Raw genomic sequence first — 115,343 nt, forward strand, 5'->3', positions numbered from 1 at the left:
CAATTTCTTAGCCAGGGGTACAAATACAATCGCTGCGGCCAGGTATACCATCGCCTGGAATAGTAATGAATGTTGATCCATATTATTGGGTTTGAGCGGGAAGTTGAAGTAATTGCGACAAGTTGCTGAGTCCCGCGATAACGCTCGGGTCAAACTCCGGACGCCGTAAGCGTTCCAGCACCTGTACCAGTTTTTGCGTTTCTGCTTTTATATCGGAAATATCTTCCCTGTGTACGCCATAAATCACATACGGGGCGGCGTAGTGCATATTACAGAGTTTGGCCGTTTGTATAAACGGCAACAGGAAATCATGTATCGTATGGCCATGATGCCCGTCAGGTTGATAGGCATTTTCAGACCCGCCGGCACTGATAATATTACTGAAATATTTTCCCTGCAAGGCTTTCCCGGTATGGCCATATGCCCAGCCATGTTCCAGCACCAGGTCCATCCACTGCTTTACAATGGCTGGCGCACTATACCAGTAAAAGGGATGTTGCATGAATATAATATCGTGTTGCTCCAGTAAGGCTTGCTCCCGCGCTATATTAATATCAAGGTCTGGGTATTGCTCATACAGATCGTTGATAGTAATGCCCGGTATGGTTTTAATGGCGCGCAGCAGCTGGGCATGCACCCTCGATTTCTCCAGGGCAGGATGTGCAAAATTGATCAGTACTCTGGCCATTTTTTCTCATTATAATTATAAAAATAGCCAACAAATATGGCTATCCTTCGGAATATTCCTGTAACAGCGACCGGTATTTATTCAGGATACTGGATTTAGAGATAAAACCAACCAGCTGTTTATCCTGTACCACGGGCAGATTCCAGGCTTGTACCTCATCAAATTTCTTGATCACGCCGTTAATATTATCTTTCAGGTATACTTCCGCCGGAGGAGCCTTCATCAGTTTTTTCACCAGCACCCTATCATACAGCTCCGGGTTAAACATGATGGGGCGTATATCATCCAGGGTAATAATACCTTCAAACCGGTTTTGATCATTTACTACCGCAATAATATTCCGGTTTCCTTCTTTTATCAACTCAATTAATTCCCGTAAAGTAGCGCCAATATTGATTTGCTGTACATCTTTTTCAATCAGGTCGTCCATTTTCAGTAGCAGCAGAATATTGTTGTCGTGGGCCCGGGTAAATATTTTACCTTCTTTTGCCAGTTGTTTCAGTTCCGGGGAAAGTGGCGAAAACCATTTGGCCATCAGGTAAGAGATGGTGGAAACAATCATTAATGGAATAAAAAGATCATACCCCGAGCTGGATTCAGCTATCAGGAAGATGGCGGTGAGCGGGGCATACATCACGCCGGCCATTACCCCACCCATGCCTACAATGACGAGGTTAGTGACCGGGATATCGGTGATACCCATTTGCTGGCAAACCATCGCGAAGAAAAAGCCCAGGAAGCCACCTGCGAATAAGGAGGGCGCAAAGTTACCGCCATTACCCCCGCTTTGAATGGTAACAGAGGCGGCTAAAGCTTTCAGTAAACAAACGCACCCGGTAAACACCACAATCATCCAGCTTTGAATAGGCAGGTAACGGAAAAAACTATTTTGCAGGATGGTTTCTCCATTGCCGGAGGCCAGCGACTTTACACTGGTATACCCCTCGCCAAACAGCGGAGGCATAGCCACACAAAGCGCTGATATTGCTACGCCTCCCAGGATGGCCCGCTGCAAGGCCGTCCACTTCAACCCATGAAAGAAGTGTTCAACCTTCTGTGAAATCACCACATAATAACGGGCATAGAACCCGCTCAATAAACCCAGCACCAGGTAAAAGGGGATATTATGATAGTTAAAGGCAACCCGCGACTCAAAGTGAAAAAGGGCTTCTTCCTGTAAAATGATCTTGGATAACAAACTACCACATACAGCCGCTACAATCAGCGGCATAAAATCGGAAAAAACCACCCCGGTGAGTAGAATTTCAAAAGCAAACATCATCCCCGCAATGGGAGCATTAAAGGCGGCGGCAATCCCGGCGGTAGCGCCAGCAGCCAGCAACAACGTACGTTCTTTATAATCCAGATGGTAGGTGCGGGCGTAATTAGCACCCAGGGCCGCACCAGTAACGGCTATCGGGCTTTCCAGCCCGGCAGATCCACCTAACCCTACCGTAATAGCGCTTTGTACGATCTGTGAGTACATTTTTACAGGCGGGATAAGACTGGAGTTCCGTGCTATTTCGTGTAAAATGGCAGGAATCCCTTTCCTGGACTGTCCTTTGAAAAACCAGATCACCATGAGGGTGGTCAATACAATTCCCAGGAAGGGAAATACCACGTAGAAAATTACCTGTGTGCTGAAATGCACCTTATTGGTAATAATATAATGAATGTAATGAACCAGGCTTTTTAATATGACTCCCGCAAGACCTGCTGTACAGCCCACTAATATACCCGATAACAGGAGGAACTGGCTACGGTTCATCCGGGCATGAAGCCAATACAGCACCAGTTGGTAGCTCTTTACACTTTTAAGACCATATTGCTGAAAATCTTTTTTAAAGCGAAAAAAGCTATGGTATTTCCGGAGGCGGTTAAATTGACTCATGTGGCAAATTTAACGATCAGAGCTCAATGAGTGCATAAACTTTATCATTCATATAAGGACCGCCAGGGTGCCGGGCTGTATAGTCGAGGTTGATCCAATACTCCCCTTTCAGCTCATGGTAGTAGATTTCCTTTACGGCTGGTTTGGGGAAAAGCGTGATAATGGCTTGTTTGGCAATCTCAAAATCATTTTTATCGCCGCAATACAATTCCGGGTAGGCATGTCCTTTTACCAGTACAATACGGCAGCGGGCGCCTATCGACTGCAGGCAGGACATCATTAGGATAGAATGGTCATCGCAATCGCCTCCCAGTCCGTTTTGTATGGTTTCCTGCGGAGTAGCAAAATATTCATCCCTGCGGGAGTCGAGTACATACTTGAAATGACTGTTGATATACCGGAATAGCGACAGAAATCGGGTAATTTTTCCGTATTTGTAAAAATATTCGTCGTAGTAGTCCAGGGAATGTTTTACCGAGAAGTTGCGGACAACGGAATCCTGTGAGTTAATTTTTTCCCGCATGCCTCTCACGGTTTTGTCGCGGTAGCTTTCCACTCTCCTCGGATAAAGGCTGAGGATGTCCAGCTGTTTGCTGTCCTTTGCGTGGAGATTGCCCTGCACCATTCCTTTATAATCATTCAATACGTTGGAAAAGGTATACCGGTCAGTAAACTTGTTGATCAGCAGTACTCCGGTCATTAGTAATACAACCGGAATGATGAGGGGGCGGAATATCCAGCGGAGGAGGTATACTATTAAAAAGCTCACCACCACCGCTGCCAATAGGTCTATATGCCAGCCATTGGCTACCAGTGGCGGTGTGAAACGGTTTATGTAAGGAGCCAGTAACAGTAAGGTCAACAGACTCAATAAGTTGAACCCTATTTTTTGTACACTGGTATATTTGCTTTCGTCAATAGCCATTATGCTACGCAATAAAGCAAAATTATGCCATAATCACCTCGCAAAATTTGAAACTGCTTGTTTAAAAGAGGTGCTTTTCCGGATGAGTTCTATTTGTTGCGCCGTATCATTTTTTTGTTTCTCCATCTGCAGTTGCTGATAGATTTTATTAAGCAGGCCAAAGTTCATCAGGGCGAGTACTTTGAAATCGAGCTTTTGTGCATTCTCTACGGCTGTTTCAGCAGTACGGATGGCTTTGTTGAATTCGTGTTCGTTGAAGTATACGCCGGCGTACAGCAGTTTTTGAACAGACTCCATGTATTTACCGCCAAAATAGTCGGATGAATATTTTTTAATCACCTGGTCGGTATGCCGGCAAATGCGTGCGGCAGATGCAGTGTCTCCTAATCCCAGGTAGGCCTGTGCCTGCCAGCAGAGCAGCGTCAAACGCAGTGAATCTGTTTTGCGGTGCTGCAGGGAGGGATAGGTTTCAAATATCCGGGTGGTAAAGCTCAGCAGGTGTTCATGGTCATTCAGCAATGTAAATACGATGCCCATATTCCGGAATACCACTTCCTGCGGTTCTGTGATCGGTTTTTTACCACCGCCTGTCCAGTAACGGAAATAATTGTAGATTTTTTCTCTAATATCTTCGTTTATGATGCCAAACTTGAGGAATTCGTAAATGAACAGCTGGATTTCATAGGGTGTTACCCACAGCTCGTCTTCAAATTCATCGGGGGCATATATTTTTTTAATATTATTCAGTTCAATTTCACATTGTTCAGCATCCAACTGGAGCAAGGCCATGGTAAATAGTTTGCTCCTGATCTTGAGTTTATCTTCCCGGGCTTCTGCCAATCCTAATAACGCGGTAAGGACTTTACGTTTCCTGAAATGGATAAATTCATCACTGATAAAGGGACCTATCGGATTCTTCTTGAAGAAGCCCGCCGGGAAGATGGATTTGAGTTCTCCTTGGTTATTGCCATCGTGCTGGTAGTGGAGTACGAGGTATTCGAGCAGATGGGATTTTTCTATGTTGGATAATGGTAAATGCAGCATTTTGATGATGCCGTCTATCTGGGCATGGTTGATGGCGTAGCGGAGCAGCCATCTGAACACGCCGATGCGATAGGGCGATTGTGGCAAATGCTCCAATATAGCCATGAGCAGCTGTTCATTGATTTCCTGGCCATTTTCTTTCAGGTAATGCATGGCCACAAAATATTCCAGCAACATGGTATGGGCAAAGCGCACTTTTACATTGAACATGATCTCCTGGCTCAGGTTTTCTTCTACCAATATGTTATCTGCCAGCAATTCTTTATAGGCAGGAAACAGATCGGCATTCTGGGCCAGCAACAGGTTTTTATCCGTATAGATGCCTGTTCTGCCGAGATCCAGCAGGGTCAGTAATTTTTCAATGATTTTTATTTTGAACGAATTGCTTTGAGAGTTGAATACCCGATTTTGAATAAACCGGGAAACAATTTCAAATAAGCTGAGGTGTTCATCTACAAATGTCTGATCGGGGCCGCTATTCAGCTGGCAGAACAGTTGCAGATAGTAGGGATATCGAAGTTTTTGCAGGAAGCTTTCGGAAAAGAGCCGCACGGTAGCCGGGTCGAACTGGTGGTTATAAAGAATAGACTTTACCTCCTGTTCAGACAATTGCGGCATATTGATATTGGTTTCCTCATCCATTTCGGCGCCGAGGTACCAATAGCGGCGGAAAGCAGGGTATTGCTGTGAGTGCTGGAATATTTCTGCCCAGGTGCTGCTGCGGATGGAGAGGATCACTTTTACCCAGGGATATAAATCATTGGAATAAACGAAATCTTCCAGTTTAGAATATAATAGGCGGAGTTTTTCGCCTGCTACGGCAATTTCATCAAACCCGTCTATTATTAATATAAGGCGTCCACCTTTTTTATCGAAGTGACTGGCGAAGTATTCCCGGAAGTTTTCACCGTTGCCGAGGTTCATCTGGTTGTCGAGCCAGGTGGATAGTGAAAACCCTTTCAGGAGGAGGCTGCCGGCCGCATGTGCATGGATAAACCAGCAAACATCCTGTTTGTAGCGGGCTTCTTTTCCGAACCAGCAATGTTCCGCCAGGTGTACGAGCGCCAGTGATTTCCCCCAGCCGGAAGGCGCAATCAGTGCGGTGGCCGCATAGTCGCTTTCCAGGAATTTCTCTATATGTGCGTTACAGAAGGGTCTGTGCACGGTATAAGGAAATGCAATTCCAGAGCGGTTCTTGAGGGTGAGCATGGTGTAATGGGAAACTGCGTCTGCCTTATTTTTAAGGTCAGACCATTTACCACTGTCCAGTGCCGCAGCCGAGCTGGATGTGCCGGAGGACTTTGAAGTAGTATTTAATTTTCTATAGTGATGTTGCTGAAAATCTTCCCAGTCTTTATACTGACAATATTGCGAAAGTGTGTTCAGTGTATATCTGGAGAAGCTGTGTTGAGCAACAGCAAATCCGAATACCCTTTTGAGCGTAGTTTCGCTCACCAGTTTCGTAGTGTCATCCAATATGGACTGAGAGAGATGTTTGCAATCTCCTGGTAGCATGACTTCAACACCGAACCTGCGTAATACTTCATTCTGCAGGGTAATGATAAAGTCATAGGATAGATCAATCATAGGGGACAATAAAATGGATTTTCGAATTGTCGGTACATGTTTAAGTACGTATGCGATTTGCGTTTAGATTTAGAAAAATCCGAATGAACAAAATGAACAACAGATATTAAGCTGAATTATATATATTGATTTTTTTAATAAAATATTTATATGCTATGATTAATATATGAATATCATATGTTAATATGGTTGACCCGGTATAATCGTGCTATCAACTGCTTCTATATATAATATTTTTTTATTCTGCGAAAAAATTAAATAATTCGAATTTTTTTTGAGGAAACTTGCTTTTCCATGCCCCAAGGCCCATTTAGCGGTTATCACGCATAAAATCGGTTTAGTTCAAATGAACAAAATGAACAGGAATTTTTGATTTTGAACAAACTGAACCAGATCGCTGGAATGAACAAAAAGAGCCTTCGGTAAACCACCCCTTCAGTATACATTCGTAGCGTTTTTGTAACAATACATTAACAAATCCCGCAAGGAGGCATACTAAAATTTTATCAACCAGTATCCTTCCCGTAGTATTTCCTAACCAGACTGCCGCCTATAGAGTTTTGTTGTAAAGCAATGAAACTGAACAATTATTGTCCAAATATTTGATGCTATGCATTCAAAAGCTACTCCTGATTGCCCTTTTACTGCCCTTTTTCGCCTTCCTTTCCCCAAGGAACGGCATACTGTTGCAAACAGCAACACTTATATCTGTAGCGGCATTGGTTCGTTGGCCTGGAAAAGCCTCTTATTAACCCTGCTATGTATATTAGGTATAAGTGCCCGGCAAAGCTGGGCGCAAACATATACTACCCGGGTATATGCCAGCAGTACGCCTAATCCGGGCGGTACAGCTACAGGTGTTTGTTTGCTCTGCGGTGTGACCAATGGTGCAAATGCGGTGGATAATTCACTCAGCACAAAAGCTACGATTACCACCACTGTAGCACTTTTGGGTGCCAAGGTTTCTCAAGACCTCGTTTTCCCCGCTCCTATTACCAACAATACACCTGCTATTGTAAAAATAGGCGCCTCAGGAACCCTGGGCAACCTGGTATCATTAAATCTATTAGGAGGTGTATATGTGCAGGCCTTTAACGGTAGTGTACCCGTAGGTGATACTGCATTTGCCAGCCAAACTGTGTTGCAGCTTTTAGCTAGCGGTAACCAGGGAGAAATATTCCTGGCTACCCCTCCGGGCACCTACGATCGGGTAAGAGTAACGGTGGATGGAGGCCTGGCAGGTATTGCCGGAAGCATCGATGTATATGCGGCTTATTATAATAAACCCGCTACCAGCACCATCGCCTGCGATGCGCCCATCGATATATTATATGGTGTAGCCGGTGCTGTAGGCAGCCTCGGAACAGTTACCAATCCCGCTCAGGCAGGTGATGGTATTGTATCAAATTCCAACTATGCAGAACTAAGCAGCGTAGTGGGAGCCCTGGGAAGCAGTGCTGAAGTAACTGCGGTATTCCCCGGGCTTTCCAAGCTAGGCGACTCTGTTCGCATCTATATGTCAAGCCCCGCTTCCCTGCTTTCTCCACAGATATTAGGCTCTGTGAGAATCATTACTTATAACGGCGGAACCGTTGTTGATAGTTTTAACGCTTCCAGCAACTTTCTAACACTGGGCTTTATGACAGGGTCTACCACCCTGCAGGGATTATCGTTCAAGGCCTCGGCGCCATTCGATCACGTGGAAGTGCTTATTGGCTCTGGCATTGTCGGAGCCCTTTCTACGCTTAGGGTACATGAAATACAACGTTACGCACCCGGACCAATAATCGCCGGCGGTACTTTACAAACTACCTGTCTGAATACACCTGTTACTTTGAGCGTAAGCAGCCCTGATCCCGGACTCGTTTACTCCTGGTTCGACTCTACACAAACAAAGATAACGGATGGTACCAGCTACAGCCCACCGGTAAATGTGGCCGGAAGTTTCCGCTATTACGTATCGTCCACTCGGCTGAATTGCTCTACCACATCGGCTCCGTCGCTCGTTACGCTCATGGTGAATAACTATGCAACGGCCGCTGACATTACCGTTCCGGCAACTACACAATCCTGTACCAATGATACCGTACAGATTACGCCAACTTCAACAACGGCTACCAAAAAGCCCGTATTTAAGTGGTATAAAGATGCTGCTAAAACTACGGCCATCACTAATGGTCTCGTTGAAGGCAACGTTAAATACAGTATTGACACCACCGGTAAATTATCCATTACCGGCCTGGCCGCAGGTTCCTATAACTATTATGTTAGCGTTTCCGACAGTAATCACTGCGAAAATGCCGCCAATACACTTAAACAAGCTTCGGTAACCGTAGGTGCTGCTCCGGCTCCGCCAACAGTAGCACCATTCTTCTCCGTAGCCACCGGCCAAACCGTAACGCTTACGGCATCACCGGTAGCCGGCGCCACTATCGAATGGTACAGCGATACTACCCTCGCCCCAATCGGATCTGGCACAAGCTTCCAGGTAGGACCTTTCGGCACACCAGGTAACTATACCTATTTTGCAGGTGTAAGATTAACCGGCGGCTGCGAATCCTACCGCGTACCAGTACTCATCACCGTAACAGGCCCCGTAACCACCGGTGGCTGTAACGTACCTACTTCTCAAAATAGTGGTACTACCCTCGGTTGCGTACTGTGTAGCGTGGCTAACCCAACAAACGATATTGATACAGATCCGGCCAACTTCACCCAACTCAACATACCGGTAGGGTTGCTAGGAGGTTCTGTTTATCAACAGCTGATCTTCCCGGCCGCAGGAGCTGGAACGGATAGCATCCGGTTTGATCTGGGTACTAATGCACAAGTAGCCAATGTAAACCTGTTGGGAAACATTGTATTAACGGTTGCTAACGGAACAACTGTTATCAGGAGAGATACCGTTTCACAACTGGCTAACGTACAACTGTTGAACAATAACCGTATTGTAGTAACAGTACCTGCTACTGCCGCTTACGACCGGGTACAGATATTACTTACCGGCATAGTCAATCTGCTCAACAATGTGCAGATATATGGTGTAAGGGCAGTAGGTGCTAACCCAGCCATTGCTGCCGGTGGCGTAACTACCTGCGTAGGTTCTACCGCTACACTGACCGCCACACCAGCCACTGGAACTTCTGTAAGATGGTATGCAGATTCTACTACTGTAACTTCCCTGAGCAACCAAAGTTCCTATACTACTCCTACGGCCTTTACCACAGCAGGTACTTATACCTACTATGTACAGGTAGTAGACGCGAATGGTTGCGCTAATCCGGAACGTATCCCTGTTGTAGTGACTGTAAATCCGTTAGGAACACCAGCAGACATCACGCTGGCAGATACCACCGGTGTCTGCAGTGGTGGCACAGCACGCCTGGCTCCAACGGCTGCGGGTGTAACTAAACCGGAATTTAAATGGTATGCAAACGCCAACAAAACTTCTCCAATCATAAATGGTACTGTAATAGGCAGTGCTACTTTCGCCATCGATACAGCTGGTAACCTGAGTGTTACTGGTCTTACTCCTGGTGATTACACCTATTATGTAAGTGTATCCGGCACCAACCGTTGTGAAAATGCTGCCGGAAATCTGAAAGCGGCTACTATAAAAGTAACCAGCTCCCCAGCTCCGCCTACCCTGGTACAAACTTATGCTGTGAGCACCGGCTTGCCACTAACACTGGTCGCTTCTCCTGCTCCAGGCAGCACCGTAGTTTGGTACAGCGATACTACCAAAGCATCTATTGGTAGTGGCAATTCTATTACACTGCCGCCGTTTACTACACCTGGCGTATATACCTATTTCGCTGGCGACAGCGTAAGCGGAGGTTGCGTATCCAACCGCCTGGCTATCGTTATTACCGTAACAGGTCCGGTAACACCAACCAGCTGTAACGTGCCTACCAGCCAGGTAACAGGTACTACCCTGGGTTGCGTACTGTGTAGTGTATCCAATCCAACAAATGATATCGATAACGATCCGGCTAATTTCACCCGCCTGAATATACCAGTAGGATTACTGGGAGGCTCTGTATATCAACAGATGATCTTCCCTGCTGCCGGGGCATCTACCGACAGTATCCGTTTGGATCTGTCCTCACCCGGAGGCCTGGCAGATGTAAGTTTACTGGGCGGCGCCGTGGTAACTGTATATAACGGTACCACCGTAGTAAGTACCAAAACATTATCTCAGCTGGCTACCTTAAGGTTGCTGAACGGCACCCGCTACATCGCCACAGTGCCAACTGGCGGTGCTTACGACCGCGTAGAGGTAAGACTCACTGGTGTAGCTAACCTGCTAAACTCACTGGATATTTATGGTGCACGCGCTGTAGGTGCTAATCCAACTATCAGCGCAGATAGCGTAACGGTATGTGCCGGTTCAACCGCCGTACTCACGGCAACCCCTGCCGCCGGAACATCTGTAAGATGGTACGCTGATTCAACCACCACCACTTCCTTGAGTAACCAAGCCAGCTACACAACAGATACCCTGAAAACAGCTGGTACCTTCAAATATTATGTACAGGTAATAGATGGTAATGGTTGCGCTAACCCAGACCGTATCCCGGTTGTAGTGACTGTTAACGCGCTGGGCTCTCCTGCTGATATCACCGTAGCTGATACAACTACCGTTTGTGGCAACGGCACTGCGCTGTTGACGCCAACAGCTGCAGGCGTAACCACTCCTGTATTTAAATGGTATGCAAATGCCAATAAAACCAGCCTGATTACAAATGGCACCGTAATAGGTGGCGCTACCTTCACGATCGATGCCGCCGGAAATCTGCGTGTTACCGGTCTGACTCCAGGTAATTATACTTACTATGTAAGCGTATCCGGTACTAATCGTTGTGAAAATGCCGCTGGCAACCTGAAAGCAGCGACCGTACAGGTGGTAACCGCTCCTGCTGCTCCGGTTGTAACCGGCGACGTAGTAGTACCAACCGGGGTGAAAGCTACCTTAACAGCCGCCGCGCCACCAGCTGGTGCTACTATCGTATGGTATAGTGATTCAACCACTACTACACCGCTGGGATCTGGCAACAGCTTCCAGGTAGGACCTTTCAATAATCCTGGAACATACACCTACTTTGGTGCTACCCGCATCACCGGCGCTTGCGAATCTCCAAGAGTAGCCGTACACGTAGTGGTAACCGGCCCAGTTATTCCATCTCCTGATTGTAATGTTCCAACCAGCCAGGTATCTGGTACTACGCTGGGTTGTGTACTGTGTAGCGTCAGCGGACCTACCAATGATATCGACAGTGTGCAAACCAACTTCACACGGCTCTCTATGCCGGTTGGCTTATTAGGTGGCTCTATTTACCAACAGCTGATATTCCCGAATCCGGGTAAAGCAACTGACAGTGTACAGGTTCGTTTCGCTGCTTCTACCGGCCTGGCTGATGTAAGCCTCCTGGGTGGTGCAGTAGTTTCCCTTTACAATGGCAATACCCTGGTAAAAGCAGATACATTGGCAAATTTACTTACCCTGCGAGTGATCAACGGACAGCAGTTTGCGGCTACACTGGCAGCTCCTGGTGCTTTTGACCGTGTAGAAGTAAGATTAACTGGCTTGGCTAATCTGTTACACTCCCTGGATATTTATGGCGCCCGGATCTTCTATCCAAAAGCAACTGTTAATACTACGAATACAAGCGTATGTATAAATAATAAAGCTACGCTGTCTGTAACACCGGCAGCAGGTACTTCTGTACGCTGGTACGCTGATTCTACCAGCACCACCGTATTAAGTACGCAGAATACTTATACGACCGATACGCTGAAAACCGCCGGCAAAGTGACTTACTATGTGGCGGTAGTAGGTGGATCAACTAATTGTCCGAACCCAGACAGGATACCAGTTACAGTAAATGTATCTCCGGCGCCTCCGGTTCCGGGTGCACCTGCAACGGTTAATATCTGCCCTGGCTCTGATGCATTATTGCAGGTAGCAACACCAGATCGTCAGCTTACTTACAACTGGTACAATGTACCGACCGGCGGCACCAAATTGAATACCGACAGTGGCTTCGTATTCAAGGTAACAGCCGTTAACCGCGACACTACCTTCTATGTAGAAGCAGTGAGCAGTTGTGGTGCAGCGTCACCAAGACAAGCGATCAGCATTGTGCTGTCTTCTTCTTTGAGTGCGCCAACAGTAACACCGAATCCGGACTCTGTTGTGATTGGTACGCAAACAGCATTGAATGCTACCTCTAATACCGCCAACGCCATTTACAAATGGTATGGTAGCCAAACAGGTAACGACAGCCTGTTTACCGGACCGGTATTTACACCACCAGTTAGCAATACACTGGGTACGGTTACTTATTGGGTAGAAGCATCCCTGGCCAGCGGTGCTACCTGTAAATCTATCCGTGTACCGGTACAGGTGATATCTATCGCTCCGCCACCATTTACACAAGTACCGTGTGAAGGTGCTACCAGTCAAACAATTGGTGGCAGCGGATTACTCATACTGGGTAACGTTTACAACCCGGCCCTGGCAGTGGATAACGATGCCAGCACCGCTTCCTCACTGGTAATTAACCTGGGCGCCCTGAATGCACAGGTATGGCAGAGAGCGAAGTTCAATGGCGTATCTTCCATCGGTGATACTGTTAGAGTATTGCTCTCCAATCCAAGCCAGATACTTTCTGCCAGCTTACTGGGAGGAGTACAGTTAACTACTTATAACGGCTCTACCCCTGGAGATTCTGTAAATATTAATAGCACAATGGTTAACCTCACTTTACTGAGTAACCAGAAACAAGCAATAGCTGAATTTGTACCTACCAAAGCATTTGACGCAGTGGAAGTAAAACTGAAATCAGGTGTGTTGGGTGCATTAACTACTATAGATTTTAACTACGCACAACGTGCCCTGGTAGCACCAACCGTTCAGGCAACCAAGGTAGCAGTTTGCGCAGGAAGTACCGCTACTATCAACGTAAGCAATCCTGCAGCAGGTGTCACCTACCGCTGGTATAACAGCCAGGGTAACTACCTCACCGGTAAAGACGGTACTACCTTCACTTCCGGTGTGCTCAGCAAAGACACGACCTTCTATGTAGAAGCATCCAGGAATGGTTGCGTAAGCAAGGGGCGTGCAAGAGTGGATGTAAGCGTAACTGCTGCGCCAGCTGCACCGCAGGTACAGGCTACTACCGTAGCAGTATGTGCCGGATCTGATGCAGTACTCGCAGTGGCTAACCCTGTAACAGGCTACACCTACGCCTGGTACAATGTAGCTAATGGAGGAACCAAGCTGAATACAGACAGCGGATTTACCTACAAAGTGGTGAATGTGACAGCTGCAGCTACCTACTACGTAGAAGCGAAGAACGACAGCTGCAATACTATTTCAGCTACAAGAACAGCTGTAAATGTGAGCACTGCTACAGCGCTGGCATCACCAACTGTAACTCCGGTGAATGATACCGTAATAGTAGGCCAGCAGGCCGTATTTGTAGCGAAAGCTGCTACTGCAAATGCTGAATTCTACTGGTTCGCTACACCAACAAGTACAGATACCCTCTTCAAGGGCAGCACATTTGCAGCTCCTGCATCTACAGCAATAGGTACCGTTACTTATTGGGTGGAAGCAGCGCTGCCAGGAGGCGGTTCTTGTAAGTCTGCAAGAGTAGGGGCTAACGTAATTACTGTTTCAACACCAAATGGACCAGTGCCTTGCGAAGGCGCCACTACACAGATTATTGGTGGATCAGGTCTGTTGATTTCCGGTAATGTATACAATCCGCAACTCGCAGTAGATAATAATGTGAACACAGCATCAGCCCTGGTAATAAACCTTGGAGCACTCAACGCTTCAGTGTACCAGAGAGTATCCTTCAACGGCCTGTCTACGCCGGGTGATACTGTAAAAGTGATGTTGTCTAATCCAAGTCAGATACTCTCTGCAGCCCTGCTGGGTAGCATTCAGCTGACTTCTTATAATGGGAACACGCCAGGTGATGTGGTACTGGTATCTAACCCGATACTCAACATCAACCTGCTCAGTGGCAATAGAGGTGCAATACTGTCCTTCGTACCAACTCAACCGTTCGATGGAGTACAGGTGACACTGAAATCAGGTGTTGTGGGCGCCCTGACCGAAGTAGACCTCAACTATGCACAGCGTGCCATGGTACAACCAACCGTACAGGTAACCAATGCTGTCATCTGTAAAGGAAAACAAGCTACGCTCAGCGTAGTAAATCCTGCACCAGGTGTAACATATAGCTGGTACAACAGTTTGGGTAACCATCTGCTCGACAGCGTAGTCTTTGTAACACCAACTACGCTCGATACCGGCAGATACAGCTACTTTGTAAGAGCAAACAGGAACGGTTGTACAGGCGCAGCCTCTGCACCAGCAGTGGTAACTGTACAGGGAATACCATCTAAACCGGTAGCTGTTAATAATAATGTATCTACCTGTCTGAATACACCGGTAACACTCAGCGTGAAAGCGGTAGCCGGCATACAATTCAACTGGTATGATGCGGCAACAGGTGGTGCTTTACTGATGTCTAACAGTAATACCTACACCACACCAGCTAATCTGCTGGCAGGTACGTATAACTTCTACGTAGAAGGAGTGAATGCAGGCAACTGTATGAACGATAGCGGACGTACGAAGATTACCCTCATAGTAGACAGTGCATCTACCGCAGCAGATATCCAGGCTGCTGACCAGGTGATCTGTGCCGGTGGTTCGGCAGTATTAACGCCAACCAGCGCTACTGTACAGAATCCTGTATTTAAATGGTATGCTAATCCGGATAAGACCGGTCCTATCACACAAGGTGTTAGTGCAACCGGCGTATTAACTATCTCCGGATTAACTGCCGGTACCTACACCTACTATGTAAGTGTAAGCAACGCCGGTAAATGTGAAAATGCAGCAGGTGCACTTAAAGCGGTGAAAGTGACTGTAAATACCACTGCTACAGCAGCCGATATTGCAGTAGCTGATACTACTATCTGTGCAAATACTGCAGTGAAACTAACAGCTACGAGCACTACCGTCACCAATCCAACGTTCAAATGGTATAGCGATGCTAACCTGACAACATTGCTGTTCACAGGAGCATCTTATACTACACAAGCAATAAGCACTACCACTACATATTATGTAACGGTATCTGGTGATAACAAGTGCGCTAACACAGCAGCCGACGCGAAAGCGGTACTGGTAACTGTACGTGATGTACCGGTTCCGATCATCTCTGCTTCAGCTATCAGCATCTGTGTGGGTGATACAGCAACATTAACCGTACAAAACGCAGATAATACGCTCACCTATCGCTGGTACAATGCAGCACAAGGTGGAACCCTGCTGTTCACCGGACCTGTATACAGTGTAACCGGCCTTACCGCATCATCCGACTTCTACGCAGAGGCATCAGCCGGCGGATGTACCAGTGCAACCAGGACTAAAGTATCCATAGGTGTAGGCGTAGCGCCAACTCCGATCCTGGACGCTACTAATGTAACAGTATGTCAGGGTGGAACAGCAGTGCTGAAAGTGACATCTTCTACTAACAATATCACTTACAAGTGGTACACAACCGCTACAGGTGGCACGGCAGTATTTACCGGACCGATTTACACCACGAATGCGATCAACGCTAATACTAAGTTCTATGTAGAAGCCGTTGGTGATACTTCGAAATGTGGTAAACCATCTGCCCGTGCAAGCGTAAGTGTGAATGTGGTACCAGTTCCTGCAGCACCGGTATTGGTGAATAATGCGGTACAGGGTTGTAAAGGCCAGGGAGTTTCTCTGTCAGTGCAAAATCCTGCGGCAGGCACCACTTACCAATGGTTCGATAAAGCAACAGGTGGTACTATGGTATTTGAAGGAGCTGTATTCAACATTACTTCTCTCGATAGCACCGTCACTTATTATGTACAAGCCCTGGTAAATGGCGGTTGCCCAAGCGCATCCCGGACCAGTGCTACCATTACGGTAAATAGTATACCAACAGCGCCGGTTATAAACGCTTCTTCTCTCTTCGTATGTCAGGGAGGAAATGTAACGCTGAGTATTCAAAATCCGGCAGCAGGTACTACGTATCGCTGGTATGATGCACCAACCGCAGGTAACCTGTTGTTTACAGGTACCAGCTATCAGACAGGCCCATTAAACAGTAATACTGATTTCTATGCAGAAGCCAGCAATGGTAACTGTAGCAGTACTGCAAGAACCAAGATATCTATAGGTGTAGGCCAGGCGCCAACACCAACACTGGAAGCTACTGCCCTCACTACTTGTCAGGGTACTGCCGCTACACTTCGTGTGACTTCAGCCACCAATAATATTGTGTATAAATGGTATACACAGGCTGTAGGCGGAACGGCGGTATTTACCGGACCAGTATTTACTACAGATCCGCTGAATACTACCACAGACTTCTGGGTAGAAGCAACTGGTACTGGTGGTCAGTGTGGTAGTCCATCTGCAAGAGTGAAAGCTACTGTAACAGTAGTAGCAGCTCCAACTGCACCGGATGTAGTAGCCACATCGCTCAAAACATGTGCTGGTACAGGTGTAACCGTGGCCGTGAAAACAATACAGCCAGGCATTACTTACCAATGGTACGATGCGCCAACAGCAGGTAACCTGCTCTTTACAGGTGCCGTTTATAGTGTGCCGGTAGTAACACAGAATACTACTTATTATGTACAGGCTAACCTCGGAGGCGGTTGCTCCAGCTCTACCAGGACTGCAGTAAACGTATCTGTAGATCCGGCTCCGGCTATTCCGACCGTGGCGCAAGACAACGTGGTAACCTGCATAGGTGGCACTGCTACCTTCACGGTGACTAACCCTGACGCTACGTTCACTTATCGCTGGTACGATGCACCATCGGGTGGAAACCTCCTGGCAACCGGTAACGCTTACACTACAGCGCCACTGGCTCAAACCACTACCATCTACCTGGAAGCATTGAACGGCGCAGGTTGCAGCAGCGTACGTAAAGGAGTAACTGCTACAGTGGTAAGCACAATAGATGCACCACTTGCCGATCCAATCACCGTATGTAGCGGTCAAACAGGCGTACTGTCTGTGAAATCCAAACAACCAGGTGTTATCTATAAATGGTACAGCGTGGCTAACGGCGGTACAGCAGTATTTACTGGTGGCGACTTTACCATCACACCGGTAGCGAATACTACTTACTTCGTGGAAGCTTCCACCAGCGGTGGCTGTATCAGCGCCAGCAGAACATCGGTAAGTGTAACCGTAAATCCGTCTCCGGCAGCTCCGGCTGTAGCGAATGCTACCCTGCAGGCTTGCCCAGGTCAAACCGTTACACTGAATGCGCTCAACCCGGATGCAACGCTGACCTATAAATGGTACACCGTACCAACCGGCGGTACAGCTGTAGCAACCGGCGCTACATATGTTACTCCTGGTGTAACAGCAAACCAGATGTACTACCTGGAAGCTCAAAACAGCAATGGCTGCGCAAGCCCAACACGTACAGCTGTGAGCGTACAGGCTACACCTGCCCCAGGTGCACCGACGGTAACTGGTAACGAAAACGGTGTTTGTCCGGGTAAAACAGCTACGCTGACCGCGGCATCCACTACCACAGGCGTCGACTTCCGCTGGTACACAGTGGCAACAGGCGGTACACCGATAAACACGGGTGCAACGTTTGTAACACCTGCCCTGAATGCTAATACTACCTATTATGTAGAGGCGGTTACCACCGGCGGTTGTATCAGTGCGGGTCAGAGAACAACGGTTAACGTAAACATTGCACAGCCGCTGCCGGCTCCAGTAGTAACGGTAGACAATACAACAGCTACTACTATCACATTCCGCTGGTCGCCAATCACCGGTGCTCAACGCTACGAAGTATCGCTCGATGGCGGCGTAACATTCCTGCCACCAAGTTCAGGACCAAATGGTACTACACATACTGTTACCGGCCTGCAACCTAACCAGAGCGCTACTATACAGGTAAGAGCAATCGGAGCTTCAGATTGTGAAACCAGTGCATTGTCTACAGCAATTACCGGTAAAACAACGAATCCACAAGGCAATAACATCTTCATACCAAACCTCTTCAGTCCGAATGGCGATGGCGTGAATGATATCATGTATGTGTACTCAACATCGATCGCACAACTTGAATTCAGGGTTTACAACCAGTGGGGTCAGTTGGTATTCACATCTAAAGACCAGCGTCAGGGATGGGATGGTACAATGAGTGGTGTGAAACAACCGGTAGGCGTTTACGTATACATCGTGAAAGCCACCATGCAGGATGGTTCAGTGATCATCAAGAAAGGTAACGTAACACTTATGCGCTAACCCGGATTCATGAGCATAAGTCCAAATCATCATAAAGCCGGGATGCAGGATAGCATCCCGGTTTATTCAGAAAAACTAAAAAGTGTTCCTATGAAAAGGATGTTTATAGTTGCAATAATTTTATGGAGCAGTTTGTTGCCCCGCCTGGCTGTAGCCCAGGTAGATCCACATTTTTCACAATACTATGCCTACCCGCTATGGTTAAACCCAGCCCTGACGGGAGTGATTGATGGTGATTACCGCATTAGCGGCGATTATCGCAATCAGTGGGCTAATTATGGAAAGCCTTTCTCTACGGCCGGTGTATCGATCGACGCTGCTACAGACAAGAATATTGGTGTAGGACTTAATGTAATGAACATGTCCGCTGGTGATGCCGGGTACAACTATTTTAATGCAATGGCCAGCGTTTCCTATAGCGGGGTGAAATTTGGCCGTACCAAAACCAGTCAGATAGTATTTGGTATAAATGCCGGTTTAATCAACAGAAGATTAGATCCTGCTAAATTCCAGACTGGTAGCCAGTATCAACCGGTTACAGGTTTTGATCCCAGTATTTTTAACGGAGAAAATGTAAGTAAAACCAACTCCAGCCAGTTCGATGCAGGAGCAGGTGCGGTATATTTCGACGGAAACCCCAATCACATGCTCAATCCATTTGTGGGATTTGCCGCCGCTCACCTGACACAACCAAAGGACTTTTTTGCATCGGACGGAACAGATAAAAGATTGCCGGTTCGTTACCTGGTGCATGGTGGAACTAAAATAAAACTGAACGAACGGCTGAGCCTTACGCCTACCGGTTTATATATGAGACAAGGTAATGCGGAAGAAACCGTTGCCGGCGTATATGCCAGCCTGTTGGTAAACCCTGAGTTTGACTTCCTGGTAGGCGGTAACTATCGGTTTAACGATGCCGTCATTCCTTTTGCCGGTTTTCACTTCAAAAACTTTGTATTGGGATTGAGCTACGACGCCAATACCTCCAATATGCGCCGCCTGGTAAATGGCAGCCAGAGTTTCGAAGTATCTCTGTCCTTTATCAGCCGCAAAAGGAGAATGCTGAATGAAGAATACTTTATCTGCCCAAGATTATAAAACTGTCTGAAACTGGAGGAAGAATGGAGGAAAAACTTATACAGAAAAATAGAAATGGAACCCTCATGAAAAAAATTACACTCTGTTTGCTGGTGATTTTTTTAGGAATAATTAACTCCATACAAGCGCAGTATGTGTATGATTACAAGCATACAGCGGATGTTTTTTATAACTCAAGGGATTATTATTCTGCTGCCCAGTACTATAATAAAGCATTGGGTACCTTTAAGATTAAACCAGAACAGGTTCTACCCTATACCGTTGGAGGCACTGCCCCAAGTGGTAAACTAAAAGATTATCAACAGGTGGTTGCCCGCCTGGCGGAGTCATACCGCCTCTTCTATGACTATGGCAACGCGGAAACCTGGTACTCACAGCTGGTAGGATTTAACAACCCTGCATTTCCACAGGCACGCTACTGGTACGCCGTTTGTCTGCGCTACAATGGTAAATACCAACAAGCCCTCGATGAGTTCACCAAATTCAAACAAAGCTATACCGCAGCAGATGAACTGTCTGTAAGAACCCCGCTGGAAATAGCCTGCTGCCAGTTTGCGCTCTCTGAAGCGAATAAAGAGCCAAGGTATACGATCGAAAAAACTGCCGGTAATGTAAATGAAGGCGGAGCCAACTACGCCCCCGTAATATTGAGTGGCGGCACCCTGATGTTTACATCTTCCCGCCCCGATAATCCTCCCTTACCGGTTCCGGCAGCCAATAACCAGGCTGCTGCAAAAAAGCAAACAAAGAAAGGCACTCCCTATGTAAATGATCTTTACACCGCTATTGGTGCTGATAATACCTATGATAAAAGCAAAAAAGTAAACATTCCTGTTGCTAAAGGATATGACCAGGGAGTATCGGCTATTACACCCGATGGCAACACCTTGTATCTTACCAGGTGGACAGTGAAAGATGGTGCAAAACACGCCGCCATCTACATCAGCACGCTCCATAACGGCGCATGGACTGAACCTAAAATACTGGGAGATAACGTAAATGCATCTGGTTATAATTCCATGCAACCTTATATTACTGCCGATGGAAAATACCTGCTGTTCGCATCCAACAGGCCGGGAGGTATGGGCAAAAATGACTTGTGGTATTGCATTATGACCAATGGCGTACCGGGAGGAGCCCGTAACATGGGAACTACCATCAACACTAAAGATGAAGAACAAGCGCCCTTTTATGATGCAGAGAAAAATCTGCTCGTATTTAGTACCGATGGCCGCGTAGGCTTGGGAGGATTAGACTTCTTCCAAAGTGAAGGAGATTTCGGTACCTGGTCTGTACCCATTAACATGGGCAAACCCTTAAATTCTCCCAAGGATGATATCTACTACACCGCATTAGATAATACCCACCCTTTTGCGGCGGGTTTCATCAGTTCCGACAGGGAATCTATCTGCTGCCTCGAAGTATTCAGCATCAGGCGGATTAAAAAGACTGTGAGTGGACTGATCATAGATTGTGATACACAACAGCCGTTAGATGGCGCCACTGTAAGTTTGCTGGATACAGTGAGAAGAAAAACCATCCGCCAGGTTATCCTCGACCCTACAGGTAGGTATACATTTGAGGTAGATCCGCAACGCTTCTATAAGATAGTAGCAGAGAAGGAAAATTATTTTACGAAGAATATCTACTTTAATACCGCATCACTGCAACAGGTAGACTCTATGGAAAATCCTACGCTCTGCCTTAAACATTATGAAATCGAAAAGCCCATTATCTTAAATAATATCTACTACGACTTTAACAAAGCCACGCTGCGGCCAGAATCGAAGACAGTACTCGATACGGTGGTAGATATGTTGAATGATAATCCTAAGCTGACCATCGAAATGAGTGCGCACACTGATAGCGTTGGTTCCGTGAAATACAACGAGAAATTATCACAGGCACGCGCTCAATCCTGCGTAGATTATCTCATTAGCAGGGGAATTGCTGCGGACAGGCTGATTGCTAAAGGTTATGGTAAATCAAGACCAATAGCGCCTAACTCATTGCCTAATCATAAGGATAATCCGGAAGGACGGCAAATGAACCGTAGAACCGAATTTAAAGTATTAAAAAGACAGGTAGCGGTAAAGAATACATACGACACCGATACCGGACAATAATATCGACCCCTACCGAAGCGTTATTGCTTCCATATCCTACAATTACCAAAGCCGTCTCCCTGAGGCGGCTTTTTCTTTGTTGTCACTTAATGCTTACGTCACACTGTCGTATGGGTTTTATTTTGCCGGTAGCTCAGTATGGTGAGCCCTGCGCCCGCCAGTACTATAATAGCTCCGATCCAAGGGGTAGCAGTTAATCCCAGCGATGAAGTATCTACTACTCTTCCGCCTACAGAAGCGCCGATAGCCACCCCCAGGTTAAAAGCGGAAATATTCAGGGCAGAAGAAATATCCTCCGTGCCGGGCAGATATTTTTCTGCCATTTGTACTATATACAGCTGCAACCCCGGAACAGTAGCGAAGGAGAGCCCTCCCATCAGCAACAGGGTGAGTATAGCGGCAACAGGCTGATGTGAGGTGAAGGTAAACAGGAATAAAACGATTGCCTCATAAATAAATAGTTTGATGAGGATCTTTGCAGGATTAAAATTGCTGATCTTTCCTCCAACCATATTGCCCAGCGCGATGGCTATGCCATAAAGTAATAGCAGTAAGCTAACGGAAGATGCGCTGAAACCACTTATTTTTTCCAATAGCGTAGCCAGGTAAGTAAATACCACGAAGGTGCCTCCATAGCCCAGGGCCGTAATGCCAAGCACCATCACAATATGTTTATTCTTTAATACTTTCAGCTGATCGGTAATTTGTAAGGGAACACCTTTCTTTAAATCGCCAGGCAGCAACAGGAAGGTAGCCATAAAACCAATACCTCCCAGGATAGCCACGCCGCTGAAGGTGGCTCTCCAGCCAAAATGTTGGCCAATGAAAGTTCCCAGGGGCACGCCCACAATGATAGCCACCGTAAGCCCTGCAAACATAATAGCGATGGCGGTAGCCTTCTTGTCGGGCGTTACCAGCGTAGCTGCAATGGTAGCGCCTACACCAAAGAATACAGCGTGGGCAAAGCCAGAGATGAACCGGGCAGTTAACAATAACCCAAAATCAGGAGCCATCGCAGATGCAATATGACCCAGTATAAATAGTCCCATCATCGACATTAGCAATGGCTTCCGTGGTAAATGGCTGGTGAGGGCGGTTAAGATGGGGCCTCCTATGGCAACTCCCAGCGCATATATGCTCACTAATAACCCCGAAGACGAAACTGTAACATGTAAACTTTCTGCTATGGTAGGGAGAATGCCGACGGCGACAAATTCTGTGGTGCCAATAGCAAAAGCGCTGATAGTCAATGCCCAGAGTGCCGGTGGAATCTTTTTTCCAACCGTTTGGATGCTATGTTTTTTATTTAAGGTAAGTGTTTGTTCCATGTCGTTTTTTTTACTGACACAAAATTATTTCAGCAAGCATTATTATCATAATTAGTTAAATAATACATTTGCATCAGAAAAATGATGGATTATGCCAGTAAATTTCGAGTGGTTCCGGACTTTCAAAACAATTTATGAAACCGGATCACTGACAGCCACCGCACAAGCGTTATTCATTTCCCAGCCGGGTGTAAGTTTGCATTTGAATTCGCTGGAGGCGTATGTGGGATATAAACTTTTTGATAGAACAGCGAGGAAAATGGTGCCCACAGAACGGGCAAAAGTGTTCTATAACTTCATCCTCGAAGCCGTGAATAAGCTGGAACAGGCGGAAGAGCATTTTCATAAAAGTGCGGAAGACAACAGGTCGACCATTAGTATCGGCATGTGCCTGGAAACTTTCCAGTTTACATTGGAACAATATATCTCTACCCTTCCGTTTAACATCAACATTAAATTCGGAGAGTATCCTGATATGCAGCAGGATCTTGACCATGGCTTGCTCGACTTGATCATTGCGCCCCACAAAAGCAACCAGGCCAACCTGGAGTACAAGGCTTTTGCTAAAGAAAAAATTGTACTGGCAGGTGGCGGCATGCAGGATATTCAACCATTCACCAGCTTAATCATGGCTAATAGAATTGAAGAAGCCGAGCAGTGGCTAAAGGGGCAAACATGGTATACAACTGCTGCCGATATGGAAAATATGCGCAGATTCTGGTACCTGAATTTCAACAGGCACCCCGATTTCCGTCCAAATTATATTGTGCCCAACAAATGTTCTATTGTTCGTTGCTTAATTGATGGAAAAGGCTTTGCCATCATCCCCGATTTTCTCTGCAGGCATGAACTGGCAACAGGAAAGTTAAAGTTGGCCTGGGAAGGAAACAAAGTAATGGAAAATACGCTCTACTTCGGCACCCGCAAGAAGACCATGTACAGTAAGGAAATAGGAATGATTGAAGCGCTTTTTGAAGAGCAGTCTTCGCTATTTTCTAATGATGAAGTGTTGCAGGAGTCTGTATAGATATGTTTAGTTAGGTATCCTTATTTATAGATGGAACGCGCAAAAGCATGCCTCTGACAGAAGCATGCTTTTATAGTTTTAATGAAATATTACAGCGGTGGTGTTAACGCTTATTTACCAAAGCTGCCGATGGCCAACGTTTCAGTTCCCGTTGCTGTAGCCACTTTTAGGAAAGAAGAAAGTGCCAGTACATCGTCGTATTTAAATTTAATTTCGGTACGTACGTTATTAGGCTGATACAGTTTGATGGTATTGATTTTGTCAACTACGGTATGAGTAAGTGCAGCGCCGGTACCTTTAAAGCTGATCGCTTTTTTCTCCAGGTCTTTTGGCCGGAAAACAGTGTCGGTGGTAGGTGCGGCGATGGTGCCTTTAATCAGGTAAACATTGTATTCTGCGTCTTTGGTGTTCTTGTCGAGATTCAATACAACGATTACGCTATTTCCACTGTCAGCAAGGTTTTCCTTGAGTGTTACGGTGCCTATTTTTTTATCCTTGTCATCTCCTGTAGTGCCTTTCAGCTCATAAGTTTTGCTGCGTGGAGTAGGAACAATAGGATCGTCATTATCCTTTTTGCAGGAGCTGAAAGATATACCCAATACAGTGGCCATTACTGCTCCGGTCAGGAGAGTATTCTTGTTGAACATAAGCATTGTTTGTGTTTTATGAAGGTTTTATAAAGGTGATGCTACGTTGTTGATCGTGTAATTTTCGTTCTTGAATTTTTATGCAATAGGTTCTCAGCGCTGATATGATATGTTAAACGAGACTTGAAATTAAATGTTACAGCTATCGCAATATATTTTGAATTATTTTTTCTTGTGCCCTGTAATGGCTTGCTGTAAATGGTCTTAGCGAGGTGGTTTTAGATTCATGGTAAGTATACCAATTTTTTATTTCTCTTGTCAGAGATGATTTTTATGGAAAGAAATCAATTACATTTGTATCTCATCATTCGATGATAAACTGATAGTAATATGAAAGCTTAAATAATCGCTGGTACTTCCCGCGAATCTTCTCTCCGCATTATTGTTTGGTTTGTGGCACTGCCAAGTGCCATTATCAGTTTATTATTTCAACTTATTATATGTCTATTTTAACGAAAACGTTATTGCGTGTCCGTCATTTTTTTCAGTTATTCAAGATAGCGGTGGCTGGTAGTGAGAAAGAGTTTACTACCGGCAGTATTAACCGGGCTATTTTCCTGCTGGCAGTACCTATGATCCTGGAAATGGCGATGGAGTCGTTATTTGCGGTAGTGGATATTTATTTTGTAGGTCATTTAGGAGTAAATGCCATTACTACGGTAGGGCTTACGGAATCTATCCTGATGTTGGTATATACGGTTACAATGGGATTAAGTATGGGCGCCACTGCCATGATAGCGCGTCGTACCGGGGAAAAAGACCCGGATGCTGCAGCACATGCTGCCATGCAAGCCCTGTACATTGGTTTGATCTTATCTCTACTGGTAACGGTAGTGGGTGTCTTTTTCTCAAAAGATGTTTTATTAATGATGGGAGCATCCATGGATGTGGCAGACTACGGTTATATATATACGAAGATCTTGTTGTGCGGTAATATTGTGGTCATTTTGCTAATACTCATCAATGGTATTTTTCGTGGTGCAGGAGATGCGGCCCTGGCTATGCGTGCCTTATGGATTGCTAATGGCTTGAATATTATCTTATGTCCGTTGCTGATTTCCGGTGCCGGCCCCATTCCGGCTATGGGGTTGAAAGGTGCGGCCATTGCTACTTTCGTTGGAAGGGGTGTGGGCGTGCTATACCAACTTTATCACCTGGCAAAAGGAAGGGATCTGATACGTATTACCCGGAAGCACCTGGCGCCTGCCTTACCGATTATCTGGAGCATTCTCAGGATAGCAGTGGGCGCCACTGCCCAGATGCTTATTGCTGCGGCCAGCTGGATATTCCTGGTGCGTATCATTGCCCATTTTGGAAAAGATGCGGTAGCAGGGTATACAATTACGATCCGGGTGGTGCTTTTTACCATCCTGCCAGCCTGGGGAATGGCAAATGCGGCGGCAGCGCTGGTAGGGCAAAATCTGGGTGCTCAACAGCCGGAAAGGGCGGAAATATCGGCCTGGCGGGCGGCGTTTTTTAATATGCTATTCCTGGGCTTCGTAGCTATTGTATTCATTACCGGGGCACGGTCCATTATAGGCTTTTTTACAACCGATCCGGTGGTATTGGATTATGCGGTGCAGTGTATCCGCCTGATGAGCGCAGGATATGTCTTTTATGCCTACGGTATGGTGCTTATCCAGTCGTTCAACGGTGCCGGAGATACCCGTACTCCCCTGCTCATCAATTTATTTGTGATGTGGACGCTGCAAATGCCCCTGGCTTATGTCCTGGCTATCTGGCTAAAGCTGGGTCCTGTGGGGGTATTCTGGGCCATTGCCATCTCCGAGTCTACTTCAGCTATCGCCGCTATACTGCTATTCCGCCGCGGTGCCTGGAAAACAGTAAAGATTTAAAGTTGTCTTTCTATTTAAGTAATTACCTTTGCCAGGTTTTGTATTAAATTTTAACATAATAAAAATTAATTGGAATAGCATGTCTCTCACTGTCGTAGGTACAATGGCTTTCGATGAAATCGAAACCCCCTTTGGAAAGTCAGGTAAAATTATAGGCGGATCAGCCACTTATATTGCCTGGGCGGCCTCTAATTTTGTTAAGCCTATCAACCAGGTATCTGTAGTAGGTGAAGATTTCCCCAAATCAGAGCTGGATGCGCTGAAAAACAAAGGAGTGGCGCTCGATGGAGTACAGGTAAAACAAGGCGAAAAATCTTTCTACTGGTCCGGTAAGTATCACATGGATATGAACACCCGCGACTCGCTGGCTACAGAGTTAAACGTACTGGCAGATTTTAAACCGGTTATTCCTGAAAGCTACCAGGGCAGCGAATTCCTGATCCTGGGTAACCTTACCCCACAAGTACAGATGAGCGTATTGGATCAGCTGAAAGTACGTCCTAAGCTGATTGTTATGGATACCATGAACTTCTGGATGGAAGTGGCACTCGACGACTTGCTGAAAGTGTTGAAGAAAGTAGATGTGTTGATGGTAAACGACGGAGAAGCGCGCCAGTTAAGCGGTGAGTACTCCCTGGTAAAGGCTGCCCGTAAAATCATGGCGATGGGTCCCCGTTACCTTATTATTAAGAAAGGAGAACACGGCGCCCTGCTGTTTTATGAAAATCATGTATTCTTTGCGCCTGCTATGCCGCTGGATGACGTGTATGACCCAACCGGCGCCGGAGATACTTTTGCAGGTGGTTTTATCGGTCACCTGGCTAAAACAAAAGATATCTCTTTCGAAAACATGAAAACCGCCATCATAGTAGGATCAGCAATGGCGTCTTTCTGTGTGGAGAAGTTTGGTACCGAACGTCTCCGGGAAATTACGCAGGAAGATATTTCTGCGCGCCTGGAGCAGTTTGTACAACTGGTTAATTTTGATATCGACCTGGTATAGGATATATCTTATATAAAATGATAAAAGGGGAATAACCGGCTTAGGTTATTCCCCTTTTATCATTTTATACAGTGAGATGTTATTTATAAATGCTGTTCAGAATAGCAGCCAGTCTCAACCCTCCTTTCAGCAATTGCTGGTTCAGATCGTTCATAAAAACATAGTTATAACGGTAACTGAGCTTGGCATCGGGTTGTGTATAGCTATATACTTTATCGGCCAGCAGGTGCGATTCATACATCCAATCGGCAATGGATCCTTTTTGCAATGCTTTTACTTCCGCAGCAGAAGCGATGTCCAGGGCTTTGGTATACTCGGTATAACTGAGCTGCTGAAAATCGATCAGGTGCTCGTCCCATACCCGGTGTAAGTTAGATGGCTTATCGAACCACATGACGGAAATTTTATTGCCGCCCATATCTTCATCACGACCCACGTGCAGGGGTTGATGCATATCTCCCATCATATGTACCAGGAAGGTAAGTGCAAACAACTGTTTGTCTTTGGAAAGGGAACGGTTTTTCAGTTCCTTGATCATCGCCTGGGTTTCGGTATAAAGATTTTCATCAGTAGCTGCGGCCAGTAACTCATTAAATTTAGTCCGGTCGATATTGGCGGGAAAATCCAGGTAATGCCATTTGCTGGTATGATCGTATTGATGCGTAGTGTCTGATTTAATAAAATCAGGCCAGTTGGCAATCATTGCCATCGGCTGGCGACCAAGAATTTGCGTGATCGCTTTACGGGCTTGTGGAGTCAGGTGCTGCCAGGCTATTTCGGCAACAATACGGTGGCCATTAGGGCCCCAGGCAAAAGAGGCAAGAGGAAGCAGGAAGGCGATTAACAGGCCTGTTAAGATTTTTTTTCTCATAAGTCGTCCTTAAATAAGCAGCAAAATTAAAGCATCTTTTTTAACACTTCTCTTCCTGATTCTTTAGTATTTTTACAGACTGCTCAAATACAAATTTCAATATGTCATTTAAGATACAGGCTCCATACGCTCCTGCTGGTGATCAGCCGGAAGCGATTAAACAATTAACCCGAGGACTCAATGACGGTGAACCATTTCAGACCCTGTTGGGCGTAACCGGCTCCGGAAAAACCTTTACTGTTGCCAACGTGATCCAGGAAGTACAGCGCCCCACCCTGGTGCTTACCCACAATAAAACCCTGGTAGCGCAGCTCTACGGCGAATTAAGACAGTTCTTCCCCGATAATGCGGTAGAATACTATGTGTCCTACTACGATTATTATCAACCGGAAGCCTATATGCCTGTGAGCGATACATATATAGAAAAAGACCTGGCTATTAATGAGGAACTGGATAAGCTGCGACTGAAAGCTACTTCCAACCTGCTTTCCGGTCGCAGGGATATTATTGTGGTAGCCAGCGTGTCTTGTATCTATGGTATCGGTAACCCTACAGAGTATGAAAATGGGATTATCCGTATACAGAAAGGCCAGACGGTAAGTCGTAATACGCTGCTGCATGGGCTGGTAAACTCCCTGTACAGTCGCACTACAGGCGATTTTAACCGGGGGAATTTCCGGGTAAAAGGAGATACCGTGGATATTAACCTGCCTTACGTGGATTATGGTTACCGTATTACTTTTTTTGGAGATGAGATTGAGGAAATAGAGACGATTGATGTGCAGAATAGTAAACGTATTACCGTGGTGGAAAATGCTGCCATTTTCCCGGCTAATATGTACCTGGCGCCCAAAGAAATGATGCAGCAGATCATCTTTGAAATACAGGACGAATTAAAGGCACAGGTGGAATACTTTAAGGCCAATGGTAAGCTGATAGAAGCACAACGTTTATCAGAACGGGTGAATTATGATATAGAAATGATTCGTGAGCTGGGCTACTGTAGCGGTATCGAAAACTATTCCCGCTTCCTGGACCGTCGTAAGCCAGGTGCAAGGCCCTTCTGCCTGTTGGATTATTTCCCTGAGGATTTCCTGCTGGTGGTAGATGAAAGCCACGTAACCATTCCCCAGATAGGGGCTATGTATGGTGGCGACCGTTCCCGTAAACTGAACCTGGTAGAATTCGGATTCCGACTGCCTTCCGCACTGGATAACCGGCCGTTGAACTTCCATGAGTTTGAGAATATGCTCAATCAGACCATTTTTGTAAGTGCTACCCCAGGTGATTACGAGCTGAAGAAAACAGAAGGGGTGGTGGTAGAGCAGGTAGTACGTCCTACCGGCCTACTGGAGCCTCCTATTGAGGTGCGACCCAGCGTGAACCAGGTGGATGATTTGCTGGAAGAAATCGATAAGCGGGTGCTGAAGGGCGACCGGGTACTGGTAACCACCCTGACCAAGCGTATGGCGGAGGAAATGGACAAATACCTGGGACGTATTAATGTTAAGTCGCGGTACATCCACTCTGAAGTAGATACCCTGGAACGTATAGAAATACTAAGAGACCTGCGCCTGGGCAATATCGACGTATTGGTGGGCGTAAACCTCCTCCGTGAGGGATTAGACTTGCCGGAAGTATCGCTGGTGGCCATCCTGGATGCCGATAAGGAAGGCTTCCTGAGAGATGAGCGGTCGCTGACCCAAACGGCGGGACGTGCTGCCCGTAACGTAGATGGGTTGGTAATATTCTATGCAGATAAGATCACGGAGAGTATGCAGCGGACTATGGATGAAACAGACCGGCGCCGGGAGAAACAGCAGGCATTTAACAAGGCGCATCATATTACACCCAAAACCGTTCGTAAGAGCAAGGAGCAGATCCTCGGGCAAACGTCCGTACTGGAAATCAAGCACTTTGATGAACATTCGCCGATGGCTGTTCACGACGAGGTACAGCTGGTAGCAGAAGATGCCATGGCTTATGCCAGGTCGTCTGCGGCGGCTGTGAAAACAATCCCGCAAATGGAGAAGTCGATTGCCAAGGTGAAAAAGGATATGGAAAAGGCAGCCCGTGATCTCGACTTTATGGAAGCGGCCCGTTTAAGGGATCAGATGTTTGCTTTAGAGCGCGAATTATTAGAAATGAAGCAATAGTTAGCCCGGCCTAATTAAAACATTATATGTATTTATTTTTAATGTGAATGGTTGTTTTTAGATGTTGAATTGATAAATATGTAATTTATAATAAATTGTTTACCAGGTTGTTGTATTGCTTTTTACACAATTACAGTAATACATCCACCTGGTAAATTTGAAAATTCTTAACCTTCTCGTAACACATCTCTATATCAATTGATATTCAATAATTTACATGCTATTTTGCTGCCTTCATAAATGTTGCTATAGCAATAATTCGTAATTAATATTATAATTAATTATTATATAGTTAGCTTAATCCTAAATATCGCACCCTCTATTCAAATATTTCTATTTTTAGCGCCTTCTATTTGACGTTTTAAATTTCAGATATACTTTTATTTAAGAAATTTAAAAATAGATCGCTATGAAGAAAATATCATTTCAGGACTATCTCCCCTTCATTTTTCTTGCAATCATTGCAATTATTGGAATTTTTATCCCTTCGCTCCCCAATTTTGCTGATACCAGTAAATATAATTCTGCTGACATTGCTTGGATCCTGGTAGCCTCTTCACTGGTATTTTTAATGACGCCTGGTTTATCCTTCTTTTATGGAGGTATGGTAAATAAGAAGAATGTGATTTCTACCATGATGCAGAGCTTCATTGCTACAGGATTAATCAGCATCGTATGGGTAGTAGTTGGATTTAGCCTGGCATTTGGTTCTTCTTATCATGGCCTCATCGGAGATCCCCGCACATTTTTTATGTTTCAACACGTAGGATCCGGCGGACCCTGGAGCCTCGCCCCTACTATTCCGCTGTTATTGTTTGCACTCTTCCAGATGAAGTTTGCTATCATTACCCCCGCATTGGTGGTAGGTGCCGTAGCAGAAAGAATCCGCTTTACTTCTTATGTGCTCTTCATGGTATTATTCAGCTTATTAGTATATGCGCCTATTGCACACTGGACCTGGCATCCTGATGGTATCCTGTTTAAACTCGGCGTACTCGATTTCGCAGGTGGTACCGTAGTACATATTACTGCAGGTTGTGCTGCCCTGGCCGGAGCCCTGGTACTGAAAAGAAGAAAAGATCATATCGAAAAGAAAGAATTACAACCCGCAAATATTCCTTTTGTTTTACTGGGTACCGGTTTACTTTGGTTTGGCTGGTTTGGTTTCAACGCCGGTTCTGCCCTGAGCGCTGGCTCCCTCGCAGCTACTGCCTTTGCTACAACTAACACCGCTACTGCTGCTGCTGGTTTATCATGGGTATTCTTTGATGTAATCCGCGGTAGAAAACCATCTGCTCTTGGTTTCTGCATAGGCGCCGTAGTAGGTCTGGTGGCCATTACGCCTGCTGCCGGTTTCGTAGCTATCCCGCAAAGTGTATTTATCGGGTTTATTGCTGCCATCATTTCTAACGTAGCTGTACACTGGAAATCAAAAACAAGCATCGACGATACACTGGATGTATTCCCCTGCCATGGTTTAGGTGGTATGGTAGGTATGCTGCTCACCGGTATCTTCGCTACTAAAACAATAAATGATGCCGGTAACAACGGTTGGTTTTACGGCAACTTCGAGCTGTTTAAAAACCAGGTGCTGGGATTATTGCTGGTAGTAGGTTACAGCTTCACGGTTTCTTACGGTATCTTCAAACTCATCAACCTGATTCACCCACTGCGTGTATCTGAAGAAGAAGAAGAACTTGGTCTCGATGTTACTCAGCACAACGAAAACTATCATCCTTCTCTCATCAGCATATCAGACAATGGTTCCCTGAAAGAAGAAGATGAACTGGTACATTCCTGAAATGTAACATTGGCAGGTGTTTCAAAAGAATGGAATTTCCCCGGATACGATCTATATCAACTGTATTAAACATATATTTTATGTTGTAAGAACCTGGAATGGATAATTGGTAGTTAACTAGCTGTAAGAAGTGAAAATTGCACCAATCATTGACTACTGATTATCCATTCCTCCTATTCTGATTGTAGCACTATCAGAAGCACGCGTTATGCACCACCCCTGAAACAATCTGCAAGAAAGGCCGTAGTACTTACCATTTCTCAACCAAATATATAAGTATGAAAAGAATGTTAACGACCTTATTTGCTATGGGCAGCGCTTTGTTTGCCATGTCGCAATCCACAGCAGACACCACAGCTGTACCCGCGTTTAAGCTTTCCGGTTCAGCAGATGTTTATTATAAATATAATCTGAACGGTAACTACACCGACAATAAAACCAGCTTTACCAATTCGCACAATTCATTTGAACTGGGGATGGTATCGCTGAAAGTAGAACATGGGTTTAAAAAAGGAAGCATTGTAGCCGACCTGGGATTTGGAAAAAGAGCGGGAGAATTTTCCTACAACGACCTGCCAGATGGGAAAAACGGCCTGGCGATGGCGATTAAGCAATTATATGTTTCATATGAGCTGACCCCCAAGATTAAAATCAGTTTGGGTAGTTTTGCGACCCATATTGGTTATGAATTAGTAGATGCCTACACCAACAGGAACTATAGTATGAGCTATTTATTCAGCTATGGACCATTTTTCAATACCGGCGCCAAGGTTGACCTGGCACTCACTTCTTCACTTACCGCTATGGTAGGGGTTTTTAATCCTACCGATCTGAAATCAGTCACCGCAAACAGTCATAAATATATAGGTGCTCAACTGGGTTTTGCGCCAGCTGAAACACCCATCAAATTATACCTCAATTACCTGGAAGGAAAGGATACTTCAGGCATACAGAATCACCAGGTAGACCTTGTAGCTACTTACCAGGTGAATAAGGTATTGGGACTCGGTTACAATGCTACCTATAGCACGTATTCCAATACTACGGTGCCTAAGAATGTTCGTGAAAATGCCAAATGGTGGGGAAATGCCTTGTATGTAAATCTTGATTTTACAAGCAAAGTGGGGCTCACGGTACGTGGTGAATATTTTAGTGATAAAGATGGCCTGAAAGTATTTGGCAGCGTGCCTGGCGGAGGTAACGTAGTAGAAGGAACGGTTACCTTAAATTATAAGGTAGGAAACCTTACTATTATGCCAGAGTTTAGATTAGACAAAGCTTCAGCTAATATATTCAATAAGTCTGATGGCAAACCATATGATGTTACATCCAATGTTTTGTTAGCCGCTACGTATCACTTCTGATAGGAGCATTACAAAAAGAACGATGCAGGGGTGACAGCAGCCCCATGGCAATGGAAACAAATGGTTAAATCCCTGCATCGTAAATTGATTTGTATTATCTTGCTGTCAAAAAGAAAGAATGTTGCAGCCGTCCACGTTAAAATTTCTGAAGTCACTCAGGCTGAATAATAATAAGGTCTGGTTTGACGAACACAAAACCGAATACCAGGCCGCCAAGGCTGATTTTGAAAGTATGGTGCAGCAGCTGATAGATGGACTGTCAAAGCAGGAGCCTTCTATGCAGGGCCTGCAATTAAAAGATTGTGTGTTCCGGATCTACAAGGATGTTCGGTTTTCGAAAGATAAAACGCCCTATAAAGTAAACCTGGCCGCTTCTTTCCAGGCAGGGGGCAAAAAATCTACCCTGGCAGGATATTATTTCCACATGGAGCCGGGAGGCAATAGCTTTGCCGGTGGCGGGCTCTGGATGCCAGGCGCTCCTGAACTTAAAAAGCTACGCCAGGAAATAGATTATAATTTCCAGGAATTTGAACAGCTGATTTCCAATAAGGAGTTTATTAAACAGTTTGGGAAAATAGAAGGAGAAGCGTTAAAAACAGCTCCACAGGGATATCAACCGGATAATCCGGCTATTGCCTACCTGAAATTGAAAAGCTTTGTTGTTTCTCATCCGTTCACTGATGAAGCTTGCACACAACCGGCGCTCGTGAGGGAAATACTGAAAACCTTTGCCATCATGCAGCCCTTTATCCAGTTCATTAACCGCGCTATGGACTAGCCGGAAAGTGTTGATATTAGTTTATCAGATAAATGCGATTATTTAATAATCGCCTGTTATTACCATGTATACTACACCGGCAAACATTGCCAGGAAAAGAAGGCCACACATAATGCCCAGTATCCATAGCGCGATATAAGCGAATATCGCCTTATGTTCTGAAGGTAAATGCAGGTTGTTTTTTGGATCAAGTTCGTATTTAAATGGCCATTTCTTTTTCTTCATCCCATACTTATCTGATAAACTAATATACCACTAGTTTTTGTGAATCAGAAATTCGAATGGACGAGCCTTGCGATTCTTTAAAAGATTTTCTTTGTCAGTACGAGCGTGAGCAAAACGTTGATTATAAACGTTTGCCACTTCGATAATTGGTATGATCCCATCTAAAGTATCCTGCTGATCAACGATATTCATGATCCTGGATACCTGTGAGGAGAAATTGCTACTCCACTCTTCGGTGAACTTGTGCATTAACAGAAGCTCGCGATTGGTGTTGGTTTTCATAGGACTTAAGGGTGTTTTCTGATTAGAAAATAACGAAAAAAACCGGCATCTCTAAAATTGGACTACTCTTCACTTTCAAAGAGTTTTAGTTGGCATAGGATTATTGATTCCAAAATTGGATTTTCTGCCGCACAAATCAATACTACTTCCGTGTAATTTTTAAGCTTTCTGTGTTATTGTTTTATGAAGGATATAAAAAAGAGCAAGCGATAACATGCTTGCTCTTAATAAGTTATAAAATCGTTTTCGTATAGTCATCTACGGGAGCCACGTTTAGGGGTATTTTTGTCCCTTAATTACATAGCACAACAGTATGATTACAACCAGTTTTTGCCACTGAGGTATTCTGCAATCTGTACAGCGTTGGTAGCCGCTCCTTTGCGGAGGTTATCTGCTACTATCCACATATTCACCGTTTTAGGCTGCGTTTCGTCCCTGCGGATACGGCCTACAAATACTTCGTCTTTGTCGTGCGCATCTTTAGGCATTGGGTACTGGGCTTTAGAAGGATCATCTACCACAATAACACCAGGTGTTTGTTCCAGCAGGCCACGCAGCTCTTTCACATCGTATTCATTTTCAAACTCGATGTTTACGGATTCACTATGACCGCCCATTACCGGAATACGTACAGTCGTTGCTGTTACCAGGATACTGTCGTCCCGCATAATTTTTTTGGTTTCATTTACCATCTTCATCTCTTCTTTCGTATAGCCGTTATCGAGAAATACGTCTATCTGCGGAATAACATTCAGATCGATAGGGTATGCATATGCCATTTCGCCACTGATACCTTGTCTTTCATTCATCAACTGGGTTACCGCTTTTACGCCGGTACCGGTTACTGACTGATAAGTAGATACCACTACCCTTTTAATTTTATATTTTTCGTGCAGTGGTTTCAGTACCAGCACCATCTGGATGGTAGAACAGTTAGGATTAGCAATGATTTTGTCGTCCTGGGTAATGGCATCGCCATTTACTTCCGGTACCACCAGTTTTTTGCCGGGGTCCATTCTCCAGGCGCTGGAGTTGTCGATAACAGTGATACCAGCTTCCGCAAATTTAGGCGCCCATTCCAGGGAAGTACCGCCACCAGCGGAGAAAATAGCCACATTAGGCTTCATCGATATTGCCGTTGCAGCATTCACCACCTTCCAGGTCTTACCCTTAAATGTTACTTCCTTACCTACGGACTTCTCAGAAGCCACTGGAATCAATTCAGTAACGGGAAAGTTTCTTTCCGTTAACACCTGTAACATTTTTGAGCCTACCAGTCCGGTCGCTCCTACTACGGCAACTTTCATTTTGTTTTACATTTTTAATTTTGGAAACCCAAAATTAATGTATCGCATGCGCTTTTCATAGCATTCAGTATTTTTTTTGCCGTTTAGATGGCGTTAACACTTTGCGAAAGCGAATAGGGTAAGTTTGGAGCCCAAAAACTACCCGATATGCGATGCCCCATTGTTTGTATGGGCCTGTTGTTACAGGCGTTCAGCGGTTTTACCCAATCGCCGGCCATTTATGACGTGGTTATCCACGAAATAATGGTTAAACCTGCCCCCACACTAGGGTTACCACCTTACGAATATATAGAACTAAAAAATATAAGTACGGCGCCTGTTCAGCTGAAAGACTGGCGCCTGGCAGTCAATAAGCGGGAGGTTATCCTGCCGGCTTGTTTGTTGCAGCCAGATAGCCTGCTATTGCTCTGTGCTACCGCAGCCGCGCCCAGCTACCCGGTTTCCAACGTCAGGGGAATAGACCGGTTCCCCGCCCTGGCAGATGACAGTGCGCTGGTGGTATTGTATGATGCACGGCGGCGGGTGATACATGCGGTAGATTACGATGCGCATTGGTATGGTACAGCATCTCCTCCCAAGGGAGGCATCAGCCTGGAAATGATCAATGATGCGCTTCCCTGCAGCGGTAAAATCAACTGGACGGCCAGTACAGCCGCAACAGGTGGAACGCCCGGCAGTCCCAATGAGGCGGCCGCACCACTGACGGATAACACCCGGCCGGATCTCAACTACGCAACTATAACAGATAGTTTGCATGTATTACTGGGATTCAGTAAAACGCTGGATAGCACGTTGGCCGCTGATCCCGCACATTATCATTTCAATAATGGCTTGGAGGTGGCCGCCTGTCGCGTACTCCCGCCTCTATTCAGGAATGTGGCATTGCAGCTCGCTGGGCCCTTATCTCCAGGGGAGATATATACGTTAACTACCACGGCACTGACAGACTGTATGGGAGAAAGCAGCGGGCTACATACCAGTCTCGCTATTGGCATACCACAACGTCCGGAAAAGCAGGGCGTAATCATTAATGAAGTATTATTCGATCCTGTTCCCGGAATCCCGGAATTTGTAGAATTATACAATGGTAGCCAGAAAGTGATAGAACTGGCCAGCCTGCGGCTTTGTAACAGGAAGGCAGATGGCAGCCTGGGGCCATGGAAGATACTCAGTAACACCGGGCGCCTGTTGATGCCCGGCCAGCCACTGGCACTCACCACTGATGTAACAGCGCTTTGTGGAGGATACCCACATGCGCAGCCGGAAAATATTCAAACCGTTGGGAGCTTGCCTTCTATGCCCGTTACGGAAGGAACCATTGTATTATTACGGGCAGATAGCACCCTGCTGGATGAACTGCATTATACGAGCCGCCTGCATTTTCCCCTGGCCCGGGAGCTGCAGGGCGTGTCGCTGGAGCGATTATCTTATGCCCGTCCAACAGAAGATGCGGGTAACTGGCACTCGGCGGCTACGGCGGCGGGTAATGCTACGCCGGGAGCGATTAACTCCCAGCGCTGGCCGGATGCAGGCGATTCACTGAATATTGTGCTGGCCCCAGGTGTTTTTTCTCCCAACCAGGATGGTATAGATGACTGGGTCCGGATTTCCTGGCAATTGCCCGGCCCTGGCTATGTTGGAAATATTGTTATTTATGATATACAAGGAAGACCCGTGAAATGGCTGGCCCGTAATTTTTTGTTGGGAAATAATGGATATTTGCAGTGGGACGGAAAAAACGAAAATGCAGTACTTTTACCTTCAGGGATTTACATATTTCTTATAGAAATATTTAATTTACCTGGACAGGTGAAACGATGTAAACGCACGGTGGTGATGGCACGAAAGTTGAATTGAGCGACACCCCTGTTAAAGGCTTTTTATTGCCTAAAAATAGCAGCGGTCAATCTATTATAATTATTTATATTTGCGCTTCCTAAAAATTTGAACATGCAGTACAGAGAAATTGTTGCAGTAACCGGGTTGGGCGGTTTGTTTCAGTTAGTAGCCAGTAAACAAGATGGCGCCATCGTAAGGTCACTGGAAGATAAAAGTACAAGGTTTGTATCTTCCCGCGTGCATAATTTTACTCCACTGGAAAGTATTGAAGTATTCACTACCGGCGAAAACGTAAACCTGGCTGAAGTATTTAAAGCCATGGATGAAAAAGCAGCGGCATTCCCGCTTGTAGCTGGTAAAGCAGACAACAATGCTATCAAAGCTTATTTCAAAAGCGTATTCCCTGAATTCGATGAAGACAGAGTGTATGTGAGTGATATGAAGAAGATGGTAAAATGGTTCGGTATCCTCAAAGCAAACGATCTGTTGAAATTTGAAGAGATCCTGGCCGATGGTGAAGGTGAAGTGGAAGCAGTGGCTGTAGAAGAAACCGCAGCTCCTCAGAAAAAAGCCAAAGCAGCTCCTGCTGTCGCTACTGAAGAAACAGCTGTAGAAGAAAAGCCTAAGAAGACACGCGCTAAAAAAGCCGCTGACACTGACACTGAAGAAGGCGCTGAAGAAAAAGCACCTAAGAAGACTAAAGCTAAGAAAGAAGAAGCGCCGGCAGCAGAAGGTGAAGAACCTAAAAAAGTTGCGAAGCCACGCAAGAAGAAAACAGAAGAATAGTAAGACACTGGTTATTTGCTGATACCCATCAACAGATAACAAATATTTCAGGCTTCTATTTACCGCCTTTGCTGACGGTGAATAGAAGCCTGAATCGTTTTAGTATTCGTTTTTTAACGATTCTTTAAATGCATTCGCCTAAAAAAGTGCTACATTTCTACATTCGAAAAAATTCAAAATATTTGATAGCATGGATAATTTAAGTGCAGATATAAAGAAATTACCCCGTCAGTTTCTCCCCGAAACTTTCCAGGTAACTACCTGGGATGCGCTACAGCCCTATTTTGAGGCCCTGAAACAAAGACCTGTTAATAGTGTAGCCGACCTGGAGAAATGGCTGAAAGACCTGAGTGAGCTGGAAGCCGTTACCAGCGAAGATGCCTGTTGGCGGCAGATCCGCATGACCTGCGATACTACCAGCAAAGAACTGGAAGAAGCATTTGCCTACTTCTGCATGGAAATCCAACCCAAGCTGCAGCCCTACGCCGATGTGCTGAATAAGAAATTGCTAGAAAGCCCTTTCCTGAAGGAACTGGACCAGGAATTATATAAAACCTATCTCCGGAACGTACAAAAACAGGTGGAACTATTCCGGGAAGCGAATATTCCTATTCAGGCAGAACTTACCGTAATGGCGCAGCAATATGGCGTTATTGCAGGGAAAATGGCCATCCACGTAAAAGACCAGGAGTACACACTGCAACAAGCGGCCAAATTCCTGGAAAGTGGTGACCGTTCCCTGAGAGAAGAAGTATTCACGAAAACGGCCGCGCGCCGCTTGCAAGACCGGGAGCAGCTGGATGAACTCTTCTCTTCACTGGTACAGAAACGCGACCAGGTAGCTAAGAACGCGGGATTTGCCAACTACCGCGACTATAAATTTGTAGAACTGGGTCGCTTCGACTATACAAAAGAAGATGTATTCCAGTTTCATAATGCCATTAAAGCCCACATTGTTCCGCTGGTACAGCAAACCCTGGAAAGGCAGAAAGCTAAACTACAGTTGGATACCCTGAAACCATGGGATACAGAAGCTGAGCCGGCTGGAATAAAACCGCTGGAACCCTTCCACACTGGAGAAGAACTGATCAACAAAGCCATCGCTACTTTTGATGAGCTGGGTCCCTTCTTTGGAAACTGTCTGCGGGTAATGAAACAAATGGGGCGCCTCGACCTCGAAAGCCGCAAAGGCAAAGCGCCAGGTGGGTATAACTGCCCGCTGGCAGAAACGGGCGTTCCCTTTATCTTCATGAATGCCGCTGGCCAAATGAAAGACCTGACCACCATGGTACATGAAGGAGGTCATGCTGTACACTCCTTCCTGAGCCATCACCTGGCATTGAGTGCATTTAAAGAATACCCGATGGAAATTGCGGAAGTAGCCAGCATGAGCATGGAGCTGATCACCATGGACCACTGGGATATTTTCTTTGATGACGCGGAACAGCTGCGCCGCGCACGTTTGCAACAACTGGAAAGAGCGATTACCATATTCCCCTGGATTGCTACCATCGACAAATTCCAGCACTGGATATATGAGCATCCGCAACATACGGCAGCAGAACGTACCACCAAATGGCAGGAAATCCTGGAAGAGTTTTCTCCTGCCGTGGTAGACTGGACCGGACAGGAAGCCTACCGCGAAATTACCTGGCAGAAGCAATTACACCTGTTTGAGGTTCCTTTCTACTACATTGAATACGGTATTGCGCAATTGGGCGCTATCGCCATGTGGAAGCAATACAAGGAGAATAAAACCCAGGCCCTGGATAATTACGTACAGGCGTTAAGTTTAGGTAACACCAAAACATTGCCGGAGTTATACAAGGCAGCAGGCGTTAAGTTCGATTTCTCACCGGCTTATGTAAAGGAGCTGGCCGATTTTATACAGGCAGAGATAGAGAAACTGTAATAAGTTAGCTAAATTGACGAGGGTGTACCGGAAGCTCCGGTACACCCTCTTTTTTACCAGGACAATTGCCCTGCTAATAATTTGATCAGTCGTTTATTTGCATGATTTGCATACTCCGCTTACCACTACTTCTACCGTATGCGCCGCATACCCTTTGGGAAGGTGTATCTGTGGCACATCGGTTTCATCCAGGCAAATGGTATTGCCACACTCCTCACATTTGAAGTGGATATGATGATCGTGATGATCATGTTCGGAACACTCCGATTTGCATAATGCATAACGCACGGAAGTGTCTGTAGTAGGTATTTTATGAATGATGCCTTTATCAAGAAATGTTTGCAGCGTGCGATAGATGGTAACGCGGTCAAATGTTTTACCGGTCAGCTTCTCAAAATCAGCATGCTCCAGGGCGCCGCTGCTTTTCATAAACAGCTCCAATATCTTAGTCCTGGTTTCTGTAACACTCAACTTGCTTTCCCGCAAGAGACTACCGATTCGTTCTGTTATTTGTTGTTTAGTGCCCATGATGAAAAAACTTTATTCTTCCATTAATCGGTCTATATCTGCCATCAGCTTATCCACATCCTGTTTTTTAGTACCCTCGTACAAGCCACGAATACGACCTTGTTTGTCTACCAGGGCAAACCATTGGGTATGTACAAAATCTTCTTCGCCGGTATAAGTACCGTCATCTACCAGGTAGGCCTGACGGGCCATGCGGTATAGCTGCTTCTTGTCGCCGGTAAGGAACCACCAGTTTTTGCTGTCGGCCTTATGCTTGTCAGCATATGCCTTTAAAACAGGAACACTGTCATGATCCGGATCAACGGTATGTGAAAGGATCAGGAAGTCGGGCTTGTCCTTGTATTTAGCATAAACCTGGTCCATGTTGGCATTCATCTTCGGACAGATACCGGTACAGGTAGTGAAAAAGAATTCAGCTACGTAGATTTTACCTTCTACGTCTGCCTTGGCCTTCGTTTTACCATCCTGGTCTGTAAATGAAAATCCCTGTACAGTATGCCCCGGCGCGCCCAATACCGGCAGCTTTTCTTTACCAAAGAAGGTTCCGGTTTCACCCTTGATAACATATCCGGCGTAGCCCAGGAAACCCGCGCTCAGTACTATAAAAAACGAAATGAGTATAATTGCTTTCTTCGACATAGGTATGATTCCCCTGTTTAATTCGATATACAAAGGTAGTACATAGTTAACAGATGCCCAGCGACAGACGTTGTCTTGATATTTTTTAACACGATTGCAACATTTTACAATTAAGAAATAAAATTATTTGATGGACCTGGCAATTTTCATTTGCAACATTGTTGCAAATTTATGTAGTTTTGTTGAGCAATAAAAAGAGAGGGGTATGGACGATAACACGCTAAAGCGGATGAACCTGGACACTTTAGGGATTGGAGCTTCATTGATCTGCGCAGTACATTGTGCTTTATTCCCTTTACTGGTAACCATGTTGCCCTTGTTGGGAGCCGATTTTATGGAGAATGAAACACTGGAATACGGGCTGATGTCATTTTCCTTCCTTGTTGGTTGCATATCGCTGGGCCGGGGATATTTCCGGCATCACCGCCGCCTCACGCCGCTCCTGGTATTTGTAACGGGTTTCCTGTTACTGCTGGCAGGACATTTTTATTTTTCAGGTACCTACACGGCTTTTGCAATTATCCTGGTGGGTGCCGCAGGAGTCATGGCGGCGCACCTCCTGAATATCCGTGGTTGCAAACAATGTACGATTCATAAACATCATTGATAAAATAGATTAATAAGCAGGGATCACGTTACCGGCAACGGGGGTGGTTGATAAAGCCATGCCGGTAATGCCCCTGTATGCCATGCCAATAGCAACCTAATCATCTTATATATGGAAAAATTGCCTGTTACGGTGCTGAGTGGCTTCCTCGGCGCAGGGAAAACTACGCTCCTGAATCACGTATTGCATAACCGCGAAAATATTCGTGTAGCCGTTATCGTGAATGATATGAGCGAAGTAAATATCGATGCGCAATTGGTACGGAACGAAAACAGCCTGCATAAAACGGAAGAGCGGCTGGTGGAAATGAGTAATGGCTGCATTTGCTGCACCTTGCGCGATGATTTACTGAAAGAAGTAGCCGCATTGGCAGCAGAAAAACGATTCGATTACCTGTTGATAGAATCTACCGGCATTTCCGAACCTATCCCGGTAGCCCAAACTTTTTGCTACCAGGATGAAGCCAACGGTATAGACCTGTCGGGCGTGAGCCGCCTTGATACCATGGTGACTGTGGTAGATGCTTTCAATTTTATGCGGGACTACAGCAGTATCGCGCAACTGCACGAACAAGGATTGACAGACGATCCGGCCGACCAGCGCACCATTGTAAACCTGCTCACCGACCAGGTTGAATTTGCGAATGTGATTGTATTGAATAAATGTGACCTGGTTAGCCCGGAAAAGCTGGGTAATCTCCGGGCAGTGCTTCGTAAACTCAATGCTCAGGCGCGGATAATAGAAGCGGTAAATGGTGACGTACCGCTAAAAGAAATACTGAATACGCATCTCTTCGACTTCGACAGTACAGCGCAGAGCGCGGGCTGGCAGGCAGAGCTGGAAAATGAGCATACTCCGGAAACCATCGAGTACGGTATTGCTTCTTTTGTATACCGTAGCCGCAAGCCCTTTCACCCGGAACGCTTCTGGCACTATATCAATGAACAGTGGCCGGGCAATATTATACGTAGCAAAGGCCTCTTTTGGCTGGCTTCCCGGCCGGAGATCGCTGTCAACTGGAGCCAGGCCGGCGGTTCGCTGCGCGCGGAAAAGGCGGGTTACTGGTGGTGCGCTATTCCCCGCCAGCAGTGGCAGCTGGATACTGCAACCTATGAGCTGGTAACCAGCCGCTGGGATGATCGTTTTGCAGATCGCTATAATGAACTGGTAATCATTGGGCAGGAACTCGATGCTGCAGCCATTACAGCTGCCCTGGATGATTGCCTGTGTACAGAACTGGAAATTAAAAGCTTCCAGCAAAAGGCCGTCTTTAAGGATCCTTTCCCAATGATTTAGATTAGTCTAAAAAATAATTAAGACAAGTATAAAAATAGAATATAGTTTTGTTGAAAATTAAAATTAGAAGTGTAACCAGTGTTACTATCCTGGAAGTCCTACACGGTTACCATTTACCTACATTTCTTACTAACATGAAACAAATAGCTACATTACTATTTTTACTCTTACTGACTTCCCTGACATACGGCCAGCATGGCGCCATTAAAGGAACCGTTGTTAATAAAAGCGGTCAGCCACTGCAGTTTGCTAACATCGCAATACGTCAGCTACATACCGGCGCTATTTCCGATCAACGTGGTGGATTTAGCATCAGGCAATTACAGCCAGGCACTTACGATATTGTTATTTCAATGATAGGATTCCAGACTATAAAAATAAAGCGGACCATCGTTGCTGAACAGCTGTGTACATTGAATATCCAGCTTGAAGAAGACCTGTCTAAACTAAATGAAGTAATAGTGACTGGCGTTTCCCGTGCAACCGCTGTACGGAAAAATCCTATACCCATTGCCGTTATCAGCAAGCGGGAAATGAATATGAATGTAAACAACAACCTTATCGACGCTATTGTGAAAGGCATCCCAGGCGTGAGCGCAGTTACTACCGGACCTAATATTTCGAAGCCCTTCATCCGGGGGCTGGGATATAACCGGGTACTTACCTTATATGACGGCGTGCGGCAGGAAGGTCAGCAATGGGGCGATGAGCATGGAATAGAAATAGACCAGTACGGCGTTTCCAGGGCGGAAGTAGTGAAAGGTCCTGCCAGCCTTACTTATGGCTCCGATGCCCTGGCCGGCGTTATTAATATGATCCCGGATATACCATCTTTAACGCCCGGTAAATTGCAGGGTAGTTTCCTGACCGATTACCATAGTAATAACGGCATGTTGGGATCTTCCCTTGGATTGGCCTACGGCCAGAACGACTGGAAATATGTATTCCGCGCTACTGCCAAAACTGCGCATAACTACCGGAATAAGGTAGATGGGTGGGTGTATGGTACTGCTTTCCGCGAGTATAATCTATCAGCGCTGGCAAGGACAGATAAATCATGGGGAAGCACGCAAATTGGCGCAACGTTATATGACAATACCCAGGAGATACCGGATGGCAGCAGGGATTCTATCACCCGTAAGTTTACAAAGCAGGTGAAGGAAGAGGATGATATTAAAGACAGGCCACTGGTGCCGGAAAATGAACTACACTCCTATTCCATCCATCCATTGCACCAGCATATACAACATTACCGGGTGTATAACCGTACCAAATGGAACCTGGGCGGTGGAGATATCAATGCCATGATAGGGTTACAACAAAGTATCCGCAGGGAGTATAACCATCCGGAAATGCCATCGCAGCCTGGATTGTATGTAGTGCTCAATACGCTCAATTACGATATACGTTATAATTTGCCGGCTATGGATGGATGGGAAACTACCGTGGGAGTAAATGGCATGTATCAGTCAAATGCCAGTAAAAATGGTACCGACTTCCCGATTCCTGATTATCGCCTGTTTGACATAGGAGGATTTATGTTTGCAAAGAAAACGATTGGGAAGATAGATATATCAGGGGGACTCCGGTACGACAATCGTACGATTCGATGGAATAATTTCTATGTAGGACCCAATAAGCAAAACGGTTTTGAGCAGCACGTGCGGGGAACGGATACGGCGGAAGCCCGCTTACAGTTCCCTGCCTTTCGCCACAGCTATACAGGTATCTCTGGTAGTTTGGGAGCTACCTGGAATATCAGCGAACGGGTGTTGTTCAAAGCCAATATTGCCAGGGGATATCGTGCACCCAATATCACAGAAATTGGCTCCAATGGCCTGGATCCGGGGGCGCATATTGTATACCTGGGTAACCGCGGCTTTAAACCGGAGTTTAGTTTACAGGAAGATATTGGTATACAGGCCTGGTTGCCAGATGCAGATATCAGCATAGAATTGTTTAATAACGATATTGATAACTATATCTACCAGGCAAGGCTATACGATAATAATGGTAACCCGGTAGTAATTGTTCCCGGCAATGCAACGTATCGCTACCAACAGTCGGCCGCGAGGTTGTATGGCGCAGAGCTGGCAGTGAATTTACATCCACGTCGCATTGCCTGGCTGGCGGTGAATAACAGCCTGGCTTATATACAAGGGCGGAATAAAAACCAGGAATTGATCCGCCTGCACGGAGAGGAAGCCCGGTACCTTCCGTTTATCCCCCCTACGCATATACGAAGTGAGTGGAGAGCTACGGCACAGCGGAACTATGGTCCGTTTTCCAAAGCGTATATCCGGGCAGAAGCAGATATCATCGCCGATCAGCCTCATTTTTATGGCGTAGACAATACGGAAACATTTACAGCGGGATACACCCTTTTTAACGTGGGGGCCGGTAGCGGTATTATTAACAAGAAAGGGAAAACGGTTTGCGAAGTGTTCCTGCAGCTGGATAATGTAGCCAATGTGGCTTACCAGGCTAATACCAACCGGTTAAAGTATTTCGAATATTATACCGCCTCCCCTAACGGGCGTTTAGGTATATATAATATGGGGAGAAATTTCAGCGCTAAAGTAATTGTACCTTTTTAGGTGCGGTTACCACAACTTGAGTCCCATTTTTATCCCTACCTGTAGGCTGGGGAGTATACTCACCAGTTTGCCGTTATTCAGGGATACGTTATTGTTGGCATCGAAATGATAAGTGTTGTAATTGTAGATTTTACTGCGGATGCCGATGCCAATGAAGGGGTCGAGGAGAAAGCGGTCTTTTTTAAACTGGCGGCCTATCAGCAGCTGTAGCCCAACAACAGATTTGTCGCCGGAGTCGGTATAGGTAACATTGCTGACGGTATTGTCCTGGTTGGGATAGAATACTTTTTTGTAGAACAAGATAGGTTCGAAATAGGTGCCGGCTGCTCTAACCGGCGCCATGTCCATATCCGGAGATACCAGGTACCAGCGCATGCCTATCCTGAAGCCAAGTCCGCGTCCATCTACAAATTGTTCGGTACTGATGTCCGGCTTTTTCTGGCCGAAGTCTACTTTTTTGGCGAGCACATAGTCAGGGTAGTCTGTATAGATACCGCTTATTCCTACCTCCAGGCTGAATTTGTCAGACAGTTCCTGTTCCAGGTATATATCTAACTCATTAATTAATGTAGTAGGATTCACTTTCAGGTAGGCGTTTTTACCCACCTTTGTTTTCGTTTCCTGTGCATAGGATGCGAAAAATAGTGAGCAGGACAACCATAGTAATAGCAGTGTCTTTTTCATACAGTTGTAAGGGTTAGACTGGCTTAAGTACCTTGATCCTGGCGGTATGCCGTAGTTTATAAACCGGTCAATAATCGTTCCACAATTACCGGAAACCATTGATGCTCGAGGGCTTGTACCTTGCGGGCTACGGTATCAGGAGTATCTTCCGGCGTAACCACACAGCGCTCCTGCAGGATCGTTTCCCCATCGTCATATTTCTCATTGACGTAGTGAATGGTGATACCACTTTCCTTTTCACCGGCCAATACTACCGCTTCATGCACAAAATGTCCATACATACCTTTGCCGCCGAATTTAGGTAACAGCGCCGGGTGTATATTAATGATGCGGTTAGGAAATGCCTGCACCAGGTTGGCGGGAATTTTCCATAAAAAGCCGGCCAATACCACCAGGTCGATCTGTTGCTCCTTTAATAGCCGTATATATTTATCAGAATGGAAAAAGGCTTCTTTTTCTATGAGCACGCTGGGGATACCTTCCCGTTCAGCGATTTGTAATACACCTGCTCCTGGTTTGTTGCACACAATCAGGGATACCCTGCCTTTATCTGAGTTCCTGAGATGATCGATGATTTTCTGCGCGTTGCTACCTGCACCCGAAGCGAATATGGCAATATTTTTCAATTGATTCCTTTTAGGGGGGCAAAATTACATAATTGTGCCTGATATCTTTATATCATGGTGTCAGGAAATAAAGATATCAGGGGCTTTCATTTTATTTCAGGAATTCCCCGCAACCCTGGTAGGTTTTTTCCTTTACCTGAACCTGTACGGTGTTGGGCCGCATAATCCCGCTCATGTCGTCGGAGCATACAGTATTCCGGATGCTGATGGTAATCTGGGGAGTGGTATATACTTTTAAGGTGTCGGAATTAGGGTGTGGAGGGGGTAAAGTTGCCTGGAGGCTGTCGCCCTTCATGGTATGAAAATAGATTTTCCGGTTGTCGATATCCAGGTCCCAGCCGGGTTCATTGCCATTGGCGGTAAACCGGACACCTGATTTCAGCTTGGCGGCGAGGAGGGCGCGCCTGTCGCCTCCTTCCACGGGTTTCAATACGTAATTGCTGGCCAGTACCCCTTCAATGCGTTTTCCTTTGGTATCGAGCAGTAACAATTTCCCTTCAGTCGCGAGGAAGGAGCTGCTATCCGTTTTTTTATGGATCATCACGGTGGAATCGGAGGTTTGCTGCCAGGTACCTGTTTCTACGGTGGCTACTTCCTGGCCCCTACCCTGGTAGGCAACGAGTTCGCTGAAAGTATGGTCATCATACAGGCTTATCTGGTAGTCCATGCCGGGGCAGTCGGCACAGGGCAGTGTACCCTGGTAGGTGCCGGCCATATGGGGGGCAGGTGTATTTTTTGGAGGATTCTGAGCCTGGTGGTCAGCCGTATTGTTGTTACAGGCCGCCAGGACGGCAAACAGAACAGGTAATAAAAAATGTTGTTTCATGGAGTAGTTTTTTAATTGAGGCATGAACATTATGGTCTATCGGCAGGTTATTAGGTAAAATTAATGACTCTCGGAGAAATTAACCAGGTAGCGGGATAATATATTATATTGTATATTATATTGTGTAAGTTCGGGAGGATATAGGGGGCCACTATTTTGTTTCCATCTACATATATTATAACTATATCCCCGCAAACCTTGCTCCCTATTATGATGTAGACGAGCCTCTACAGGGGAATCGAACTTTCAATCAAAATAATAAGTTTTGAAAGATATATTCGGCAATACGTTAAAATAGGCCAGCATAAAGACTTACAGCGCAATTGCCACTGAAAAAATGAGCCCAAAACGAGCAGCTATAAGACAATAAATTTTTTTAATTGTTGGTAAATTGTCAACATTCTGTCTTATTTTTGCTGGCACTTTTAAGAAACTTTAGGTCAAATCTAAACTATATAGGCTGTGTATCGTCGTGTTTCCATTCTTTTGCGCAAGCATTTTGTGAGTGTGCTTATTCTATGCGCTAGTATAGTAATTCCTTTTTCTTCAGTTAAGGCTGCAGATCCAGCAAAGGGTAAAGCAACATTCCAGACAAATTGCGCCTCATGCCACAATGTCCACAAACAGTTGACAGGTCCTGCGTTAGCAGGTGTAGAAGATCGCTGGCCCGATAAGAAATTATTGCACCAGTGGATCCATAACTCTGCTTCTGTATTGGCTTCCGGGGACAAGTATGCCAATGACCTCTTTACCAAGTTTAACAAGACTGCGATGACCGCGTTTCCTCAGTTATCTAATGAGGACATCGACGACATCCTGGCTTATATCCAGGTAGAAGAGAAAAAAGGTCCTGCTACTGCTGGTCCAAAACCAGGAGAGCAGCCCGAAGGCGCCGCTGAAAAAGGCAATGATAACAGCTTACTGTTCGGTATCATTACCCTGATCCTTGCTGTAGTAGCGCTGATCCTCATGCAAATCAACAGCAACCTGAATAAGCTGGCTGGCGATAAAGAGGGCGTACCTACTCCGGATCCTGTTCCTTTCTACAAAAACAAAGCTTACCTGGCACTGATCATCCTCGTGCTCTTCATGGTAGGTGGTTACTTCACTATCAATGGCGCAATCGGCCTGGGTCGTCAGAAAGACTATATGCCTGAGCAACCCATCTTCTACAGCCACAAAGTACACGCAGGTATCAACCAGATCAACTGTCTGTATTGCCACGCTGGTGCTGAGAAGAGTAAACATGCCATGATTCCTTCCGAGAATATCTGTATGAACTGCCACAAGGCTATTAAAGAGTACTCCGGTACTTATGAGCTGGTAAATGCAGAAGGTAAGAAGATCGATGGTACTGCCGAAATCGCAAAATTATACGACTACGTAGGCTGGGATCCTAATGCTGGTAAATATACCAAGCCAGGAAGACCAATCGAATGGACAAAAATCCACAACCTGCCCGACCACGTTTACTTTAACCACTCTCAACACGTAGTAGCTGGTCAGCAACAATGTCAAACCTGCCACGGTGCTATCACTGAAATGGACGAAGTTCACCAGTTCGCCGACCTCTCTATGGGATGGTGTATCAACTGTCACCGTACTACTAAAGTGCAGTTTGCTGACAACAACTATTACAGCATCTTCGAAAAGCTTCATCAGGATATTAAAGATAAGAAGATCGATAGCGTAACTGTTGAAATGGTAGGTGGTACTGAATGTCAAAAATGTCACTACTAGGTTGGATTTAGAGAGATTTTCTCTTAATCAGAAGATATCAAAATTTATAAACGTAACTCGTTAATATAACATGGAGCAAAAAAAGTATTGGAAAGGCTTGGAGGAGTTGCACAATACCGATGCGCATCAGGAAATTGTGAAGAACGAATTCAGTGAAGAACTACCGTTCGAGAGTGAAGGCCTGTTGAATGCTACTACCCCCCGCAGGGATTTTCTGAAATATCTGGGGTTCACCACCGCTGCTGCAGCCATCGCTGCCAGCTGTGAAACACCAGTAAAGAAAGCTATTCCGTATGTAAATAAACCGGAAGAAATCACCCCGGGAGTAGCCAATTATTATGCTTCTTCTTATGCTATTGATGGTGAATATGTACCAGTAGTGGTGAAAACCCGCGAAGGTCGTCCTATCAAATTGGAAGGAAATACTTTATCTTCTATCACCCAGGGTTCTACTTCCGCTAAAGTACAGGGTGCTGTACTGAGCCTGTATGATACTGCCCGTCTCCGCTTCCCGTCTATCGCAGGTTCGGAAACTACCTGGGCAGAACTGGATAAACAAGTAGGTGCAGCACTGGCCGGTTTAGGCGGTGCTCCTGTTGTTTTATTAAGTAGCACTGTTCTCAGCCCTACTACTAAAAAAGTAATAGGCGAGTTCCTGGCTAAATATCCTAACTCCCGCCACGTAGTATACGACGCTGTTTCTTATGCAGGTATGCTGCAAGCCAACGAATCTTCCTACGGTAAAAGAGTGATACCTTCCTACCACTTTGAAAATGCAAAGGTAGTAGTAGGTCTGGGCGCTGATTTCCTCGGAACCTGGCTGAACCCGGTTGAATACGCCCGCCAATTTGCACAAACCCGTAAGATCAATGCACAGAAACCGGAAATGTCTAAACTCTTCCAGTTTGAAAGCACAATGAGCCTTACCGGTGCAAACGCGGATGAAAGATATACACACAGACCTTCTGAAACCGGTGCTATTGCACTGGCACTGCTGGCGGCTGTAGGTGGTAGCGTTACCGCTCCTGCCATTGCCGACAAACGTGTTGCAGACGGTATCCAGAAAGCGGCTAAAGCGCTGAAGGAAAATAACGGAAAAGCCCTGGTAGTAAGTGGTTCTAACGATGTGAATGTACAGATCATCGTAAATGCTATTAACAATGCCATCGGTGCTAACGGTACTACCATCGATTTCGCTTCTCCATCCAACTACCGTCAGGGTAGCGATGCGGATATGGCGAAACTGGTAAGCGATATGAACGCAGGCAGCATCGGTGCTGTACTGGTTTATGGCGTTAACCCGGCTTACGACTACTTCGATGCCAAACAATTTGCAGCAGGTCTGGGTAAAGTGAAACTGGCAGTTTCTTTCAACGAAAGAGCTGATGAAACAACTGAGCTGTGTAAATATGTAGCACCTGATCATCACTTCCTGGAAGCATGGAACGATGCAGAAGGTAGAACCGGATACTATAGCTTCGGACAGCCTACCATCCTGCCGCTGTTTAAAACACGCGCTATCCAGGATAGCCTCCTGACCTGGACTGGTAATACCACTCCATGGGCAGATTACCTGAAAAATGAATGGGTAGCCAAACTGGGTGGCCAGGAAGGTTGGGACAAAGTACTGCAGGACGGTATTGTTGAACCAGCTACTGCTCCGGCTTTAGGTGGTGCCTCTTTCTCCGGCGATGTTGCCGGCGCCGCTGCTAAAATCAACAGCGCTAAGAAAGGTGGTAAATTAGAATTAGTACTCTACGAAAAAGTAGCTATCGGTAGCGGTAAACTCGCTAACAACCCATGGTTACAGGAAATGCCGGATCCAATTACCCGCGCAACCTGGGGTAACTACGCTTGTATCTCCAACAAGCTGGCTAAAACTTTCTCTACACAGTTAGGTGATGATTACGAAATCAACGCCGAAAAGAAAGTACTGAAAATAAAATCCAACGGTAAAGAAATCGAACTGCCATTACTGATTGTTCCGGGTATACATCCTGATGTAATCGCTATCGCAGTAGGTTATGGCCGTAGTGAAAAAACAGGTAGAGCTGCCGGCGGTGTAGGTGTAAATGCTTATCCGTTTGTAAGCTTTAATGGTCAGACTTTCGACTATTTCACTACAGACGCTTCCGCAGATGCTACTGGCGCAAAAGAAATTGTTGCTTCAACACAAACACATAATAGCTACGAAGGCCGTCCTATCGTTAAAGAAACTACCCTGGAAGAGTTCATCAAGAACCCTAAGGAAGTAAACGAGGACAGACTGGAACTGAAGAAATTCGGTCCTGACTTCCGTAAGGATGGTACCCTGTATCCTAACTATAGCTACCCTGGTATCAAATGGGGTATGTCTATCGACCTGAACACCTGCTTTGGTTGTGGTGCTTGTACCATTGCCTGCCAGGCGGAAAACAACGTATCTGTTGTAGGTCGGGAGGAAGTAGCGAAGGGGCATGAAATGCACTGGATCCGTATCGACCGTTACTTCAGCGGAGACGACGAAAATCCGGAAGTAGTGTTCCAGCCAATGCTCTGCCAGCACTGCGATAACGCTCCTTGCGAAAACGTTTGCCCGGTAGGTGCTACCAACCACAGCTCCGAAGGTATTAACCAGATGGCTTATAACCGTTGTATCGGTACCCGTTACTGCGCCAACAACTGTCCTTATAAAGTACGTCGCCTCAACTGGAGAGACTGGAACGGTGCTGATAGCTTCGAAAACAACTTGTACGATGTTGCGGATATGAACGATAACCTCACCCGCATGGTACTGAACCCGGATGTAGTGGTTCGTAGCCGTGGTGTGATGGAAAAATGTTCTTTCTGCGTACAACGTCTGCAGGAAGCTAAGCTGGATGCGAAGAAAGCTGGTCACCCATTGAAAGATGGAGCTGCTAAAACTGCTTGCCAACAGGCTTGCGGCGCTGATGCGATCGTATTTGGTAACATCAACGACAAGAATAGCGAAATCTATAAGATCCGCAACGAACAGCAGGTAGACAGAATGTACTATGTGTTGGAAGAAACACACGTACTGCCTTCTATCAGCTACCTGGCTAAGATCAGAAACAAGGATGCCGCTCCTAAAGCAGAAAAAGAAACTGCACATAAGGAAGAAGCGCATCACGCGTAAGAGATCTTAACCGGTTATCGTTAAGAGATAAAGACAGAAAGAAGTTACAGAATCTGAGATCATAACAAAAGACAAGGCTAGTAGCTAGAAGCTAGCAGCTAAAAGCTTATAGAATATGCATTTAAAATACGAATCCACACTGAGAGAACCTTTGGTAGACGGGGTTAAGGATTATCACCAGGTAACGGAAGATATCATTAGTCCCATTGAAGGGAAGCCTGGAACACTGTGGTATGTAGGCTTTTTCATCTCCCTGGCACTGTTGGGCTTTGGCGCCTTCTCCGTGTTTTGGCAGATTTATTTCGGTGTCGGAGTATGGAACCTGAATAAAACCATTGGTTGGGGTTGGGATATCACCAATTTCGTATGGTGGGTAGGTATTGGTCATGCCGGTACCCTGATTTCCGCCATCCTCCTCCTGTTCCGCCAGGGTTGGCGTACAGGGGTAAACCGTGCGGCAGAAGCGATGACCATCTTCGCGGTAATGTGCGCCGGCCAGTTCCCGATTATTCACATGGGTCGTGTATGGATGGCGTTCTTCATCCTGCCTTACCCTAACACCCGCGGTCCGGTATGGGTTAACTTTAACTCTCCGCTCCTCTGGGACGTATTTGCGATCTCTACTTACTTTACCGTGTCCCTGTTGTTCTGGTATTCTGGCCTGTTGCCAGATTTCGCCAGCGTACGTGACAGAGCTAAAACCAAACTGCGTAAGCTGTTATATGGTATAGCTGCTTTCGGTTGGACCGGTTCTACCAAACACTGGCAACGTCACGAGGCACTGTCTCTCGTACTGGCAGGTTTGGCTACTCCACTGGTACTGTCTGTACACACGATCGTATCTTTTGACTTTGCTACCTCTGTAATTCCAGGTTGGCATACTACCATCTTCCCTCCCTACTTCGTAGCGGGTGCGATCTTCTCCGGATTTGCGATGGTACAAACACTGCTGATCATTACACGTAAAATATTAAAACTGGAAGAATACATTACCCTGGGTCACATGGAAGCCATGAACAAGGTAATTGTACTGACAGGTTCTGTAGTAGGTTGCGCTTACCTGACTGAGTTATTCATGGCATGGTATGGTGCTAACCCTTATGAATTTGCCACTTTCTTCAAATACCGTGCTGCCGGTCCGCTGGGTTGGTCTTACTGGATCATGATGACCTGTAACGTAATCACTCCCCAGGTATTCTGGTTCCGTAAAATGAGAAGAAGCGTAGCGGTGACTTTCGTAATGTCTATCATCGTAAACATCGGTATGTGGTTTGAGCGTTTCGTAATCATCTGTACTTCCCTGTATCGCGATTACCTGCCATCCAGCTGGTCTTATTATCGTCCATCCTGGCCTGAAGTAGGTTTCTACATGGGTACATTTGGACTGTTCTTTACCTGCTATTTCCTGTTCGCTAAATACTTCCCTGTAATTGCCTTAGCGGAAATCAAGTCTATCCTGAAGACTTCCGGTGAGAATTTCAAGGAGAAAATGGTGGTATACGAAGAAGAAAGTGCAGAGAAATTTGCACATGACGTAGCTCACGCACACTAATTAGACGAATCAAGAGATTTATTAACTGGAATTTGAATTTTTAAATATATGGCTGTTAAAAAATTTGTTGTAGGCTTGTTTGACGATGAGGCAGTGTTGTTCCCGGCAGTGAAGAAAGTACGTACTGCTGGTTACAAATTGCACGATGTATACACTCCTTTTCCTGTTCACGGCCTCGATCATGCAATGGGTTTAAGAGAAACCAGCCTGCACACAGCCGGTTTCATATACGGTATCACCGGTACTACTACAGCATTATCCTTCATGAGTTGGATATTCAATGTAGATTGGCCGCTGAATATTGGTGGTAAGCCGCACTTTCCATTACCAGCATTCATTCCTATTACTTTCGAGCTGACAGTATTATTTGCTGCGGTTGGAATGGTATACACTTTCTGCTACCTCTGCCAGCTGATGCCGTTTGTAAAGAAGCACATCTTCCATCCCAGACAAACAGATGATAAATTTGTAATGGTGATAGAAGTAACCGAAAAAACCAATGCAGAAGAAGTGAAAAGCTTCCTCGCTGCTGCTGGCGCTCAGGATATCAATGAGCAGAAAGCTGAAGCTGGTTGGTGGTTCGGAAGATGGGATAAGGACGATGAGCCTTATCTGCGTAAGATTCAGACCACAAACGCTTAATTATAATTAACAGCTAAAACATACAGTTGCAACATTAGGATTTGAGCAAGCAAGAACTAATGAAAGCTAGATAAATAATTTCTGATGAAAAGGACTTCCAACATATTGATTGTAGCCGCATTGGCAACTGGAGCTTTCCTGGCAGCCTGTAATAAAGGGGAGCATAACAGAAAGCCCGGCAGGATTTATATGCCAGACATGTATGAATCCCGTGCGTACGAATTTTATAGTGCTCGTTTGTCAGGCCTGAAGCCAGTGGAAGGAACAGTAAAAAGAGGTGAACTTTTGCCATACCATCTGAAAGAATCAGATACGGCACTGGCTAATCTGGTAAAAAATCCATTAACTATTACGCCAACTGATCTGAAAGAAGGCGAACGTTTATTTAATATCTATTGTGGTATCTGCCATGGTACTGCTTTAGATGGTAATGGTCCTCTCTATAAAGATGGTACCGGACCTTTTTCTGCAGCTCCTGCCAACCTGATAGCTGGTGCAAAATCCGGTTATACAGAAGGTCGCCTGTTCCATGTAATGACCTATGGTTATAACATGATGGGTAGCTACGCCAGCCAGCTCGACAGGGAACAACGTTGGAAAGTGGCTGCTTATATCAGAAGTAAACAGCCAGGCGCTGCTGCTCCGGCTGCCGCTCCTGCTAAAGACAGCGCTGCTGCAGTAGTAGCATCCAAATAATGAGTTAAAACTGAATTTCAATCAAGTATTTTAATATACAGTAATGAAAGACCAATTTGTAGTACCGGCAAGATTAAAAAAAACCAGCTTCGTGTTAATGGGCGTGGGCTTGCTGACGTTATTGATCGGATTAGTTGCGTTTAGAGGCGAACACTCGACACGGTTTTGGGCCGGTCTGTTGCAAAACAGCAGCTTCTTTTTGCTGATTACATTGGCAAGCACCTTCTTTATCGCTGCTACCACCCTCGCACACGGTGGCTGGCAAATCGCGTTCCGCCGCGTTCCTGAAGCGATCTCAATGGCTGTGCCTGTTCTGGCTGCCATCTTATTTGTAGTAGTAATGATCCTCGTGTTTGGCGGAAGAGATGATATCTATCACTGGGTTAATCCTCACCACGTTGCAGAAGATAAAATCCTCACCTGGAAATCTGCTTTCCTGAACAAAGGATTCTTTACCATCGCTACCATCATCACACTGGGCCTCTGGGTATTTTTTACCGTGAGACTCCGTAAAATGTCTATCGAAGAAGATGGATGGGATCTGCGCCCTGAAACCGGTCGTAAACTGCTCTGGAGAAATACCGTTGTTTGCGGCGGCTTCCTGGTAGTTTTCACCCTCAGCGTTGGCTCTACCACTCCATGGATCTGGTTAATGAGTATCGATGCACACTGGTTCTCTACTATGTACAGCTGGTATACTTTCGCAAGTACCTGGGTTTCAGGTCTGGCACTGATCTCCCTGTTTGTAGTATACCTGAAAAAACATGGCTACCTGACCTTCGTAACAGAAGAACACCTGCACGACCTGGGTAAATTCATGTTTGCATTCAGCATCTTCTGGACTTACCTCTGGTTCTCCCAGTACATGCTGATCTGGTACGCTAACATGCCGGAAGAAACTGAATACTTCCAACCTCGCGTTTGGGGTCAGTGGAGACCAATTTTCTTCCTGAATCTCCTGATCAACTTTATTACACCGTTACTGTTCCTGATGAAAAGGGACACTAAACGTAACTATACTGCCGTTGTATTCATCGCTATCGTGATCATCTTCGGTCACTGGCTGGATTTCTGGCAAATGGTGTCCCCAGGTACCGTGAAAGACCTGGTATTCCCATGGTTTGAATTTGGACTCGGACTTGGTTTCGTTGGACTGATCATCTTCCTGGTTGCTAACCAACTTACGAAGGCTGCGCTGGTTCCGAAGAATCACCCTTACCTGAAGGAAAGTATCGTTCACCACACCTGATTAGGTGATAACGGAGATTAGGCAAAAGAAAAGCATTAGATAACTTAATTATTTCATATAGCAATGTCAGGATTTTTAGCAGTCTTAGTTGTTGTTCTCATATTCATAGTCATCTTCCAGATTGCGAAGGCGAGCGAATATGTGTCCGTATTGAAGGGAGAAAAGAAAGCGCGTGAGCAAAGCAACCGTATAAATGGTTTCCTGCTGATAGCATTCCTGGTGCTGGGGCTTATAGGCGTGTACTACTGTAACGATTTGCTGAAAGGCAAAATCCTGGGCGAATCTGCTTCAGTACAAGGTGAAGGCGTTGATACCCTCATTTACGTAACACTGGCCATCACCGGTATCGTGTTCGTTATTACCCAGATCCTGTTGTTCTGGTTTGCATTTAAATACCAGGAAAAAGAAGGTCGTAAAGCCTTCTATTTCCCACACAATAACAAACTGGAGGTTATCTGGACCGTTATCCCAGCCATCGCGCTGACCGTTCTGGTTGCTTTTGGTCTGAAACACTGGTTCCAACTGACTTCCGATGCTCCGAAAGATGCACAGGTAGTAGAAGTAACCGGTAAACAGTTTAACTGGATCTTTCGCTACCCTGGTAAAGATGGTCAATTGGGTCGCCGCGACTTCAAAGACATCGATCCGGGTGCTGGTAATGAACTGGGTATGGATTGGAACGATCCGCTGAACAAGGACGACTTTATGCCTACCGAAGTTCACCTGGTAGTAGGCAAACCGGTTAAATTCATCATCGGTTCCCGTGATGTTATCCACGACGTAGGTTTACCCCACTTCCGTATGAAAATGGATGCGGTACCTGGTATCCCTACTACCCTCTGGTTTACTCCTAAGTACACCACCAAACAAATGAAAGAAAAAACCGGTAACGCGGATTTCACATATGAAATTTCATGTGATCAGATGTGCGGTAGCGGCCACTACTCTATGAGAGGTGTGATCGTAGTAGAAACTCAGGAAGAATTTGACGCCTGGGCAGCCAAACAAAAGTCAACATACAGTCTGACCCACGCTGATACAGCAGCTCCAGCCGGAGCCCCTAAGGCAGACAGCACACAAAAAGTAGTAGCTGCTGTTACTAAGTAAGCTTAATTTTGTGTAGAAGAATTTTTGACGGAGTACAATTAAAAACAATAAAGACAAACTGACAAACGACGATACTTCCCGGGCGTTAGTTTATAATAAATCGAACCGATTATGAGTAACGAAGCAACATTGCACAGTCAACAGGAGGTAATGCACGGAGCGCATGATCATCATGATCATGAGCACCACCATGAAGACAGTTTCATCTCGAAATATGTGTTCAGCATGGATCACAAAATGATTGCCAAACAATTCCTGATTACTGGTATCGTTTGGGCTATCATTGGTGCTTTCTTCTCTGTTCTGTTCCGTTTGCAACTTGGTTTTCCCGATGCAACTTTCCCATGGCTGGAAAGCATCCTGGGTCATTGGGCTAAAGGTGGCCGCATTACAGCGGAAGCTTACTATGCACTGGTAACCATGCATGGTACCATCCTGGTATTCTTTGTATTAACTGCCGGTTTGAGCGGTACCTTCTCTAACCTGCTGATTCCTTTGCAGGTAGGTGCACGTGATATGGCCTCTCCTTTCATGAACTGCCTGAGCTATTGGTTCTTCTTCCTGGCCAGCCTGGTTATGATGGCATCCCTGTTCGTTCAAACAGGTCCTGCTTCCGGAGGTTGGACAATGTATCCGCCACTGAGTGCTTTGGGTGATGCTTCTATTGGTTCTAAAATAGGTGTGGATTTGTGGTTGACCAGTATGGCACTGTTTGTTGTTTCTCAGTTGCTCGGCGGTTTGAACTACATCTCTACTATCCTGAATATGCGTACCAAAGGTATGGCTATGACTAAAATGCCATTAACCATCTGGTCATTCTTCTTTACTGCTATCCTGGGTGTACTGTCCTTCCCTGTATTGCTGTCAGGCTTTATCCTGCTGCTGATGGACCGTCACGCTGGTACCAGCTTCTACCTGTCCGATATCTTCATCGCCGGTAAAGCTTTAGCTAACGAAGGTGGTAGCGCTATTCTCTATCAACACTTATTCTGGTTCTTAGGTCACCCTGAGGTATATATCATCATCCTCCCAGCCATGGGTATGGTATCTGAAGTATTGGCGGTTAGTTCCCGCAAACCTATCTTCGGTTACCTGGCGATGATCGGTTCCCTGTTCGCTATCTGTATCCTGGCCTTCCTGGTTTGGGCACACCACATGTTCGTAACGGGTCTGAATCCATTCCTGGGTGCATTCTTCGTACTCTTAACCTTATTGATCGCGGTACCGTCTGCTATCAAGGTATTTAACTGGATCACTACTATCTGGAAGGGTAATATCAACTTTACACCTGCTTCCCTGTTCTCTATCGGTTTCGTGAGCACTTTCATCTCCGGTGGTTTAACAGGTATCTGGTTAGGTAACTCTTCTATCGATATCCACCTGCATGATACCATGTTTGTGATCGCTCACTTCCATATTGTAATGGGTGTGTCTGCCTTCTTTGGTATGTTCGCGGGTATCTACCACTGGTTCCCTAAATTGTATGGCCGTTTCATGAACTCCACCATTGGTTATATCCACTTCTGGGTAACTATGGTAGGTGCTTACCTGATTTTCTGGCCAATGCACTATGAAGGTATGGCGGGTATGCCAAGAAGATACTATGATGTATCTAACTGGGCTTCTTTCAAACAGTTCGGTGGTCTGAACGAATTCATTACCATCGTGGTAATCCTGGTATTTGCTGTACAGCTGTTGTTCGTATTCAACTTCTTCTACAGCATCTTCAAGGGTAGAAAGATGACTACCAAGAACCCATGGCATGCAACTTCCCTGGAATGGACTACACCAATCCATGCTGGTCACGGTAACTGGCCTGGTGAAATTCCTGAGGTATATCGTTGGGCTTATGACTATAGCAAGGATGGAAGAGATTTCATTCCGCAAACTGAGCCTATCGGTCCTAACGAAGAAGTACACTAATATAATTGTCAGAATTCCGGTAGGAAGGCGAAAAATCTTCCTCCCGGGATTTTGTTCACAGTGATGTTTGTAAATTTGCTCCGGACTTAAACCCGGAATGTGGCTAGAAAAAAAATGTTGCAAGAAAACTCCATAAAATTGTCGTCATCGTATGCAGTAGCTAGCAAGGTGAAGGATTACTCTCAGCTGATGAAGTTTAATCTCACCTTTATGGTGGTATTTTCGTCGGTAGTGGGTTATCTGCTGGTGCCTGGCGTGGAGTTTAACTTAGTCAAAGTTCTTTTATTATTCGCTGGTGGTTTGCTGGTTTCCGGATCAGCTAATACCATTAACCAGATATGGGAAAGGGAAACAGATAAACTGATGGCCCGTACTGCTGTACGTCCACTGCCTTCCGGGCGGATGAACGTCAGCGAGGCGGTGATATTGGCTACTGTAACCGGGGTGGCTGGTATCTTCGTAATGGGATACTGCTTTAACCTCCTCTCTGCCCTGCTGAGCCTGGTTTCCCTGGTGATGTATGCTTTTTTATACACTCCCTGGAAGAAATGGAACTCACTGGCGGTATTGGTGGGCGCATTTCCCGGTGCCATGCCTTTATTAATTGGTTGGGCAGCAGGAGCTAATGACCTGAGTTTAGGTGGTTGGTCGTTATTTGCGATCCAGTTTTTATGGCAGTTCCCGCATTTTTGGGCTATCGCCTGGATTGCATACAAAGATTACGCGAGGGCAGGCTTTAAAATGTTGCCCGGTAGTGGCGAACCCAACAAGTACACTGCATTACAGGCAGCCATGTACACCTTGTTGCTGATTCCCGCCGGTGTAGCGCCTTACCTCCTGAAAATTACAGGCAGTATCTCTGCAATAGTGGCTATTCTCGCTGGTGTGTTCTTCCTCTACAGAGCAATCAACCTGTACAGAAAGAATGATGTGCCGGCAGCACGCAAGCTGATGTTCGGATCTTATATTTATCTGACTATTGTTCAGCTGGCGCAACTACTGGACAAAGCTTAAAATGAAAAGAGGAGTGATGGATACTATGACATTAGAACAACGTAAGAAAATACATCCGCATAAATATTCCCTATGGATTGCTATGGGGAGCATCACTATGATGTTTATCGGGTTTACCAGCGCTTACATTGTTAAAAGATCCCAGGCAAATTGGCTGGCATTTGAACTGCCACATATTTTCTGGATATCCACTGCAGTGATTTTAACAAGCAGTTTGACTATTCACCTGGCTTTGAAGCAATTCAGAGGCAGGAATATGCAACGCTATAAACAGTTAATTACGCTTACAGCTATACTGGGTGTGGTGTTTGCCGTTTGCCAATGGATAGGATTTTCTCAGTTGAAGGCAATGGGACTTCCCCTCAACGGGCCTGTTTCTGCCTCATTTATTTATGTTATCGTAGGCGTGCATATGCTGCACGTACTGGGTGGTGTAATTGCACTGCTCATTATGTTTGGCCGGGCTTATAGAACCCGCATACGTACCTACAGCGCAGTACCCATTGAAGTAGCCGCTACCTACTGGCATTTCGTGGATGTATTGTGGATTTACCTGTTAATTTTTTTAAGTATCGCCAGATAAACTTTGTAAAATTTTATAAAACTAACAATGGATACAGCAGTTACAGCGAAGAAAAAATGGTGGGCCGGAGGATATTCTCCCTTTAATGTGAGCTATGGCAAGTTGATGATGTGGTACTTCCTGATGTCAGATGCGTTCACATTCGGCGCATTATTGATAGCATATGGTACCATCCGGTTTTCCAGCCCATCCTGGCCTGATCCGAATGAAGTGTTCAAATCATTTCCTGGCATGGGCCATGCCGAATTGCCGCTGATGTTTGTGAGCTTAATGACCTTCATTCTCATCATGAGTTCTGTAACCATGGTACTGGCCGTACACGCTGGTCACATGAGAGATAGAAAAGCAGTGGCTAAATGGCTGCTCCTGACTATCATTGGTGGTTTCGCCTTCCTGAGCTGCCAGGCATGGGAATGGACACACCTGTTCCACGAAGGCGCATGGTGGGGCCGTAATCCTTTCGTTAATGCAGATGGTACACAGGCTTCTACCAACTTCACCAACTTCTTCTTTACCATCACAGGATTCCACGGATTACACGTTACTTCCGGCGTTATCCTCAATATCGTAATCCTCGCTAACGTACTGAAAGGTACCTACGATCAGAGAGGCCATTACGAAATGGTGGAAAAAGTTGGACTGTACTGGCACTTCGTAGATCTGGTTTGGGTATTCGTATTCACCTGCTTCTACCTGCTCTAAGACAAGACGGGGTATTGATTATTTGGAATCTGATTTTTAGCATTTATTTAATTTAAATAGTAATGGAGCATACACACACTGCAGCAGGACACGAAACTGCACATGTTGATTCGTCTACTAAAACCATCTGGAGAACGTTCTGGATCCTGTTGTGTATCACCTTAGTGGAAGTAGGTCTTGCATTTTTACACCTGGAATATGGTTTCCTCCCCAGAGTAGTGCTGAACGCAATATTCGTTGGCCTTACCGTAGTGAAAGCCTTCTATATCGTGGCCGAATTTATGCACCTGGGTCATGAAATCAAAAACCTGATCATGACGATCTTAATACCTTTGTTATTGTTCATCTGGTTTATTATCGCATTCCTGTATGAAGGCGATTCCTGGAAGAACATGCGGAAAGACCTGAAACCAGGTACGCCGGTAGAAACACCAAAGGTAGGACCAGCCGTTAAGCCAGGACACGTTTAATTCATTTATAAAATTTAAGGACCATTTCTCGCAGGGCTATATTAGGAGTTTCATTGGCTATTCTGGTGCCGCTTTTGGGTTATCTCATTGTAGATCACTATGGAAAGAATGTGGTGCCAGTACCAGGCTACTATATCCCGGAAAGAGTAGATACGATCCACGAAAATGGTAAAGTTTCCTACGATACCGTTTTTCATAAGATCAGGGATTTTCACCTGACAAACCAACTCGGTCAACAGGTAAGTCTCAAAGACATGGAAGGAAAAGTGTTATTAGTTGATTTCTTCTTTACCTCCTGTCCAAGTATCTGTCCTACGCTTACCAAAAACCTGAAGAAGATCCAGGGAGCCTATGTAAAGAATGATTCTTTACTCCAGATCCTCTCCTTCTCAGTAGATCCGGAAAGGGATACGGTAGACAAGCTGCGTAAGTACGCATACGATTACCAGGTAAATCCGGATAACTGGTGGTTGCTTACCGGTAGTAAAAAAGAAATCTATGACCTGGCCAGAAACGATTTTTTTGTTTCGGTAACCAAAGGAGATGGCGGCCCGGATGATTTCATACACACGGAAAAGCTGGTGCTGATTGATAAAAACGGAAATATCAGGGGATACTATAATGGTTTGGATTCCAATGCAATTAAAAAGGTGGCCGGCGATATCGCCATTCTCCACCTGGCAAAGGAAAGACATCGGCCTGGATTTATAGCCTTCCTTAAGAAGTTATTCTCCGGAGAAAAATAATTGACGATTTTGAGTGAAGGGTGAATAAGGAAAGGGTGTTCACCTTTCTTTATTCACCTTTATATATTTTTAAAGATATGGAACTAAAAAACAGGAACCTCAATACGCCCATTACGATCGTTTCCATTGCCATCCCGGCACTGGTGGCGTTATTGTTCGTTTTACCCAAGCCGGACCTGCATCCTGGATTCGATATCCGGATTCTGCCCCTGTTCCATGCTATTCTCAATACCGCTACTGCAGTATTGTTGCTAGCCAGCCTGTACTTTATCAAAAACAAATATGTAAAAGCGCATAAAACTACTAACCTGATCGCAGTGGCTTTGTCCGCCATCTTCCTGTTGTCTTATGTTACCTATCACGCCCTGGCACCTGAAACCCGTTTCGGAGATATAGATCACAATGGCGTGCTGGATGCGGCAGAGAAAGCTGCCCTCGGAGGTATCCGCTACTTTTACTATTTCTTGTTGCTCACGCATATCCTGCTGGCCGGTATTATCGTGCCACTGGTGCTCTTTACGTTGCTGCGCGGATTCCAGAACGACATTCCCCGCCATCGTAAAATTGCCCGTATTACCTGGCCGCTTTGGTTTTATGTGGCCGTAACTGGCGTGATTGTATACATTATGATTTCTCCTTATTACCACTAATATAATTAAGGAGATTTTTTAAGTGGGATACCCTAATTTTGTAGCATCAAACGATAAGTACTATGAAAAAGGCAGGTTTGTTTTTGTTGACAAGTGTTTTGATGATGATGAGTGGGTCAGTAATGGCACAGTGTTCACTTTGCACTAAAACAGCGCAGCAGCTGGGCGAAGGCCCTGCTAAAGGCCTGAACAACGGTATTTTAATGTTGGCTTTAACTCCCCTGATGATTATTGGTTTCCTGGCTTTCAGGTGGTGGAAAAGTAATAAGGAAGCCTGATAAAGTAAAGTATAACCCTTAACAACTATGATTACCTACAGAAAGGCGGATATACATGATATCCCGCAGCTGATTACATTGCGGCTGAAGTTTCTGAAAGAAGTATACCCTAAAGCCGATTCCGCTCAGGATCACACACTCACAGCACATCTTAATATTTACCTCGCTGAGCATCTCAGTGCAGATAGCTTTGTAAACTGGATTGCAGAAGCGGAGGACAAGGTAGTGGCCAGTGCGGGTATTATTTTTTATAATCAGCCGCCACTGTACCACAACCTTGAAGGCAAAGTTGCCTATATTTTGAATGTATATACGCTTCCCGCTTTTCGACGGAAAGGCATTGCAAAATACCTGCTTGAAAAAATTCTTGAAGAAGCCCGGAAACGTAATACTGGTAAAGTAAGCCTGCATACCAGCAAAGACGGACGTTTATTATACGAACAGTTTGGCTTTGTGGCCGGAGATAATGAAATGACCTGCCAGTTGCAAATGCCAGTTGTACAATAATAACAGCTACTCTTCCCGAAGTTCAAATACCGGACAATCTACCCGCAAACCACCATGGTTTAAGGATATTTTTAACAGATTGCAGTAATGCCCCTTTTTCATGGCATAATGCTGGCAATTGAAACACATAGGTTGTGAAGAAATCACTTCCTGTTGGTTAAGCTGGTAAATCAGCTGCATCAGCTGCTCCAGCAACGTGCTTTGGTCTTTGGAAGACAGTTGCTCTACTGTTTCCTGTAATGGTGCCGCAAACAGTTCTACTTTTTTGGCTACCGCCCTGCCTTCCTTTACCAGGTGTAAAGTGTGACTACGGGTGTCGGTGAGACTTGCTTTACGGGTCAGGTAGTTCTTTTGCTCTAAAGATTTCACTGCATCACTGATAGTGGCTTTGGTCATGTTAAAGTGCGATGCCAAAGTTGTAACGGTACGCTGCTCCTCTGGATAGTGCAGTAAAAAAGTAAGTACCTGAATCTGTATGGGGCTAAGCCCATACTGTGTAGCCTCCTGCCATAATAGTACACGGAAGGCCTCTGATAGTCGCTCCAGGGAGGCCACTACTTTGCTAGATGTGTTTTCTGCCTGCTGTGCGGGGCTGAATGTGGAAACTTTCCCCATATTTTCTTGCTGTCCTTAATAGTTAATGGGGCAAGGTACAATATTAATGTATGGCGGGAAATAGCATATTAGTGACATTCCTGATTATTCAACATTTTTTAGTGACATCCTTCCAGCTCGTGTATGTAATAACCCCGCTCTGAGATATGTTCCTGCCATTGGGGAACGAGCTCGGTAAGATGGCAAAAGCGACAGTCCTTATGCGACACAGATAAGGTTTCCCCTTTTCTTGATCGCAAATAGGTATTTCCATACACTAAAACATCCTCGAAGCAAGTAGACTTGTCAACTATGATGTCGAAATGAAGGTAGCCCCCATCTTTTTTCTTTACATAGGTGTCGAAAACAGCAACTTGCATAACAACTGATTTAAGGAATGATCACTCATAGGTAAACTGGCTGGAGGAAGGATATATCCATAGTAATACACTGAAACAAATTGCTTTAAACCAGGCCTGCTGCATACGCGCTGTGGTTTGGGGCGGATACCCGCTATCGCCTAAGAAAGGTCGTCCCGCCTCTGCTACAGGGTAGATAAACGTAGATAGATAACGCAGGTAAGTGGAAGGCAATTCATTTACAGGATCTACTTCCGGACCAGGATGTAATTGCGCTACAATACGCTCTTCCAGCTGCCACCAGTCATTCCCCTCTCCCCTGCTGCATAAATCTATAACCCATTGCCGGAAATGCGGTCGTAAACGTTGCAGATAATCCGCATCGGGGGCCCCATTTTTCGTAAAGTAATGTGCCAGGTAGTTATTCCTGAGTATGTGATCGTACCAGGCATCCAGTATCTCCTCCGTGTGCGCCAGCAAGATATTGCCTGCCATCAGCAGGTATTCCTCATCCTCATGAGTGAAGAGCAGCATCCTTTTTAAACTGACCAGGGTTTGTGCATCCGGCGTAGAGGGAGAGCCGGAATCTGCCGGATTATGCCGCAGCGCGTCATTCATAAGTAATGATTTAGATTTTCACGAGGAATGGTTCTTACAAATATAATAAGGTTACCTAACTAAAAAAATATTATATATCTTTTGTAGTTCATTAATAGTATATATTAATAAAAGTTTATTTGTGATTGTAGCGCGAACAATATAGCTTTGAACATAACGACTATAAAACACCGCATGATTAATATCTTTCATCGCATCAATAAAAAGGGACTTCACATAACCCCGGACTTTCGGCTACTGTCAACGCCCGCAGGAATTATTACATGCTCCGGGATCCTCCGGTTATCCGCTATAGCCGTATTGGTAGCCGCTATCGGCATAGCAGCCGCCAAAAGCATTACGATAGCCATTCAGGCGATTACCTCGCTGGCATTTTATGGTAGTTTGTCGCACCTGGAAGCTGGGGCACAAGACAGTGAGCTGGGTATTTTGATCATATTGGTGCCAATAGCTGGTGCGATGCTCCTAACGATGCTCCCAAAACAAATCAATGCTTTCGGGAAAGCCATCGGACTTACGCTGGCTATAGGAATGGGGGCCCCACTGGGCATCGAAAGCCCGGCAATGATACTAAATGGCGCCATAGGCTGTTGGCTGGGGAAGCTATTCCGCTGTACAGCAGCTGAATCGCAGCTGCTATTGATAGTTGGCATTACCAGCGCTTTCGGCTATTTGTTTGGTGCACCGATAGCATCCATCATACTCGCATTGGAAGTATTTTTAGCTGAATATACCCTGGCCGGCATCATTCCTATAGTGCTGGCAGCGGCCACTACCGCTGCAGGGAGTTACCTGCTACGCGGTACTGCGCCGGTATTTACCATCAATGCAGCACCGGCAACAAATTTACCAGCAGTATTGGTATACACGGCGGTAGGCTTAATTGTTGGCGGATGGGGCAGGGTTGTTTCAAAACTATATCGCCTGTTGTACAATTGGTTAGGAAAGCTAACTGATAATAATCGCTGGTATTTATTGATACCTGTATTGCTGGTAGCGCTAACCGGGTATTTTTCTCCCAGGGTATTAGGTACAGGGGAACATTATTTGGATGACCTGTTGCAGGCACACGTTACACTGGCAATATTATTCGCATTGGCAGCAGGAAAGTTATTGGTGTGGATTTTCTTTTCCAGCGCTTATAAAACAGGAAGTGGCATTACGCCCCTGTTACTGATTGGCGGCGCCACCGGGTTGCTATTGGGAGTGGTTATCCAATTATTATTTCCATCTGTAGTAATACACTCCGGCACTTTGGTATTGGTAGGCATGGGGGCTATGATGGTAGGCACTTCGCGGGTATTACTTACGACAGTGATATTGTTGTTGGAAGCAACCCACGATATGAATACGGCTATACCTGTTTTGATAGCCTGCATCATCGCCTATGGGATAGCTGCATATGGGAAAAAACAGCGCAAAGCATTGCTTCGCGCTGATGAGGTATCAGTTAATCATGACCCGATACAAACTTTAAACCGATGATTGACCCGATTAACAAGGCGAGAAAAAATAGCCGCCAAACTGCCGCTGGTTCTTTGAAAAATATCATCCCGGCAATAGCAGTACCTGCAGCGCCAATGCCCGTCCACACTGCGTAAGAGGTGCCTATCGGAAGCCCTCCGTTGATCGCCTTATTCAAAAAGAAAAAGCTTAAAGAAATACATACTACAAAACTGAGAGAAGGCCATAGTCTTGAAAAGTTCTCAGAATACTTTAATGAAATAGTAAAGCCTATTTCAAACAGTCCACCAATGACAAGGAATAACCAAGGCATAACACTGAATTTAAAAAGTAAGAAAATAGATTAAAAAGGAAGGGCACAAAACACCCGTTCTCTGCGGATCAGAGACCGTAATTAAACACTGCGTAAGTGAGAGATATACCGAATGAAGTAAAACGCATGCGGCAAAGGTAGCAAAAAATATTTATTCTATTCTCCTGAGTGCTTCCCGCCTGCTCAGTGGGGCTAATGCGGTACCACTCACAAAGGTGCGTACACTCTCAGGGTTGGTTTTGGAATACTCCCGTAACGCCCAGCCAATCGCTTTCTGGATAAAGAATTCTTTGGAATGAAGCTGCGTTTTAATATAGCGGTATAACAACTTTTCGTTGGTGTGTTGCTTGTAACCGTTCTGGAAAATAATAGCGGCCCGTTGCAGCCACATATCGTTACTAGCAATCCATTTATCGGTAACAGCAGGTTGTTGTGAAGGAAACTTTCTGAGCCAGGGGCCCGCTACACAGGATACAATACCATCTACCGTATCCCACCACGACTTATGCGTAATCATGTATTCAATCAGCGGGAGATGATCAGGTATCCATGTCTTGTGCATTAATTGCAGGTAGTCGATCGCTGCATATTGGTATTCCCGCTCGGGTAGCTCCCACAGCGCTTTTATAAGCCCCGGTATATCGTTGCTGCCCGGAAGCCCGTGCTGGATAACGAGTGTTTTATTGAGCTGACGGCGCGCAGGGGTTTTAATACCCAGGAAGGCAAACTGATCCCGCATATAGGCTTTCATCGCGCCCGCGTTATTGGTGTTGACAGCGGTGATATAAGTTTGCATAATCAGGGAAAGATATGACATGCGCGGTTAACTTTTGGTAGATATATAACGGTACAGGTTAAACGCTTTTTCCTGTACCAGTTGTTGTATCTCTTGCTGGAGAGTTTGTTTGGAGATATCCTTCATGCGGCGATGCTGTATCAGTTGATATGCTTTTTCGGCCAGTAACAGTGTATGTCTTTGTTGTTGGTGAGATACCTGTTCATGATGTTGTTCGATGGCCCGTATAATGTCGTGTATGCCTTCCTGTTGGGTAGCTACCGACTTTATCACCGGTATTTCCCAGTTGCCGTGATACTTGCTGTGTGCCAGTAAGCGCAGGTTTTTTACAAAGATATCCGCGTTATCGCGATCGGCTTTATTTACAATAAAGATATCGGCTATCTCCATTAAGCCCGCTTTCATGGTTTGTATTTCATCGCCGGCTTCGGGCACTACTACCACCACGGTGGTATCTGCTACGCCAGCTATTTCTACTTCGCTTTGCCCAACACCTACTGTTTCAATGAAGAGATAATCGAAGGCAGCCGCTTTAACCAGGTCGCTTACTTCAATAATTTTGGGACTTAATCCGCCTAACGCTCCCCTGCTGGCCATGGAGCGGATGTATACGCGGGGATCATTGAAATGTTGACTCATTCTTATCCGGTCGCCCAACAGGGCGCCAAAATTAAAAGGGGAAGACGGGTCTACTGCAATGATGGCTACGCTTTTTTCCTGTTCCAGCAATTGGGTGATCAGGGCATTTACCAGGGTGCTCTTGCCCGCTCCGGGAGGGCCGGTAATACCTACCACTTTGGTATGGTTGTTTACCGGGAGTTGTTCCAGCAGCTGTTCATAGCCAGCAGCTTCGTTTTCAACCAGCGAAATGCAACGGGCCAGTGATTTAATATTTTTATCAGCCAGGCCATCTATTAACGATCGGTACATGCCCAAACTTTATAGTAGTAAATATTCACGTAATTTTTCTCTCCCGGTTCTTTATGGAGACACACTGTGTACAGCGGTTACGTATTATTATGGTATGTATGAGTCAGTACGTTTACTAAAACATAATAATGTTAACTATAAAGGTATTCCTTTTATTTAATATAAGGTCACAGCCCTACGCTTCTGTGTTTTGGCTGGGTAGTTGCCGGATGATTTTTTAACTTTAACAAAATACGGCTAATCTGATATGACAAATTTCATTTCCATATTTCCGCTTGGAGTGGTAGTGTACCCGGGAGAACAATTGAACCTGCACGTTTTTGAACCGCGGTACAAACAGCTGGTGGCTGCCTGCATTGCTGAGCAGAAGCCATTCGGCATTCCGGTGGTGATAAATAAGAAAATAATGGAATATGGAACCCTGGTGCAGATAAAGAAAGTAGAGAAAATGTATGATACCGGTGAAATGGACATTGTAACAGTAGGTGACCGCGTTTTCCGAATATTGGAGCAGGTAACCGAAATACCGGGTAAGCTGTATACCGGCGCCATCGTAAATTATCCGGATAATAATGAGGGCAGCCATCTGCGCTTATTGAAAGAGGTGTTACATGGCGTACGGGAATTACATGCGATCCTGCAAATTCACAAATCCTTTAAAAAGGAAGATACGGCGCTCCTGTCGTACGACCTGGCGCACCATGCCGGACTGTCGCTGGATGAAGAATATGAATTATTACACCTTTTTTATGAAGCTCAGCGTCTGGAGTACCTGAAGCGTCATCTGCACAAGGTAATTCCTATGATGGCTGAAATGGAACGCCTCAAGGAACGGGTGCTACTGAATGGACACTTCAGGAATTTATCTACAGATAATTTATAAAATTTGTAATATGATTATCTGTAGGGCTTTTCAAGCCTTTTTTAAGCCAACTTTAACGTGTATTTAACAGGTCGATTTTTGGTTTTTTTTGCTTCCCGCCTTAAAAAGTAGATATTTGCAGACCCATATTTGACAGGAATAAGGGCTTAAACTCAATTCTGTAACTCAATGCATTGGACAAAAGTCAGTATTCTTTGCTTGCTGGGCACCTTTTTCCTGGTAGCAAATAAAGTTAGCGCACAAGAGAACTCACCATATTCCCGCTACGGATTAGGAGATTTGAATAACAACCAGAATACCGTGAATCGTGGTATGGGAGGTGTTTCTCAGGCTTACAGCGATCCTCAGGCAGTAAACTTTGTGAATCCGGCTAGCTATTACAGCCTGGTATTAACCACCTTCGATGTTGGCATTGAAGGCGGAGCAAAATCTATTACTGATCAGGGAGCTAAGTTTAGTTCCGGGTTTGGAACACTCTCTTACCTGCAGTTGGGTATTCCGTTAGTAAGAAACAGATGGGGCCTCAACCTGGGTCTGCGCCCGGTTACCAGGGTATCTTACAATATTCAGCAAGGCTTTAACAGCAATTTTGGCGATACTACCAAATGGCCGCTTACCAACAAGTACGAGGGCAGTGGCGGGCTTTATCAGCTGTATGCCGGTACTGGCGTTCGTGTAGGAGATTTTAGCATTGGCGTAAACCTGGGCTATCTTTTTGGGAACGTAGAAAACAACACCCGTTTATTCTTCCCGGATCCTAACACCTACCCTTCCCATAAAATGAGCCGTATTACTTACAATAGCTTCTTTTATAAGCTGGGTTTGCAATACAGGGCTAAGCTGAATAAAGAAATGGACATGACCTTCGGTGTTACTGGTAGTATGAAACAAAACATGAATGCCCGCCAGGAAGTGCTGAATGAAACACTGATGTCGAATGGCGCCGGTAACTATACCAACCAGGATACTGTAAGCTATGTAAAGGGCAACAGAGGTAAGGTGGTTTACCCGGAAGAATTTGGTGGCGGTATTATGATCCGCAAATACGATAAATGGTCATTGGGTGTGGATTATACTTCCAATCAATGGCAGAATTTTAAAAGCTTTGAAGTAAAGGATTCTGCCTTGCAGAATGCCTGGAAGCTGGCTATAGGCGGACAATTTGTACCAAATGCAACAGCGCTCAGCGGTTACTGGAACCGGGTAGCTTATCGTTTGGGTGCCTACTATGGACAGGATTATGTGAAGTTGGCTGGTAAGAATATGCCAATGATGGGATTCACCGTTGGCGCCGGGCTGCCGGTACGCCGCATGCCTTACTCCAATCAGTACAGTATGCTCAATCTGGCTTTTGAAGTGGCACATCGTGGTAACAACCAAACCGTGTTAAAGGAAAATACTTACCGGATATCACTGGGCTTTACCCTTAGTGATAAATGGTTTATCAAACGTAAATACGAATAAAGTCTTTATTCATCAATCGTGGCGGAGATATAGGCAAAGTTTTAATATAAACTACGCTTATATCTCCGCTGCATTTCTACCAATAGCTGCGAATAGCTATCTTTGACCTATTATATGCTCAAATGATTAAAAGAGTTTGTTTATTTCTTATAATAGCCGTTGCCGTTAGTAGTTGTGAAAACGACTTGAAAACGGTAATGGAGTTCGATTCCAAGAAAGCGGCCACCGAAAACGGGGTCGATATTGTTACCATCTTCAGTCAGGGAGGGAAAGTGAACGCAAAGCTCCTGGCGCCCACCATGGAACGCAGCCTCGATAAGCCTTCTTATGTGGCGTTCAATAACGGTTTGCGAGTATTGATGTACAACGATAGCCTCGGCATAGAAAGTACCCTTTCTGCCAAAAAAGGGAAATACCTGGAAGCAGAGGGAAATGTGTATCTGACAGACAGTGTGGTAGTCATCAATAAAAAAGGTGAAAAGCTGAATACCAATGAATTAAACTGGGATCCCAAACGGAAGATCTTCTATTCTACCAAGGAAGTATTTATTACCACGCCTACTGATTCCCTACATGGCTGGGGACTCGAAGCCAATGAAGATTTTACTGAAAAGAAGATATTAAAAGTAAGTGGTCCTATTACTGTAGAGGATAGTACTGCCGTAAACTGATCAAACTAACGGAAGTTGTTATACGAAAGAACCCCACCTCTGCAGGTGGGGTTCTTTCGCTTTAACCTATTTTTTAACCTAAAATTTGGAGTAGAAAAGTCAATAATTATGCCAGTTTGCTATATAAAGCAGTTAGTTTTTTCCGTTCATAACATTTAAATCCAGCTGATTGTTATGCAAAGTCAGTTTATTTTTTCCACAAACATAAAGTATGGTTGGAGGTTGTGGGTCCCGATGGGGTTTGCTATATTGCCGGAAACAATTGAATAAAAGATGGAAACGATTACCTGGCCGGATTTTGAAAAAGTAGAAATAAGAGTAGGCACTATCCTCGAAGCAAATGATTTTCCCAAGGCGCGTAACCCCGCCTACCAGTTGCTGATCGATTTTGGACCTGAGCTGGGTCTGAAAAAATCCTCCGCACAAATTACCGCACTTTACCAGAAAGAAGACCTGGTCGGAAAGCAGGTAGTGGCTGTTGTGAATTTCCCTCCCAAGCAAATCGCCAATTTTATATCCGAATGCCTGGTATTGGGAGTAGTAGGCGATAATAAGGAAGTGGTGTTACTGCAACCAGATAAGAATGTAAAGAATGGCCAACGAATTGCCTAGTGGATTTTCAGTATTTACCATTTTATAACTGATTAATAATCCATAACAAATATTTTATAATTCTAATTCTAAATAATAATAATATTATTATTAAAATAATATAACAGTACATTATCCATTATCATCTGTTTACGAACAATAATTCATCGTTCACGGAAATGAAACCTAAGACAAATTTCTCCGGTATATCTTTGTTCTAGGTTTTTCATAGGATATGGTTAAAATTATTACAAGGGCGGTATTCTTACCAGCCCTTTTTTTATTCCTTCTCCCCTCACCGGGACTTTTAAGCCAAATATTTGTTTAAACACCTATTTGAACTGATAATCAACTTATTGGGGAAAAACAACGCATATTAAGTTATCATGAAGTATTTTTTACCCCCTTACGTTCACCCTCCTTTTTCTCGCGTTTACCGGATAAAATATACCGTTCACTAGAATGCACACTGCAGTGTCGCAAAAAACGGCCACCTTTGGTATAGGTTTTTCAATAAAGATATGGTTAAAATTTTTCGGGGCTGTAGTCTTGCAGCCCTGTTTCTTTTTTAGGACCTCCCACTTTTTAGTTCCATCTCCACTTATTTTTCCTGATCATTTAACATCATAAAATAGATAACGGCTTGATATACAGATACAAGCGTATGCTGTATACCAAGCCGTTTTTAGTTAACTACCAGTAAATTATTGCTGGAACTGGCCCGGGTAGGCTTTGCTCAGGAGGTTATTGTATATAAAGCGGTAAGATTCGCCGGCGGAATGTACACTTTTCAGTCCACCCCATCCATGGCGCTCGCCGGGATATACCATCAGCTCGAAATGTTTGTTCAGATTTTCCAGCTTGTCCACCAGCTGGATACAATTCTGCAGATGTACGTTATCATCCATGGTACCGTGGGTAATACGAATGAGGCCCTTGTATTTATCAGCATAGGTCATTACAGCTGTAGCTTTGTAACCTTCGGGGTTTTCAGCAGGAGTGTCCATATAGCGTTCGGTATAATGACTGTCGTATAACTGCCAGTCAGTCACAGCGAAATTAGCCATGCCATGAGTAAACACGTCCGCTCCGTAGGTAAGGGCCATACAGGTCATATAACCGCCAAAGCTGCCCCCGGTCATGCATATCTTGCTGCCATCGGCCCATGGCTGGGAACGCAGCCACATAGCAGCATCTATATAGTCTTCAATCTCATGTATACCCAGTTTACGGTGGATATAGTTCATGCCCATTTTGCCCAATTGTCCGCTGCTACGGTTGTCGATCGCTACCTGTATCACGCCTTCCTGCGCCCACCATTGCTGTACCGGGGTAAACTTCCAGGTATCATATACGGTACCGGCATTAGGTCCGCCATAAATACTGATCAGGATCGGATATTTTTTACCGGGCTCCATATGTACCGGCATGGTAATGGTGAGCGGTAAGGTAAGCCCATCGCGGGTTTTGTAAGTTTTTAATTCAGTTTTGGCCAGGTTGTAATTGTCAAAGCGCTCTCCTTTGCTGTCGCCCAGCTCACGTACTACCTTGCCATTATTATCTACCAATGCCATTTTTGAAGGCGTTTGCAGGTTGGAATAGGTAGTGATGAAATATTTGCCACCGGGCGCCATCTTGATACTGTTATTATAATCGCCGCTGGTAAGACGGGTAATGGCCGCGGTTTTCATATTTACCTTGTACAGGTCAAAGCGGGTAGAAGCCTCTTTGCGCGCGGTGAAGTAGATCACCTGGTTTTTGTCATCAATATCTATCACCTCTTTCACTGTCCAGTTACCGGAAGTAAGTTGTTTTTTCAGAGAGCCGTCCAGGTTATAGAGATAAAGGTGCGACCAACCGGTTTTATCGCTTTGGATCAGGAAGCTTTTGCCATTTTGTACAAAGGGCACTGCGTCAAACCAATCGATCCAGGTTTTTTGCTTTTCATCATAGATTTCTTTTTTGGCGCCGCTATTTGGGTTGATGCTATAAATTTTCAGGTTATCCTGGCCGCGGTTCATCCATTGTATGCAGAGTTGCTGGCTATCATCGGTCCAAAAGGGCATACCGAAGTATTGATCATCGTTTTCGTTGAAATCGGCCCAAATGGTGGCGCCACCGGAAACCGGTACTACGCCTACTTTCACAGCCGGATTCGGATCGCCTGCCTTGGGATAGCGGGTGTTTTCGAGGTAGCCGTGCTGACCTTTTTCGCTATAGATAGGGAATACAGGCACTTTGCTGTCGTTAAAATGCATGTAGGCAATCTGCCGGCTGTTGGGGCTCCACCAGAATGCGCGGTAGCGGGTGGGGCGACCCAGGATTTCTTCATAATATACCCAGGATGCCCAACCATTATAGATCACATCAGAACCATCGGTGGTATAACGGGTTTCCTTTTTGGTGGCTATTTCTACGCTGTATAAGTCGTTATTGCGGGTAAACGCCACATATTTTCCGTCCGGAGATAGCGTAGGGTTCTTCTCTTCGGCAGCATCGTTGGTTAAACGGGTGCTATTACCATCAGCGGCTTTATAGAAGACATCTTTATCGCGCACTTCCACACTGGGGCCATCTACAGGCGCTGTATAGATAGTGGCATTGCCGGTACGGGCATCAATCTGCCAGGCTTGCATACGGCCAGTAGCCGCGTCGGGACGCATTTCCAGGTAATGTTCACCATCTACCCACTCCCGGATAGCCGGCAGGGGCTTGCTGATATGGGTCGCTTTACCTTTAAATGCCTCTTCGAAAGTAAGATCCGGCTTTTGTTGTGCATCCAAATGGGTGGTGGCCAGCAGCAGGAGCGCTACACCACCAATGGAGGTTGGTTTTAACCATTGTTCGCTTCTCATAATAAATAGAAATCAGGCTGTTTTTTGTTGCTCTTAGCGAACGAAAATAAGCATAACTCAAAAATAGCCGCAACAATTTACACAAACGGACCTCCCGGAAAACCAGCCATTCGTCAAATACGACCAGATATGAAGGAATTCCCCGCATCTGGTAAATCTGGCTGTAAATAGCAGTAGAAGCGGCTATCTTTAAATTGGTTTTCATAGGATATGGTCAAAAAATAAGAGGGCTGTAGTCTTACAGCCCTTTTTATTATTTTTGCACTCCAATTGGCAATTACAACTTACTACATGACACAATTATCTGAGCAAGAGATTATACGCCGGGAAAAATTACAGGAGCTGCATAATTTAGGCATAGACCCCTACCCTGCAGCGGAGTACCCGGTTAATGATACTTCCGTTAATATAAAAACCAATTATTCGGAAGAAACTAAAGAACAATTCCAGCAGGTATGCCTGGCTGGCCGTATCATGAGCGTTCGTGATATGGGAAAGGCGGCATTTGCCGTTATCCAGGATAGCGTAGGCCGTATCCAGGTGTATATCCGCAGAGATGATATTTGCCCGGGTGAAGACAAAACGCTGTACGACGTTGTATTTAAGAAACTGCTGGACATCAGCGATTTTATAGGTATTAAAGGATATGCCTTTATTACCAAAACCGGCGAAACATCCGTTCACGCCACAGAAATCACTATCCTGGCCAAATCACTGCGCCCGCTGCCAGTGGTAAAAGCGAAAGAAGGTGAGGTGTTCGACGAAGTGACCGACCCGGAATTCAAATACCGCCAGCGTTATGCCGACCTGGTTATCAACCCGGAGGTGAAAGAGGTGTTCATCAAACGCACCAAAATCATGCAAACTATCCGCGATTTCTATAACAACCTGGGTTACCTCGAAGTAGAAACGCCGATCCTGCAGCCTATTCCGGGTGGCGCCACCGCGCGTCCGTTTATTACGCACCACAATGCGCTGGATATGCCATTGTACCTGCGTATTGCCAACGAACTATACCTCAAACGCCTGATCGTAGGTGGTTTTGAAGGTGTATACGAATTTGCAAAAGACTTCCGAAACGAAGGGATGGACCGTACCCATAACCCGGAATTTACCGTAATGGAAATGTACGCCGCGTACAAAGACTACGAGTGGATGATGCGTACTACGGAATCCCTGCTGGAAAAAATTGCCCTCACCTTACACGGTACCACCACAGTACAGGTAGGCGATAAAACAATCGACTTTAAAGCGCCGTTCCGTCGCGTATCTATGTATGAATCCATCCTGGAACATACAGGTATCGATATTTCCACAATGGAGGAAGCACAACTCCGCGAAGTGTGCAAGCAACTGGGCATTCACGTAGATCCTAAACTGGGTAAGGCCAAACTGATCGATGAGATTTTTGGAGAGAAATGTGAAGGCAACTACATCCAGCCTACCTTCATCACCGATTACCCGGTAGAAATGAGCCCGCTCACCAAGAAACACCGCAGCAAACCCGGTCTGGTTGAACGTTTTGAGCTGATGGTGAACGGAAAGGAAATCGCTAACGCGTATAGTGAGCTAAACGATCCTATCGATCAGCGCGAACGCTTCGAAGAACAGGTAAAGCTGATGGAACGTGGCGACGATGAAGCCATGTACATCGACTACGACTTCCTGCGTGCCCTGGAATACGGTATGCCGCCTACTTCCGGTATCGGTATAGGTATCGACCGTTTAACCATGCTGATGACCAATCAGCCCTCTATCCAGGATGTGCTCTTCTTCCCGCAAATGAAACCGGAACAACAGAAGTAAAGCACAAAGCGAAAAGCATAAAGCGAAAAGCTATTGTGGAGAACGACCAAAGCGATTTAAATATTCGCTAAGATCATTCTCCACAATAGCTTTTCGCTTTATGCCTTCTGCTATCCGCCCTTTCTGGCATTAAATTTTCTTAAACCGTTCATAAACCAAAGCACATCGTTAACTTTAAGTAATACTTACCAGTATCTTAAAAGTAGCCATATGAAAACAATCTTAGTACCCACCGATTTTTCAGATACGGCCTACAACGCTGCTACCTACGCTTTATCGCTGGCCCGGAACCTGGGAACAACCCGCATCGTATTGTATCATGCCTACGAGTTGATAGTGCCCATTCCGGATATTCCTACCATGATTCCCATGGTAAATCCAGACGACCTGCGGGCGGCCAGCATGGAAGGCCTGGAGAAAATGAAAAAGGAGCTGGATACATTGGTGCCACCCGGTTCTACATTGGTAACCAGGGCAGATAATACCCTGCTGGCAGCTACGATTGAGGAAGTATGTAAGAACGAAGGGGCGGATCTGATCGTAATGGGAATTACCGGCGGTAGTAAACTGGAAGAAGTACTGGTAGGTTCTAATACCATTGATGTGGTGAAAAATACCAGCTACCCCGTGCTGGTAGTGCCCGGAGGCGCAAAGTACAAGCCTATTGAAAAGATTGTATTTGCCGTAGACCTTCGCAAAATTGCAGAAACCACACCGGTAGAACCACTCAAAAAATTGCTGCATATATTCAATGCCGAATTACATGTCATCAACATCGACCATGAAAGCCGGCATTTCAGTACAGATACGCCTTTTGAAACCATGTTGCTGGATACCCTGCTGGAAGATTTCAACCCGGTATACCATTTTATCGATAATCCGGATGTAGTAGAAGGAATTGTTGAATTTGCAGAGGAAAATAAAGCGGATATCATTCTGACCATCCCTAAGAAACATGGCCTTTTTGAAAGTATTTTCAAGCGGAGCCGTACATCTAAACTGGCCTACCAGACACATTTACCGTTGTTGACATTACATGAATAATTTATACTTTTACAGATATTAATATTTATAATAACTATATGATTAAACGTTCATTATTAGTACTGCTGGGCTTTTGCTGCCTGCAGGCAACCCAGGCCCAATTCCTGAAGAAACTGAGTAAAAAACTGGAAAGTACTACTGCCAACAATAATGGCAGCAGCAACGGTTCCGGCAATTCGCTGGCTGCGTTAACCGAATCTGATGCTGGTTCCGCTATTAAGGAAGCCCTGGCAAAAGGCGTAGCGGCCGGTATCGCCAAGCTGAATAAAAAAGATGGTTTCTTTGGCAGTGATGTCTATAAATTATTACTCCCTGCAGATGCCGTGAAGATTGGTAATACCCTGCGGGCAATAGGTTTGGGCAGCCAGGTAGATAAGGCCATCCTGCAAATTAACCGCTCCGCTGAAAAAGCAGTGGGTTATGCGGCGCCTATTTTTGTGAACGCCATCAAACAAATGACCCTCACCGACGCCGTAAACCTGGTAAAAGGTGGCAACACGTCGGCGACCGATTTCTTTAAAAACAAAACAACGGATTCCCTGAAAGCGGCCTTTTCTCCTGTGATCAGGAAGACGTTGGACAGCACCAGTGCCACCCGTTATTATTCAGATATCGTGACGTCTTATAACAAACTGCCTACTACTTTCAATAAAGTGAATCCCGACCTGCAGGACTATGTAACCACCATGGCGGTAAATGCCCTGTTTGACCAGATTGCAAAAGAAGAAGTATCCATCCGCGCTAATCCTGCGGCCAGGACTACCGATTTGCTGAAAAAAGTATTTGGGGCAAAATAACTTGCATGCGCATAAAAAAAGCAGCGATGATCCATTCATCGCTGCTTTTTTATGCGCGTAATACTACAGCTGGTTTGCAGCTGCCGTGAGCAATACCTGCCAGGCCGCCGCTACTTTTCCATCATCCAGCAACCGCTTCGCATAATGGTGTAGCTCCTTTTCCATTTCATCGGGAGTAACACTATAGTATTGAATAATATTTTTGAGATGATCGTCGTGAAAGGAGGCATCTACAAAAGGAATCTCATGAACGTTGCCCAGTTGACCCAGGTTGTTGCCGGTGAGAATATGACTCTGCCGGATCGCCAACGGTAAGGCATCCACGCCAATACCCAATTGAGTATTGGGTTTTGCCACCTCAAACACGGCGTTGCCGGAGGCCCGGCAATAATAGTCGCCGCCCATGCGGGCTACCAGGTCTATTTTATGCGGATCTATTTTGCCGTGTTCGTTCAGAATGGCCTCGTTGATATGCAGCATCACCGGCTCACAAATTACCAGGTTGCCGGCTCCTCCACCCTGTCCGGTTTCAATTACCTGTTTTACAATACATTCCATTTGCACCGGGCTCTCTTTCACCCGGAATGGCTTTACCTTTTCGGAAACTATGGGGGTAAAGCCTGCTTTCTCAAATTCATTGACGCCCGCCGGGTATTCACAACTGGCCAGGGAGGCCTGTTGCACCATAGCATAGCTCACTACATTGATCACCACCTCTTTGGTAGCATATACATTTTCGAGTGTATGCTTCACCGTATTATCGCGTACCCTCCGGGAAGGCGAAAATATCAGTGTGGGTGGATTGGATCCGAATACATTGAAAAAGCTGAAGGGCGACAAATTGGGCCGGCCATCTGCATCCAGGGTGCTGGCAAAGCAAATAGGACGCGGCGCTACAGCGCCCAGCAAATAAGCATGCAGTTCACTTGTTTTTATCTGGGAAGGATCTACCTGCATACTATCCTTTTTTCTTGAGTGACAGTATCGAGAAATCACTATTCTCCCGGACAATGGTATTGGAGAGGATACCAAGACCGGTAATTTCCATTTCCACTACATCGCCGGGTTGCAGCCATTGCTCGGTATAGTCGGGATCGTTGAGCTTACCGGTACCGTTTAGCTCCAGGAAACAGCCGGTGCCCACCGTGCCGCTACCAATAACATCTCCGGGAAGAATGTTGACACCATAGGCACAGCGTTCTATGATTTCTGCAAAGGTCCAGTCCATATCGCCCATATTTCCATCGCTTACCGGGATACCATTTACCTTACAGGTCATTTTCAAGTTGTAGTTATTGCCGGTATGGCCTGGTTGGGCAGGCACTTTCAGCGATTCCAGTTCATCGGGGGTAACCAGCATCGGGCCGATCACGGTGCTGAAATCCTTTCCTTTTGCGGGTCCCAGGTTCAGCAGCATTTCTTCCATCTGCAGGGTGCGGGCACTCATATCGTTCATAATCATATAGCCGCCAATATAATCATCTGCTTCTGCAGCAGTGATATTACGGCCGGCCTTACAGATCACTACGGCTACTTCCAGTTCAAAATCCAGTTTCTGAAAGTGATCCGGCATACAGTGAATATCGCCGGGACCCTGGATAGCATTATGATTAGTAAAGTAAAAGATAGGATACTGGTCAAACTCCGGGATCATAGGCACCTTACGGTTGCGGCGGGCCGCTGCCACGTGCTGCCGGAACGCATATCCATCGCGGCAGGAGGTGGGAAAAGGTACCGGGGAAAGTAACTGTACACTGCCTACGGGAACACCGGTAGCCCTCGTAGGATTTTTACCGGCTTTCAAATGGGCATCGGCCTGTTTGGCGATGTCTATGACATCTTCCCACATCATCAGGAACATTCCCATATTATTAGGCAAATCAGGATGCAACTCCTGGGCATTGTACAGCAGCCCGTCTACCAAAATGGCCAGCTGGTCTGTTTCCTCTCTTAAATAACTTACTAATTTCATGGTTGTTGATAATTGTTCTGGTTGTATGAAGTACCAAATATAAGGAGGGCCTTTAAATGCGGGGGGTATTTTTTCATAAATTCTAAAGAGAAGTGCCCATCCTGGAAAATGTCTATAGAAAAATGCAGTTAGCAGCCAGGTAATTGCTTTATATTTATATACAGATCGATCGTATATGCGTTGCTGTTTACTATTCTTATTGTCCTGGTGTTACTTACTATCTCTACCAGCGCAGTCCCGCACGGATACCCTGCTGGAAAACCTGTTGAGGCGGGAAGGTTCTCCGGCCTTACAGCATATACTGCAATACCCCGATTCGTTTCGTTATCAGCTTATTTATACGCAAATTGACCGGGACACGAATAACTCGCCCCATTTTAAAAATTATTATCTCCATGTAAATGATAGTTTATATTACAATCCCGCCAGCACTGTAAAATTGCCTATTGCCCTGTTGGCATTGGAAAAACTACATGCGCTGAATATTCCCGGGCTTACTGGTAATACGCCCATGCTCACCGATAGCGCCTGGACCGGCCAAAAAATAGTCCACACCGATAGTTCTTCGGCCAATGGCCTTCCTTCTATCTATCATTATATTAAAAAAATATTCCTTATTAGCGATAACGATGCCTATAACAGGCTGTACGAGTTTATCGGCCAACAGGCTATCCATGAAAAGCTATGGGGAAAGAATTATGGCAAAGTACGTATTGTACGGCGATTTATGCCATTGTCGGAAGAGGAAAACCGGCATACAAATCCTATTCGCTTTGAAGCTAACGGGAAGCTGGTATACGAACAGCCAGCTGCATACGACACCCTGGCTTTCGACTATAGCCGTAAAGTGTTTATGGGGCATGGCTACCTCGACAAAGACGATAAGCTGATATTTTCGCCAATGGACTTTACCAGGCACAATTATTTCCCGCTAACGGCCTTGCAGCGTATGTTACAGGCAGTATTGTTTCCGGCTTCCGTACCGGTGGCGCAACGATTCAACCTCAGCCCGGAAGACTATCGTTTTCTATACCAGTATATGTCGCAATACCCTTCAGAAACGCAGTGGCCGAAATATGATACGACGGAATACTTTAACAGCTATACCAAATTCTTCTTTTTCAAAGATGGTAAGCGGAATATTCCTCCGTATATACGTGTATTTAATAAGGCCGGCTGGTCATACGGTTTCCTGACAGATGCGGCGTATATCGTTGATTTTGAACACAAAGTTGAATTTATGCTCACCGGGAACCTGTATGTTAACCGGGACGGCATTTTGAATGATGACAAATACGAATATGAAGAAGACGGTTATCCTTTTTTCAGGGAAGTGGGAGAAATTATTTACAGATATGAATTACAACGCAAGCGGAAGCATATACCCAACTTGCAATCATTCCATATTGGTTACGGGGAGTAGCATAGCTACCAGATAAATATTATTTATAACCCAATAGGCCGGTTTGGTGTTCGGAATAATACATGAAGGTTGTATTTTTGCGTTCCATCAGGTCATATCTGAAATGAACATTGTTTTTGACGTGGCTGTCTGGGAGTTATAAGCAAGGTTTTATTCATATCCCGTAACTGCATTCTAAACCTCGGAGTTATGAAATTTGAAAAGATTAAGAACAAAGGACAGGCAAGATTATTTGAAAGCCAGTATCTGGAGATGCTTACTAAAACGCATCCACTCGTGATCTGGGGATTGTATTTACCCATTATTGGCTATATGCTTTACTATAGTCATGACACGCTAGGTTTTTCACCCAGTACGGTATTCGGCGTGTTTATCGGAGCAATGGCCTTCTGGTCATTCTTTGAGTATATTATGCACCGGTTTATATTCCATTTCGCAAGCGATAAGCCTAAAGTACAGCGCTTTATTTATGTGATGCATGGCAATCACCATGAATACCCCAGGGATAAGCAACGCTTGTTTATGCCGCCGGTACCCAGCCTGATATTGGCGTCTGTTATATTTGGCGCCCAGTACATTTTTCTGCGCCAGATCACTTTTATGTTTTTCCCGGGCTTTCTCCTTGGATACCTGATTTATGGTAGTATGCACTATGCTATCCACGCCTGGAATCCTCCTTTCAAATTTATGAAGCCCTTATGGCGCAACCATCACCTCCATCACTATAAGAGCGAAGAGCTGGGATTTGGTGTAAGTTCTTCTGTGTGGGACCGGGTATTTGGTACTGGGTTCGACCTGGATAAGGAAAAAGAAGATAAGGAGAAGGTAAAAGAATTGATGTTTTAATATCCCGGTGTGACGAAGAAAGAAGGGGTTACCATCTTTCTTCGTCATCCGGCAGATGTTCCTGTTTATAGGTAGCTCTGGAGATAATTTTCTGTAATTGCCGCGCTATGATGAGCGCTGCAATTGGTTTATAGGGATCGGCCCCGGTTGCGGCAGCCATGTCCAATATTTCTTTCACTTGCTTTTCTGATACATCCACCCGGTACAGCAGGAATATAAACTGCTGAAAGTTTTCACTGATCAGTATTTCCAGCCTCTTCGCCAGCATTTCTTCCAATTGCTCAGCACTTACCTGTACGGGTACACTAATGTCGAAGTGTTCCTGCGTCCACAGCGCTGTTTCCTGGAGATATTGGGCGGGTACTGTCGTCATTATTTCATGCGTTTAATTTTGTAGGAGGCATTGGTCACCACTTTCACCGGCACTTTCAGGTCGTGTTTAATGCGTTTGGCCTTATTGACTTTATAGGTATAGTCGCCCGCCATATCTGTGTTTTGTACGCAAATGCGGGGTAATCCGCTGCCACGGTCTATGAGATAGTTGGAAGAGGTAGTGCCGCTGATTTCGGCGGTAGCTTTAATATCATCTTCGAGGGTCAGCGTTTGCACCTTATCTGTTTTTATTTTGTTGGTACCGCCTATTTTCGCGGTTTCCGCATCCCAGGTTTGCAGGTTCCAGTATAGGTCTACCCTGCCTACCAGGCCGCCGCGCAGGGGCACGTTTTCTTCCCATTGGGTACCTGTTTTAATGCCATGGGCAGGGTACATAATGAGCAGTTGTTCCAGCCAGCCCTGGAAGGCATCGGTGCCAAACTGGTCTTTCATCAGCTTTTTATAGGCTTCCTGTTCGTCTTGCTTCAGGGAGCTGAAGGCACTGGCAGCATTGTCAAGAATGGCGTCTAAACCGTCTACCTTATTGATAATACCACTGGTTTGTATCTCCACCGTAAAGGGTTGGTCCAGTACCTTTTTCAAACCTGCCTGGAAAGGTTCTTTATCGTTGGTCACCTTCGCATCCACGAAGATGTTTTGGTTTTTGGCGTTGAAATTAAATTTCAGGTCTTTGTAACGAAAAGTGAGGGTGGTTTTACCGGGCTGTATATCGGTCACGTCAATGCTGATGATATTGTTATAGTCCCGGGTGGTACGTTGCATTACTTCATTTACCGTCATATACGTTTCGCTCCTGCTTTTCTGTTCCAGTTCAAACAGCTGGCCTTTTTCAAAGCGGTATTTCAGGTCTACGTATTCCTGTGCCCTGGCGGATAAGGCCAGCGTTACAACCATTGTCATCAGTCCCAAAAATCTTTTCATTACTTTTTCAATTAAATCAAACATATTTCTCAATGACGCCAAGACCGAACAGGGCAAAATCATATTTTGCCGGATCGTCGGAGTCCAGCTTTCTGAGCTGGTGGGTGAGTGCGGCGGCTGTTTTCCAATCAGCTTTCGCCTCCGGTATTAACCCCAGCCTGGCGGCTACCCTGCTCACATGTACGTCCATTGGGCATACCAGTTGAGCTGGCGATATGTAACGCCAAAGCCCAAAATCCACGCCATTTTCATCTTTTCTTACCATCCAGCGCAAATACATGTTCAGTCGTTTACAGGCCGAGTTTTTGGCAGGAGTGGCAATATGTTTACCGGTTCTTTCTGGGTGTTCTAATGCAAAAAATACTTTCCGGAATCCTATCAGGGCCTTTTCCACGTTTTCATCTTCCGGCGTAAGATGTGCGCTGAAGGCAAATTCCAGCGATGTTACGTTGGTATAATAATGCTGGAGAAACTCTACGAAATAAAGGAGGTCCAGGCCATTGAAGGTGCGGTGACAGAACGAAAGTAATTTCATCCGATCCATGGGTTGATGATGACGGATAAAGTCATATGGTGCGTCATCCATCATCTTCATCAGTTCCGTGCACTTATTGATAATGCTGGTTCGGTTGCCCCAGGCCAGTATAGCGGCAAAGAGTCCGGCAATTTCAATATCCTGCAGTACACTGAACCGGTGCGGTATGCAAATAGGATCATTTGCAATAAAGTCCGGGTGATTGTAGTGTGCAGCCTTAGCATCTAAAAACTCCCTTAGTTTCTGGATCTTCATAAGTTAAATCACGTGTATCACCACCTGCCTTTCCCGTTGCCCAACGGGAAAGAGGCTGGATATGGTTAGGGTAAATATTTACGCTCCGGTAAAGATAATTTTTACCAGATAAGAATTAAAATTATTACTACCCAATAGCGCTAGCCAGATCTTCGGTGAGGTCGCCGGCGTCTTCAATACCCACACTCAAACGTATCAGGGAGTCGACCAGCCCGTTTTTTACCCTCTCTGCACGGGGAATAGAGGCATGGGTCATACTGGCAGGGTGGCCAATCAACGATTCTACCCCTCCCAGTGACTCCGCTAGTGAAAACAGGTGAGTATTACTGAGTATACGGTTGGCAGATTCTATATTATCGTCTTTCAGGGTAAAAGACATCATACCTCCAAAGCCACGCATTTGTTGTTTGGCAATTTCATGATTGGGATGGTCGGTAAATCCAGGCCAGTATACTTTATCTACTTTAGGATGATTGCGAAGGAAATTGGCTACCACTACACCGTTTTCACAATGACGCTGCATCCTCACATGCAAGGTTTTGATACCGCGCAATACCAGGAAGCAGTCCTGTGGGCCCGGTACTGCGCCGCAACTGTTCTGGATAAAATAAAGCTGCTGGGCAAGAGCTTCATTTTTTACAATGATGGCGCCATGCACTACGTCGCTATGGCCTCCCAGGTACTTGGTGGCAGAATGCAAAACAATATCTGCTCCCAGGTCCAGCGGATTTTGGAGATAAGGAGAAGCAAAGGTATTGTCTACGCAGAGCATCAATTCACTTTTTCTTGCTATCTGGGCGCAGGCAGCAATGTCAATAATCTTCAAAAGTGGATTGGTAGGCGTTTCCAGCCAGATCATTTTGGTTTGGGGAGTGATATGCGCTTCAATGTTCCGGGCATCAGACATGTCTATAAAATTGAACCGGATGCCATAGCGTTCAAATACCTTGGTAAAAATACGATAAGTACCTCCATACAGATCGTTGGTAGCAATCACTTCATCGCCGGGATTCAGCAGTTTCATTACCGCATCGGTGGCCGCCAGCCCACTGCCGAAAGAGATACCATGTGTCCCATTTTCAATGGCAGCCAATGCATTTTGCAGGGCGTCGCGGGTCGGATTTTGGGTCCGGGCATATTCATAGCCCTTATGTACCCCCGGTGCGCTCTGCACATAGGTAGAAGTTTGAAAAATAGGCGTCATAATAGCGCCGGTGGAAGGATCGGGGGCTACACCTGCGTGTATGAGTTTGGTTCCCAGCTTCATGTCTTAAAGTTTTAAATGATCAATTTCTGGTGGTTTCCAAATATACTTTAGTTTTTGTGATTGAACAGGCCTCAATTGATGAGAGGGAACACTTGTCCATTTTAGCTAATATTATGATATGATCGTATAAATTGAAGCGGTTACGAACATTTTTATATCGTTCACCAATTAGCCACTCACCGGTAAGAATAATCCGCCTACTTTCGTAATAGGTTTTTCATAGGATATGGTTAAAATTCTTAAGGCGGTATTCTTACCGCTTTTTCTTTTTAAGTAAAATGCTACTACATAAAATAATTGAGGCGAAGAGAAAATATACTTTTCTCTTCGCCTCAATAGCTTTATAAGCAGTGCTATAATTACTTTTTCTTCGCCGGTGTATCCGACCATTTGATAGGCAGGCTAACGCTTACCTTATCCCAGGCAATGATCAGGTTGGCGCCCGGATCGCCTTTTTCAAACACCATGGTAAAAGCCTCTACAGGAGTATCGAGCGACACTACCGGCAACGCGGTTCTTACAATATCTTTTTTCTGGTCATATTTAAAGGCGCCCCATATATCAGTTTCTTTATTCAGGATGATGGTCCAGGTTTTTTCTGTAGGGATGGCATACAGCGTATACCGGCCCTTGGGAATCCCTTTACCGGCAATGGTTACAGGGCGGAAAAATTCAATCTCGGTAGCTTCGTTGGCTCCCAAACGCCATATTTTACCATATTCTTCCAGGTTGCCAAAAATTTCCCTGCCCTTGGTTTGCGGACGGCTGTAAATAACCCTGGCTACCAATGATCCTGGTTCGCCTTTTACTTTTACAACATACGGGTACATTACCGGGTAGTAGGCCATATCCATAGGGCTGGCATCGAGTGGTGGTAGTTTTTTGTCCTGCGCCATGGCGTTTAGACTGAGTAAGCCTGCTGCAAAGGCAAAAAGGAGAACTTTGTTCATCATCCTGGAAAGCTTTTTTCTGTAAATGTAATGGGCGCAAACCTACCTATTTTTAGGGAATCAGAAAAGAACGCATCCGCCTTTTAACAAGCTGTTAGCGGTTTTCCATTTGTAACCAGTTTTCTGCATGCGCCTGTAAGGCAGGGAAAAATTCTTCATAACACATTTTCAATGCATTATAGTGTTCCATGAAAACAGCAAATACCATATTCCCATCTGCCTGCAGATACTTGGCCCGCCTTGCTACCCCCCTGATGGCACGGGAAATTCCATCGGTAGTATGGTAATTATACAGCCAGTTATAGGTTTGCATATGGTCGAACATCTGGAGAAAAGACGGTGGTAAGATGGCTGCCTGCCGGTTAATTTCACTATAAACGTAATGCGCAAACGAATACAGGTCATCATTACTGAAACGACTGGTATCACTGGCCAGGAAATGGTCGTATACGATATCTGTAAACACGCCGCTATATAGCCCGCAGGACGGCCTGAAAAAAAGTTTAGCCTTGCCTGTTACCGGGTGTTGATCTGTAAATGTATCAATAGCGCGGTGTAACCGGATACCCTGCTGTATATCCGCCGGGAAAGCCGACAAATGTTTATGACCCTTTACAAAATCAGCGATAAGATTACCGGTAAGCAGCCCAGGTTGCCGGAAAGAAAGATAAGCGTGAGCCAGGTGGTTCATAAAAGCAAGGTACGCATTTATACCAAATAGGGCGGAATGCGAAGTGAGCTGGACCTCAACGGGTTAGGATTCCTGGTCTTTATTTCCAAAAGTCATTTGTTAACGGAAAACTTATCCATTTTAACACTTTCTTAACTCAGCGCCATGCAACATTGGCAAGTTGGCACCAACAGACATGCTATGGCTGGTCTGAATTGCCGGGTGTTCACCACCGGTCAGGCGGACGTCCATAAGCGGATAGCTCAACTAATCTAGTGCCTCCACCAGTAAAGTATACCTTGACCACTGGCCACTTCCCGGCGTAGCTTTGACTCATCAAATCAAAAACATCAAAAACAAAAAATCACTAACAACATAAAATTTTTCCGCCATGAAAAAGATTATCCTCCTCGTTGGTGCTGCCCTGTTACTGAGTGCAAATGTACTTTTGGCCGCACCTTATGAAACAACTGTTAATAACAAGATTAACAGCGCATTTAATGAAGCATTTACCGGCGCCACCAACGTAAAATGGTACACCGAAGATAACAGGACATATACCGCAAAATTCACGCTGAGCAATACCAAAGTAACTGCCTTCTATAAAGAAGATGGCTCCCTGGTGGCTACTTCCCGCTACCTGCAGGCCGACCAGTTGCCGCTGAAAGTGTCTGCCCGGTTAAACAAAAAATTCCCCGGCAACAGCATCTACTGCGTAGTAGAGTATACCGCAGAAGATAGCGTGGTTTACTTTGTTACCCTGGAAAGCAGCGATACCTGGACCGTAGTTAAAACTGACCAGGAAGCCAATTTCAAAATACAAAGCCGCCTGAAAAAAGCTTAGTTTTAGTAGTGTTAAAAATACAGGGCTCATCGCTTTTGCGATGGGCTCTTTTGTTTTATACACAGTACCCATCCCCTTCAAAAATTATCTTAACTTTGCCCCCTGTTAAGGCTTATTAGCCAGACTGTTAATGTATAAACGATTAAATGACATGAACAAGGGACCCGTTTCTCAATTTATCCAGCACCATTACCGCCACTTTAATGCCGCTGCATTGGTGGATGCTGCCAAAGGATATGAAACACATTTACTGGAAGGTGGTAAAATGATGGTGACATTGGCCGGTGCCATGAGTACGGCTGAACTGGGCATTTCTTTCGCAGAAATGATCCGTCAGGGTAAAGTAGATATCATCTCCTGCACCGGTGCAAACCTGGAAGAAGATATCATGAACCTGGTAGCACATACACACTATAAAAGAGTTCCAAACTATCGCGACCTGAGCCCGCAGGAAGAATGGGACCTGCTGGAACAAGGCTTTAACCGTGTTACCGATACCTGTATCCCGGAAGAAGAAGCTTTCCGCCGCATCCAGAAACATATCTATAAAATCTGGAAAGAAGCAGAAGAGAAAGGCGAACGTTACTTCCCGCACGAATTTATGTACAAACTGCTCCTGAGCGGCGTAATGAAAGAACATTACGAAATCGATCCTAAAAATAGCTGGATGATTGCCGCTGCAGAAAGAAATATTCCTATCATCGTTCCAGGATGGGAAGACAGCACCATGGGTAACATTTTTGCTTCCTACTGCATTAAGGGCGAACTGAAAACATCTACCATGAAAAGTGGTATCGAATACATGATTTTCCTGTCTGAGTGGTACCGCGCTAACTCTGCTGGTAAAGGTGTAGGTTTCTTCCAGATTGGCGGTGGTATTGCAGGTGATTTCCCTATCTGCGTAGTACCTATGATGTACCAGGACCTGGAATGGACAGATGTACCTTTCTGGAGCTATTTCTGCCAGATTTCTGACTCTACTACCTCTTACGGTTCCTACTCTGGTGCAGTGCCTAACGAGAAAATTACCTGGGGTAAACTCGATATCCACACGCCTAAGTTTATTGTAGAATCGGATGCTACCATCGTAGCACCGCTGATATTTGCCTATATCCTGGGTTGGTAACCCGGGTGAAGATAAAGTTGCATGCAGCGGGAAGCTTATTCCCGCTGCATTTTTTTATATAAAAAGATCTCCTGCAATACCATCTGCAAATAACCTTCCTGCCTTGGTTAACCTCAGCGCGTCCCCTACCCGCTCCATACGGCCTATCCTGATAAAGGATTGACTATTGGCGATTAAATGATTGACCAGGTCGGTACCGAATTTTTCCGCCACCCATTCCAGCTGGCAGCCGGCAGAAGTGCGCAGGGCCGTCATAATGTATTCGTTGAACTGCATAGAAGTGGTAAGTGACTCTATTTCAAAAGGCACCTTACCGGCAGCAATGCTTTTTATATACTGGGCATTGTTCGCGATGTTCCATTGCCGGGATACGCCGTTGAAAGAATGGGCTGACGGTCCCAATCCCAGGTAGGATTTTCCTTGCCAGTAGCTGCTGTTGTGGCGGGAGTGCCATCCAGGTAAGGCAAAATTGGAAATTTCATAGTGTTCATACCCCGCTGTCTCCAGCCATTGCATCAGCATTTCAAAGTGACGGGCTGCTTTATCAGGGTCGGTGGGCGCCATTTTTTTCTTTTTGATAAAATGGTCCAGGGCAGTTCCCGGTTCTACGGTGAGCGCATAACAGGATAAGTGGGGAATGCCCAGTGCAATGGCCTGTTGTACATTTTGCTCCCAACCCTCATCGCTGAGGGTGGGCCCGCCATAAATGAGGTCAATGGTGAGGTTCTCAAACCCTGTTTCCCGCGCCAGCTGTATACAATCCCGCGCCTGTTGGCTGTTGTGGGCACGGTTCATCCACACCAGGTCGGCCTCATGGAAAGATTGGATGCCGATACTGAGCCGGTTAATTCCCACTTCCTTCAGCATGGCCAGCTTATCGGCGGTAAGATCGTCAGGGTTGGCTTCCAGCGTTATTTCTGCATCGGCGGCTACCCGGAAGGTGGCACGCAGTTTTGCCAGCAGGCTTTGTAGGTGAACGGCATCCAGCAGGCTGGGAGTTCCGCCACCAAAGTAAATGGTGTGCACAGGCTCCAGGCCCAGGTAGTCTTTTTGCAGGGTGATTTCCTCCAGCAAACTATTTACCATGGTCTCCTTTCCCGACAGGGAGGTGGAAAAATGGAAGTTGCAGTAGTAGCAAGCCTGTTTGCAAAAAGGTATATGTAAATAAATTCCCGACATGTATGTTTTAATGGTCTGCCGTTGCCGTTTCACGGTCAACTATGGACTATTTTAATATCTTTGCAGCGACAAAATTACGTTTCAGTTTTGTTTTGTGAACAGGACAGTGTTAATTGCCGTTGAATCTTCCGGGAGAACGGAACGTTATTGTTGAAAAACCGATTTAAAGTCATTGCAAAATATTTTCCTGGTGCGAAACTGGTTATTGCTGCTATTCATTTTCAGTTATTTGCCGATACTGGCACAAACAACAGATTCCGCTGCTGCAAAGCCGGTAGTAAAGAAAAAGCCAGTGGTAAGCCATACGGTAGGCGATTCTTCACGCCCGAAACCACGTATAGCACCACTGAAAAGAGATTCCGCAAAGGTAGTGCGGGTGAAGAGAGATAGCACCCGGGCGGCTTTGCCGGTGGTAGCGCATCAGAAAAAAGATTCCACCCGTTTACCAGCCGATACGGCAGGGCATAAAACGGATAGCGTGGCGGTGGCCGCTGTGCCCAAAGTAAAGCCGGTATCCGATTATGATCGTTATATGAAACAACTGGCACAGGAAAATATCTTCCTGAAGCCTGGTAAGCCAAGATTTGTAGATACCAATCCATTGCGTCCTTATCGCGATATGGACTGGCTGATTTACCTGATGGCTGGCATCCTGCTGGTACTGAGTGTGGTGCGGCTGGCCTACCGGAAATATTTTTCCGATCTTTTCCGGGCTTTTCTGAACCCTACGTTGAGCCAGCGCCAGTTGAAAGACCAGCTGTCGCAGTCGCCGTTTCCCAATTTCCTGCTGAATATATTTTTTGCCATCGTACTGGGGGTATACTTCTACCTGGTATTATACCGGCAACAGGTATTTCCGCAGGCCCAGCCCTGGTTGCTGATTCCAGCCCTGGTTTTGCTGGTGGCGGTGGTGTATGGGTTTAAATACGTTATGCTGCGGTTTTGCGGCTGGCTGTTTGGCAATAGCGAGCTGGCGGATGCTTACATTTTCATTTTGTACCTGATTAATAAAATCCTGGGAGTGTTGCTGGTACCGTTTTTAGTGATAATTGCATTCTGTAAGCCGGAAATAGCCCGTACTTTCCTTTATATATCGTTATTCTTTATGATATTACTGGTTGTATACAGGTATATTAGATCTTATTCATTGGTTAAGCAGTACCTATCTTTCAGTAAATTGCATTTTTTTCTTTACCTTTGCACATTCGAAGTAGCACCTGTTTTAATATTAACCAAGGTGCTGCAGAATATCTGGTTAACTGGTAATCCCTGATTATCGCCTATTGTTAACACAAGAGCAAAAAACGTATGATAAAAGGCGGGCCAAAAAAAGATTTGCAAGGTAAACAAATTCAGTCAATCCTAATTTCTCAACCTAAGCCTGAAACAGAAAAGTCACCCTACTTTGATCTGGCCAAGAAGTTCAATGTTAAGTTGGATTTTTTCCCATTCATTAGGGTGGAAGGTTTGCCAGCGAAGGAGTTCAGAAAACAGAAAATCGACATTCTTAGCTATACGGCAGTGATTTTCACGAGTCGTAATTCGGTTGACCACTTTTTCCGTATCTGTGAAGAAATGAAGATTAAAGTGTCGCAGGACTGCAAGTACTTTTGCATTACAGAAGCTGTAGCGTTGTATCTGCAGAAATTCATTCTTTATCGTAAACGGAAGGTATTTTATGGAGCGGATGGATCAACGAAAGGGGTGCTGGAAGTAATGAACAAGCACCGTGACAATGAGAAATTCCTTTTCCCCAGTTCCGATAGTCAGAAGAAGGATATTGAAGAATGGTTGAAAGCCAATAAGTGTGAATATGCCACGGCTACCCTTTACAAAACAGTGTCTACAGATGTAAAGGAAGTACTGGCCGCTACGGCTTACGATATGATCGTGTTTTTCAGCCCATCTGGTGTAAAATCACTCTTCGAAAATATGCCGGAGTTTGAGCAGAACGGGACCCATATCGGGGCTTTTGGTCCTACTACCTCTGCAGCCGTGGAAGAAGCAGGATTAAGGCTGGATGTAAAAGCACCGCTCCCACAGGCGCCTTCTATGGCAGCCGCGCTGGAACAGTATCTGACCACATTGGCAGCAAAGAAGTAAACAAGTTTCTGTCTATAGAAATTCGGCAGGGATGGCATATGCCATCCCTGTTTTTTTACTGCGATATTTTCTCAGCAGAGCAGCCCGAAAAATATTTCTTTGTAATCCTGAAAAAATAAATTTCTTTGTAGCGAAATATTTTATCAATCATTATTGCTAGCGGAATCCATGAACAAGCTGATCAGTGAATCAAGCCCTTACTTGCTACAGCATGCACATAATCCTGTAAACTGGTATCCCTGGGGAGAAGAAGCCCTGGAACGTGCTTTACGGGAAGATAAGCCGATACTGGTTAGTATTGGTTATGCTGCCTGCCACTGGTGTCATGTAATGGAGCGGGAAAGTTTTGAGAATGAAGCTACCGCTGCTATCATGAACGAACATTTCATCAATATAAAAATCGACCGGGAGGAACGGCCCGACCTGGACCACATTTATATGGATGCCGTGCAGGCCATGACCGGCGCGGGAGGCTGGCCACTCAATGTTTTCCTTACACCAGAAAAAAAACCTTTTTACGGAGGTACTTATTTCCCTCCTGTGAAGGCCTATAACCGGCCTTCCTGGACGGATGTGCTCCTGTCGTTGCATGATGCATTTGTAAATAAACGTGCGGATATTGAAACCCAGGCTGATAACCTGGTACAGCATATTCACCAATCAGCCCAATTTGGCCTGCCTTCCACACTGGACGTGCATATTCCAAGGGAAGAATTATTTACCAAAGCCCAGTGCGATACCATTTGCGAAAATATACTACGGCAGTCTGATACTACCTGGGGCGGTTTTGGACGGGCGCCCAAATTCCCGCAAACCTTTACGATAGGGTACCTGCTGCGGTATCACCACACCTGGGAGCACCCAAAAGCACTGCAACAGGCCTTGTTGTCGCTGGATAAGATGTTGCAGGGGGGCCTGTATGATCAGTTGGGAGGCGGCTTTGCCCGTTATTCTACTGATGAGAAATGGCTGGCGCCCCATTTCGAAAAGATGCTGTACGACAATGCGCTGTTACTCGATGTGCTTTGTGATGCTTACCAGTTAACCCGAAATGAAATATATGCCCAAACCATCCAGGATACTATGGGCTTTATTGCCCGGGAGATGACGGCTCCGGAAGGGGGCTTTTATGCCGCCCTGGATGCAGATTCTGAGGGAGTGGAAGGCAAGTTTTATGTTTGGAGTAAGGCCGAAATACATCATGTGCTGGGTGAACAGGCAAAAGTGTTTTGCGACTACTACGATGTAACAGAAGCCGGAAATTGGGAGGAAAAGAACATTTTATGGGTACGGCAACCATTGGCGTCATTTGCCGCGGCAAATGGCTATGATGCGCCTATCCTGGCGGCCATGCTGAAAGGTTGCCGGGAAAAGCTGCTGGCGGTGAGAGCCAACCGGGTAAGACCCGGCCTGGACGATAAGATACTCCTGGGATGGAATGCCATGATGGTACATGCCTGTTGCAAAGCATATACAGCACTGGGAATAGAAGAATACCGGGAGATGGCGGTACGGAATATGGACTTTTGTTTATCCAATTTCCGTGAAACGGCTTCCGGCCAGGCCTTTTTGCATACCTGGAAGAATAACGAGGCAAAATATCCTGCCTTTCTCGACGACTATGCCTGCCTTATACGTGCATTGATAGCGCTGCAGGAAGTGACCGGGGAATTAAATTACCTATACCAGGCAAGGGATATTACCGAATTTGTAATCAGGCACTTCAGCGATGAAGCCGGGCATTTCTTTTACTATACCATTGACGGACAAAACGACGTGATTGTACGTAAAAAGGAGATATATGATGGGGCGGTACCCAGCGGAAATGCTATTATGATGCAGAACCTTTGGTATCTTTCCGTTGTTTTTGATAAACGGCCATGGGCCGACCGCTGTGTTGCCGCAGTTTCCGGGCTGGCGCAAACGGTGGTACGCTATCCAACCTCCTTTGGTGTATGGGCAAGCCAGTTATTACAGTTTGTGAAAGGTACCCCTGAACTGGCAATTGTGGGCAAAGATTTTAAAGAAAGGATGAAAGATGCGGGAAAATGGTTTATCCCTTACCGGATTTTGATAGGAGCAGAAAAAAATATTCCGGAGATGCCACTGCTAACCGATCGGTTAAAGGAAAACGAAACTTTAGTGTATTTATGTAAAGATTATCATTGCATTAAGCCGGTTAGTTATATACAAGAAATTATTAATTTAATATAATAATTATGTAACTTGCCCCCTGTAAGGGAGAGGCTCGATTCAATAAATGTTATTACGTTTATATAATAAAATGTTAAAAGCAACGTTTAAACTAGTTACAGAACGGTTCTGAGTGGAATTGAAAAAGTTGGATAAAAAGTCACTACGGATTAAAATTAATTATTACATTTGCTATCTTTCATATAAACAAAGCGGGTGAAATATGAGAAATGTGTTCCCTTATATACAGGCAAATCGCACCAGGCTGGTTAATAGAAAAAACATATTCTGATGAAAGCTACCCTTATGAAGCTTAACTATGTAAAAGGTCTGTTGGCGGTTTTGCTGGTTTCCCTGCTGGCCAGCTGTGGCGGTAGTAAAACCCCTAAAAATGCGCAAGGTCAGTTGATTGGCGTAAGCCCAAGACCGAAGTACACTCCCCCTGTACCTTATGGGATGGTATACGTACCAGCCGGAACGTTCCACATGGGTCCCAGTGATGAGGATGTAAACTATGCATACACTGCGCGTAATAAGTCAATTTCCATTTCCGGTTTCTATATGGACGCCACGGAAATTACTAACAACGAGTATCGCCAGTTTGTGCAGTGGGTGCAGGACTCTATTGCTCACATCCTGTTAGGACACGTAAAATCTGATGATGGACATGACATCATCGATTGGAAACAGAAGATTAACTGGAGAGACAAAGGAACCACTGAAAAGCTGGATGCGATGATTTATTCTGAAGCAGACCGCTTATATGGCCGTAAAGATATCGACGTAGGTAAACTGATCTATCACCAGGAAACTTTCAACTGGGACAAAGCCAAGTTGAGGGAAAATGCGGGTAAACCACGTTCTACCTTTATCGTTAAAAAAGATGTACCCATCTATCCCGACACCCTTTGCTGGATCAGGGATTTCTCTTATGCCTACAACGAGCCAATGACCCGTATGTATTTCTGGCATCCGGCATTTGACAATTACCCGGTAGTAGGTGTAAACTGGCACCAGGCCACAGCTTTCTGCGAATGGAGAAGTAAATTCTGGGAAGATTACCGTGCCAGCAAAAAGCTGTTTACGGAAGATAAATTCCAGTTGCCATCTGAAGCTCAGTGGGAATATGCTGCCCGTGGTGGTAGAGAACAAACACCTTACCCCTGGGGTGGTTACTATATCCGCAATAAGAAAGGATGTTTACTGGCCAACTTCAAACCTGGTCGCGGTAATTATCCCGAAGATGGTGGATTTTACACTGTTCGCGCAGATGCTTACTGGCCTAACGATTACGGATTGTATAACATGGCTGGTAACGTAGCTGAATGGACCGCGGATATCTTCTATGAAAATGCCTACTCCTTTACTTCCGATATGAACCCGTATTTGAGAATGGATGTACCAGATGATGCGCCATTAAAAATGAAGCGTAAAGCTATCAGAGGCGGATCGTGGAAAGACGTAGGATATTTCCTCCAGACAGGAACCCGGACATACGAATACCAGGACAGTGCTAAATCATACGTTGGTTTCAGATGTACCATTGCCCTGAGCAGAAGAGCCAAACACAGATAGAGTAGAATCATTTTGAATAATAGCCTGTATTTATAACTGCCAAAGAAACCTTTTGTATTATGTACACTATTATCAGCAAATCAGTGAGAATTAACTATTCCATACAGACTTTAACTATTAACACTTTAACCAGTAAATTTTAACCTATGGCTATGAATCCTAACAAAGCTAAATGGCTGAACTTTTTCGTATGTATTGCGGCTTCCGTGGTAATTATCGGAGCGTTATTTAAACTGCAACACTGGCGGGGTGCCGACATCGCTTTGATCTTAGGTCTGAGCACTGAGGCGCTTATCTTCTTCGTATACGCCTTTGTACCTGATTCCGGTGCTTCTCACGCAGAAGGACAAGTAGTAGCAGTGGCTGGCAGCCCGGCAGTAGCTGGCCTGGACAAAATGCTCCAGGAAGCTGACATCACACCTGCTAACCTGCAACGCCTGAGCGAAAACTTCCAGAAACTGGGAACTACCGTTGACAAAATGAGAGACATCAGCGATGTAGTAGCTGCTACCGGCGATTACACACAGAAAACAAGAGAAGCTGCCAGCGCTATTGGTAATGTAGCTAACGCTTACACTACTGCCGCTGCTGCTGTATCTTCTTTCAACAGTGCTTCCGAATCAACAAAAGAATTCCATGTACAGATGCAGGGCATGACTAAAAACCTGGCTTCCCTCAATGCTATCTACGAACTGGAACTGCAAGACACTAACAACCACCTGAAGGCTATGAATTCATTCTACAGCAATCTGCAGAATGCCTCTACAGCTATGAGTGGTAGCATTGAAGATGCCAAGAAAACACAGGAACAAATTTCCCTGCTCGCTAAAAACCTCAGTAACCTGAACTCCATTTATGGTAACATGCTGAGCGCTATGCACGGAGGAAGATAAGGTACGGCTAATAGTTTCTGAATTAACACATATCAATTAAATCTGAAAACAAACTATGGCACTACCTAGAGATCCCAGACAGAAGATGATCAACATCATGTACCTGGTCTTGACGGCCATGCTCGCGTTGAACGTCTCTGCTGAAATATTGAATGCTTTTAGTATCGTAAATAATTCAATCAATACCTCTAATAAATCCTTAGCAGATAAAAACAATCTCATTTATTCGCAATTTGACGCTCAAATGAAGGACAACGCTGAAAAAACAGCCCCGTTCAGAGCCAAAGCGCAACAAGTGAAAACTTTATCTGCCAGCATGTACGACTATGTAGAGTCTTTAAAGAAAACCATCATCGATGAAAGTGGTGGCCTGGACGAACATGGCGAAATCAAGGATAAAGCTGGTCTGGATGCTCCTACCAGGGTGATGGAGAATATGAAGAAAGGCCCGGAACTGGAAGCTAGGCTGAAAGACCTCCGTGAAAAATTACTTTCTTTCGTAGATCCTAAAAAAAGAGATCAGTTCAATAAAACTTTACCACTGAGAATTGAAGTAGGTAAATCAACAGATGAACATGGCGGTGGTACCAAATCATGGACTACCTACCATTTCAACATGGTGCCTACTATCGCAGCTGTTACCATCCTGGGAAAATTCCAGAATGATATCAAAAACTCTGAGTCTGCCATCATCGATGACCTGTATCGCCAGATCGATGCGAATACGTTCAAATTTGATAAAGTAAGACCATTTATCTCCCTGAATTCCAAAAACCTGATGGAAGGACAAACCTTAACTGCAAACATCGCAGTAGGTGCTTACAGCACTACGGTAAATCCTACTATCGTTGTAAACGGCCAGTCCGTTGAAGCGAAAGAGGGTTTAGGAACTTTTACTGCAGTTGCTGCCGGCATTGGCGAAAAAACCATCTCCGGTACCATTACCTTACCTAGCCCAACTGGTGGCGCACCTGAATCCTATCCCTTTACAGAAACTTATAACGTAGGAGCTTCTTCTACTTCTATTTCCGCAGATAAAATGAATGTGTTGTATATTGGCCTGCAGAACCCTATCTCTATTTCTGCTGCTGGTGTACCTGCTGAACAGGTGTCTGCCTCTATTACCGGTGGTAATATGACTAAACGCGGTTCAGGCGAATATATCGTAACTGTAAGCCAGCCAGGTAAGGCGGTAATTAATGTAGTGGCTAACATCGATGGTAAAACCAAATCACTCGGTCAGAAAGAATTCCGTGTAAAACGTGTTCCTGATCCGGTACTGAAAGTGGGTGTTAACAAAGGTGGTTCCATGAAAGCAGCCGACTTTAAAGTACAGGGTGGTTTGCGTGCAGACCTGGAAGATTTCGAATTTGAAGGCGTAAAATATGAAGTAGTTGGTTACCGCGTGGGTATCTCTGCTAAAGGTAAAGAATACCAGGAAGGTGATGCTACTTCTGCTTACTTCCCTGGCAGCGTAACGGCTTCTATCCGTGCACTGCGCCCGGGTGATGAAGTATATTTTGAAAACGTGAAAGTGAAAGGCCCGGACAATGTGGTTCGTTCTATGCCGAGTACATTATTTAAATTAAACTAACGGTCATTAATTACTGAATTATGCGAGCAGTAATATTTAACAGAATTGGTTGGTGCACTCTTTTGCTGGTGATGCTGGCAACAGCTGCTGATGCGCAACGCCGTGGTGGTACAACCCGCCGCAGAACCGCTACTACGGGCACTGCTACTACACCCGATGCATCCGTGGTAAACCCGGCTACCGGGAATGCCGTGACACCTCCCCCTGCTCCCGCTGCCCCTGCTTCTCAACGCCCGGACGGTATCACCGCCCCCGTGGTAGATACCCCACGCAAATCACTGCGCGTAGATGGCGTAGTGGAAAGAAACCTGGCCAGAGAACGTACACCGATTGCCTACGACTACATCCGCGAGGATGATCGTTTCTGGGAAAAACGGGTATGGCAGGTAATCGATATCAGGGAAAAAATAAACCTCCCCTTCCAATACAACGTGGAAGATGAGTCTGGTGTAAACCAACTGTTTATTAATATTCTGCTCGAAGCCATCAAGAATAAAGAGGTAGAAGCTTTCAGTGCTATCGACGACCGTTTTACTACCATAATGCCCTACTCTGAGATCCAGACTAAACTCAGCGGTGAAGAAAGAACCGTACGCAGTATAGATCCGGTAACCGGCGAAGAAAAAATGGTGACTACCCGCGATGACTTCGATCCACGTACCATCAAACAGTACAAAATCAAAGAAGTGTGGGTATTCGACAAAGAAGCTTCTGCCCTGAAAGTTCGCATACTGGGTATTGCTCCAATGGTATCCCGTATTAATGAAGATGGTAGCATACGCGCCTCCATCCCCTTATTCTGGGTATATTATCCCGATTGCCGCGGCGTACTGGCTAAACATGATGTGTATAACCAGAACAACGATGCCGCCACTATCAGCTGGGAAGACCTTTTCGAAATGCGCTTCTTCGGTAGCTACATCGTGAAGGAAAATAATACCTACAACCGCGAGATCAAGGATTATATTAAAGACGGTGTAATGCGCCTCCTCGAAGGCCAGGCCATTAAAGACCGTATCTTTAATAAAGAGCAGGACCTCTGGCAGTATTAAACCTATTAAAATAATAAAAGCAAATGACCTAAGCACCTGCTTAGGTCATTTGCTTTTATTACTTCCTGCTTTGCCCGCTTTTCCCTATCTTTCCGTATGTCGCTCGAATTACTCCGTAAACTCGCCAATAGTATGATGCCTCTTCCCGACCATGAATGGGAAGCGCTCGCAGCTTGCTGGCACCCGGTACAGTTTAAGCGCAAGGAAGTTATTACCGTAGCCGGTGAGGTAGAAAAATACCTCTATTTCGTAAATGCCGGCGTACAGCGGCTTTTCTGCCTGGAAGGCGATAAGGAAGCTACCCTCCTTTTTACCTACACCGGGTCATTTTCTGGTATCATGGATTCGTTTCAACTGCAACAACCTTCTTCTGCATACCTGGAAGCGCTCACCGCCAGCGATATGCTCCGGATGAGTTATACAGATTTTGACCGGCTTACCCTGCAATATCCTACCATTGAAAGATGGGTGCGACTCGGAACGGTAGCCGCGCTATCCGGCCTCCTGGAAAGACACAAAGAACTCCTGTCTTTTACAGCCGAACAGAAATTCAGAAAGCTGCTTACCCGCAGTCCACATGTGCTACAGCTGATCCCACATAAATACCTGGCCTCCTACCTGGGTATTGATCCTGCTACTTTCAGCAAACTGCTAAGTACCGTGAAATTATAAAATGTTGATCTGCACCAAGATTTTCTAACCCCGGCCACACTACTTTTGAGATAAATATTACTGTCATGCCTCCTATCAACAGCATCGAATTATTACAAGGCCTGCGTAAACAAACCGTAGCTACACAGTATAAAGTGGAGAATTACTTTGGTGGAAAAACAGCTGCTCTTTTACAACAGTCTCCTATGCCCGGCAAATGGAGCGCTATACAATGCCTGGAGCACCTGAATACCTATGGCCGGTATTATCTCCCGCAACTGGAACTGGTGATTGCTACCGCCGAAAAGCAACATAGCCGGCCAGAGCGACTGTTTCGCAGTAGCTGGATAGGCGCCAGGTTTACCCGCCTGATGCAACCGAAGGAAGATGGGCAGCTCCGCTCCCGCATGAAATCGCCCAAAGGCCATCTCCCATCTATACAACCAGATGTAGCAATTGTTATACAGGAATTCGTACAACAACAGGAACTTACCGAATCCTTACTGCTACGGGCGGAGAAGATAAATATCCAGCAATATAAAGTGCCCACTTCCCTGTCGCGCTTTATTAAACTATCCGTAGGCGATACTTTTGGATTCCTGGTTGCGCATATCCAGCGGCATGTATTGCAGGCGGAAATGGCCATGGCCGTTGCCTCGCAATTAGTGGCACAAAATGCTTAGCCGTTAGCATGATGGAAATGATTCCAGATGAGTTTTGCTTTGGCTGCCCCCACTTCTTTAGCCAGGTCTTCTTCAGATAACAGTTTTACTTTAGCCACCGACCGGAAGGCTTTCAGCAGTTGGGTAGCGGTGTTTTCCCCGATGCCCTTAATACCCTCCAATTCATTTTTGAAAGTGCCCTTACTACGCTTTTGCCGGTGAAAAGTGATACCAAAGCGATGCACCTCATCACGTACCCTGCGTATCAGCTTCAAGCTTTCGCTGTTATAAGGCAGCTTAATACTTTGAGAATCCCCCGGGAAAAATATTTCTTCTTCGTTTTTGGCCAGTCCCACAACGGTCATGCTACCAATCAGGTTCAGCTCACGAATACTTTCCATAGCAGAACCAAGCTGACCTTTACCACCATCGATAATCACCAGCTGAGGAAGTGGCTGTCCTTCTGCCAGTAAGCGGTTATATCTCCGGAAAACAATTTCTTTCATCGAAGCAAAGTCGTTGATACCTTCCACCGTTTTGATATTAAAATGCCGGTAATCCTTCTTGGAAGCCACGCCATCCTTAAATACCACGCAGGCAGCTACAGGATAGCTACCCTGGAAGTTGGAGTTATCGAAACACTCAATATGTTCCGGAAGCGCTGGTAATTCAAGATCGGCCTGCAGCTGGTATAATACCTGTTTTCTCTCCATATCTGACTTGCCTTCCAGGTGCAGGATCTTTTTGCGGTATAACTCGTCTTTGAAATAATTGACATTCTTCTCAGACAACTCCAGCAATTTCTTCTTGTCGCCTCCCTTGGGAACGGTAATGGTAATATTACTTTCAGGATATTCTAACGGAAACGGTACTACGATTTCTGTATTAATGCTTTTAAATACTTCCCGGAGATAAGCGATGGCGTAGGCCAACACTTCTTCGTCATTTTCTTCCAGTTGCTTCTCCAGGGTAACAGTTTTAGTGTCGGCAATGGTCCCGTTCAGGATACGGAGGTAATTGACATAAGCGTGGTTACCTTCACTAAGAATAGAAAATACATCCACGTTGCCCATACGGGTATTTACAATGGTGGATTTGGCAGAGTAGGTTTCCAGGCTCTCTATTTTCTTGCGCATAATTTCTGCCTTCTCAAACTCCATCCTGGCCACGTGGTCCATCATCTGTTCTTTGAACAGATTTACCACTGGCGTAAGGTTTCCTTTTAATACGTTCTTCACCTGTTGCAGCCCTTCGCGGTAGTCCTCCTGCGTTTGGAGTCCTTCACAGGGGCCTTTACAGTTGCCCAGGTGGTATTCCAGGCATACTTTAAACTTGCCTTTCCGGATATTTTCTTCCGACAAATTCAGGTTACAGGTCCGTAGCGGTATGTTGTATTTGATGACGTCCAGTATTTCACGTACCCTGCCCACAGAGGTAAAGGGGCCCAGGTAATCTGAGCCATCTTTAATAACGTTGCGGGTGAAAAATACCCGGGGGAAAGACTCATGCTTAATAACAATGTAAGGATAGGTTTTATCGTCCTTTAAATTGATATTGTACTTGGGCCTGAATTGTTTGATGAGTGAATTTTCCAGCAGGAAGGCATCCTGCTCAGAGTCTACGATGGTAAATTCGATGTGGTGGATATGCTCTACCAGCTTACGGGTTTTGTAATTGTCGTGGTTCTTTACAAAATAAGAACTCACCCTTTTACGTAAACTTTTGGCTTTCCCTACATAGAGCAGGGTGCCGGCCTCATCATAGTATTTATAAATACCGGCATTGCCGGGAATTGTATGTGATATTTTCTGAAACTCCGCTGCTGTCATGTTTACATACCTGTTTTAGGTGCAATGGTTACATTTATCTCCAGCTCTTTCGGGGAAAGAAAAGCAATTTTCTGATAGGTAGTCATCCGAACTTGCCTGTTTTGCTGGTAAAAGAGGTCCTGCCGGAATTCATACACCAGGTTACTGGTATAGGAATGGACGCTTACCTGTTGGATATTTCCCTGCCTGTCCAATTCCATGGTGATTTCGGAAGGGCTGGTCTGTTTTCCTCTCGATTTATAGATCACTGATTTCCTGCCGGAGAATGGATCGTATAAACTGGAAGTATCATATTCTTCCCGCAGGGAGGGTTTATTCAGGTCAATTTCCATAAATGGCTTCAGCACGTCGTATACGGCGGCACTGTCCCGGCCGGATATGGTAACAGTATCTTTTTGGCCATTGAGGGTCACCGTTTTAAAGAGCGTAAAATCTCCTTTCCTTAACTGATCATGCTGCTGGCTGAAATATGCAGGGAATGATGCAAATTTATCTTGTGCCGGGTTCTTGGATTGTTTATTCGCCAGGTTACAGGCCATTAAGCCAACTATGGTAAATAACATCGTTACTTGCCTGTATTTTTTCATGGTGTAAAATTAATACTTAAATGTGGGTCATAAAAAATGCGCCGTGAAAACGGCGCATCGATGCATGAGCAAATCTGTCGAGAGCACTAAAAATATGTAAATCAGCTAATTGAGCTGATATTTTCCAGGGTAACGCTTGTTAAACGAGGCCGATGAAGTAAATGTTACAGGTGGTGGTAAATAAAGATGGATTTTCATCAGATTTTAATCCGGGGGATAAAAGAGAAAGGGAGAGAAAGGTCTTTCAACGACCCTCCTCTCCCTCCTTTAAAAATGGGAAATATATTTATACCAGCAGGTTGCCGGTCATTTCCTTAGGAACAGATAATCCCATGAAATGCAGGATGGTAGGAGCAATATCGCCTAATTTACCATCTTTGACAGTACCTCTGAAGTCTTTATTGATGATGAAAAACGGCACCAGGTTCAGGGAGTGGGCTGTATTGGGACTTCCATCCGGGTTGACCATGAAGTCGGCATTACCATGATCGGCGGTAAGGAACACGGTATAATCGCTGGCCAGCGCCGCGGTAACCACTCTTTCCACGCAATGATCTACGGTTTCTACCGCTTTGATAACAGCCTCAAATACGCCGGTATGTCCCACCATATCCGCATTGGCGAAGTTGAGCACAATAAAATCGGCGGATTTCTTTTCCAGTTCCGGTACAATCAGGTCGGCCAGTTCGTTGGCGCTCATTTCTGGTTTCAGGTCGTAGGTGGCTACTTTGGGAGAAGCCGCCATCATCCGGCGTTCGCCTTCGAATTCTGTTTCGCGGCCACCAGAGAAGAAGAAAGATACGTGTGGGTATTTTTCTGTTTCAGCGATGCGGATTTGTGTACAACCGTCTTTCGCCAGTACTTCACCCAGCGTCATGTTAAGATTGTCATTTTCGAAGATGACATGCACATTTTTATAGGTGCGGTCGTACTCCGTCATGGTAGTATAGAAAAGATTCAACGGTTTCATACCGAAATCCGGGAATGCTTCCTGGGTGAGTACTTGTGTGATTTCGCGGCAGCGGTCAGTGCGGAAGTTGAAGCATAGTACCGCATCTCCATCCTGGATAGTGGCAATGGCCTGCTGTTGCGCATCTGTTACGATGATCGGCTTGATAAACTCATCGGTTACGCCTTCTGCATAAGAGGCTTTTACTGCGGTGAGTACGTCCTGTGTGGTGGTACCGGTGCCGTTTACAAGCGCATCGTACGCCAGTTGCACGCGTTCCCAGCGTTTGTCGCGGTCCATTGCATAATAACGGCCAGTAACAGAGGCAATTTTACCGGTTGTTTTTTCCAGGTGGGCCGACAGGTTTTCGAGGAAACCTAATCCGCTTTTAGGATCGGTGTCGCGGCCATCCGTGAAGGCATGGATGTATACTTTTTCCAGTCCTTTGGATTGGGCGATAGTAGTAAGTGCTTTCAAGTGTTCTATATGGGAGTGTACACCGCCATCGCTTACCAGGCCAATCAGGTGAAGGGCTTTGTTATTGTCTTTGGCATGTGCCATGGTTTCCTGTAACACAGGATTGGCGGCCAGTTCCCCATCTCTGATAGCTACGTTGATACGCTGTAATTCCTGGTATACAATACGGCCGGCGCCGATGTTCAGGTGACCCACTTCGGAGTTACCCATCTGTCCATCAGGAAGTCCTACCGCTTCTCCGCAGGTAATGAGGTGGCTATGTGGATATTGTTTATATAAGCTGCTTACAAAAGGGGTTTTTGCGTGTGCAATAGCATCGGCGGCAGGTACTTTACCTTCGCCCCATCCGTCCATAATTACGAGAATGGCTCTTTTCTTTTCCATATCCTATCTGGTTATAGTTTAATAATTCACTCAAGAGGGTGAAAGTACTTATAAAGGGTTTAAATTTTTTGCAAAAATAACGCTTATCAAAAAATTAATTTTCAAGCCCGACAGTTTGTATGAATGTGAAAATTGATGTATGCAAAAATTAAAACATGTTATTAAACCATTATTACTTAGGCATTAAGCGCTACCACTATAATGTGATTTTATTGATTTGCAGGCTCTTTGGCATAGTTTTCGCTTTTAATTTGAGTTAGAATAATCACATTTTTAATAAAATAACTGACAATGAAGAAGCTATTGATGGTGCTGGGGATTCTGTTGTTGGGAGGTGTTTTTACAACATTCACATTGTCGGCCCGGCCAATTGAAATAGTGGCAGCCGGCCCGTTTGAAGATGTAGTGGCAGCACTTAAACAAGGTGATATAAATGGCTTATCCCGTTACCTCGATAATAATGTTGAGATTAATATAGCAGGTAAGCCTAATTCCTATAGTAAAGCACAAGCTGAAATTATCTTAAAGGATTTCTTTAATAAGAATCCGATTAAATCATTTGAATTAGTGCATCAGGGAGGCGATAACTCCCGGTTCGGCATTGCTAATATGGTAACAAACAACGGTACATTCAGGGTTTCCTTTTTCCTGCAAAAGAAAGGGGGCTCTATGGTACTAAATGAATTAAGATTTGAGAATAAATAGCCGATATAAATTATTGAAAAAACCCGGTGCTCCGCAATTAATTGCGGGGCACTTTTTATTTTTGACCTATCTTTCACACCAGAGGGAGGACACTCCAGGTGTGAATTTTCAATAATACCAACAATTATGTTAGAAGAATCAGCACTGAATGCGTTTATCAGGAGCGCACTGGCAGAAGATATAGGAAGCGGCGACCATTCTACCCTGGCTTCTATTTCGCCTACCGCCAAAGGAAGGGCGGTATTAAAAATAAAGGAAGATGGCATACTCGCAGGTATGGAAGTTGCTGAGGCAATTTTCAGGTGGTTGGATATGTATACCATGTTCACACCACATAAGCAAGACGGTGATGCTATGAAAGCGGGCGAAACAGCCTTTGAGGTAACCGCAGCCGTGCATACCTTATTGATGGCGGAAAGACTGGTACTCAACTGTATGCAACGCATGAGCGGGATTGCTACCCTTACCCACCAGTACGTGGAAAAGTTGAAAGGATATCATACCCGGATACTCGACACCCGGAAAACAACCCCCAATTTCCGCATGCTGGAGAAAGAAGCAGTTCGTATAGGCGGTGGCGTTAATCACCGCATCGGGTTGTACGATATGGTAATGCTGAAAGATAACCATATCGACTTTTCCGGTGGCATCACTGCAGCAGTTACTAAAACGGTGGCCTATCTCAAAGAACGGCAGCTACCCCTGAAAATTGAAGTGGAAACACGTAACCTCGATGATGTAAAAGAAGTGCTGGCAGTAGGGCAAATCGACCGGATTATGCTCGACAACTTTACTCCGGCAGATATTGTTAAAGCATTGGAACTGATCAACGGCCGGTTTGAAACAGAAGCATCCGGCGGCATTACCCTGGATACCCTGGAAACTTACGCAAAAACAGGCGTAGATTATATCTCCGTGGGCGCCATCATACACCATGCGGTGAGCCTGGATCTGAGCCTCAAAGCAATTATTCTATAAAACGGTTTTTTTGAAGAAGATACTATTTATCATTAACCGCAAGGCTGGAACTGACCGGGAAAAACGGTTGGAAGGAGCTATCAGGCAATATTTGCCAGAAAGCCAGTTTGAAGTAAACATCGCCTGGCTCGCTTACCTGGGCCATGGCGCCGACCTGGCAAGAGAGGCCGTGCAAAACGGGGTTCATACGGTAGTAGCAGTGGGAGGCGATGGCTCTATTAATGAGATAGCGCAAGGCCTGGTGGGGAGTAATACAGCGATGGCCATCCTGCCCCTGGGCAGCGGCAACGGGCTTGCCCGGGCATTGAAGATTCCATTGGATATCAATAAAGCCCTGCAGCTGATCGTCAGGAATAAACAACGACCTATCGACGTAGGATATGCCAATGAACACCTCTTTCTCAGCAATGCCGGCGTAGGCTTCGATGCACTGATAGCCGAACAATTCAGGCATAATACCAAACGCGGATTGTCGGGCTATGCCAAGCTGGTACTGAGAAGTTTTAGTAGCTACGACCCCGCAGAATATGATATCGATATTGATGGCAAAACGATTCAAACAAAAGCATTTTTGTTGACGGTAGCCAACGGTAACCAGTTTGGTTATGAATTTAAACTGGCACCCAAGGCCAGCGTATTTGACGGGCAGCTCGACTTATGCGTAATGCCCCCTGTAGGTGTACTGAGCCTGGTGCCTGTCAGCGTTTTTTCTCTCTTGGGAAATATCGATAAAACCCGCTATCTGCAACACTTTACGGGTAAGGATATTACCATACGCAGCCAACAGCTGGAATATCTGCAGGTAGATGGCGATGCAGTACCGCTTTCAGAAAAAGGCATGGTGCGTATCCGCATACAGCCTAAGGCTATCAACTTAATTGTAAACGAGTAACCTTTAAATATTTTAAAGAGATGTCGAAAAAGAAAAATACATCAGGTAATGGGATTGTATATTCCACTGATCCAAACTTTTCATTCGAGCCGGAGCAAGAGGAAGTAACTGAAACACTGGCACCCGCCAACCAGGTGCTGAGAGTAACACTCGACAAAAAACAACGCGCAGGAAAAGTAGTGACGCTGATTACCGGGTTTGTTGGTAAAGAGGAAGATCTCGAAAAACTGGGAAAGGAATTAAAAACCAAATGTGGTACCGGCGGTAGTGTAAAGGATGGTGAAATCCTTATCCAGGGCGACTATAAAGAGAAAGTTATAAAATGGCTCCAGGACTGGGGGTATAAAAAAACAAAATAGCCTTTAGCCTTTCACCAAAGGCTAAAGGCTAAAAACATTATCTGTTTACCAGTTTCATACCACCTTCTGTATAACGGAGCCCGGATACGGCATGCTGTTGCAAGATCTGTTCAATGGCTGTCAGATCCGCTGCTGATAAATTAATGTCTGCTGCAGCTGCATTTTCCAGTAAATATTTCCTGCGTTTAGTTCCTGGAATAGGAATGATATCGTCTCCCTGTGCCAGCAACCATGCGAGTGATAACTGTGCCGCAGTAATCCCTTTCTCTTTTGCAAATGCTTCCAGCGCATTCACCATACGTAAATTCTGTTCGAGATTACCTTCCTGGAAACGTGGTAAATTATTGCGAAAATCTTCTTTGCTCAGGGATGCCTGGCTGTTGATAGCGCCAGTGGAAAGCCCTCTGCCCAGTGGGCTGTAGGCCACCAGGCTAATGTCCAGCTCACGGGTGGTAGCTAGAATTTCTTCCTCAATATCGCGGGTAAACAGGGAGTATTCTGTTTGCAATGCAGCAATAGGATGCACCGCCTGTGCCCTGCGGATAGAATCTACGCCTGCTTCAGATAAACCGAGGTAACGTACCTTTCCTTCTTTTACCAGTTCAGCCATAGCACCTACTGTATCTTCTACCGGTACGGTATCATCTATGCGGTGGGTATAATAGAGGTCGATTACATCAACGTTCAATCGCTTTAAGCTGGCTTCACAAGCCTGTTTAATATATTTGGGAGAGCCATCAAAGTAATAGGTATTATCTTCTTTAAACCTGAATCCGAATTTAGTAGCGAGGAAAACTTTATCTCTCCTGGTAGCTAATATTTTTGACAATAAAATTTCATTCGCTCCCTGGCCATACATATCGGCGGTGTCCCAGAAATTAATGCCTGATTCCAGCGCCAGTTCCAATGTGGCTAATGATTCCTTTTCATTGAAATCCTGGCTGCTGCCGTACGCAAATGACATACCCATGCAACCCAGTCCTATCGCAGATATTGATTCTCCTGTCTTTCCTAATTTTCTGTACTGCATATTGTTTTGTTTTAGAGTGATACAAAAGTAGGTATCAATACAGGAGCAGTAATTGTAGGAAACAAAGTATTAATTGTTAATATCAAAGGGCGTTATTGTGCCCGGTACACATGAGGAGAAACACCACTATGATTTTTAAAGAAGTGAGTAAAGTTGCCAGGATCCTCAAACCCAAGACACCAGGCTATTTCGGAAATTTGCCAATCGGTATGGATCAGCAATAAGCGGGCTTCCAGCAACATACGCTGACGGATATGCTCGCTGACGGTACGGCCAGTAGCCTGTTTTACAGAGGCATTTAAATGATTGGGATGTGTATTTAATACCTGGGCAAACTCTTTGGCTGTTTTAAGACCGAGCTGACTATGTGTATACTCAATTGGGAATTGTTTTTCCAGCCTGTCGGTAAAGCGATGGGCCAATACCTGCGCTGCCGTAAGCTGGCGCTGCGGCGCGGTAAACTGGGTCGACAACCGTTTTCCCTCTAACAGGAGCAGTTTGAGGTAAATAAGAATCGCTTCATGTTTAAAAGCCGCATTCTCATTGTATTCTCTCAATAATTGCCGGAAAATAGACTGGATATAACTACACTGTTCATCGGTTAGTTTATATACTGCCTGGGCCCCCATTTGTAACAATGGATGTAGCAACAGGTTTTCCTGGTGATTGGTCTGCGCTTCAAACAACAGGTCGGTAAACAGGCAGAAGTAACCCTCCTGCTCTTCAGAAGTAGCACGCCATGTTTTTAATTCAAATGGATTAATAAATATTAAAGTAGGCCCATCTACTTCATAGCGCTGTTCTCCCATCGTAAAAATACCACTGCCTTTACTGATGAAACTGATCTTGTAATAATCCCGCCGGCTGGCGGTTACTTCATCCACACAGCTATGGTCCGCCCTTTCCTGTACCGCAAAACTCCCGCGTAGCGGAGCTTTTGGGATCATTTCTTTTCGGGTGTACAGGAGGAGGTCGTCGTTGAAGTCGTTGATTGTTTTCAATCCAATGGAAGCATTTTTATTGGTAGACATATTCCAAATTTAGGCAATTTCGAATGAATTTTTTTGCAGGTGGATAACAGCAATGTTAAGTTTTCAGTAGTCTTTATACGCTCAAATGCTTACTGGATAAGGATGATTTGACAAATTGAAACATTGTTGCAATTTCATTTTTGATTAAATAGAAAAAATTTCACAATTTGTTAACGCCTTTATCAACCAAAATCTTGTTATCATCAAGCCCTGATGATTGCTATGTAGAGCGGCCTGCCACATATGCCACCGAACAAGAAACTCTAAAATCCATAGACGGAAATACATTCGTATTTCCGTTTTTTATTTATAAATAGATCACCAGCTTTTTTGTGACGCATTCATTATTATGACAACACCTGTTAGTTCTATCACTATGCCTCCACGTCGTACCTCCCTGTTACTGCTGTTATTAATTGTAATAGTGAAAATGGTTTTTCAATACCTGGTATTGCATCCATATTATGATTTACAAAGAGATGAATTCCTGCACCTGGACCTGGCCAGGCATCTTTCATCGGGATATTTATCAGTACCTCCTTTTACGGCGCTTAACTCAATAGTGATCGGCTGGTTGGGAAATAGTATTTTCTGGATAAAATTTTTTCCTGCTTTGTACGGCGCTTTAACGATGGTGCTGGTATGGAAGATAGTGGAATTGTTGGGTGGTAGCTGGTTTGCCCAGGTGCTGGCAGCACTGGTTTACATTTGTTCTGGTATGTCGCGGGTCAATTTATTGTATCAGCCCAACTCTTTCGATATACTGGCCTGGACATCGTTGTTCTGGTGTTTATTGCAATACTTGCATACCAGTCAATCTAAATGGTTACTATGGATGGGAGTGTTTACAGGGGTTGGTATACTGAATAAATATAATATAGGTTTCCTGGTGGTGGGAATGCTGGGAGGCTTATTATTATCATCTCACCGGAAAATATTCCGGGATAAATACCTTTATATTAGCGGGCTGATAGCCCTGGTGATCATTGCTCCCAATATCATCTGGCAATTACAGCATGGGTTGCCGGTTATTCATCATATGAAAGAGCTCAATGAAAATCAGCTGGTGCATGTAAGCCGGTTGAATTTCATCAAAGACCAGTTTATTTTCTTCATTGGTGGCGCCTTTATCGTGGTAGCAGCCTTTATGGGGTTGATTTTTCACAAGCCATTCCGGCCATACCGGGTAGTTTTATTGATATATGGCATAACGATTTTTCTGTTTACGTATTTACATGCTAAAAGCTATTATTCCCTGGGCTTGTACCCTGTGTTGCTGGCCTTTGGAAGTGTTTACTGGGATAGGATTTTTACCCATGATTGGACACACAGGCTGCGGATACTATGGGTAGCGGCGATTATTGTGCCGTTTGCTTTGTTATTGAATGCTGTTTTCCCGGTATTATTGCCGGCCCAGATACAACAGAAGGCAGCGAAGTTTCAGACGCTGGGCGTGTTGCGCTGGGAAGATGGTAAAGACCATGCTTTGCCCCAGGATTTTGCGGACATGCTGGGATGGCAGGAAATGGCCGCCATGGCGTTACAGGCATGGGAACAGATACCGAAGGCCGACCAGCCCTACACGTTGGTGCTTTGCGAAAATTACGGAGAAGCAGGCGCCCTGAACTTTTATAATAAAGGAAAGATGCCGGAAGCGGTAGCCTTTGACGCGGACTATGTATTCTGGTTCCCCCAAATGGATACGCTGCGCTATATTATTAAAATCGGGCCAGCGCCGGATGAAAAAGCCAGGAGGTATATTAGCCAGGTACAACAAACCGGCGCCCTCCAGGATACTCTTTGCCGCGAATATGCCTTTGGCATTCGTGCCTACCTGTTATCCGGTTTATCACCAGAGTTACCAGCGCTGATACAACAGCGGTTGGCCAAGAAACAGGAGAGCTACCAGGATGGTATGAAATAAGCTGCCTGTTAGCGGTGGAGTATGAATTCTATTTCTCCGAATCCCAATTGCAGGATTTCACCTTCCCTTTCCAGGCATAGATGCCCATCTGGGAGCACATCGCGGATAATGCCCTCAAAGATTTGACCGTCCTTCCGGTAGAGGCCAGGTTGTTGCCACCGGAAAAGCCGGGTGGTATATTCCCGGAGCAGGGCTTCATAGTTAGCCGGGATTAACTGTTGGAT

The 115,343-nt window shown here is 45.4% G+C and carries 95 protein-coding genes (2 of these 95 running past the window's edge); 58 read left to right on the forward strand and 37 right to left on the reverse strand.

The annotated features are described in order from the left end of the window. The 5 genes in view from HGH91_RS10965 to HGH91_RS10985 are tightly spaced (at most 40 nt apart) and all read right to left on the reverse strand, a layout consistent with a single transcriptional unit that may run on beyond the window. Positions 1-81 carry the 5' end (the start) of a monovalent cation:proton antiporter-2 (CPA2) family protein gene (locus tag HGH91_RS10965; protein ID WP_168738480.1) on the reverse strand. Its footprint begins 1,812 nt before the window's first position, so the window shows 81 of its 1,893 coding nt (coding positions 1-81); it begins with the start codon at positions 79-81; its stop codon lies beyond the left edge, outside the window. A gap of 1 nt (position 82) precedes the next feature. Beyond that, positions 83-688 carry an NAD(P)H-dependent oxidoreductase gene (locus HGH91_RS10970; protein WP_168738481.1) on the reverse strand — a complete coding sequence of 202 codons (606 nt, stop codon included), beginning with the start codon at positions 686-688 and terminating at the stop codon, positions 83-85. Between the two features lie 40 nt (positions 689-728). After that, on the reverse strand, positions 729-2,579 hold the full coding sequence (locus HGH91_RS10975; RefSeq protein ID WP_168738482.1) for a chloride channel protein: 1,851 nt from the start codon (positions 2,577-2,579) through the stop codon (positions 729-731). Between the two features lie 16 nt (positions 2,580-2,595). Next, the gene (locus tag HGH91_RS10980) at positions 2,596-3,504 is read right to left on the reverse strand and encodes a transglutaminase domain-containing protein (protein WP_168738483.1); all 909 of its coding nucleotides are present in this window, start codon (positions 3,502-3,504) and stop codon (positions 2,596-2,598) included. A gap of 33 nt (positions 3,505-3,537) precedes the next feature. After that, complete coding sequence (locus HGH91_RS10985; protein ID WP_168738484.1) at positions 3,538-6,135, reverse strand: hypothetical protein; 2,598 nt, start codon at positions 6,133-6,135, stop codon at positions 3,538-3,540. Positions 6,136-6,745: 610 nt separating this feature from the next. Here HGH91_RS10985 and HGH91_RS10990 point away from each other — a divergent pair. The 3 genes from HGH91_RS10990 (at position 6,746) to HGH91_RS11000 (ending at position 21,705) form a co-directional block, all read left to right on the forward strand. Beyond that, a complete protein-coding gene (locus tag HGH91_RS10990) occupies positions 6,746-18,481 on the forward strand; it encodes a gliding motility-associated C-terminal domain-containing protein (protein WP_168738485.1) in 11,736 nt (3,911 codons plus the stop codon). Positions 18,482-18,571: 90 nt separating this feature from the next. Next, entirely contained in the window at positions 18,572-19,579 is a 1,008-nt protein-coding gene (locus HGH91_RS10995) for a PorP/SprF family type IX secretion system membrane protein (protein WP_168738486.1), read from the forward strand. A gap of 65 nt (positions 19,580-19,644) precedes the next feature. Further along, positions 19,645-21,705: an OmpA family protein gene (locus HGH91_RS11000; RefSeq protein WP_168738487.1), complete on the forward strand. Its 2,061-nt coding sequence runs from the start codon at positions 19,645-19,647 to the stop codon at positions 21,703-21,705. Positions 21,706-21,803: 98 nt separating this feature from the next. Here HGH91_RS11000 and HGH91_RS11005 read toward each other — a convergent pair whose 3' ends face one another. Further along, positions 21,804-23,033, reverse strand: coding sequence for an MFS transporter (locus HGH91_RS11005; protein WP_168738488.1), 1,230 nt, complete (start codon positions 23,031-23,033; stop codon positions 21,804-21,806). A gap of 91 nt (positions 23,034-23,124) precedes the next feature. Here HGH91_RS11005 and HGH91_RS11010 point away from each other — a divergent pair, with 91 nt between their 5' ends. Continuing rightward, entirely contained in the window at positions 23,125-24,060 is a 936-nt protein-coding gene (locus HGH91_RS11010) for a LysR family transcriptional regulator (protein ID WP_168738489.1), read from the forward strand. Positions 24,061-24,170: 110 nt separating this feature from the next. Here the strand turns inward: HGH91_RS11010 and HGH91_RS11015 are convergent, their stop codons facing one another. Next, positions 24,171-24,707, reverse strand: coding sequence for a hypothetical protein (locus HGH91_RS11015; RefSeq protein WP_168738490.1), 537 nt, complete (start codon positions 24,705-24,707; stop codon positions 24,171-24,173). A 440-nt stretch (positions 24,708-25,147) separates the two neighbouring features. On the opposite strand from HGH91_RS11015, the gene HGH91_RS11020 reads away from it, so the two are divergent. Then, complete coding sequence (locus HGH91_RS11020) at positions 25,148-26,563, forward strand: MATE family efflux transporter (protein ID WP_168738491.1); 1,416 nt, start codon at positions 25,148-25,150, stop codon at positions 26,561-26,563. 79 nt (positions 26,564-26,642) lie between these two features. Continuing rightward, the gene (locus HGH91_RS11025; RefSeq protein ID WP_168738492.1) at positions 26,643-27,566 is read left to right on the forward strand and encodes a PfkB family carbohydrate kinase; all 924 of its coding nucleotides are present in this window, start codon (positions 26,643-26,645) and stop codon (positions 27,564-27,566) included. Between the two features lie 79 nt (positions 27,567-27,645). On the opposite strand, the gene HGH91_RS11030 is transcribed toward HGH91_RS11025, so the two are convergent. Then, a complete protein-coding gene (locus tag HGH91_RS11030; protein ID WP_168738493.1) occupies positions 27,646-28,437 on the reverse strand; it encodes a S1/P1 nuclease in 792 nt (263 codons plus the stop codon). Between the two features lie 101 nt (positions 28,438-28,538). Here HGH91_RS11030 and uvrB point away from each other — a divergent pair, with 101 nt between their 5' ends. The 4 genes from uvrB to HGH91_RS11050 all read left to right on the forward strand — a co-directional run bounded on the left by uvrB (position 28,539) and on the right by HGH91_RS11050 (position 34,536). Next, positions 28,539-30,593, forward strand: coding sequence for an excinuclease ABC subunit UvrB (gene uvrB, locus HGH91_RS11035; protein WP_168738494.1), 2,055 nt, complete (start codon positions 28,539-28,541; stop codon positions 30,591-30,593). Between the two features lie 409 nt (positions 30,594-31,002). Next, positions 31,003-32,394 (forward strand): ammonium transporter, encoded by a 1,392-nt coding sequence (locus HGH91_RS11040; RefSeq protein ID WP_168738495.1) that lies wholly within the window; start codon positions 31,003-31,005, stop codon positions 32,392-32,394. A 278-nt stretch (positions 32,395-32,672) separates the two neighbouring features. Continuing rightward, a complete protein-coding gene (locus HGH91_RS11045) occupies positions 32,673-33,758 on the forward strand; it encodes a porin (protein ID WP_168738496.1) in 1,086 nt (361 codons plus the stop codon). 118 nt (positions 33,759-33,876) lie between these two features. After that, positions 33,877-34,536, forward strand: coding sequence for a DUF2461 domain-containing protein (locus HGH91_RS11050; RefSeq protein ID WP_168738497.1), 660 nt, complete (start codon positions 33,877-33,879; stop codon positions 34,534-34,536). A gap of 255 nt (positions 34,537-34,791) precedes the next feature. Here HGH91_RS11050 and HGH91_RS11055 read toward each other — a convergent pair whose 3' ends face one another. Beyond that, positions 34,792-35,043 (reverse strand): hypothetical protein, encoded by a 252-nt coding sequence (locus HGH91_RS11055; protein ID WP_145662617.1) that lies wholly within the window; start codon positions 35,041-35,043, stop codon positions 34,792-34,794. A gap of 317 nt (positions 35,044-35,360) precedes the next feature. Continuing rightward, positions 35,361-36,350, reverse strand: a complete 990-nt coding sequence (locus HGH91_RS11060; protein WP_168738498.1) for an aspartate-semialdehyde dehydrogenase — start codon at positions 36,348-36,350, stop codon at positions 35,361-35,363. A gap of 147 nt (positions 36,351-36,497) precedes the next feature. On the opposite strand from HGH91_RS11060, the gene HGH91_RS11065 reads away from it, so the two are divergent. From HGH91_RS11065 to HGH91_RS11075, 3 genes are all read left to right on the forward strand, one after another. After that, a complete protein-coding gene (locus tag HGH91_RS11065) occupies positions 36,498-38,207 on the forward strand; it encodes a lamin tail domain-containing protein (RefSeq protein ID WP_168738499.1) in 1,710 nt (569 codons plus the stop codon). Between the two features lie 93 nt (positions 38,208-38,300). Continuing rightward, on the forward strand, positions 38,301-38,975 hold the full coding sequence (locus HGH91_RS11070) for a DUF5606 domain-containing protein (RefSeq protein WP_168738500.1): 675 nt from the start codon (positions 38,301-38,303) through the stop codon (positions 38,973-38,975). Between the two features lie 190 nt (positions 38,976-39,165). After that, positions 39,166-40,887 carry a M3 family oligoendopeptidase gene (locus HGH91_RS11075; RefSeq protein ID WP_168738501.1) on the forward strand — a complete coding sequence of 574 codons (1,722 nt, stop codon included), beginning with the start codon at positions 39,166-39,168 and terminating at the stop codon, positions 40,885-40,887. 93 nt (positions 40,888-40,980) lie between these two features. Here the strand turns inward: HGH91_RS11075 and HGH91_RS11080 are convergent, their stop codons facing one another. Together HGH91_RS11080 and HGH91_RS11085 are read right to left on the reverse strand one after the other, a co-directional pair. Further along, a complete protein-coding gene (locus HGH91_RS11080) occupies positions 40,981-41,415 on the reverse strand; it encodes a Fur family transcriptional regulator (RefSeq protein WP_145662644.1) in 435 nt (144 codons plus the stop codon). 12 nt (positions 41,416-41,427) lie between these two features. Next, on the reverse strand, positions 41,428-42,054 hold the full coding sequence (locus tag HGH91_RS11085; RefSeq protein ID WP_168738502.1) for an SCO family protein: 627 nt from the start codon (positions 42,052-42,054) through the stop codon (positions 41,428-41,430). Positions 42,055-42,259: 205 nt separating this feature from the next. Between HGH91_RS11085 and HGH91_RS11090 the strand changes: the two genes are divergently transcribed. From HGH91_RS11090 to HGH91_RS11100, 3 genes are all read left to right on the forward strand, one after another. Next, a complete protein-coding gene (locus tag HGH91_RS11090; RefSeq protein ID WP_168738503.1) occupies positions 42,260-42,661 on the forward strand; it encodes a MerC domain-containing protein in 402 nt (133 codons plus the stop codon). Between the two features lie 111 nt (positions 42,662-42,772). After that, positions 42,773-43,957, forward strand: a complete 1,185-nt coding sequence (locus HGH91_RS11095; protein WP_168738504.1) for a GTP-binding protein — start codon at positions 42,773-42,775, stop codon at positions 43,955-43,957. A 134-nt stretch (positions 43,958-44,091) separates the two neighbouring features. Next, positions 44,092-46,554: a TonB-dependent receptor gene (locus HGH91_RS11100; protein ID WP_168738505.1), complete on the forward strand. Its 2,463-nt coding sequence runs from the start codon at positions 44,092-44,094 to the stop codon at positions 46,552-46,554. A gap of 6 nt (positions 46,555-46,560) precedes the next feature. Here HGH91_RS11100 and HGH91_RS11105 read toward each other — a convergent pair whose 3' ends face one another. The 3 genes from HGH91_RS11105 to HGH91_RS11115 all read right to left on the reverse strand — a co-directional run bounded on the left by HGH91_RS11105 (position 46,561) and on the right by HGH91_RS11115 (position 48,690). Then, positions 46,561-47,238, reverse strand: a complete 678-nt coding sequence (locus tag HGH91_RS11105) for a hypothetical protein (RefSeq protein WP_168738506.1) — start codon at positions 47,236-47,238, stop codon at positions 46,561-46,563. A 56-nt stretch (positions 47,239-47,294) separates the two neighbouring features. Beyond that, complete coding sequence (purN, locus tag HGH91_RS11110; protein ID WP_168738507.1) at positions 47,295-47,864, reverse strand: phosphoribosylglycinamide formyltransferase; 570 nt, start codon at positions 47,862-47,864, stop codon at positions 47,295-47,297. A 91-nt stretch (positions 47,865-47,955) separates the two neighbouring features. Beyond that, positions 47,956-48,690 carry a copper resistance protein NlpE N-terminal domain-containing protein gene (locus tag HGH91_RS11115; protein ID WP_168738508.1) on the reverse strand — a complete coding sequence of 245 codons (735 nt, stop codon included), beginning with the start codon at positions 48,688-48,690 and terminating at the stop codon, positions 47,956-47,958. Between the two features lie 507 nt (positions 48,691-49,197). Between HGH91_RS11115 and HGH91_RS11120 the strand changes: the two genes are divergently transcribed. From HGH91_RS11120 to HGH91_RS11195, 16 genes are all read left to right on the forward strand, one after another. After that, positions 49,198-50,430 (forward strand): c-type cytochrome, encoded by a 1,233-nt coding sequence (locus tag HGH91_RS11120; protein WP_317166830.1) that lies wholly within the window; start codon positions 49,198-49,200, stop codon positions 50,428-50,430. A 70-nt stretch (positions 50,431-50,500) separates the two neighbouring features. Further along, positions 50,501-53,566 carry a TAT-variant-translocated molybdopterin oxidoreductase gene (locus HGH91_RS11125; RefSeq protein WP_168738509.1) on the forward strand — a complete coding sequence of 1,022 codons (3,066 nt, stop codon included), beginning with the start codon at positions 50,501-50,503 and terminating at the stop codon, positions 53,564-53,566. Positions 53,567-53,681: 115 nt separating this feature from the next. After that, on the forward strand, positions 53,682-55,118 hold the full coding sequence (gene nrfD, locus HGH91_RS11130) for an NrfD/PsrC family molybdoenzyme membrane anchor subunit (protein ID WP_168738510.1): 1,437 nt from the start codon (positions 53,682-53,684) through the stop codon (positions 55,116-55,118). A gap of 48 nt (positions 55,119-55,166) precedes the next feature. Further along, entirely contained in the window at positions 55,167-55,760 is a 594-nt protein-coding gene (locus HGH91_RS11135; protein WP_168738511.1) for a DUF3341 domain-containing protein, read from the forward strand. 84 nt (positions 55,761-55,844) lie between these two features. Continuing rightward, complete coding sequence (locus HGH91_RS11140) at positions 55,845-56,456, forward strand: c-type cytochrome (RefSeq protein ID WP_168738512.1); 612 nt, start codon at positions 55,845-55,847, stop codon at positions 56,454-56,456. Between the two features lie 43 nt (positions 56,457-56,499). Continuing rightward, a complete protein-coding gene (locus tag HGH91_RS11145) occupies positions 56,500-57,705 on the forward strand; it encodes a quinol:cytochrome C oxidoreductase (RefSeq protein ID WP_168738513.1) in 1,206 nt (401 codons plus the stop codon). 63 nt (positions 57,706-57,768) lie between these two features. Beyond that, complete coding sequence (locus HGH91_RS11150; RefSeq protein WP_168738514.1) at positions 57,769-58,812, forward strand: cytochrome c oxidase subunit II; 1,044 nt, start codon at positions 57,769-57,771, stop codon at positions 58,810-58,812. 111 nt (positions 58,813-58,923) lie between these two features. After that, positions 58,924-60,735, forward strand: coding sequence for a cbb3-type cytochrome c oxidase subunit I (locus HGH91_RS11155; RefSeq protein ID WP_168738515.1), 1,812 nt, complete (start codon positions 58,924-58,926; stop codon positions 60,733-60,735). 138 nt (positions 60,736-60,873) lie between these two features. After that, on the forward strand, positions 60,874-61,749 hold the full coding sequence (cyoE, locus tag HGH91_RS11160; protein WP_247651709.1) for a heme o synthase: 876 nt from the start codon (positions 60,874-60,876) through the stop codon (positions 61,747-61,749). 1 nt (position 61,750) lies between these two features. After that, positions 61,751-62,332 carry a heme-copper oxidase subunit III gene (locus HGH91_RS11165; RefSeq protein WP_247651710.1) on the forward strand — a complete coding sequence of 194 codons (582 nt, stop codon included), beginning with the start codon at positions 61,751-61,753 and terminating at the stop codon, positions 62,330-62,332. Positions 62,333-62,359: 27 nt separating this feature from the next. After that, the gene (locus HGH91_RS11170; RefSeq protein WP_168738517.1) at positions 62,360-63,034 is read left to right on the forward strand and encodes a cytochrome c oxidase subunit 3; all 675 of its coding nucleotides are present in this window, start codon (positions 62,360-62,362) and stop codon (positions 63,032-63,034) included. 62 nt (positions 63,035-63,096) lie between these two features. Then, positions 63,097-63,504, forward strand: a complete 408-nt coding sequence (locus HGH91_RS11175; RefSeq protein WP_168738518.1) for a cytochrome C oxidase subunit IV family protein — start codon at positions 63,097-63,099, stop codon at positions 63,502-63,504. Between the two features lie 74 nt (positions 63,505-63,578). Then, positions 63,579-64,250 carry an SCO family protein gene (locus HGH91_RS11180; RefSeq protein ID WP_168738519.1) on the forward strand — a complete coding sequence of 224 codons (672 nt, stop codon included), beginning with the start codon at positions 63,579-63,581 and terminating at the stop codon, positions 64,248-64,250. Between the two features lie 77 nt (positions 64,251-64,327). Then, complete coding sequence (locus HGH91_RS11185; RefSeq protein ID WP_168738520.1) at positions 64,328-64,900, forward strand: DUF420 domain-containing protein; 573 nt, start codon at positions 64,328-64,330, stop codon at positions 64,898-64,900. A 62-nt stretch (positions 64,901-64,962) separates the two neighbouring features. Next, a complete protein-coding gene (locus tag HGH91_RS11190; RefSeq protein ID WP_168737887.1) occupies positions 64,963-65,178 on the forward strand; it encodes a hypothetical protein in 216 nt (71 codons plus the stop codon). Between the two features lie 27 nt (positions 65,179-65,205). Further along, complete coding sequence (locus tag HGH91_RS11195; protein ID WP_168738521.1) at positions 65,206-65,685, forward strand: GNAT family N-acetyltransferase; 480 nt, start codon at positions 65,206-65,208, stop codon at positions 65,683-65,685. 6 nt (positions 65,686-65,691) lie between these two features. Here the strand turns inward: HGH91_RS11195 and HGH91_RS11200 are convergent, their stop codons facing one another. The 3 genes from HGH91_RS11200 to HGH91_RS11210 form a co-directional block, all read right to left on the reverse strand. Continuing rightward, a complete protein-coding gene (locus HGH91_RS11200) occupies positions 65,692-66,300 on the reverse strand; it encodes a MarR family winged helix-turn-helix transcriptional regulator (RefSeq protein ID WP_168738522.1) in 609 nt (202 codons plus the stop codon). Positions 66,301-66,398: 98 nt separating this feature from the next. Continuing rightward, positions 66,399-66,659 carry a DUF2024 family protein gene (locus tag HGH91_RS11205; RefSeq protein ID WP_168738523.1) on the reverse strand — a complete coding sequence of 87 codons (261 nt, stop codon included), beginning with the start codon at positions 66,657-66,659 and terminating at the stop codon, positions 66,399-66,401. A gap of 21 nt (positions 66,660-66,680) precedes the next feature. Continuing rightward, positions 66,681-67,256: a protoglobin domain-containing protein gene (locus HGH91_RS11210; protein ID WP_168738524.1), complete on the reverse strand. Its 576-nt coding sequence runs from the start codon at positions 67,254-67,256 to the stop codon at positions 66,681-66,683. Between the two features lie 174 nt (positions 67,257-67,430). Here HGH91_RS11210 and HGH91_RS11215 point away from each other — a divergent pair, with 174 nt between their 5' ends. After that, the gene (locus tag HGH91_RS11215; RefSeq protein WP_168738525.1) at positions 67,431-68,741 is read left to right on the forward strand and encodes a chloride channel protein; all 1,311 of its coding nucleotides are present in this window, start codon (positions 67,431-67,433) and stop codon (positions 68,739-68,741) included. On the opposite strand, the gene HGH91_RS11220 is transcribed toward HGH91_RS11215, so the two are convergent. The 3 genes from HGH91_RS11220 to meaB form a co-directional block, all read right to left on the reverse strand. Then, entirely contained in the window at positions 68,707-69,033 is a 327-nt protein-coding gene (locus HGH91_RS11220) for a DMT family transporter (RefSeq protein WP_168738526.1), read from the reverse strand. The two genes, HGH91_RS11215 and HGH91_RS11220, sit on opposite strands and share 35 nt — an antisense overlap. Before the next feature lie 151 nt (positions 69,034-69,184). Continuing rightward, positions 69,185-69,850, reverse strand: a complete 666-nt coding sequence (locus HGH91_RS11225; protein ID WP_168738527.1) for a DNA alkylation repair protein — start codon at positions 69,848-69,850, stop codon at positions 69,185-69,187. 6 nt (positions 69,851-69,856) lie between these two features. Further along, a complete protein-coding gene (meaB, locus tag HGH91_RS11230) occupies positions 69,857-70,759 on the reverse strand; it encodes a methylmalonyl Co-A mutase-associated GTPase MeaB (protein ID WP_168738528.1) in 903 nt (300 codons plus the stop codon). A gap of 247 nt (positions 70,760-71,006) precedes the next feature. Here meaB and HGH91_RS11235 point away from each other — a divergent pair, with 247 nt between their 5' ends. The 4 genes from HGH91_RS11235 (at position 71,007) to HGH91_RS11250 (ending at position 74,389) form a co-directional block, all read left to right on the forward strand. Continuing rightward, positions 71,007-71,642, forward strand: a complete 636-nt coding sequence (locus tag HGH91_RS11235) for an LON peptidase substrate-binding domain-containing protein (RefSeq protein WP_168738529.1) — start codon at positions 71,007-71,009, stop codon at positions 71,640-71,642. A 168-nt stretch (positions 71,643-71,810) separates the two neighbouring features. After that, complete coding sequence (locus HGH91_RS11240) at positions 71,811-73,106, forward strand: hypothetical protein (RefSeq protein ID WP_168738530.1); 1,296 nt, start codon at positions 71,811-71,813, stop codon at positions 73,104-73,106. Positions 73,107-73,228: 122 nt separating this feature from the next. Next, positions 73,229-73,777 (forward strand): LPS export ABC transporter periplasmic protein LptC, encoded by a 549-nt coding sequence (gene lptC / locus HGH91_RS11245; protein ID WP_211092261.1) that lies wholly within the window; start codon positions 73,229-73,231, stop codon positions 73,775-73,777. 273 nt (positions 73,778-74,050) lie between these two features. After that, a complete protein-coding gene (locus HGH91_RS11250; protein WP_168738532.1) occupies positions 74,051-74,389 on the forward strand; it encodes a tRNA-binding protein in 339 nt (112 codons plus the stop codon). Between the two features lie 683 nt (positions 74,390-75,072). Here the strand turns inward: HGH91_RS11250 and HGH91_RS11255 are convergent. Continuing rightward, positions 75,073-77,223, reverse strand: a complete 2,151-nt coding sequence (locus HGH91_RS11255; protein ID WP_168738533.1) for a S9 family peptidase — start codon at positions 77,221-77,223, stop codon at positions 75,073-75,075. Positions 77,224-77,514: 291 nt separating this feature from the next. On the opposite strand from HGH91_RS11255, the gene lysS reads away from it, so the two are divergent. The 3 genes from lysS to HGH91_RS11270 all read left to right on the forward strand — a co-directional run bounded on the left by lysS (position 77,515) and on the right by HGH91_RS11270 (position 80,870). Continuing rightward, the gene (gene lysS, locus HGH91_RS11260; protein ID WP_168738534.1) at positions 77,515-79,029 is read left to right on the forward strand and encodes a lysine--tRNA ligase; all 1,515 of its coding nucleotides are present in this window, start codon (positions 77,515-77,517) and stop codon (positions 79,027-79,029) included. 210 nt (positions 79,030-79,239) lie between these two features. Then, positions 79,240-80,073, forward strand: coding sequence for a universal stress protein (locus tag HGH91_RS11265; RefSeq protein WP_168738535.1), 834 nt, complete (start codon positions 79,240-79,242; stop codon positions 80,071-80,073). 38 nt (positions 80,074-80,111) lie between these two features. Beyond that, a complete protein-coding gene (locus tag HGH91_RS11270) occupies positions 80,112-80,870 on the forward strand; it encodes a DUF4197 domain-containing protein (protein ID WP_168738536.1) in 759 nt (252 codons plus the stop codon). Between the two features lie 63 nt (positions 80,871-80,933). Here the strand turns inward: HGH91_RS11270 and HGH91_RS11275 are convergent, their stop codons facing one another. After that, a complete protein-coding gene (locus HGH91_RS11275) occupies positions 80,934-81,827 on the reverse strand; it encodes a flavin reductase family protein (protein WP_168738537.1) in 894 nt (297 codons plus the stop codon). Between the two features lies 1 nt (position 81,828). Next, positions 81,829-82,842: a fumarylacetoacetate hydrolase family protein gene (locus HGH91_RS11280; protein ID WP_168738538.1), complete on the reverse strand. Its 1,014-nt coding sequence runs from the start codon at positions 82,840-82,842 to the stop codon at positions 81,829-81,831. Between the two features lie 175 nt (positions 82,843-83,017). Here HGH91_RS11280 and HGH91_RS11285 point away from each other — a divergent pair, with 175 nt between their 5' ends. After that, on the forward strand, positions 83,018-84,265 hold the full coding sequence (locus HGH91_RS11285) for a serine hydrolase (RefSeq protein WP_168738539.1): 1,248 nt from the start codon (positions 83,018-83,020) through the stop codon (positions 84,263-84,265). Positions 84,266-84,454: 189 nt separating this feature from the next. After that, positions 84,455-85,111 (forward strand): sterol desaturase family protein, encoded by a 657-nt coding sequence (locus tag HGH91_RS11290; protein ID WP_168738540.1) that lies wholly within the window; start codon positions 84,455-84,457, stop codon positions 85,109-85,111. A 28-nt stretch (positions 85,112-85,139) separates the two neighbouring features. Here HGH91_RS11290 and HGH91_RS11295 read toward each other — a convergent pair whose 3' ends face one another. From HGH91_RS11295 to HGH91_RS11320, 6 genes are all read right to left on the reverse strand, one after another. Continuing rightward, the gene (locus tag HGH91_RS11295; protein ID WP_168738541.1) at positions 85,140-85,484 is read right to left on the reverse strand and encodes a hypothetical protein; all 345 of its coding nucleotides are present in this window, start codon (positions 85,482-85,484) and stop codon (positions 85,140-85,142) included. After that, positions 85,484-86,425: a DUF6263 family protein gene (locus HGH91_RS11300; RefSeq protein ID WP_168738542.1), complete on the reverse strand. Its 942-nt coding sequence runs from the start codon at positions 86,423-86,425 to the stop codon at positions 85,484-85,486. Before HGH91_RS11300 ends, HGH91_RS11295 begins: the two co-directional genes overlap by 1 nt. A gap of 16 nt (positions 86,426-86,441) precedes the next feature. Further along, a complete protein-coding gene (locus tag HGH91_RS11305) occupies positions 86,442-87,215 on the reverse strand; it encodes a TIGR02757 family protein (protein ID WP_168738543.1) in 774 nt (257 codons plus the stop codon). Between the two features lie 127 nt (positions 87,216-87,342). Continuing rightward, positions 87,343-88,482 (reverse strand): cystathionine gamma-synthase, encoded by a 1,140-nt coding sequence (locus HGH91_RS11310; RefSeq protein ID WP_168738544.1) that lies wholly within the window; start codon positions 88,480-88,482, stop codon positions 87,343-87,345. 359 nt (positions 88,483-88,841) lie between these two features. Continuing rightward, the gene (locus HGH91_RS11315; RefSeq protein ID WP_247651711.1) at positions 88,842-89,435 is read right to left on the reverse strand and encodes a DUF2911 domain-containing protein; all 594 of its coding nucleotides are present in this window, start codon (positions 89,433-89,435) and stop codon (positions 88,842-88,844) included. Positions 89,436-89,526: 91 nt separating this feature from the next. Beyond that, a complete protein-coding gene (locus tag HGH91_RS11320; protein ID WP_168738545.1) occupies positions 89,527-90,123 on the reverse strand; it encodes an ACP phosphodiesterase in 597 nt (198 codons plus the stop codon). Between the two features lie 370 nt (positions 90,124-90,493). Here HGH91_RS11320 and HGH91_RS11325 point away from each other — a divergent pair, with 370 nt between their 5' ends. Both HGH91_RS11325 and HGH91_RS11330 read left to right on the forward strand, forming a co-directional pair. Then, positions 90,494-90,946, forward strand: a complete 453-nt coding sequence (locus tag HGH91_RS11325; RefSeq protein ID WP_168738546.1) for a hypothetical protein — start codon at positions 90,494-90,496, stop codon at positions 90,944-90,946. A gap of 151 nt (positions 90,947-91,097) precedes the next feature. After that, positions 91,098-92,072, forward strand: a complete 975-nt coding sequence (locus tag HGH91_RS11330) for a deoxyhypusine synthase family protein (RefSeq protein ID WP_168738547.1) — start codon at positions 91,098-91,100, stop codon at positions 92,070-92,072. A 54-nt stretch (positions 92,073-92,126) separates the two neighbouring features. Here HGH91_RS11330 and hemW read toward each other — a convergent pair whose 3' ends face one another. Further along, positions 92,127-93,251 (reverse strand): radical SAM family heme chaperone HemW, encoded by a 1,125-nt coding sequence (gene hemW, locus HGH91_RS11335; protein WP_168738548.1) that lies wholly within the window; start codon positions 93,249-93,251, stop codon positions 92,127-92,129. Between the two features lie 190 nt (positions 93,252-93,441). Between hemW and HGH91_RS31495 the strand changes: the two genes are divergently transcribed. From HGH91_RS31495 to HGH91_RS11380, 9 genes are all read left to right on the forward strand, one after another. Next, entirely contained in the window at positions 93,442-94,524 is a 1,083-nt protein-coding gene (locus HGH91_RS31495) for a DUF4271 domain-containing protein (RefSeq protein ID WP_168738549.1), read from the forward strand. Between the two features lie 35 nt (positions 94,525-94,559). After that, positions 94,560-95,354: a uroporphyrinogen-III synthase gene (locus HGH91_RS11345; protein WP_145662813.1), complete on the forward strand. Its 795-nt coding sequence runs from the start codon at positions 94,560-94,562 to the stop codon at positions 95,352-95,354. Between the two features lie 168 nt (positions 95,355-95,522). Continuing rightward, the gene (locus tag HGH91_RS11350; RefSeq protein ID WP_168738550.1) at positions 95,523-97,568 is read left to right on the forward strand and encodes a thioredoxin domain-containing protein; all 2,046 of its coding nucleotides are present in this window, start codon (positions 95,523-95,525) and stop codon (positions 97,566-97,568) included. A gap of 270 nt (positions 97,569-97,838) precedes the next feature. Continuing rightward, positions 97,839-99,122: an SUMF1/EgtB/PvdO family nonheme iron enzyme gene (locus HGH91_RS11355; protein WP_247651712.1), complete on the forward strand. Its 1,284-nt coding sequence runs from the start codon at positions 97,839-97,841 to the stop codon at positions 99,120-99,122. Between the two features lie 152 nt (positions 99,123-99,274). Further along, positions 99,275-100,015 carry a gliding motility protein GldL gene (gene gldL / locus HGH91_RS11360; protein WP_246121068.1) on the forward strand — a complete coding sequence of 247 codons (741 nt, stop codon included), beginning with the start codon at positions 99,275-99,277 and terminating at the stop codon, positions 100,013-100,015. A gap of 55 nt (positions 100,016-100,070) precedes the next feature. After that, complete coding sequence (gldM, locus tag HGH91_RS11365; protein ID WP_168738551.1) at positions 100,071-101,609, forward strand: gliding motility protein GldM; 1,539 nt, start codon at positions 100,071-100,073, stop codon at positions 101,607-101,609. Positions 101,610-101,629: 20 nt separating this feature from the next. Beyond that, positions 101,630-102,661, forward strand: coding sequence for a gliding motility protein GldN (gene gldN, locus HGH91_RS11370; protein WP_168738552.1), 1,032 nt, complete (start codon positions 101,630-101,632; stop codon positions 102,659-102,661). Positions 102,662-102,757: 96 nt separating this feature from the next. Then, a complete protein-coding gene (locus HGH91_RS11375) occupies positions 102,758-103,333 on the forward strand; it encodes a Crp/Fnr family transcriptional regulator (protein ID WP_168738553.1) in 576 nt (191 codons plus the stop codon). A gap of 65 nt (positions 103,334-103,398) precedes the next feature. Beyond that, entirely contained in the window at positions 103,399-103,995 is a 597-nt protein-coding gene (locus HGH91_RS11380) for a DinB family protein (protein WP_168738554.1), read from the forward strand. On the opposite strand, the gene uvrC is transcribed toward HGH91_RS11380, so the two are convergent. From uvrC to gpmI, 3 genes are all read right to left on the reverse strand, one after another. After that, positions 103,992-105,803, reverse strand: a complete 1,812-nt coding sequence (uvrC, locus tag HGH91_RS11385; protein ID WP_168738555.1) for an excinuclease ABC subunit UvrC — start codon at positions 105,801-105,803, stop codon at positions 103,992-103,994. The two genes, HGH91_RS11380 and uvrC, sit on opposite strands and share 4 nt — an antisense overlap. A gap of 2 nt (positions 105,804-105,805) precedes the next feature. Continuing rightward, positions 105,806-106,390: a hypothetical protein gene (locus tag HGH91_RS11390; RefSeq protein ID WP_168738556.1), complete on the reverse strand. Its 585-nt coding sequence runs from the start codon at positions 106,388-106,390 to the stop codon at positions 105,806-105,808. A gap of 286 nt (positions 106,391-106,676) precedes the next feature. Further along, positions 106,677-108,200, reverse strand: a complete 1,524-nt coding sequence (gene gpmI, locus HGH91_RS11395; RefSeq protein WP_168738557.1) for a 2,3-bisphosphoglycerate-independent phosphoglycerate mutase — start codon at positions 108,198-108,200, stop codon at positions 106,677-106,679. Between the two features lie 291 nt (positions 108,201-108,491). Between gpmI and HGH91_RS11400 the strand changes: the two genes are divergently transcribed. From HGH91_RS11400 to HGH91_RS11415, 4 genes are all read left to right on the forward strand, one after another. Further along, a complete protein-coding gene (locus HGH91_RS11400; protein ID WP_168738558.1) occupies positions 108,492-108,905 on the forward strand; it encodes a DUF4783 domain-containing protein in 414 nt (137 codons plus the stop codon). A 126-nt stretch (positions 108,906-109,031) separates the two neighbouring features. Continuing rightward, positions 109,032-109,883, forward strand: coding sequence for a carboxylating nicotinate-nucleotide diphosphorylase (nadC, locus tag HGH91_RS11405; RefSeq protein WP_168738559.1), 852 nt, complete (start codon positions 109,032-109,034; stop codon positions 109,881-109,883). A 10-nt stretch (positions 109,884-109,893) separates the two neighbouring features. Further along, a complete protein-coding gene (locus tag HGH91_RS11410; RefSeq protein WP_168738560.1) occupies positions 109,894-110,775 on the forward strand; it encodes a diacylglycerol/lipid kinase family protein in 882 nt (293 codons plus the stop codon). Between the two features lie 20 nt (positions 110,776-110,795). Continuing rightward, positions 110,796-111,134 (forward strand): translation initiation factor, encoded by a 339-nt coding sequence (locus HGH91_RS11415; RefSeq protein WP_168738561.1) that lies wholly within the window; start codon positions 110,796-110,798, stop codon positions 111,132-111,134. A gap of 37 nt (positions 111,135-111,171) precedes the next feature. Here the strand turns inward: HGH91_RS11415 and HGH91_RS11420 are convergent, their stop codons facing one another. Continuing rightward, positions 111,172-112,164 carry an aldo/keto reductase gene (locus HGH91_RS11420; protein WP_168738562.1) on the reverse strand — a complete coding sequence of 331 codons (993 nt, stop codon included), beginning with the start codon at positions 112,162-112,164 and terminating at the stop codon, positions 111,172-111,174. Positions 112,165-112,256: 92 nt separating this feature from the next. Further along, positions 112,257-113,195 carry an AraC family transcriptional regulator gene (locus tag HGH91_RS11425; protein ID WP_168738563.1) on the reverse strand — a complete coding sequence of 313 codons (939 nt, stop codon included), beginning with the start codon at positions 113,193-113,195 and terminating at the stop codon, positions 112,257-112,259. Between the two features lie 349 nt (positions 113,196-113,544). Between HGH91_RS11425 and HGH91_RS11430 the strand changes: the two genes are divergently transcribed. After that, on the forward strand, positions 113,545-115,119 hold the full coding sequence (locus HGH91_RS11430; RefSeq protein ID WP_168738564.1) for a glycosyltransferase family 39 protein: 1,575 nt from the start codon (positions 113,545-113,547) through the stop codon (positions 115,117-115,119). An 8-nt stretch (positions 115,120-115,127) separates the two neighbouring features. Here the strand turns inward: HGH91_RS11430 and HGH91_RS11435 are convergent, their stop codons facing one another. Further along, a protein-coding gene (locus HGH91_RS11435; RefSeq protein WP_211092262.1) for a biotin--[acetyl-CoA-carboxylase] ligase crosses the window boundary here: on the reverse strand, positions 115,128-115,343 show its 3' end. 573 nt of this gene lie beyond the right edge of the window; only the last 216 of its 789 coding nucleotides appear in the window; the start codon falls outside the window, past its right edge; the stop codon is at positions 115,128-115,130.

Source organism: Chitinophaga eiseniae (assembly GCF_012641265.1).
Taxonomy (GTDB): domain Bacteria; phylum Bacteroidota; class Bacteroidia; order Chitinophagales; family Chitinophagaceae; genus Chitinophaga; species Chitinophaga eiseniae_A.

Bases quoted from the DNA above. Each gene is read 5' to 3' on its own strand.
- HGH91_RS10970 (WP_168738481.1), bottom strand. From the start codon at position 688: ATGGCCAGAGTACTGATCAATTTTGCACATCCTGCCCTGGAGAAATCG.
- HGH91_RS10975 (WP_168738482.1), bottom strand. From the start codon at position 2,579: ATGAGTCAATTTAACCGCCTCCGGAAATACCATAGCTTTTTTCGCTTT.
- HGH91_RS10980 (WP_168738483.1), bottom strand. From the start codon at position 3,504: ATGGCTATTGACGAAAGCAAATATACCAGTGTACAAAAAATAGGGTTC.
- HGH91_RS10985 (WP_168738484.1), bottom strand. From the start codon at position 6,135: ATGATTGATCTATCCTATGACTTTATCATTACCCTGCAGAATGAAGTA.
- HGH91_RS10990 (WP_168738485.1), top strand. From the start codon at position 6,746: ATGCATTCAAAAGCTACTCCTGATTGCCCTTTTACTGCCCTTTTTCGC.
- HGH91_RS10995 (WP_168738486.1), top strand. From the start codon at position 18,572: ATGAAAAGGATGTTTATAGTTGCAATAATTTTATGGAGCAGTTTGTTG.
- HGH91_RS11000 (WP_168738487.1), top strand. From the start codon at position 19,645: ATGAAAAAAATTACACTCTGTTTGCTGGTGATTTTTTTAGGAATAATT.
- HGH91_RS11005 (WP_168738488.1), bottom strand. From the start codon at position 23,033: ATGGAACAAACACTTACCTTAAATAAAAAACATAGCATCCAAACGGTT.
- HGH91_RS11010 (WP_168738489.1), top strand. From the start codon at position 23,125: ATGCCAGTAAATTTCGAGTGGTTCCGGACTTTCAAAACAATTTATGAA.
- HGH91_RS11015 (WP_168738490.1), bottom strand. From the start codon at position 24,707: ATGTTCAACAAGAATACTCTCCTGACCGGAGCAGTAATGGCCACTGTA.
- HGH91_RS11020 (WP_168738491.1), top strand. From the start codon at position 25,148: ATGTCTATTTTAACGAAAACGTTATTGCGTGTCCGTCATTTTTTTCAG.
- HGH91_RS11025 (WP_168738492.1), top strand. From the start codon at position 26,643: ATGTCTCTCACTGTCGTAGGTACAATGGCTTTCGATGAAATCGAAACC.
- HGH91_RS11030 (WP_168738493.1), bottom strand. From the start codon at position 28,437: ATGAGAAAAAAAATCTTAACAGGCCTGTTAATCGCCTTCCTGCTTCCT.
- uvrB (WP_168738494.1), top strand. From the start codon at position 28,539: ATGTCATTTAAGATACAGGCTCCATACGCTCCTGCTGGTGATCAGCCG.
- HGH91_RS11040 (WP_168738495.1), top strand. From the start codon at position 31,003: ATGAAGAAAATATCATTTCAGGACTATCTCCCCTTCATTTTTCTTGCA.
- HGH91_RS11045 (WP_168738496.1), top strand. From the start codon at position 32,673: ATGAAAAGAATGTTAACGACCTTATTTGCTATGGGCAGCGCTTTGTTT.
- HGH91_RS11050 (WP_168738497.1), top strand. From the start codon at position 33,877: ATGTTGCAGCCGTCCACGTTAAAATTTCTGAAGTCACTCAGGCTGAAT.
- HGH91_RS11055 (WP_145662617.1), bottom strand. From the start codon at position 35,043: ATGAAAACCAACACCAATCGCGAGCTTCTGTTAATGCACAAGTTCACC.
- HGH91_RS11060 (WP_168738498.1), bottom strand. From the start codon at position 36,350: ATGAAAGTTGCCGTAGTAGGAGCGACCGGACTGGTAGGCTCAAAAATG.
- HGH91_RS11065 (WP_168738499.1), top strand. From the start codon at position 36,498: ATGCGATGCCCCATTGTTTGTATGGGCCTGTTGTTACAGGCGTTCAGC.
- HGH91_RS11070 (WP_168738500.1), top strand. From the start codon at position 38,301: ATGCAGTACAGAGAAATTGTTGCAGTAACCGGGTTGGGCGGTTTGTTT.
- HGH91_RS11075 (WP_168738501.1), top strand. From the start codon at position 39,166: ATGGATAATTTAAGTGCAGATATAAAGAAATTACCCCGTCAGTTTCTC.
- HGH91_RS11080 (WP_145662644.1), bottom strand. From the start codon at position 41,415: ATGGGCACTAAACAACAAATAACAGAACGAATCGGTAGTCTCTTGCGG.
- HGH91_RS11085 (WP_168738502.1), bottom strand. From the start codon at position 42,054: ATGTCGAAGAAAGCAATTATACTCATTTCGTTTTTTATAGTACTGAGC.
- HGH91_RS11090 (WP_168738503.1), top strand. From the start codon at position 42,260: ATGGACGATAACACGCTAAAGCGGATGAACCTGGACACTTTAGGGATT.
- HGH91_RS11095 (WP_168738504.1), top strand. From the start codon at position 42,773: ATGGAAAAATTGCCTGTTACGGTGCTGAGTGGCTTCCTCGGCGCAGGG.
- HGH91_RS11100 (WP_168738505.1), top strand. From the start codon at position 44,092: ATGAAACAAATAGCTACATTACTATTTTTACTCTTACTGACTTCCCTG.
- HGH91_RS11105 (WP_168738506.1), bottom strand. From the start codon at position 47,238: ATGAAAAAGACACTGCTATTACTATGGTTGTCCTGCTCACTATTTTTC.
- HGH91_RS11115 (WP_168738508.1), bottom strand. From the start codon at position 48,690: ATGAAACAACATTTTTTATTACCTGTTCTGTTTGCCGTCCTGGCGGCC.
- HGH91_RS11125 (WP_168738509.1), top strand. From the start codon at position 50,501: ATGGAGCAAAAAAAGTATTGGAAAGGCTTGGAGGAGTTGCACAATACC.
- nrfD (WP_168738510.1), top strand. From the start codon at position 53,682: ATGCATTTAAAATACGAATCCACACTGAGAGAACCTTTGGTAGACGGG.
- HGH91_RS11135 (WP_168738511.1), top strand. From the start codon at position 55,167: ATGGCTGTTAAAAAATTTGTTGTAGGCTTGTTTGACGATGAGGCAGTG.
- HGH91_RS11140 (WP_168738512.1), top strand. From the start codon at position 55,845: ATGAAAAGGACTTCCAACATATTGATTGTAGCCGCATTGGCAACTGGA.
- HGH91_RS11145 (WP_168738513.1), top strand. From the start codon at position 56,500: ATGAAAGACCAATTTGTAGTACCGGCAAGATTAAAAAAAACCAGCTTC.
- HGH91_RS11150 (WP_168738514.1), top strand. From the start codon at position 57,769: ATGTCAGGATTTTTAGCAGTCTTAGTTGTTGTTCTCATATTCATAGTC.
- HGH91_RS11155 (WP_168738515.1), top strand. From the start codon at position 58,924: ATGAGTAACGAAGCAACATTGCACAGTCAACAGGAGGTAATGCACGGA.
- HGH91_RS11165 (WP_247651710.1), top strand. From the start codon at position 61,751: ATGAAAAGAGGAGTGATGGATACTATGACATTAGAACAACGTAAGAAA.
- HGH91_RS11170 (WP_168738517.1), top strand. From the start codon at position 62,360: ATGGATACAGCAGTTACAGCGAAGAAAAAATGGTGGGCCGGAGGATAT.
- HGH91_RS11175 (WP_168738518.1), top strand. From the start codon at position 63,097: ATGGAGCATACACACACTGCAGCAGGACACGAAACTGCACATGTTGAT.
- HGH91_RS11185 (WP_168738520.1), top strand. From the start codon at position 64,328: ATGGAACTAAAAAACAGGAACCTCAATACGCCCATTACGATCGTTTCC.
- HGH91_RS11190 (WP_168737887.1), top strand. From the start codon at position 64,963: ATGAAAAAGGCAGGTTTGTTTTTGTTGACAAGTGTTTTGATGATGATG.
- HGH91_RS11195 (WP_168738521.1), top strand. From the start codon at position 65,206: ATGATTACCTACAGAAAGGCGGATATACATGATATCCCGCAGCTGATT.
- HGH91_RS11200 (WP_168738522.1), bottom strand. From the start codon at position 66,300: ATGGGGAAAGTTTCCACATTCAGCCCCGCACAGCAGGCAGAAAACACA.
- HGH91_RS11205 (WP_168738523.1), bottom strand. From the start codon at position 66,659: ATGCAAGTTGCTGTTTTCGACACCTATGTAAAGAAAAAAGATGGGGGC.
- HGH91_RS11210 (WP_168738524.1), bottom strand. From the start codon at position 67,256: ATGAATGACGCGCTGCGGCATAATCCGGCAGATTCCGGCTCTCCCTCT.
- HGH91_RS11215 (WP_168738525.1), top strand. From the start codon at position 67,431: ATGATTAATATCTTTCATCGCATCAATAAAAAGGGACTTCACATAACC.
- HGH91_RS11220 (WP_168738526.1), bottom strand. From the start codon at position 69,033: ATGCCTTGGTTATTCCTTGTCATTGGTGGACTGTTTGAAATAGGCTTT.
- HGH91_RS11225 (WP_168738527.1), bottom strand. From the start codon at position 69,850: ATGTCATATCTTTCCCTGATTATGCAAACTTATATCACCGCTGTCAAC.
- meaB (WP_168738528.1), bottom strand. From the start codon at position 70,759: ATGTACCGATCGTTAATAGATGGCCTGGCTGATAAAAATATTAAATCA.
- HGH91_RS11235 (WP_168738529.1), top strand. From the start codon at position 71,007: ATGACAAATTTCATTTCCATATTTCCGCTTGGAGTGGTAGTGTACCCG.
- HGH91_RS11240 (WP_168738530.1), top strand. From the start codon at position 71,811: ATGCATTGGACAAAAGTCAGTATTCTTTGCTTGCTGGGCACCTTTTTC.
- lptC (WP_211092261.1), top strand. From the start codon at position 73,229: ATGATTAAAAGAGTTTGTTTATTTCTTATAATAGCCGTTGCCGTTAGT.
- HGH91_RS11250 (WP_168738532.1), top strand. From the start codon at position 74,051: ATGGAAACGATTACCTGGCCGGATTTTGAAAAAGTAGAAATAAGAGTA.
- HGH91_RS11255 (WP_168738533.1), bottom strand. From the start codon at position 77,223: ATGAGAAGCGAACAATGGTTAAAACCAACCTCCATTGGTGGTGTAGCG.
- lysS (WP_168738534.1), top strand. From the start codon at position 77,515: ATGACACAATTATCTGAGCAAGAGATTATACGCCGGGAAAAATTACAG.
- HGH91_RS11265 (WP_168738535.1), top strand. From the start codon at position 79,240: ATGAAAACAATCTTAGTACCCACCGATTTTTCAGATACGGCCTACAAC.
- HGH91_RS11270 (WP_168738536.1), top strand. From the start codon at position 80,112: ATGATTAAACGTTCATTATTAGTACTGCTGGGCTTTTGCTGCCTGCAG.
- HGH91_RS11275 (WP_168738537.1), bottom strand. From the start codon at position 81,827: ATGCAGGTAGATCCTTCCCAGATAAAAACAAGTGAACTGCATGCTTAT.
- HGH91_RS11280 (WP_168738538.1), bottom strand. From the start codon at position 82,842: ATGAAATTAGTAAGTTATTTAAGAGAGGAAACAGACCAGCTGGCCATT.
- HGH91_RS11285 (WP_168738539.1), top strand. From the start codon at position 83,018: ATGCGTTGCTGTTTACTATTCTTATTGTCCTGGTGTTACTTACTATCT.
- HGH91_RS11290 (WP_168738540.1), top strand. From the start codon at position 84,455: ATGAAATTTGAAAAGATTAAGAACAAAGGACAGGCAAGATTATTTGAA.
- HGH91_RS11295 (WP_168738541.1), bottom strand. From the start codon at position 85,484: ATGACGACAGTACCCGCCCAATATCTCCAGGAAACAGCGCTGTGGACG.
- HGH91_RS11300 (WP_168738542.1), bottom strand. From the start codon at position 86,425: ATGAAAAGATTTTTGGGACTGATGACAATGGTTGTAACGCTGGCCTTA.
- HGH91_RS11305 (WP_168738543.1), bottom strand. From the start codon at position 87,215: ATGAAGATCCAGAAACTAAGGGAGTTTTTAGATGCTAAGGCTGCACAC.
- HGH91_RS11310 (WP_168738544.1), bottom strand. From the start codon at position 88,482: ATGAAGCTGGGAACCAAACTCATACACGCAGGTGTAGCCCCCGATCCT.
- HGH91_RS11315 (WP_247651711.1), bottom strand. From the start codon at position 89,435: ATGATGAACAAAGTTCTCCTTTTTGCCTTTGCAGCAGGCTTACTCAGT.
- HGH91_RS11320 (WP_168738545.1), bottom strand. From the start codon at position 90,123: ATGAACCACCTGGCTCACGCTTATCTTTCTTTCCGGCAACCTGGGCTG.
- HGH91_RS11325 (WP_168738546.1), top strand. From the start codon at position 90,494: ATGAAAAAGATTATCCTCCTCGTTGGTGCTGCCCTGTTACTGAGTGCA.
- HGH91_RS11330 (WP_168738547.1), top strand. From the start codon at position 91,098: ATGAACAAGGGACCCGTTTCTCAATTTATCCAGCACCATTACCGCCAC.
- hemW (WP_168738548.1), bottom strand. From the start codon at position 93,251: ATGTCGGGAATTTATTTACATATACCTTTTTGCAAACAGGCTTGCTAC.
- HGH91_RS11345 (WP_145662813.1), top strand. From the start codon at position 94,560: ATGATAAAAGGCGGGCCAAAAAAAGATTTGCAAGGTAAACAAATTCAG.
- HGH91_RS11350 (WP_168738550.1), top strand. From the start codon at position 95,523: ATGAACAAGCTGATCAGTGAATCAAGCCCTTACTTGCTACAGCATGCA.
- HGH91_RS11355 (WP_247651712.1), top strand. From the start codon at position 97,839: ATGAAAGCTACCCTTATGAAGCTTAACTATGTAAAAGGTCTGTTGGCG.
- gldL (WP_246121068.1), top strand. From the start codon at position 99,275: ATGAATCCTAACAAAGCTAAATGGCTGAACTTTTTCGTATGTATTGCG.
- gldM (WP_168738551.1), top strand. From the start codon at position 100,071: ATGGCACTACCTAGAGATCCCAGACAGAAGATGATCAACATCATGTAC.
- gldN (WP_168738552.1), top strand. From the start codon at position 101,630: ATGCGAGCAGTAATATTTAACAGAATTGGTTGGTGCACTCTTTTGCTG.
- HGH91_RS11375 (WP_168738553.1), top strand. From the start codon at position 102,758: ATGTCGCTCGAATTACTCCGTAAACTCGCCAATAGTATGATGCCTCTT.
- HGH91_RS11380 (WP_168738554.1), top strand. From the start codon at position 103,399: ATGCCTCCTATCAACAGCATCGAATTATTACAAGGCCTGCGTAAACAA.
- uvrC (WP_168738555.1), bottom strand. From the start codon at position 105,803: ATGACAGCAGCGGAGTTTCAGAAAATATCACATACAATTCCCGGCAAT.
- HGH91_RS11390 (WP_168738556.1), bottom strand. From the start codon at position 106,390: ATGAAAAAATACAGGCAAGTAACGATGTTATTTACCATAGTTGGCTTA.
- gpmI (WP_168738557.1), bottom strand. From the start codon at position 108,200: ATGGAAAAGAAAAGAGCCATTCTCGTAATTATGGACGGATGGGGCGAA.
- HGH91_RS11400 (WP_168738558.1), top strand. From the start codon at position 108,492: ATGAAGAAGCTATTGATGGTGCTGGGGATTCTGTTGTTGGGAGGTGTT.
- nadC (WP_168738559.1), top strand. From the start codon at position 109,032: ATGTTAGAAGAATCAGCACTGAATGCGTTTATCAGGAGCGCACTGGCA.
- HGH91_RS11415 (WP_168738561.1), top strand. From the start codon at position 110,796: ATGTCGAAAAAGAAAAATACATCAGGTAATGGGATTGTATATTCCACT.
- HGH91_RS11420 (WP_168738562.1), bottom strand. From the start codon at position 112,164: ATGCAGTACAGAAAATTAGGAAAGACAGGAGAATCAATATCTGCGATA.
- HGH91_RS11425 (WP_168738563.1), bottom strand. From the start codon at position 113,195: ATGTCTACCAATAAAAATGCTTCCATTGGATTGAAAACAATCAACGAC.
- HGH91_RS11430 (WP_168738564.1), top strand. From the start codon at position 113,545: ATGACAACACCTGTTAGTTCTATCACTATGCCTCCACGTCGTACCTCC.